This is a genomic window from Vibrio sp. Isolate34, assembly GCF_022397915.1.
Taxonomy (GTDB): domain Bacteria; phylum Pseudomonadota; class Gammaproteobacteria; order Enterobacterales; family Vibrionaceae; genus Vibrio.
The window spans coordinates 344,331-429,312 of the sequence record NZ_JAKEUO010000002.1 but is presented as its reverse complement, the minus strand read 5'-3'; the positions used below and the strand labels follow the sequence as shown (position 1 = coordinate 429,312).

The following is an 84,982-nucleotide window of genomic DNA, read 5'->3' as shown; positions in this document are numbered from 1 at the left end:
GTCTTAGCATCAGCGATGACTGTGGCATATCGGTGCCCTTTAAAGATGGCGAACTCGTCCATGACGAGTTGCCTTAGCCCTTCCCATTTCACTGACGGTACAACTTGGCGAAGTCGACGTTTATCTATCTCTTTAATGGTGTGCCAATGAACGCCCGTTAACTGGGAGATATGCTTAATGGGAAGAAGAGGCAGTAGTTGTTCTATATAGCTTTTTAGGCGCTTCGTTATACGAGCATAAGGCTCCAACCAAGATAGAGACTCTGTTTTTATGCCGCAGTCACGACACTTAATCCTTCGAGTTTGAACGGAAAGTTCGACAGGAACACCGAGCAACATGGCCTCTTTCACATGACGCCATTGATACTCATGGATAGCCTCGGCTTCAAGACCGCAAAAGCATTTAGCCTCAGAGTTCGGTTTAAGAGTTAGTGTAATAAGTGATGCTGTCTGGTGAGACTTTACTATTTTAAAGCCTTCCCAGAATGACGATAGGAAAGTATGATTCGGCATGAAAACGGTAGTTTGTGTATGATTTTTGTTTGGCGACTAAACCATATCACTTACTACCGTTTTTGTTTTTAGTTCCCGCTAATCCGCGATGAACCTAAAAAAAGCCCCAGTCTTTCGACTGGGGCTTTAAACTTTTCCCGATAGATAAGTATCGTGCTAGCGAAAACTTATCTCAAAACTAATGCTTACTTATTATGCGTTAGCTTTTTCTTTTTTAGCTTTTGATGCTTTCGCTTCAGCTGGTTTTTGGTCAGCTTTCTTAAGGATAACTGTAGTACCTTCGAAAGTTTCACCTTCAACGTATGCTTCGCCGTAGTAAGAAGTTGTTAGTACTTCTTTTAGCTCAGTGATAAGTGGGTAACGTGGGTTAGCACCTGTACACTGGTCATCGAACGCTTCAACAGCTAGCTCGTCTAGTTTAGCAACGAAGTCAGACTCGTTAACACCCGCAGCTTGGATAGAAAGTGGGATGTCTAGGTCTTTCTTAAGCTCTTCTAACCAAGTTAGTAGACGTTCAATCTTCTGAGCAGTACGGTCACCAGCTTGGCTTAGGCCTAGGTGGTCAGCAACTTCAGCGTAACGACGACGTGCTTGTGGACGGTCGTACTGAGAGAATGCAGTCTGCTTAGTTGGGTTATCGTTCGCGTTGTAACGTACAACGTTTGAGATAAGTAGTGCGTTAGCAAGACCGTGTGGTAGATGGAACTCAGCACCAATTTTGTGAGCCATTGAGTGACACACACCTAGGAATGCGTTCGCAAATGCTACACCAGCGATAGTTGCTGCGTTGTGTACTTTCTCACGAGCGATTGGGTCAGCCGCACCATTTTTGTAGCTTGATGGTAGGTATTCTTTAAGCATCTTAAGCGCTTGCAGAGCTTGACCGTCTGAGTATTCGTTCGCTAGAACAGATACGTAAGCTTCAAGAGCGTGAGTTACTGCATCGTAACCACCGAACGCTGTTAGAGACTTAGGCATGTTCATTACTAGGTTCGCATCAACGATAGCCATGTTTGGCGTAATTTCGTAGTCAGCTAGTGGGTACTTAGCACCAGTCTTGTCGTCTGTAACAACAGCGAATGGAGTAACCTCTGAACCAGTACCTGAAGTTGTAGTGATACATACAAGCTCAGCTTTTTGACCCATTTTAGGGAACTTGTAGATACGTTTACGGATATCCATAAAGCGCATTGCCAGTTCTTCGAAGTGAGTTTCTGGGTGCTCGTACATAACCCACATGATCTTAGCTGCATCCATTGGAGAACCGCCACCTAGAGCAAGGATTACGTCAGGTTGGAAGCTCTTCATTGCTTCAGCGCCTTTCTCAACAACAGATAGCGTTGGATCCGCTTCTACGTCGAAGAAAGTTTGAACTTCGATGCCTTGTGCTTTAAGCAGGCTAACTACGTCATCAGCGTAACCGTTGTTGAATAGGAAACGGTCAGTTACTAGGAATGCGCGTTTCTTACCTTCTAGGTCGCTCATTGCGATTGGAAGGCTACCACGACGGAAGTAGATAGACTTAGGTAGTTTGTGCCACAACATGTTTTCAGCTCGCTTCGCTACAGTTTTCTTGTTGATAAGGTGCTTAGGACCTACGTTCTCAGAGATAGAGTTACCACCCCATGAACCACAACCTAGAGTTAGAGAAGGTGCAACGTTGAAGTTGTACAGGTCACCGATACCACCGTGAGTAGTAGGGATGTTGATTAGGATACGAGCAGTTTTCATCTTGTCACCGAAGTAACGGATGCGGTCTGCGTTAGTATCTTGGTTAGTGTAAAGACCAGATGTATGACCGATACCGCCGATTTCAACCATAGTTACCGCTTGAGCAACAGCGTCTTCGAAGTCGTCTGCGCGGAATAGACCTAGAGTTGGAGATAGTTTCTCGTGAGCGAACTCGTCATCGTAAGAAACTTTACCAAGACCTTCACCTACAAGTACTTTTGTATCAGCAGGAACTTTAACACCAGCCATTTCAGCGATTGCTGGAGCAGGTTGACCTACGATTTTAGCGTTTAGGTTGCCGTCGATAAGAAGCACTTTACGTACTTTATCTGCGTCAGCTTTAGACAGAACGTGAGCTTTGTGAGAAGCGAAACGCTCTTTAACTTCTTCGTATACATCGCTAACAACGATTGCAGCTTGCTCAGAAGCACATACAACGCCGTTATCGAATGTTTTAGACATTAGGATAGATGCTACAGCACGTTTGATGTCAGCTGTTTCATCGATAACGACAGGAACGTTACCAGCACCAACACCGATAGCAGGCTTACCAGAAGAGTATGCAGCTTTAACCATGCCTGGACCACCAGTAGCAAGGATAAGTGCGATACCGTCGTGCTTCATAAGCGCGTTAGAAAGCTCTACAGATGGTTGGTCGATCCAACCAATGATGTCTTTTGGAGCACCAGCTGCAACAGCTGCGTCTAGAACCAGTTTCGCTGCGTCGTTAGTTGAGTTCTTTGCACGTGGGTGTGGCGAGAAGATGATGCCGTTACGTGTCTTAAGAGAGATTAGAGATTTGAAGATTGCTGTAGAAGTTGGGTTCGTTGTTGGAACGATACCACAGATGATACCTACAGGCTCTGCGATAGTCATTGTGCCTAGGTTGTCATCTTCTTCTAAGATGCCACATGTTTTTTCGTCTTTGTATTTGTTGTAGATAAATTCAGATGCAAAGTGGTTTTTGATAACCTTATCTTCAACAATACCCATTCCAGATTCAGCAACTGCTTGTTGTGCAAGTGGAATACGAGCGTGGTTAGCAGCAAGAGAAGCTGCGCGGAAGATTGCGTCTACTTTCTCTTGAGAGAATGTTGCAAACTCTTCTTGTGCTGCTTTAACGCGAGCTACTAGAGCATCAAGTTCCGCTAAGTTAGTTACAGGCATGGTGGATCTCCTAAAATAATAAATATTAAAAACTTTTTATTAAATTCGCTGCTTGCCGTTAACCTTAAACACCAGCGTTCTTAGTAAATTGCTTTCAGGGCTGAGTATATTATTTCACAGTGTGAAAAAAATTGACCCAGATCAGTTACCCAAAAAGAATTAACCAGAAAGTAGTAAGGCAATCGCAAAAATGAACTTAAAGTTATGATTCATATAGATTAATATCACACCTTCCGTTCGAGCAAAAAACAAACAAACAGACAACTTTTTTCTACATTGCGTCATAAACTGTAAAAAAGTTTCACTTTTAGTCAGCTCACTTACATGTATACGGCCAAAACTGTGCTACTGAGAGTATATCCATACCGTTGCAACGAGCTAGAAACTGTCATAATTTTTATTAAAAGCGTGCGTGAGATAACATTTAGTTCAAATTGCGTTACAACACGAAACACGAGAAAACACTTTGCAACACTGACATTACACATCTCACACTCAATTAGTTTTTCTAAAAAATAGCCCCTTCTTCAAGTTAGTTTTTTTCATTCGCTCTCATTGAATTTGTCCCTTACATTACGCACTCTGACAAAGGTCAGATCAAACCCACTACCCTACTTAACGTTACTGGAGATCGCTCTCATGCAAGGTTTAGAACTCGCAATCTTTATGCAATTCTTCCTTGGGCTTGTTGCAGCCGTAAACCCAATCGGCATCATGCCTGTTTTTGTTTCTCTAACTGCTCATATGCCACCAGAAGAGCGAAACAGGACAGCCTTACAAGCCAACATTGCTGTTGCCGTTATCTTGATTGTCTCGCTTGTTGCAGGGCAAATGCTTCTTGATATGTTTAGCATCTCGTTGGATTCATTTCGCGTGGCAGGTGGCTTGCTGTTATTGAGCATCGCATTTTCGATGATGAGCGGTAAGCTCGGTGAAGATAAGCAGAACAAACAAGAGAAATCGGAATACATCAGCAAAGAGCAAATTGGCGTGGTTCCACTGGCTATGCCTCTGATGGCTGGTCCGGGTGCAATCAGCTCGACGATTGTTTACGGTTCTCGCTACCCTGCTGCTATTGATACGGTAGGCATCGGCATTAGCATTATTGCTTTCGCAACTTGTTCTTGGCTTTTATTCCGTTCAGCGCCCGTTATCGTTCGTTTTCTAGGTCAAACCGGTATCAACGTTATTACACGTATCATGGGCTTGATCCTAGGTGCGCTTGGCATCGAGTTCATCGCCAATGGCCTTCGTAACCTATTCCCGGGTTTAGCGTAATTAAGAATACGTTTAATCAGCGCTGATACCGATATCGAGGTGAGTAAAGTACAGGCTTTCACTCGCCTCATTTATTTCAACCAAGTATGATATTGAGTAGGTCATTATAAAAAGTACTCTTTCCATCATGTCTCGACACTCTCTTAAACATCACCTATATATCATCATTTTTGGCACACACACCCGAGCAGGGCGTATCTTTGATATCTCATTACTCGTAGCGATCATTGCTTCTTTAGTGGTTTTGATTCTTGAATCACTGCCTATGATGACAAATTGGTCACAAGAACTGCGTTATATTGAATACACATTTACCGCGCTGTTTACCATTGAGTATCTATTGAGACTGTATTGCTCACCCAATCCTAAATCTTATGCCACCAGCTTCTATGGCATTGTTGACCTCCTTGCAATTTTGCCCACCTATTTAGCGATACTCATCCCTAGTGCATCGTTCATGGGCGTGGTCAGGCTGCTGCGGGTAATGCGTATATTCCGCATCCTAAAGCTCGTTCGCTACCTGCAAGACTCCAACATCCTTTTGCGTTCGCTGCTGATGGCTAGGCGTAAAATCCTGATATTCTTCAGTACAGTTGGAATTTTGGTTACCATTTTTGGGTCGCTTATCTTTGTTATCGAAGGGCCTGAGAATGGATTCACCAGTATTCCTCACAGTATCTACTGGGCAATCGTGACCATCACAACCGTGGGTTACGGTGACATGGTGCCGCAAACCGCATTAGGTAAAGCTATCGCATCTCTGACTATGCTCTTGGGTTACTCAATCTTAGCCGTGCCGACCGGGATTATTACCGCAGAACTCAGTAATGAAATGAACTCGCACAAAGAGTTGGTCAAGTGCCCAAACTGCAACCGTTCAGGCCACGATTCTGACGCCATCTATTGTAAACACTGTGCCAGTGAATTGGCCGATCCCGACAAACGTGTCGTGACTGAAGAGAAATAAAAGCAGACACGAGATGCGAAGAGATTTAAGGGCAGTTTCAAGGGCCGAATAACAAGATATCAATAAACTAAAAAGGGTTGACGTTTATCGTCAACCCTTTCGGTTTATCAGCTAATAGAATTTAAGCAATCTTGCCGATTACGCTTTCTCAGCAAGAATAATACGTAATGTACGACGTAGTGGTTCTGCCGCACCCCAAAGCAGTTGGTCACCAACTGTGAATGCGTTTAGGAAGTCGTTACCCATAGACATCTTACGTAGACGACCTACTGGTACAGACATAGTGCCTGTTACTTTAGCCGGAGTCAGTTCTTGCGCAGTGATGTCACGGTCATTAGGAATCACTTTAACCCAATCGTTGTGGGTCGCGATGATCTCTTCGATTTCGTCCATTGGAACGTCTTGCTTAAGCTTGATCGTTAGTGCTTGAGCGTGACAACGCATTGCACCGATACGTACACAAGTGCCATCGATAGGGATTGGCTGACCATCTAGGCCAAGAATCTTGTTCGCTTCAACGCCCGCTTTCCACTCTTCTTTGCTTTGGCCGTTTTCACGCTTCACATCAATCCAAGGAATCAATGAGCCAGCAAGAGGAGCACCAAATTGGTCTGTTGGGAATGAAGATGAACGAATCGTATCCGCAACCTTCTTATCAATATCAAGAATCGAGCTTGAAGGGTTTGCTAACTCAGAGCTTACGCTGTCGTTGATCACACCCATTTGTGAGATAAGCTCACGCATGTTTTTAGCACCAGCGCCCGATGCCGCTTGGTAAGTCATCGCACTCATCCACTCGACCATGCCTTTTTCATATAGGCCGCCTAGTGCCATAAGCATCAAGCTCACAGTACAGTTACCGCCAACGAAAGTGTTGGTGCCGCTGTGAATGCCTTGTTGGATTTGAGCCAAGTTAACAGGATCAAGAGTGATGATTGAATCAGCGTCCATACGCAGAGTAGAAGCCGCATCAATCCAGTAGCCTTTCCAACCTGCTTGACGCAGCGCTGGGTATACTTTTGATGTGTAGTCGCCACCTTGACAGGTAATCACAGCATCTAGCTGTTTTAGGCTATCAATGTCAAAGGCGTCTTGAAGTAGACCAGCATCTTTACCGCCTAGAACAGGGGCAGGAATACCAATCTGAGATGTGCTGTAATAAACAGGCTCAATCAGGTCGAAGTCTTTCTCTTCAACCATACGTTGCATCAGTACAGAACCCACCATACCGCGCCAACCAACTAGACCTACTCTCATCGCTCACTCTCCATGTATAAAATTAAAAATTGCTCTCCCCCATCTATAAGTTTTTCAGAAACAGAACTCAAGTGCTTTTTGTCAAAAAGTGTAACTTTTTCGTTTCTTTTAAGTGAACGTAATGAATCGTGCAGTTATCCCTGTATCGACACTCAGTATCCACATCACCAATAAAAGTCTCAATATCGGCAAATTCAAACATTTGCACTGTAGAAATCGTTGAAACTCAGCCTACTCACAAACAGTAATTCCCTCTTTTAAATCAAGGTTAGTCAGAATTATATTTTACAAAACAAAAACAACGCGCGACAGAAGTCAACATGTAACAACCATGAATTTAACAAAATTTTAGATTATGAAACCAAAATCAATTGAGTTAACAGTCAAATATCACAACTTAGACGTATTTTTTCGATATAATAAACTAATTACTGTAGTGTCCATTTCGTACCACACACTATAACGAAGCACTATAAATGCTCGAAATCACAAGAGGCTTTTATGAAGCAGAGTAAAACTCGCCTACCGAACCTATTACAGGTATTTATCGCGTTAGGACTATTTCTATCCCTTGCTTTTTCCTTTACTGCAAAGTTTGACCTTCCAATCCAACTTGCCTTGTACATTGGCTGGTTCATTATCATGGTGCTAGGTATTCGCCTTGGTCACGAATACAAAGACTTAGAAAAAGCAGCACTCAAAGGAATATCCAATGGCTTAGGCGCGGTTTTAATACTTTTAGCCGTTGGCGCTCTTGTTGGTACTTGGATCTCAGGCGGGATCGTACCTACTATCATTTACTATGGTCTGAAAGCTATCCACCCTTCTATCTTCCTTTTAGCGACCATGATTATCTGTTCTCTAACCGCATTGGCGACCGGTACTTCTTGGGGAGCTGCGGGTACAGCAGGTATCGCGATGATGGGTATCGGCCAAGGCCTAGGTGTTCCAGCACCGATTACTGCAGGTGCAGTGCTGTCAGGTTGTTACTTCGGTGACAAGATGTCTCCGCTTTCTGATTCAGTGATTCTTGCTTCTTCAATGTCTGGTGTTGAAGTAGTTGAACACATCAAGGGCATGCTTCCAGTTGCGTTAATCAGCTACGTGATTACAGGCATCATGTTTACTGCGTTTGGTTTCCACTATGCGGGTAACGTTGACATGAGCCAAGTAGACTCTGTAATCAAAGCAATGGAAGTTCAGTTCTACATCACGCCTTACTCATTCGTTCCGGTACTTATCGTGCTTGGTCTGTTGGCTTTCCGTATGCCTTCATTCCCGGTAATCAGCTTTGGTTCTCTGCTGGGTATTATCTGGGCGGTCATGATCCAAGATATCGACTTCCTAACGGCATTCAACACGGCTTGGGCACCGTTCTCTATCTCATCTGGTGTCGAGTTCATTGATTCAATTCTTAACCGTGGCGGCATGTCTTCAATGCTGGGTTCAGTTGCAGTTATCGTATTTGGTTTAGGTTTCGGGGGCTTACTGGATAAAGTGGGCGTACTAGAGACAATCGCTAAGGTGTTTGAGCGCCGCGTAAACAGCGCAGGTTCACTAGCGACTAGCACAATTGGTACAGCGTTCATGGGTAACGTGTTCGGTTCTGCAATGTACGTATCGTTAATCCTTACGCCAAAAATCTGTGCGAAGAACTACGACCGTTTAGGCTACAAACGTAAGAACCTGTCTCGTAACGCTGAGTTTGGCGGCACGCTAACATCGGGTATGGTGCCTTGGAGTGATAACGGCATCTACATGGCGAGTATTCTAGGCGTTGCGACGCTTTCTTACGCGCCGTTCATGTGGTTAAGCTTCATCTGTATCATCGTGACTATCGTGACGTCTTACATGGGCTGGTTCGTTGATAAGTGTGAACCAACAGCGCCAGCACTTGAAACTGAAGAAGCGGCAGAGCTGACTAAACAACAAGCCTAGTACTTCATCGTTCAGGGCGTTAGAACGTAAAAACAAAACGTTAATGGTATAAATGCAAAAAGAGCGCCCTAGAGCGCTCTTTTCTTATCTGCTGATTTACTTATTTGTTGGCGGTTCGTTTACCCAACCAGTAACCGATACCTAACGGGGCAAAGAACACCACTAAGATAAACAAGATGAAGTAGATAATCACACCTTTGATTAGCTCCATCAGCTTATCAATCGCAAGCACGACCACCTCTTGAGAGACACGGTCTAAATCTTTGGTGAACAGTTCTCTTTCAGATGCCACGATACCAGCAATCTCGATGCGTTCTTTCTCAATCATCTGAACCAAAGCTTCTCTCTCACGCGTTACCATCTTTTCTAACGCCACACGCTCATCACTCAGCATTGCTAACTTTTGATCTGTTTTATCGCTGAGGTCGTTTAACAGGGGCTGCATTTCTGTCGACATAATAGAAGCCAATGTTTGCATGTACACTGGGTTGTTCTCAATGAAATCCTGCATGCTTGCTGACGTTTGACGAAGGCTTTTCAGTGTTATCGATAAATCTTCACCCGTGAGTGAACTGTTCATTGCAACTAACTCAGCTTTCCACGTCATCAATTTTGGCGTTTGGTCAGCCATTAAGCTTAAGCGGTCTGATGCGTCGCTCATGGCTTCTGGCATAGTACCTAAGCTCTGAACGATTTGAGATTCGTCTTTACCCAGGTAAGCTAACCATTCACGATAAGCAGGCGTGCTTCTGAAGGTAAGATCTTTAAAAGGATTGCTCGCGGCGAACTCTGCGACGAATGCTTTGCTCTTCTTGAAATCACTTGAGCTCAATACGCCCTTTGCTAGCTTCTCAGCTTCTTGGTCAAGAAAACGAGCAGTTTCTACCGCATCATCGGTCACGAACAAGTCAGCGCCATCACCTTGGGCGTAAAACTGATTCATTTGTGCAGTGAACACCCATGAGTCAATTAAGGCTGACATAGGAGAAGTTTGGTAAGCCGCTTGCTGTAAGCCTTGCTCTGCGTGGATCTTCCAAAGCAACACATAAGATTGATGTAAGGTGTCATCAGCCGGGTAAGATTGTGCGATTACATCCGCTGAGTCTTCTACTCGAGTGAAAAACATCTTGGCGTATTCACGCGTCATGAGGCGAGCATTCAGTTCTTGTTGAGTGAGAGGCGTCGTCTGACTATCTAACTTAACTTCTAAGAGAGAACAACCACTTAGCACAATGCTAAGCACCAACACCATCCAACTTCGACTCGAAACTCGTAACATATAAACCTCTGACAAAGACTAAGGGCGCGGATTGTATGAGCACTTCGTCAGAGTATTGTCAAATACTCCTACAAAAGTTAACGTTGATTATCTAAATATGTATGAGCTGAATCTACCGAGGCTTTTATTGCCTGCTCTAGCTCAGTTAAATCATGCTCACTGATGGCTCTTGATTGCTTCATCGTCATTTCGATACTCGCCGCAATGATTGCTAATCGAGAGGCTTTGATGCTACCCGCCACGCCTTTCAGGCTATGCACAACACGAGCAGCGGAGGTTTCGTCTTTGGTCAGTAGCGATTTAAACTTCTCATAATCATCAGCGTGATCTTGAACAAAAACACCAAGCAACAATTCAACTGACTCCGCATCCCCATCGAGTGTTTCGAGCATATCTTCAATATCAATCGCGGGCTTTGAATCCGTCACACTGGCGACGTGTTTCTCTGCCACTGGCACATCTTCAATATTTTGTTGAGTAACGGGCTGACTAACCACACTAGAACTCTGCTGTGATTGAAAATTGGAATGTTGGCTACCTACAACATGAGAGGCATTATCTGCTGGTTTCACTACTGAGGAAGCGACGCTGTGATTCGATTCATGAGATACGCTGTCTTTTCCGCGTGGAACGCTTCCAGAGGTAGCCTCTTCAAGGTCAGCTTCTGTGCGAGAAGCACTTGGCTTACTAGATTCGACTTCAGGCTCAGGAGTGAATTCTTCGCCTGTTTCTTTAGTCAATTTTTTTGCACTAGCGCCCCACAAAACCAGCGCTATCATCGCCACTAAGCTTAAACCAAGCATCACCAATAATAGGTTAAATTGACGATCGTGAAACTCAGCTTCAAGTTTGATGATCTGCTTGTTGACTGAGTTCTTCTTAATCTTATCAACCAAATAGTTAAGCTGAGCGTAATCACTTAATAATGCAGAGGCATCAGCCAGCAACTGTTGAATAGCGTCTTGCTCTTCGGTTTCTAATGCATACGACTTATCAAGAATTGAATCAAAGGCGCGATAAGTGGCGGATGAGCTTTGATTATCAGAATACATGGCTTCAAAAACCACCACTCCAAATTCATTCAGTAGCGGTTTTAACTTAGGAGAGAGTTCAGTATCGGCACGCAACAGCTTGATGTTGTCGACAATGTCTTGAACCTGACTTTCTATAGGGATGAACTCATCAAACTTTTCTAGGAATTGGTCTGCGACGTAAAGCAGTTGATTCACATCAGGACGAAAGAAGGCGTGTTGGAAATCAGATTCGATCTGCAGCCTGATCGAGTAAACCAATTGAGCATCAAGTGCGAGGTCGTTGATTCGAGATACTCGCAGTGGCTCCGAGAAATAAAGCGATTGCCTTAGTTCATTAACGCGAATACCGAGTTCTTCAATTTGAGCAAGAGAATGTGTGTAGGAACGGCTTAGATTGAGAAGTGCTAATGAAGGCAGTAGCCACAGAGCCAAGAGCACAACCAAGAAAGTGGCTGGTTTTTTAAAGCGATTGGGCTTTGCTACTGATTGTTCCATCGATATTCCTTGTGCGTATTTGCTGTCAGCCATTATCGTTAGCTAAAAGACTCAGCACAAAACAAGCGACAACATCCTGCTGCCGCTTCTACCCGTTAACTTCGGACTATAACTTATTGCGAGTCAGTTGGTCACGTAAGTTCGGTGGTGTGCCTTTAATTGTTAGCGTGTCTGTCTCCGGATCGTAGAAGATACGCTCGCCTAGAAGCAGACTATCAAAACTAACATTCAAACCGCCACCAGCACCAACAAATTTTGTTAGTTTACGCATAGTTGCACGATCGGCTGGGAAGCTATCTTCTAACTCATAACCTTGCTCACTAGTATAGTCAAAGAAGCTCGTGCCATCTGTGCTTGCTGGTAATTCGCCAGAAAGCTCACGAACTTGTACTTCATCACCCGCTTTTAGCTGCTCGTTACAGTAGTCTGCAACCTGCTTTTTGTAGCTGATCGCTTCTTCTTTCTCTAATTTAGAGTCAGAAACAAAATCTTCTACCGCTTGCATCAACACTTGGTTTTGCTGCTTAGCATCCAAACCGACTTCAGCTTGAAGAAAATCTAGGAAGAAATCCGCGACTTTACGGCCAACACGTCCTTTAATATAAGTTAAGTAACGGTTTGACTCTTTATCTGTCTCGTAAGTCGACAAGTCTAGGCGCGCCGCGATATCCATTTTCGAGATATCTAGGTAGTCAGTTGCACTAATATCTAGCCCTTCTGTCACCTTTAGGCTTTGGTTTGAAGGCAGCAGACCGATGAAAAGGTAATCTGTCGCAAGTGACTGATATTCAGCCATTACCAAGATACCTTCGTCAGCGAATGGGTACTTTGATAGCTCGTCTTTTAGACGTTGCGCACTCTTTTGAGAAAAATCGTAAAAGTTTGTCTCACCAGCACGAAGTTGATGCAACCACTGTTGAAATTCGCTGTCAGATTTGAAAGAACCAAACCCTTTGCCTGCTTTTGAATTAAAAACACGGTGAAGTTCAGCAACTAGGCTTTCAGATGAAGCATCGTTTTCTAGAGATTCAGCACGATAGTTAACAATCAGTTCATCCTGATCGTTCTTGCTCAGCTGGTGTAAAATTACGTTGGAAAGGTGAAGGCTCATAGTGAAAATATTACCGTTCAGGTTTCAGTTGTCGTGCATAGTAGGTTATCATAAGCCGCTTTTACTATCATTATTAGAGTCCTTATGCCGATTATATCTAAATACACAGATGAACAAGTTGAAAAAATCCTAGCTGAAGTAGGTGCTGTACTATCTAAGCACAAAGCTTCACCAGAACTTTCACTGATGATCGCTGGAAATATCGCAACCAATGTCTTAAATCAGAATGTTGCTGCTTCACAACGCAAAGGAATTGCTGAAAAATTTGCCGAGGCTTTAATTTCTTCTCTTGAAGATAAAAAGTCTCACTAAATTTGATTGACGGATAAAAGAATTATAAATGGTAGACAGCGCAAACTCATATAGCGATCGTGTATCTCGACTGGTTGGTTGGGGTCACTGGTTTGCATTTTTCAACATCATTGCTGCGATGTTGATTGGTACTCGTTATATTACTCAATCTGCTTGGCCAGAAACCTTGCTGGGTCAATTCTATTTGGCTGCATCATGGGTTGGTCATTTCGGCTTTTTAGTGTTCGCGCTCTATCTATTAGTGCTGTTCCCGCTCACTTTTATTCTTCCGTCGAGGAAGTTATTACGTTTGGTTGCCGTTTGTTTCGCGACCATAGGTTTAACTGTCCTACTGATTGATACCCAAACGTATCAAAATATAAACCTCCACCTGACGCCTGTCGTGTGGGAGGTTTTGTTCAGTGGAGAGGAGTCTGCATTTACATCTGACTTGCAGCACCTCTTCATTGTTATGCCGCTTATCTTCCTACTACAACTCGGGCTGTCTGAGTGGGTTTGGCGTAAGCAGCGTAAACTTTCTCATAAACACATCGGCCGTCCAATTACCGCCGTATTCTTCTTGTGTTTCATCAGCAGTCACTTGACCTACATGTGGGCTGATGCGTATTTCTATAACCCGATTACTAGCCAAAAAGCGAACTTCCCACTGTCTTACCCAATGACAGCGAAAAGCTTTATGGAGAAACATGGTCTATTAGACCGTGAAGAGTATTTACAGCGTTTAGAAGCGAACAAAGAGAACGTAAACTTAGTTAGCTACCCGCTAGAAAAAATTCAATACAACCGCCGCAGTGATGATCTGAATATCCTGATGGTGAGTGTGAACAACCTTCGCTCTGATGCACTTAATGCCACAGCGATGCCAAACAGCTACGCTTACGCGCAACAGTCGATCAACTTCACCAACCATTACAGTTCAAGTAATGATATGTTTGGTATTTTCGGTCTGTTCTATGGCCTTCCGAGCAGCTACGCAAGCAGCATCGAAGCACAAGGTTCAAGCGCAGTACTGTTGGATGTTTTAGACAATCATAATTATAAGTTTGCCGCTTTCAGTGGTGACAACTTTGACGATGCACTTTACTCGGAAATCATCTTCCGAGGCCGTGACGTTATGCCAGAGCAAGCAACTAATGATGACCAAAGTGCGATACAAGCTTGGGCTGATTGGATTCAATCACCACAAGCTAAACGCCCTTGGTTTAACTTTATTGAACTGACCACGCTGGATAACTTCTCTAGCTACGATTCAAGCTCTGAGTCAGATTCAACGTTGAGCACAGCAGAACGTTTTGCGGCAGATTATCAAAAATCAGCTCAAGCGGCCGATGCTCAACTAGCGACTATCTACGCTGAACTAGAGCGCTTAGATCTTATCGACAATACGGTGGTTATCATTACTTCTAACCACGGTACTGAGTTTAACGAAACCAGAACCAACAGCTGGGGTGCAAACTCTAACTACAGTCGTTACCAGTTACAGGTGCCTCTATTCATCAGCTGGCCTGGTAAATCAGCTTCTGAATACACTCACCGCTCTAGTCACCTAGATGTGTCGGTAACACTAATGCAAGAGCTGTTAGGCGTATCATCGAACCCCACTGACTTCAGTAGCGGTCGCAGCCTGTTTAATGAGCGTAAGAGAAAGTGGATTCTAGCAGGTGATTCTCGTGAGCTTGCACTGGTTACTGATCAGCAAACAACGGTGTTAGATAAATTTGGTAACTACAAATTGTATGACCAGAACTACAAACGCCTGAAAAACGTAAGCCCTCGCTTACCTGTGTTGATGCAAGGACTCACTGAACTACAGCGTTTCTACACAAAAAATGACTAAATTATCATCAATGAGAAAAGGAAAGCCAATGGCTTCCCTTTTTTATTGCCGTGAATGATTAGAAAACAAGCAACAAAACAAAATTATGAAAATTAAGGGTTTACAAGATCCTCCGCCCCTTATATTATTCACGCCACTGGAGGGATGGCTGAGTGGTCGAAAGCACCGGTCTTGAAAACCGGCAACCGTTAATAGCGGTTCTAGGGTTCAAATCCCTATCCCTCCACCACATTAAAGAAAGCCGCTGAGAAATCAGCGGCTTTTTTGCATCTGAAGCTTTTTACTATTTGAACTTAGGTTATCGACTGTCATCCTTGTCATAAAAAGCCACAAACCCACCCGTCTTATCTGTCGTACTTTATTGTTGCCCTTAAGTCGCGCTCAACCAACAAATCGATATCTGAACCAAACCACCTCTTACCCGCGATTGGTTTATCACACAGGCCAAAGCTCATAGCGAATATTACTAAGATGATTTTTAACCGCAGAACTTCGTCTCTAAGTTCGATAAAAAGCACAACAAATAGCCATTCAGCACAAAATTATCAAAAAGCGTTCATAAAAAAAGCAGTCAGTTGATAAGGGTATTTACAAGCGAAAGCCACCCTTATACTATACGCGCCATCGGAGGGATGGCTGAGTGGTCGAAAGCACCGGTCTTGAAAACCGGCAACCGTTAATAGCGGTTCTAGGGTTCAAATCCCTATCCCTCCACCACATTAAAGAAAGCCGCTGAGAAATCAGCGGCTTTTTTTGTATCTGAAGTTTACGTATCAGGCTTACACAGCCTTTTCACTACGCCACCTTTCGGCTCACTTCAAAGCGTCCTATCAGTTGGTCTAAGCGGCTCAATGCATTACCCATTAACGAAACTCGGCGTGCGAGTTGTTTCGTCGACAGTTGTAGGTCAGAGATAGAACGTTGGGCTTTGTCTGCCGTTTGTCCATTTTTCTGACTGTTCTCATCTAGGTTTGACATGGTCGTAAAGAGATCGGCCACTGCTGCTTGAATTTGCTCACTGCGGGCGTTCGAGTCAACAGTTAAATTGCCTTTACTCACGTTCTCAACACCTCTCTCCATAGACTCCACTGCGCTGCGAGACTTGGTATGCAGCTCTTTCATTAGGTCACTAATATGGTTGGCAGCTTGTGAAGTACGGTCAGCCAGAGTTCTCACTTCAGAGGCAACCACAGAAAACCCTCTTCCATGTTCACCTGCTCTTGCAGACTCTATGGCCGCGTTCAATGCTAGAAGGTTAGTCTGCGCAGTAATGTCGGTAATGATGTCTATAATGTCTGACACTTTGGTCATTTCATTATTCACTTCATTCACGCTGTGGGCTGAGCTTTCTACGATATTCCGCACAACTTCCATACCTTCAACCGATTGATTGTATTCCTTCTCCGCATTAAGAACAGCTTGCTTCATTACTGTATCCATTTGCGTTGCCGAAACGGTCGCATGTGTAATTTCACTCTGTTGATACTGACTTAAGTCCAACATATTGCTGAGTGCCAGTGATGCATCATCACTGGTTTGTTTCATCACGACACTGCGACGAAACATCGATTCCGATACTTCCCTAACTTCGTGGCTCGCATGAATCAAGTCACTCACCGTGCTATCTAAGTTATCGATGAAGCTGTTAGTCCATCGCCCCAAATTACCAAGTTCATTATGACTGAATGTGGTTGGGTCGAGTCTCCGACTTAAGTTCCCATCACCTTCGGCTAACGTTTGCATCACCCCGGTCATTTCATGGACTTTATTTGCTAGTGGTTTAGCACTCACTAGACGGAATAAACCGAGAGCGAGAAGCGCGCAAGCGAACATGACACCACCGTGCAGAAGAGGGGTTAACGTATAAAAGTTAGCAAGCAATAATGGAACAGACAGAGGCAGTAACATGCAGCCAATAAAATGTTTAGATAAGGTGTAACTGAGGCTTCGGTCTCTATAGACCTCTTCTAAGTCGGACTCACACATCATGCCGAAAGTGTCTGGTGAACCGTCTAGCTGAAAAGTAATACCTTTGCCGATAACGGGGATGTGGCGATAGTCGGAATACCCCGGGTAACCAATAAACAGGTTGCTGCCATTTTTGATGGTTTCTCTTACGCCGGGATGAAGTTGATTCGTGGCAGGGTCCGTAAAGCGAATCTCAAATTCAGTGTGCTGTTGGATCTTAACCGTTCCCCAATCAGTATGAATCCCTTGTTTTAAGTTCTCGCCATGTGAAAAGGTATTATCTTCAAAGCGGGAGCGAGAGAGCGCAACACCTGGCTGAATTTGAGGGTCATGAATAGAGTCGACCATAAAGATATAGTTATCACCCGACTCACTATAAATATGCCCCGCTTCTCGCTGAATAATGTCACCAATGACATCATTAGGAACACGACCACATAAGAACTGCTGAGTCCCTTCGTCCCGAGAAAAGGGCACATAAAACATCAGCGTGACTTGATCATGAAACGATGAACTCGAAGCTCCTACGTTCAACGTGCGTGGGTCCATATACGGCCCGTGTAGATAACGCTTCGATGCTCCTTCGACTAAAGCCTTCTTATCTGCAAGAGTTGCTCCGATATGGTCGTGATAACTCGATGCTTGCGCGACACCTTTAGAATCGACGATCGCCAGCTCAGAGAAATCCGTGCCACGTTTAAGAAGACTTGATAATGTACTTTCCGCCTGCTCTTCCGTTCGACTTGCTAAATAAACGGCAGAGTCCTCTAAAAAATCCCATTGGTTCTTCACCCAATTATGAAGAAGTTGAACTCGAGTATGGGCGATACTTTCAAATGTTTGCTCGACCTCTTCCGTCCTGCTTCGATTTAGAAAACAGGCTCTACGCATTGCCAGTTTCCCTGTTGCGCCAAACCAATTAAGCCAACTGCGTTCCTTGTCCGTCAGGTTCATTTACACCCCTTGTGTTTTTATATTCATGTGGGTAAAGCAATTTACAGACCAGAATTAATCACATAAATACGTAACCAATTAATAAGAAAGTGATTTTTTCGCATCAGGATGGTGCAAACCGTGTCTTTTTTGGTGCAACAGATACTTCTTCTTTATCACCTTTTTAATGAGGTTACAGTGGTTAATTTGAGAAGTTAATCGTAAACATGATGAGCCGCTTTCAATAATTGCATGTGAATAGGAACCAGATCTTGATGCTGTGTTCGATAGCCTCCTCCAACAACACACGCCATTGGAATAGACTCTGATTTTGCTAAGTTAATCATGAAGCAATCGCGTTCAAATATGCCTTGTGTAGACACATTCAAATAGCCCAGTTCGTCATCTTGGTGGATGTCGATGCCCGCATCATAGATGATAAGGTCAGGTTGGTGATGCGTAATCGCCAGCTTGGTCACTTGTTCGAAACACCTTAGAAACTCTTCATCTTCAGTTTCACGACTTAGCGGCACATCTAAATCCGACAGAGGTTTACGTGCCGGGAAGTTTTTATCACAGTGGAAAGACAGAGTAATAATCTCATCGCTATCGTGGCAAAGAGTCGCTGTGCCATCGCCATGATGAACATCACTATCGACAATCAACACTTTATCTATGTGCTCAAAGGTCAACGCGTGCTTTGCTGCCAGCACAAGATCATTCAACAGACAAAAACCACTGCCAAAATCATGATGCGCGTGATGGTAGCCACCACTCAAATGAATCGCTAAACCACTCTCTATCGCCATTTCTGCGGCCAAGCAAGTTCCCCCGCTGGAATAGAGCGTTCTTTCTATAAGTTGTTCACTCCAAGGAAAGCCAATACGCCTCATCTTTGCCGCGGGCAGGTTTCCAGAAACAAGCAAATCGACATAGTCACTATCGTGGACCTGCTTGACTTGTTCTACCGAAACCGCCTCTGGTTGGAACACTTCAAACTTACTCTTCCAGAGTGGATCGCTATTTATTAGCGCCTCAACCGCGCCATGTAACAGCTGGTATTTGTTGATTGGGTAACGATGGCCTTCTGGTAAAGGCAGCTGGGAATAAATTGGGTGGTAAATTAAAGGAATCATAATCGAGTTAATTGCTTATCTTTCTCAAAATCATAACAGCCTCAGACTTGGCGACAACCCAAATTAAAGATAACAGTTATCATTATCTTTAATGATATTCAGAGAAAGTAATGAAAAACCTAATACTTACCCTTGGGGTGATCTGTGGCTCAGCGACAGCAGTAATGATTTTTGTCGGAATGCTAATGGCCAGTTGGTGGACCGTTGATTTTCTCGTGTTAAGCCATCACACTTAACTAATTGAACTGAAAAGGAATCACCATGAGCGTTATTTTTATTACTGGAGCAAACCGAGGCATTGGCTTAAGCTTGACTCAACAATATTTGCGAAGTAACCATAAGGTGTACGCGATTTATCGTGATGCCAATTCAGCAACAGAGCTGCTCTCACTCGCGGAGCACAACAGCAACCTAACCTGCATTCAGTTAGAAATAACCGATTACCAAGCGGTGAGCCAACTTCCTTCTCAAATTCCGTTGATTGATATCTTGATCAACAACGCAGGCTATTACGGCCCTAAAGGTTATGGACTGGGTAACACTGATGTAGAAGAGTGGAGACGCGTTTTTGAGGTCAACACGATTGCGCCATTGAAGCTTGTCGAAGCGCTATTACCTGTTCTAGAAAACAGTGACGTGAAAAAGGTCGCTTGCTTGTCTTCTCGAGTAGGTAGCATGACAGAGAACACCTCTGGCGGTGGCTACATCTATCGTTCGTCTAAAGCAGCTCTCAACTCCGTAGTGAAAAGTTTAAGCAACGACCTAACCGATAATGGCTTTACTGTGTTAGCCCTACACCCTGGTTGGGTACAGACCGAAATGGGTGGGCCAAATGCTCTAATCGATACAGACACTTCGGCATCTGGCCTTATCAAGGTCATCGAATCTGCCAATACCAAAGTAAGTGGTCACTTCTTCAATTTCGATGGCAGTGAAATAGACTGGTAGGTAACCCATGAATCTTCGCCTTCTTCCAAACTTCGTACAACGCTCACCACTGCTTTTAATCACTGTGGTGCTCGGAGGATGTTTTGGGGAAGGCCCTGGAGACTTGTTCGATGACTATCAAACCAAGGTAGCAAGAGTGCAAGATGCTGAGGAGCTCAAACAAGAATGGGAGTTTGAAGGGTTGCCAAGAAAGCGAGAGCTATTGTTAAACGTCCCCTCAGTTTCTATTGGGCTCATCGACAGCTATCAGCTTCGCCAATGTGGACTTTTCAACCTGATTGCTGAGAGAAATTCAGTACTCGGAAAAGTCGCGGACGAGTTCCGTAATTACGATTATCAGGTCGCTCTATTGGAAGGTGTGGGGCAATGTTTAGCTAACAACGAGTTAGACCCAGAGATCGTAGAATTACTAAAAGAAATTGAGCAACAGAAACTCGCACAGTTTCCACTACATCAATGGAATCTCATCTATGCCAGTGATGCTATGCAGTCGCAAATGCGGGGGAGTCAGTGGTTACGTGCTGATATTGGCGATCAAGTGAGACAGACAAGTGACGCCCTAGAACATATCAATCAAGCATTAAACACATCGCTCATTTCGGGCAAAACCATTGAGGTTCAAGAAGTTCTGGAGAAGAGTTCAACGCTTGGAGATTTGTACTACTCACTCGCGCGAGCCTCGGTTGAACTCGATACCATCACCAAACAACTCACAACTTTTGATGCCAATATCATTTGCGGGAAACAACGAGACACCACTAAGTTTCGTTATCTCAACAATGTGTTCGAACAACAGTATATTGGCAAGGTTCAGCCTTACATGGCACAACTCGATGGCTATTATCAGCAGTTAGCATCGCAGCTGGTTATGTTTGATGCTCAGCCAGAACTTCACAGCTACTACTTTCCCATCCAAGATACACATCAAGCTTTTCGTGCATCAACTCGCCGCCATGTGGAGTATTGGCAACAGTTATTTAAACGCTGCGGACGCAAGGTGGGGCGTTAACCCCGATACTGACAACTATCAGCTCTTAGTGCCCTTTTTAGCGGAAGTACCTTTCTTAGCATACGAGCCATTCTTAGCATACGAACCGTTCTTGGCATAAGACTTCTTCGTACCGCCACCTTTGCGACGTTTAAAAGCGGGTCTCTCGACTTTAGGGAGATGACGGAGTGATTCAGGCACTTCACCTGTTTTCACTCTCCCCATTAAGCCATCAATCTTGCTTTCCAGCGCTTGCATGAAAGGTTGATACGCTTGGTTACGCTCGGCCATGCCCTGTAACTGGTGTTCCCAGTGTGCTGTCATGTCCGGAAAGGTCGAATCCTCAGGTAGGGCATGAATCAAACCTCTACCTGCAGGACTACTATGAATACTCTTACCTTGACGCGTTAGCAGTTGCCTTTTGAATAACGTATCCAGAATGCCCGCTCGGGTCGCCTCTGTTCCAAGACCATCAGTCTCTTTCAAAATAGCTTTCAGGTCCTTATTCGCGACAAAACGCGCGATACCTGTCATCGCTTGAAGCAATGTCGCTTCTGTAAAGTGCTTTGGTGGTTCGGTTTTCTTATCACCAATGACACCTTCACGGCAGGTCAACACGGTTCCTTTATCTAACGGTGGAACCGTATCAGTACCGTCACCTTTCTCTTCAGTGTCAGTTTTACCCATTAGCACTTTCCAACCCGGGTTGATAAGCTGACGTCCTTTTGCGATGAACACGCCACCAGCAATATCAAACACTAACTTAGCGTCCGCAAACACAGCCGGTGGGTAGAACTGCATCAGATACTGGCGGGCGATTTGTTGATAGATTTTCATCTCATTGGCAGACAAACCATTCACCGATGATTTTTTCGGAGTAGGAATAATCGCGTGGTGAGCATCAACCTTGCTGTCGTTCCATGCTTTTGATTTCAGTGAAAGATCCGCGCCTTGCGCGCCACTTTGCAGCTCTTTCGCATTATTGGCGATGGCGTCTACAATTGATTCTCGCTGCGAGTAGTGTTCTTTAGGAAGATAGCGGCTATCGGAACGTGGGTAAGTAATGAGTTTGTGTTTCTCATATAAAGACTGACAAGTGTCTAACACCTGCTGAGCACTCATACCAAAACGTTTGGAGGCATCAATCTGCAAGGCAGACAACGAATAAGGCAGTGGCGCAGCTTGTTTACTTTGCTTCTGCTCTGATTCCGTCACTGTTGCAGGTTGGTTCGCAATGCGCTGAGCGACGTTTTCAACCAACTTTCGATTGAGCACACGGCCTTCTTCATCTTGCCAAGGTTTACATGCTTCGCTTGGTTTCCAACGCGCTCGAATATCAAAGCTCTGGCCGTTGTTTTGATAAGGAATCAAGGCATGCAGAGTGAAATAATCTTTAGGAATGAAGTTTTCGATCTCTTCATCACGTCTCACCACTAAGCCAAGTACTGGAGTCTGTACTCGACCTACCGACAAGACCCCTTGGTAACCGGCCTTTTGGCCAAGCAAGGTATAGGCGCGAGTCATGTTCATACCATACAGCCAATCGGCTCTAGAGCGCGCTAAAGCTGAAATTGATAGTGGGATAAAGTCACGGTTGCTGCGCATTTGAGAAAGTGCACGTTTTACGGCAGGTAAGTTCAAGTCACTAATCAGTAGCCTGTCCATCGACTCTTTCTTAGCCTTAGAGACTTTGCAGTAATCAATCACTTCATCAACCAGCAGCTGCCCTTCTCTATCCGGGTCTCCGGCGTGAACAATTTGAGTAGCGTCCTTCAATAGCTTTCGGATCACCGTGAGCTGTTTGCTTGAAGTCTTACGAGGTCTTAGCTGCCATTGCTCTGGCACAATAGGAAGATCGGCCAAGTTCCACTTCTTATAACGGTCGTCATAAGCATCTGGCTCAACCTGCTCCAACAAGTGTCCAATACACCAAGTCACCACATCCCCATTACCACATTTGATAAACCCTTGGTCTTTCTTCTGTGGATTAGGCAGTGCAGCGGCGATCGCGCGGCCGAGGCTTGGTTTTTCAGCAATAATAAGGCGAGACATGTTTTTCCAGATGCTACAAACAATTAGGGCCACATTATCTAATGTGACCCTAATAAATCAAGAAAAACTGGTTGTTTATACAGTTAGCATTCCACTATTCAGCTTCAGTGCTCTTTATAGGAACTCAACAAACTTAGAGAAGTCGCGCTCTGGTACTTTCATTGGTGTACAGCCCGGCGTACCTAGGTATAGGAAGCCAACAATTTCGTCGTCGCCTTCTAGACCGAATGCTTGGTGTACTTCTGGGTGGAACATCCATTTACCTGAGCGCCAAAAGCCTTGGAAACCTTGTGCGACTGCAGCCATTTGCATCGCTTGAGCAGCGCAACCTGCAGAAAGATGTTGTTCAATCGCTGGTACTTTTTCATGCTCGGTTACTTTAGCAATCACGGTGATCACCATCGGAGCTCGGAACGGCGCTTTTTTTACTTTCTCGATAACCGCTTCTTCGCTTTCATCCGCTTCAGCGGCACGCACCAAGATGTCTGAAAGCTTTTGTAGACCAGAACCTTGCGCGATAACAAAGCGCCAAGGTGTTAGTGCACCGTGGTCTGGAGCGCGCAGCCCTGCTTTAATGATGTTTTCTAACGCCACACCTTCAGGTGCTGGATCAGAGAGTTTTGCGATTGAGCGTCTGTTGAGCAATAGATCCAAAGCATCCATTTGAAGTCCTTACTAATTTTTATTGTTTGTATAGTTGAACTTTAGCACAGAATACAAACGATAATAAATCTCAACGGCTGTCAATTTGGGCTAGATTAGAAACAATAAAGGCTCCTAAATCGATGACTTAGGAGCCTTGTTCAAAATCTAGCTCAGCAAATTAAGTAACAATATCTACCGATAAGATTACAGTTTGATAGATGATTCTATAACTTAATAGCTAACTCAACACCTTGACGGATAGCACGTACTGCATCCAGCTCACCGGCATAATCGGCACCGCCTATCACGTGCAGTTTGCCACCAAACTCTTGCCACATATCTTCAAATGGACGAACTGACACCTGACCTGCACACACGATAACGGAATCGGCATCAAGTACCTGTTCTTTCTTGCCAATACTGATATGCAGACCTTGGTCATCAATTTTGTTGTAGCTCACGCCACCCAGTAGATTCACGCCGCGCTTTTCTAGCGTACGTTTATGAATCCAACCTGTGGTTTTACCCGGGCCTTTACCAACGCGCCCCGCTTTACGCTGCATCACCCAAACCGTTTTGTCGCTGAATGAATCCGGGTAAGGATACAAACCACCTGGGTGTTCCATGTTCTTATCGATACCCCACTCATGCAGCCAATCGTCTAGGCTGTGTGAAGTCGGCTCTGTCAGCATGGTTGCCACATCGACACCGATACCACCGGCACCAACAATCGCGACCTTTTCGCCTACTGGTGTCTTTTCGCGAATCAAGGTTTGGTAATCGACCACGTTTTCTTGATCAATGCCCTCAATATCGAGCTTTCTTGGCTCTACGCCAGCCGCCATCACAACTTCATCGTACTTCAACAACATTTCAAACGTTGCTTCGGTATCCAATTTCAAATTCACACCCGATGCGTCGATTTGGTTAGCAAAATAACGAATCGTTTCTCTAAACTCTTCTTTGCCCGGGATCTGCATTGCCAATCTAAACTGGCCGCCGATACGGTCATTTTTCTCAATTAAGTCAACCTTGTGTCCACGCTGCGCTAGCGTCGTCGCACAAGCTAAACCGGCAGGGCCTGCGCCGACTACCGCAATGGTCTTAGTCGCTTGCGCTGGTTGAACAACAATTTCAGTTTCGTAACAAGCACGTGGGTTAACCAAACAGCTCGCGCGTTTACCTTTAAACACGTTATCCAGACAAGCTTGGTTACAACCGATACAGGTATTGATGAACTGAGCTTGGTCTTGAGCTGCTTTGTTGACGAAATCAGGGTCCGCCAAGAAAGGACGAGCCATAGACACCATATCAGCCTGCCCAGAGCTAAGAATACGTTCTGCTTCTTCTGGTGTGTTGATTCGGTTACATGTCACTACTGGGATCGACACGTATGGTTTCACTTTCTCGGTTACCCAAGAGAATGCGCCTCGTGGTACTTGCGTCGCGATAGTCGGAACACGAGCTTCATGCCAACCAATACCAGTATTGATGATAGTCACGCCCGCTTCTTCTAGCTTTTGAGCCAAAAGAACAACATCTTCAAAGGTGCTACCTTGTTCAACCAAATCCAGCATCGACAAGCGGAAAATAATAATGAAATCTTTACCCACCGCTTCGCGAATCGATTTGACGATCTCTAGCGGGAAACGCATACGCTTCTCGTAAGAGCCGCCCCACTCGTCGTAACGCATGTTGGTACGCTTACAGATGAATTGGTTAATCAAGTAACCTTCAGAGCCCATGATCTCAATACCGTCGTAACCCGCGACTTGAGCGAGCTCGGCACTGTTGGCAAAAGCACCGATGGTCTTTTTGATCTGACGAGGGCTCATCTCACTGGGTGCGAACTTAGCGATTGGCGCTTTAATGCCAGAAGCACTTTGCGCGAATGGGTGCATCGCATAACGACCAGCATGCAATAGTTGAAGCGCAATTTTACCGCCGTGCTTGTGGACGGCTTCGGTAACAACTTGGTGCGCTTTGGCGTGCTTTACTTTACTGAATTCAGCACTAAATGGGGTTAATCTGCCACGTAAATTAGGAGAGAAACCACCGGTAACAATAAGACCAACGCCTCCTTTTGCTCGCTCTTCATAAAACGCGGCAAGTTTGTGTAGGCCTTCTTTATTTTCTTCTAAACCTGTGTGCATTGATCCCATCAATACACGGTTACGTAACTGAGTAAATCCAAGATCGAGTGGTTCAAGTAAATGTGGGTACATGGCAGACATCACTTCTATTATTTTATCCTTGTGGTCTGACCACAGTATAGTTCAATCACCAAAAGTTCAAACAGCCGTTTACATTTTTGTAACACCGATCATAATGCAGAGCGTATTAATCGTTCAGAAGCCCTAGGGGCTGTTGACCTTTCGAGCTGGGTTTTGCAGCATCTTGTGGGAAATTTATACAAGGAAGAGGCTTTGACGTGTAGCTGGCCTACATGAAAAGCCGATAACGCAGTAGAAATGAACCACAAGGGCTGCCCGAAGGGTTCGGCTAAAATCGTTTTATGCTTTGTTGAAGAATATTTGCTTAGAATGACTAGGCTACATACTCTTCGCCGCGTCTAAAACGATTTTATCTCGAACAAAACTTAACCACGAAAGGTCAAAAGCCCCTATTCTGACTACACTTAATGAGAATATATATCGATTAACAATTCTTGGTGTAGTTTGAGCTTGGGAATTATCGTAGGATACTAAGCAGTTCATATTATTGAGATTAATGGTACTACTGCTTGTTAAAGCGACGTGATCTCACTGCGGAGACAGAATGAAAAAAATATTCAAATTTATAGGCATGATCTTTAAAGGGATTTGGAAGCTCATTACGTTTGTGCGTCTTGCGCTTGTTAACATCATCTTTTTACTCAGTATTGCCATCATCTACTTTGTGTACTTCCACTCAGATACGGCTCAGCCAACTGTTCCACAGCAATCAGCTTTGGTGCTTAACCTTTCTGGTCCGATTGTAGAACAAAGCCGCTATATCAACCCGATGGATTCCGTGACAGGTTCACTGCTTGGCAAAGACCTTCCGAAAGAGAACGTGCTGTTTGATATCGTTGAAACGATTCGCTATGCCAAAGATGACGAGAACGTAACGGGCATTGTATTAGCACTTAAAGAGCTACCAGAAACTAACCTGACCAAGCTTCGTTACATTGCTAAGGCACTGAATGAGTTCAAAGCAGCGGGTAAGCCGATTTATGCGGTGGGTGATTTTTACAACCAAAGCCAATACTACCTAGCCAGCTACGCGACCAAAGTCTACTTATCGCCAGACGGTGGTGTGCTTCTTAAAGGCTACAGCGCTTACTCGCTTTACTACAAAACCTTATTAGAAAAACTAGACGTGAACACACATGTGTTCCGTGTAGGTACTTATAAGTCTGCCATCGAACCTTTCATTCGTGATGACATGTCAGACGCAGCAAAAGAATCCGCCTCTCGTTGGTTAGGCCAACTATGGGGTGCTTACGTTGATGATGTGAGCCACAACCGCCAAATCGACGCGAAAACGCTGAACCCAAGCATGGACACTTTCCTGAAGGAACTTGAGTCTGTCGATGGTGATATCGCGAAACTGGCCGAAAAACTGGGCTTAGTGGATGAGCTAGCAACCCGCCAACAAGTCCGACTAGAGCTTGCAGACGTGTTCGGCAGTGACGGTCAAGACAGCTACAACGCATTTGGTTACTACGAATACCGTACCACTATGCTTCCAGACATGAACAGTGAATCACACGACGTTGCTGTGATTGTGGCAAGCGGCGCTATTATGGATGGTAAACAACCTCGTGGCACAGTTGGAGGTGATACCACTGCAGCGCTACTTCGCCAAGCTCGTAATGACGACAAAGTAAAAGCAGTTGTGCTTCGTGTAGACAGCCCAGGTGGTAGTGCATTTGCTTCTGAAGTTATTCGCAATGAAATCGAAGCGATCAAACAAGCAGGTAAACCTGTAGTGGTTTCTATGTCTAGCCTTGCGGCTTCTGGTGGTTACTGGATCTCAATGGGCGCAGACAAGATCTTAGCTCAGCCGACCACACTAACAGGCTCGATTGGTATCTTCAGTGTTATCACGACCTTTGAGAAAGGCTTGAACGATATCGGCGTTTACACCGATGGCGTGGGCACGTCACCTTTCTCTGGCCTTGGTATCACTACTGGCTTAACTGATGGCGCTAAAGACGCTTTCCAAATGGGTATTGAAAATGGTTACCGCCGTTTCATCAGCTTGGTTGGAGAAAATCGCGGCATGGACGTGAATGCTGTCGACGAAATCGCTCAAGGTCGTGTATGGACAGGTCAAGATGCAATGCAGAAAGGCTTGGTCGATGAGATTGGTGACTTTGACGATGCGATTGCAACAGCAGCTACACTTGCAGAGCTTGAAAGCTACAACATTTACTGGGTAGAAAAGCCACTTTCAGCAACTGAACAATTTATTCAAGAATTTATGAACCAAGTTCAGATGTCGATTGGTCTAGATATTCAGTCAATGATTCCAAGCAGTTTACAGCCTGTTACGCAGCAGTTAGCTCAAGATAGCCAACTATTCGGTAACTTTAACGACCCACAAGGCCGTTACGCTTTCTGTCTAAACTGCCAAGTTCAATAAGTTAAATCAATAAGTCATAAACCAAGAGGTGCCTGTGTGTTAGGCGCCTCTTTTTATTGCATGATAATTCGCTATAATCGCCCACCTGTTCCCTACATCACACTAAGTATTAATCGCCATGGAAAGAAAACACATCTATATCGCGTACACCGGCGGCACAATAGGCATGCAAAAGTCTATTGACCACGGTTATGTTCCAGTCGCAGGTTTCATGGATAAGCAGCTCGCTGGCATGCCTGAATTCCATCGCCCAGAGATGCCTGAATACACCATTCATGAATACTCTCCATTAATGGATTCGTCAGATATGACACCATTGGATTGGCAGACGATCGCTGATGATATTCGCGCGAACTACGATAAGTACGATGGTTTCGTTATCCTGCACGGTACTGACACAATGGCCTACACCGCGTCTGCGCTGTCGTTCATGTTAGAAAACCTTGGCAAACCTGTGATTGTAACCGGCTCTCAGATCCCTCTGGCAGAGCTACGTTCAGACGGACAAGCGAACCTGCTAAATGCGCTACACATTGCAGCTAACTACCCAATCAATGAAGTGACACTGTTCTTCAACAACAAGTTGATGCGTGGTAACCGCAGCACCAAATCTCATGCTGATGGCTTCAATGCGTTTACGTCTCCAAACCTTAGCCCATTGCTAGAAGCCGGTATCAATATCCAAATTAGCAATAACGTTGTGGTAAATGAGCAACCTAAAGGTGCGTTCAAGGTTCATAACATTACTCCGCAACCTATTGGTGTAATCACTATGTACCCAGGCATCTCACATGAAGTGATCCGTAACACGCTACTACAGCCTGTTAACGCAATGATTCTGCTTACTTTTGGTGTCGGCAATGCCCCACAAAACCCAGAATTACTTCAACACCTAAAAGACGCATCTGAGCGTGGTGTGATTGTGGTGAACCTGACTCAATGTTTGGCGGGTAAAGTGAACATGGGTGGTTACGCGACAGGCTGTGCACTTGCAGAAGCTGGCGTTGTTAGCGGCTATGATATGACACCAGAAGCGGCACTGGCGAAGTTACACTACCTATTAAGCCAAAACCTAAGCTACGAAGAAGTGAAGACTCAGATGCAACAAGTGTTGCGTGGTGAGATGAGCTTATAAGCCTTCGCTTAAATGCGAATAAATAAAACGCTTGAATGCGAATAAAACGATTTTACGTGAACTAAATCGTTTTACTGCTTATAAATAAACGGCTTAACATTAAAAGGGGGTGGCACATTGCCACCCCTTTGTTGTAATTTAGGCTTAATGATTCGGGTTAACCCTAACAATATCTTCTTGGTCTGACTTAAACTGTTTCTTGAGTTCAGACTTAGATTTAAAGCTAATCTCACCACCAGCTGCAATTGTCATGTGCTGAGCTTCAGAATTATGTTTAGATTGGTATAACATAACCGCCTGCATACACGAGTCGCGCTGTTCTTTTGAGAGCGCCGTACCTTCTGGCCATTTACCCGTCTCAACTGCGTAAGTTAAACGTTCGTAGACCTCGGGTGTCATTGCGCTAAGAAGTTGTTCTGCATCCATGGTAGAGCCTTAGTTTTAACAATTTTCACCAGAAAATAACCCGTAACAGAATTGAGTCAAGAACCTGACCGAAAATAAGTGTATTTGATCACAAGTGAAGGAATATGAAAATTATGAAATGGTTGGCGATGAGCCTATTGCCTTTCACTCTGGTTGGGTGTCTTGAAGGGAACAAAAATACCGATCAACTGTGCCAAAGTAACCCGGGGCTGCAGTGTGAACAATTGAACATGAACGATGGGCAATGTCGTGTCGCACGTACCGACTTAATCTGGCATCGTTTTGAAGTTCAAAAGCAACCTACCGAAATCAACAAGATTAAAGAGTTCAAGTTAGTCACAGCGTACAAAAAGTGCCTAGAGCTTGCCGCACAGATTGAAACGATTGACCAATCTAAACTGCAAGAACGCCGCTTTACCTCTTTAATGCACAGCATTGAAGAGTCTGAACGCATTGTTGAAGAGCTCGCTCAATCAGACACGCCTGAAACACTCTACTTTTTGTGGTCGCAAACAGGCGATACCAACGCAAGGCGCAGTTTCTTACAGTTAGAAGGAACGGAGGCATTAAACACGGCAGATATGCAATACGCCCTAGCTACCTTCTATACCACCAGAGACCACACAAAAACACTTAAGCTGCTTAATAATGCTTTAACTTTGTCGAGCAACTCTGCCGTCAATACTGAGATCTTTAAGTCGATGGCCAGCATCAACCATAGTTTGGGTCATATGGAAAAAGCGTATGTCTGGGCGATGGTTGCCAAAGAGTTTGATGTGCCGATTGCATCAGAAGCGGAACTGGCCGTTCTCTATCGTTTTGAAGATTCAAAATACAAACAGTTAAATAAAGACGCCGACAAAATTGTCGAGGCTATTGAGGATGGGGTCTACAGCCCAGCGATCGTCCCGAGTTATTGATCACACCGTCTATATACATAAAAAAACAGCTACCATGATGGTAGCTGTTTTTATTTGTACTAGAGTTAACTCTGAAATTCTGAAGTCTTGGGCAATTCAGTATTATTCGATCAGCAAATGCGACCTGTAAGGATTAAACAATAGTTACAAGTTATTTCGTACTTTTGTCATTTTTGTTGAAAATTAACGACACCGAATTAACACAGAAACGTTCACCGGTTGTCTTCGGTCCATCAGGAAAAACGTGACCTAAATGGCTATCACAAGCGGTACAACGGATCTCTACACGCTTCATTCCGTGACTTAGATCCTCTATATAGCGTACTGCTTCGTCATTCACTGGTGCATCAAAGCTAGGCCAACCACACCCAGAGTCGTATTTGTTGTCCGACAGAAACAAAGGGCTTTCGCAGCATGTGCAGCTATAGACACCAGTGTCTTGGTTGTGCAGTAACTTACCGCTATATGGGGCTTCAGTACCACGTTGACGACACACTGCAAACTCGTCGTCTGATAGGCGTTCACGCCAGTATTCATCAGGCTTTATCATATTTTCTCCCTTTTGAATCACGTTAATATCTCTCCACATTCTCATTTATTATATTTACTTTTTTCTATAAAGGCTTGCATATGAGTCGTTTTGTAGCACATACTTTCTCACTAGAAAACATTGTACATATACACTCATAAGTGAATCATCATTTAGGGGTATTTTACCCAACTGGAAGGGTACAGAGCCACTTGCAATGGTCAATTTTCAACCACTTACACCCAATTGTTAAGAAAAGCGTCGCTTTTTTTTGACATTAAACAAGTTAAGTCGGATTATCTATTGCAGATGTATACTGGATTCTGTAATTTTACTACCAGTTATCTTTAATCAGAAATTAAGTTGTGGAGCAACTACAATGACTATCAAAGTAGGTATTAACGGTTTTGGCCGTATCGGCCGTTTCGTATTCCGCGCAGCTCAAGAGCGTGCAGACATCGAAGTAGTAGGTATTAACGATCTAATCGACGTAGAGTACATGGCATACATGCTTAAGTACGACTCAACTCACGGCCGTTTCAACGGTACTGTTGAAGTTGAAGGCGGTAACCTAATCGTTAACGGTAAAACTGTACGTGTTACAGCTGAACGTAACCCAGAAGACCTTAAGTGGGATGCTATCGACGTAGACGTAGTTGCTGAAGCAACTGGTCTTTTCCTAACTGACGAGACTGCACGTAAGCACATCACTGCTGGCGCTAAAAAAGTAGTTCTTACTGGTCCTTCTAAAGATGCAACTCCAATGTTCGTAATGGGCGTTAACCAAGCATCTTACGCTGGTCAAGACATCGTTTCTAACGCTTCTTGTACTACTAACTGTCTTGCACCTATCGCTAAAGTACTTAACGATAAGTGGGGCATTGAGTCTGGTCTTATGACTACAGTTCACGCTACTACAGCAACTCAAAAAACTGTAGATGGCCCTTCTGCTAAAGACTGGCGCGGTGGCCGTGGTGCTTCTCAAAACATCATCCCATCTTCAACTGGTGCTGCTAAAGCTGTAGGCGTTGTTCTTCCAGAACTAAACGGCCTTCTAACTGGTATGGCTTTCCGTGTACCAACTGCTAACGTTTCTGTAGTTGACCTAACTGTTAACCTAAAAGAAGCTGCATCTTACGAAGCAATCTGTGCTGCAATGAAAGAAGCTTCTGAAGGCGAAATGGCTGGCGTTCTAGGTTACACTGAAGACCAAGTTGTTTCTCAAGACTTCATCGGCGAAGTTAACACTTCAGTATTCGATGCTAAAGCTGGTGTTGCTCTAACTGACAAATTCGTTAAAGTTGTATCTTGGTACGACAACGAAATCGGTTACTCAAACAAAGTTCTAGACCTAATCGCTCACATCTCTAAGTAATTTCTTTTTAGAAATAGCTTTAGATAAGCATTAGCGAAGACTGTTTTGAGCAGACTTTGAAAAAGGCGACCTTAGTGTCGCCTTTTTAATACCTGCTATCTTTTAAACCGCGTCTATCTAAGTTCATCGAGATAGCCCAAACGCAAAATTCAATTCTAATACTGACTCAGCTTGTTACTCATGAAAGCACAAGCACCGTTCTAGTCAGCATTTGAATTCAATTTCCTTAGAAGGATCATGTAATGGATTTATCAACTCTATCTGCACTGGCTGTACTTTCTGACAATGTCACTATCGTTGAACACGAAGGTGTAAAACTGGTTCGCGTTATCCACGATAAAGCAAACGCAGCGATTTCACTATTTGGCGGTCATGTTGTGTCGTTCCAACCACAAGGCCAAGAAGACCTTATTTGGATGAGCCAACAAGCTAAGTTTGATGGCAAAACGGCACTGCGCGGTGGTATTCCAGTATGTTGGCCTTGGTTTGGTCGCATTGCAGCACCAGCACATGGTTTTGCACGTTCAAGTGAATGGCAATTGGTTGAACACCGTGAAAGCGAAGCTGGCGTGATTGTTAGCTTAGGTCTGAAGCCAAGCGAAGAAACACTAGCAGTATGGCCTCATCAGTTCGATGCGCGTTTGAATGTTGAGATTGGCGATGAGCTAAAAGTAACATTAGATGTGAAGAACACAGATTCAAAGCCATGGACTTTCTCTGGCGCGCTACACACTTACCTAAACGTTGGCGATATCCACAATACAACGACCACTGGTATGGGCGCTGAGTACATAGATAGCCTACAAGGTGGCAAGATCTGCCAAAGTGGTGCTGAGCTTGTGCTAACCGATACAATTGACCGTGTTTACACTCAGCCAGAAGCGCAAATCTTTGTTGCTGATAAGAAGCTGGGTCGTACTCTAACGGTTAAAAACCACGGCCATAACTCTGCAGTATTGTGGAACCCGTGGGCTGAAGGCGCTACTAGTATGGGTGATATGCAAGACGACGGTTACCTAACCATGCTTTGCGTAGAATCAACACTGCACGCACCAAGCCTAGAAGCAGGCAAAACGTTACAGCCTGGCGAAAGCCACCAGCTGATTACAACGATTTCTGTTCAATAACCTGTTCAGTCATCAGTTCACTACGCAAGACACATTAAAGGCCGGTTCACTCCGGCCTTTTTATTTAGCCTGATGCTGACCTTTTTGATAGAATCTGCGCCCAACTATATGCCTCTGAGATCGTCATGACTTACCAATGCCCTTTGTGTCACCAACCTTTATCTAAACACGATCGTACGTTTAAGTGTGAAAAGAACCATCAGTTCGACCTAGCGAAAGAAGGCTATGTCAATTTGATGCCAGCACACCACAAACGCTCAAAAGATCCTGGTGACAACAAAGAGATGATGCAGGCACGTCGTCGCTTCCTTGAAGGTAACCATTACGATCCAATGCGCCAAGCAGTCGTTGGCTTATGCTCTAGCTACCTGCCAGACACAGATCCTAGCCTGTTGGATATTGGCTGTGGCGAAGGGTATTACACCAACGAAATCGCGTTGAATCTTCAAAATAATAACGGTGCGATTTTTGGCTTAGATATTTCTAAGGTTGCTATCAAATACGCCGCTAAGCGCTACCCTGCTGTCGACTTCTCAGTTGCCTCTAGCCATCGCCTACCCTTTGCTGAAAGCAGCTTAGATGGCATTCTGCGCATTTACGCGCCATGTAAGGCTGAAGAGCTGCAACGTACCATCAAAGACAATGGTGTCGTGATCACCGTGACACCAGCCAGTCGACACCTATACCAACTGCGTGATGCGATTTATGATGGCGTTCGCTTGCATGACGAAGATCCAGAAGTGATCGAAGGTTTTACGCTTGAACACCAAGAGCAACTAAACTATATGATGGAACTATCGGGGTCAGATGCATTCGACCTGCTACAGATGACGCCGTTTGCTTGGAAAGCGACAGAAGAGTTTAAACAACAACTCACCGAAGCTGAGCAATTCAACTGTGAAGCGGACTTTATGCTGAGAGTGTATCGCAAACAGATTTAACTGATATTGATTATCGTTTGCATTGAAATGTCATCTTGCCTCCTTTAATATGCGTGTTCTTCAAGGAGGCATTTCATGCAACGTATTATTCTTATCGGATTAGCTACCCTGCTTACGGCCTGTGCTAATCAACCTTCAAACAACACTTCTCAACAAGTGGCTAACACGCAAACGGACACCCTTTCCACATTCTATGATTACCAGTTTGCTTCTCCAAAAGGTGAAACGCTCTCTCTCAATGCTTTACCTGAGCAGTTGATTGACGCTGATGTGGTTCTGATTGGCGAATGGCACACTCACTCGGCAATTCATCGTTTCCAAACCGACTTCTTAAAAGCGCGCCGCAACGCAACATCAAACATTGCGCTTTCAATGGAACAATTCACTCGAGAGCATCAAGACACGCTAAACCAATACTTAAACGGTGAAATTGGTGAGCAAGTGCTTATCTCCAAAGCAGCTGCTTGGCCAAATTACGAAAGTGATTACCGCGCACTGGTTGAGTTTGCTAAAGCGAATGATTTAGATGTTATCGCAGCAAACGCTCCAAAGCCTTTCGTTCAGTGTATTGGCCGTAAGGGATTACCTTACCTAGAGCAGCTTTCTTCAGAACAACGAGATTGGGTTGCGACTGAGGTTAATAATGGCGATAGCCCTTACAAAGAAAAGTTCATGGCTTCTATGCATCACGGTACGCCAGAGCAAACAGAAAAGCAGTTTGCCGCTCAGGTTACCTGGGACGAGACCATGGCTGAATCAATCGTTGATTACTTAGCATCGAACCCAAATAAACAGGTAATTCATGTAGCGGGTAAGTTCCACACAGAAGGTGGTTTAGGCACAGCGGCTTCGATTCTACGTCGTAACCCTGATCTAAAAGTGGCAGTTATCAGCCCGGTTGCCGAGTTCTCGTCGGATACGACGGATTACCAACTAAAAGTACTTTCTCCACCGGCGCGCTTTGTTCAAAAAGAGAACCGAATGAAAGCATACAAGCACCTGTCTAAGCGTGGCGCCGATCTTAAGTGCGATTAAACTCGCGAGTCAGACTTAAGCTTATTTAAGTTTAAGTCTGACACCTTAAGAGTTTGCTCAAAAACGCTCCACGACAAATATAAATATCGGCATAGGAATTGCTTAAATACCAAGCAGTTTTGATTAAGCAGAAGAAAATATAATGTGCGAATAAAAAACATCACTATCGATGATTAATTGCACAAGTTTTTCACACCTCTGCCGATACTATATTTAAGGATAGGTAAGGAGAGCGATATGACGCCAGTAGGAACGAGTAACACTCAGCTGTATTCACCTTCGCAAATGAACACACAAACCAAGAGTACCGAAGCTGAAAAGCCCGCCCCTCTTAAGGTTGAGCAAAATACCGTTAAGCTCTCTGATGAGGGCAAAGCCCTATTATCTGCTCTTAAAGAAATCGATAAAGAAGCGAAGAAAATCGAAGCGGAAAACGAAACCGTGACCGATAAGGTTGAGTCATTTGCTCACGGCGCATTAGGTATGGATCACCCTGATAAGATTGAAGAAGAAGACGATGGTTCTTATTCAGCAGGGCAATACCTGTCCGCAGCGGCAACCGTTGGTGGCATTCTTCTCGCTCTGATTTAACGTCACCCTCACTCTACACTATTCCTTCCACTGCCCTCTTTTGCATAGGCACCTCATGACTTGCCTATTACTCTTTGCCAAAAGCAATTTGTCGTCACGACAATAGACCCGATTTGTTCTAAAAAACGAGTTCACTTCATAATTCCTCTCTCATTTTAATGGAATAATACTCGTGAAAAACACTTTTGAGCTTATTGATAAGCCAACCTTCTTTGGTGCTATTGCACTCCTACTCACGATAGTTTTCCCGCTCATTTTGTTCCCGACTCAGGGCGCAGACTGGATTGCGGTTGCGAAAACATTCATGACTGATCAACTTGGGTTTCTATATCTTGCGCTAGGTCTCGCGGCTTGTGCATTTATGGTTTACGTTGTGTTCAGTGATATGGGACAGATTAAACTGGGCGAAGCTGATGAAGAGCCTGAATTCAAAACTGCATCATGGGCAGCAATGCTATTTTGTGGTGGTATCGGTGCAAGTATCTTGTACTGGGGCTGTATTGAGTGGGCTTACTACTACCAATCACCTCCTTTCCAACTAGAGCCGGGCAGTGAAGAAGCAGTTCGTTGGGCAGCAACTTACGGTTTGTTCCACTGGGGACCAATTGCTTGGTCTATCTACCTAATCCCTGCAATTCCTATTGCTTACTTTTTCTACGTACGTAAACAGCCTGTTCTAAAGATCTCTAGCGCGTTAATGCCGGTTCTTGGTGAGCACCGCAGTAAAGGCGTACCTGGAAAAATCGTCGATATCCTATTCATTTTCGGTCTACTTGGCGGTGCAGCAACAACATTGGGTTTAGCCGCTCCTCTAATTACTGAAGGTCTGAATCACCTATTCGGTCTACCTAAAAACAACCTAACGCAAGTGATGGTACTTTTAGTTTGTACTGCAATTTTTGCTTACTCTTCTTATGCTGGATTGGAAAAAGGCATCAAGATCCTAAGTAATATCAACTTCTGGGGTGCGATGGGGCTGTTGGTTTTCGTACTGATTGCGGGTCCAACTATTTTCATGCTTGAAACCGGCCTAGATTCAATTGGTCGTCTACTGTCTAACTTCTTCGTGATGGCGACATGGGCGGAACCATTTGGTGGCTACGGTACATTTGAAAACACCCACTTTCCACAAGATTGGACGATTTTCTACTGGGCATGGTGGCTAGTATTTGCACCGAGTATGGGTCTGTTTGTTGCGCGAATTTCTCGCGGCAGAACCATTAAACAAATGGTGTCAGGTTCTATCTTCTTCGGTTCACTGGGTTGTTTCTTGTTCTTCATGATTCTAGGTAACTACGGCCTATCACTTCAGCTTTCTGGTGAGCTAGATGTGGTTGCTATCCTGAATGCAGAAGGCGCAACTAAGGCTATCTTCTCGATGCTAGCGCAGTTGCCAATGAGCACTCTAGTAATCGCTGTATTCACTTTGCTTTGTATCATCTTTACAGCAACAACGTTTGACTCGATCTCATACATCCTTGCGTCTGTGGTTCAAAACAATGTGACTGAAGAGCCAATGCGTTGGAACCGTATGTTCTGGGCATTCACTCTGTCGTTCTTACCAACGATTCTGATGTTCTTGGGTGGTCTAAGTACGCTACAAACCGCAGCAATTGTGGGTGGTTTACCGCTATTGGCTATTTCTGTGATGCTGATGATCTCTGCAGTTCGTGCAACTAATCTCGACCTGCGCCATCAAGATGCGTACATCGAGCCAACGATTAACATCGAAGAACTACCAGACATGGACCCATGGTCTGCAGAAGGTATGGCGTTGGCTCAGTTTGAGAAAGAAAGAGATGCAGCACAAGAAGCCGCAGAACTTGAGCGTGTTGCTTATACAGAACTTGCCGCAGTGAAAAAAGAAATTCGCGCTTATGTGTTAGAGCAAGGTTCACAAATGGAAACTCACGAGTTACCAGAGAACCTACAACAAGCACTTGAGCAGGCCGAGAGTAATCTTAGTGCCGCACAAGCGAAAAAGATCGAGTTATCTGAGCAAGCTCAGAATGCTCGTATCACGTTCAATCAGGTGGTTGCAGACTTACCGCTTGCTTGACATTAGCCATGACGCAGTCCTTTGATTTGGACCCTCCTAAATACGACAAAGGCTCACAGAAATGTGAGCCTTTTTTTATTCGGGTCATTTGCTACTAATCAGCAACTAACGGTTCGGGTGGTTCAGGATATGGTCTTCCCAATCGACAACATCAATTTCGTAAACCACTTTATTACGAACACTTTCACCTGCTGCATGCATCTCTGTTTTTGATCCAGTGATCAATGGGTGCCATTCTGGAATCGGCTTAGATTCTGATAGAAGACGGTAAGCACAAGTGTCTGGTAACCAGTGAAACTCATCGATCTTGTCACGAGTTAGCTTCAAACACTCTTCACCTGAAGTGAAGCGGTTTGGGTAATCTTTACATGAACATGTTTTGTCGTTTAACCAGCTACACGCGACATTGGTGTAGTACACTTCATCGCTATCTTCATCCATTAGCTTATGTAGGCAACACTTACCACAACCGTCACACAGTGATTCCCACTCATTCTCGGTCATCTGCTCTAGTGTCTTTTCTTGCCAAAATGGATTCGTCATAGGATTACTTCTTACTCTTTTACTGGGGTGCGTGTTATACCGCTAGCCTATAAAAAGTTCAAGGATAATAATTGCTCATTCTTTGATTCAATCAATAGCTGTCACTCCCATCATTTTTTGCTACTATCGCGCACCCTGTTATTTAGTGAGTTTAATTTGATGGAATGTCGTTTAGGTTGTGGAGCTTGTTGTATCGCTCCAAGTATTACATCTGCTATTCCTGGAATGCCTAATGGCAAGCCTGCAGGCGTACGTTGCATTCAATTAAATGAACAAGATCTGTGTAAGCTATTCGGCCAAGCTTCACGCCCGAAAGTATGTCATCAATTCAAAGCCTGCCCTGTCATTTGTGGTAAGACCGATCAAGAAGCCCTTGATAACCTGATCGAATTAGAAGCAATTACCTAAGCGTATTTACCCTTTTCTACCTCCTATATGCCCAAGGTTTCACAAAGTTGCGAAATCTAAACTATCTTGTTGATACTGGTACAGATTAATAAGGATCGTTATGAATAGGTATATCGCAGAAATGTTTGGTACGTTTTGGTTGGTATTGGGTGGTTGTGGTAGTGCCGTCTTAGCCGCTGCTTTCCCCGATGTGGGAATTGGCTTGCTCGGAGTCTCTCTTGCCTTTGGTTTAACCGTGCTCACTATGGCTTTTGCTATTGGCCACATATCCGGTTGTCACCTCAACCCTGCAGTTACTATCGGTCTTTGGAGTGGCGGGCGCTTTGATGCCAAAGACGTCGCACCTTATATTATTGCCCAAGTGATTGGCGGTATTATCGCAGGTGGCGTGTTATTTGTGATTGCTTCAGGCCAAGCTGGCTTTGATGCCACGGCGTCAGGGTTTGCTTCCAATGGTTATGGTGAACACTCACCGGGCGGCTACTCGCTCACAGCAGCTCTCGTTTGTGAAGTGGTCATGACCATGGTGTTTCTTTTCGTGATTATGGGTGCAACGGACTCGAAAGCACCTGCTGGATTTGCACCGATCGCAATAGGTCTCTGTTTAACCTTGATCCACCTTATCAGCATCCCTGTAACCAATACCTCCGTGAACCCTGCTCGAAGTACTGGTGTGGCGGTGTTTTTAGGTGATTGGGCTATTTCGCAATTATGGTTATTCTGGGTGGCACCGATTATTGGTGCTGTGATTGGCGCGATGATCTACAAAGCGGTAAGAGGGTCAGATTAAACTCAACGAAGTGTTTTGGAATAGAAGCCTTTGAGAAACATAAAAGAAAAAGCCGCTTAGTGAAATTCACCAAGCGGCTTTTTTAGATCTTATGACGACCGAGTAAGGAGTGCGAAAGCGTGGTGCCATCCACCAGCTCTAGCTCACCACCAACGGGAACACCATGTGCGATACGGCTTGCGTTCACTTCATGGGCATTACATAGCTCTGCAATGTAGTGCGCTGTCGCTTCCCCTTCAACTGTCGGGTTGGTCGCTAGGATTACTTCAGAGATATCACCACGGCGTAAGCGGTAGTCCAGAACATCGAGGCCGATATCACTTGGACCAATACCATCAAGTGGTGAAAGGTGACCCATAAGCACAAAGTAACGACCTGAATATTGGCCTGTTGCTTCGATAGCGGCAATGTCTGCTGGGCTCTCTACTACACAGATTTGACCATTTTCCTGACGTTTAGGATTGGTACAAATGTGGCAGGTATCTTCTTCAGTAAAAGTACGGCACTCATTACAGTGACCAATTTCGGTCATTGCTTGGCTAAGAGCTTCAGCCAACTGTAGGCCGCCTTTTCTATCGCGCTGTAACAAATGAAAGGCCATACGCTGCGCCGACTTGGGGCCAACCCCAGGTAGACAACGTAAGGCCTCCATCAAATGCTCCAGCATATGACTGGTACGCATATTTAACCGTTCTAATTTTCAAGTAACGGTTTACTCAAGATAAACCGCAGCTTGAATAAACCCTTAGAAATAGTTTCTTAGAAAGGCATCTTCATACCTGGTGGAAGTTGCATTCCACCAGTTACGCTAGCCATTTTCTCTTTTTGAGTTTCTTCAACGCGACGAGCCGCATCGTTGAAAGCAGCAGCGATAAGATCTTCAAGCATCTCTTTATCGTCTTCCATTAGGCTTTCATCGATATCAACACGGCGAACGCTGTGGCTACCAGTGATCGTTACTTTTACAAGGCCAGCACCTGACTCACCTGTAACTTCCATATTTGCGATTTCTTCTTGAAGCTTTTGCATGCGCTCTTGCATTTGCTGGGCTTGCTTCATCATGTTGCCCATACCGCCTTTACCAAACATGTTAATACTCTCTGGTCTAATTGGTTTATTAAAATTAATTAAGCTATACGTGCTTAAATGGGGGTTAAGCCAGTGCGATTCAACCCCTCGATGTTCAGTTCTCAGATTTGCTTATCTGGGATGATATGCAAGTCACTAAACGAGAAAGTACTCTAGATAGGACGAACGCTGTCTCTGTCGAGTTCTGCAGCAAAACGTCTTTCGATAAACTGTACGTTGGCATCGTTTTCCAAACTGGTAAACGCGTCTTTCAACTTGCCTTGGTACAACCTTTCTCGTAATTCTAGCGGCGTTTCTCCACCATCACCGATTTCAACACTCAAATGACACTCTTCTCCGAGCACAGTATTGAGCGACTGTAATAGTTCGCTCTGTGCGCGGTCCGTATTCAAGTGAGCTTGGCTCGCTCTTAACGTTAAAGTGATTGATGTGTCGTTTTTAGCAAACACTGAGTTCAATGCTAACTGTTCAACAAGCTTGGCTGTCTCTAGCTTTTGAATCGTGGCGGACCATTCATCTTGAGCAATCGACTCCTGAAGCAATTTATCGACCATTTCTGGTGTCTTAATATGCTCTAACGCACGCTTGATCTGAGTAGGTGTAAGCTCTTTGCTCACCTCTTTAACTACAGGTTTAGACGGTTTCCAGCGATAAGGTTCATTATCATTGGTTACCTTTTCTGCAGAAGAGGCAGATAAAGAAGCTGGCGACACCCGCTCAGAGCCACCGTGTTGCTGAGCAACTCGGTCAAGAACTGAAGTTTTAGCTGGTGTCGCCTTAGCCTTTTTTGGCGCTGAACCTTTGCTTTCCGGTGCTGCGCTGCCTCTACGCTGAGAACGCAGTTGGTGGCGTAAACCACTGACAGGCGAAGCTGGACGTTCTGATTGTCCTTGCGGAGCAGTCGAAGCAGGTGGCGTTGAAGGTGCAGTGTTTTGCGGCTGAGCCGGAGCTTGATGCTGATAACCCGCTTGTTGAGGCTGCTCTGCACCGTAGCTAGGACGTTCGTCATAAGCCGGTGGCACATCATACTGACTTTGCGGGTAACCCTGCTCAGGATAACCTTGGTTGCCAGAATGATCAGCGTAACCTTGCGAATCTGAATACTGTGCTGGATTCTGCTGCGGAGCCTGTTGTACGGGTTGCTGCATAGCTTGCTGTTGAGGCGCCTGTTGTTGCATCTGAGGCTGTCTCGGAGCTGCCATTGGTGCAGGTTGGCTCACAGGTTGAGCAACGCTCTGAGCTTGAGCTGCTGGTGCTGGCGCAGTGCTTGTCGACTGAGTCGAGATTACTGTTGCAACCGTTTGTTCAGCAGGTCTAAAGGCCAACATACGTAAAACCACCATCTCAATACCAACACGAGCGGTTGGCGACAACGGTAAGTCTTCACGACCTTTCAACACGATCTGGTAGTAAAGCTGAATGTCTTGAGGGCTTAGTGCCTTACTCAACAGTTCTAGCTTCTCAGCATCTGGTTGTGCTTTATCTAAGGTAGACGGCAGAGCTTGGAACATCGCCAAACGATGCAGTTGAGTCGCAAGCTGATTCAACAAACCATCCCACTCTACGCCATTCTCAGCAAGACTTTGAATACAGGCCATTGCCACTTGAGGCTGCTTACTGCTGATCGCTTCAAGCAAGTGAATGGCTTGGTCGGTGTCTAGCGTGCCAAGCATGTGAGCCACGGTGTCTGTCACAACATTGCCGTTGCCTAGTGCTATAGCTTGATCCGTTAAACTCAGAGCATCACGCATACTGCCGTCAGCAGCATGAGCAATCATCCCAAGCGCACGAGGTTCAGACGTCACGCTCTCTTGTTCAAGAATGTGGTCAAGCTGCTCGTGAATATTATCAACGCTGATCGGCTTAAGATGGAACTGCAGACAACGCGACAAAATCGTCACAGGAAGCTTTTGCGGATCGGTTGTTGCAAGCAAGAATTTCACATACTCAGGCGGCTCTTCTAACGTCTTTAGAAGTGCGTTGAAACTGTGCCTAGAAAGCATGTGTACTTCATCGATAAGGTAAACCTTGAAGCGACCACGTGCCGGCTTGTACTGAACATTGTCCAAAAGCTCGCGGGTATCTTCTACCTTTGTACGTGATGCCGCATCGATCTCTAGCAGGTCAACAAAGCGACCTTCGTCGATCTCTTTACAGGTTGCACATTCACCACAAGGGGTTGAGGTAATACCTGTTTCACAGTTGAGTCCCTTAGCAAACAAACGGCCGATGGTTGTTTTACCAACACCTCGTGTACCGCTGAACAGGTATGCATGGTGCAACCTATTCTGGCTAAGGGCATTCTCTAATGCTGTTAAAACATGGGCTTGACCAACCACTTCTTTAAATTTGGTTGGTCGCCATTTTCGCGCTAACGCAAGATAGCTCATGAATAATTCCGAAAAGGATTAGTGACCGTCGAATTCGCAGATGCTAAACACTTCTAGACCTAAGCCTTGTAAGCGCTTGTCACCACCGATTTCTGGAAGGTTAATAACAAATGCAGCGTGTTCTACCACACCACCTAGCTGACGAATCAACTTTGTTGTTGCTTCAATCGTACCGCCCGTTGCTAGCAAATCATCAACCATCAACACTTTATCGCCTTCAACGATAGCGTCAGTATGGATTTCTAGCGTATCTGTGCCGTACTCAAGCTCATAAGATTGTGCCACAGTTTCACGAGGCAGTTTGCCCGGTTTACGAACAGGAATGAAGCCAACACCTAGCTCTAGTGCCAAAGGCGCACCAAATAAGAAACCACGAGCTTCAGTACCAACGATCTTAGTAAAGCCCATGTCCTTGTATGTTTCCGCTAGCAGGTCGATTGTCGCTTTATAAGCGGCTGGGTCTTCCATCAAGCTTGTTACGTCACGGAACAAAATACCTGCTTTAGGGTAATCAGGAATGCTTTTGATGCTTGCTTTGATCAGAGAGATTTTTTCTGTGTTCATAATCTTATGCACTTCATTAGGCCGCTTTCCAAACTCTCGTCAACGAATCAAACATCAACGCTTGGAATTAAGGAAAGGTACGATTGGTATTCATTGCAACGAGAGTCATAACTCTGATTGCTGAAATAATAAACGCCCACTATAGCAGCAGGCACACTGGCTTAATGGTAGTGATTTTCTTTGCTGTCAGCAACCAACTCATGGGTTGGAAGTCGCATAAACCATGTGAGAAGAATAACAAGTACACAAATTAGGAAAGCCTTGACCCAAATGATAGGAGCAAAGTAGATAGATAACGCAAAACTCAACAAGATAAAGAATACGCCGCGCGTTTTAACTTGTTTGGTTACAGCACCGTGTTGGTACCAATTGTTCAGTAAAGGACCCAGCGTTTTGTGCTCGTGCATCCATTTATGAACTTTCGGATTACTTCGCATGAAGCATGCGCTAGCAAGAAGGAGAAAAGGTGTGGTTGGCAGAACAGGTAAAGCTATCCCCAGAACTGCGAGAAATATGCAAAGGCCACCAGCTATATTCAGGCTTAAAACTCGAACGCTAATTGTGGCCTCCTTGAGTCAGCTATCACCGATCGGCAATGACAACTTAACTAGAATGTTGCGTAACCATTGAATACACGGATCAACGTAAGTGTTGCTGGTAGCAATGGAATCATTAAAAATGCGGCTAAAAATCCTAAAAAGTAGAATACATTAAACGGGTCTTGAAAGTCTTTGTTATCTGCCATGATTGCTTCTTGTTTTTGTTAGTAAAGGTAAGTATCTGGCGAACCAAACCCGCTTTGCTAAATCAACATTTAACAAAAAAGGCATAGCCACACCATTTGCGCAACTATACCTTGATCAATTATTCACAAAAACCGAGGAAATATAGGGTTAATCGGTAGACCCTTGGTGTATGTCTAAACTAAAACTTGCCGCTCCAAGCAGACTTAATGAAAGTTGGCAGCCTTGCTCTATCGGCAAGTCTCTCGTAATGAAATTCTTCTTACAGTTTTCGCCTAAGCGCTCACCTGCCGCAATGTGTTGATTCATCTCACCATTTGACCAACGTCCATCTAACCCCGCCGGTAAAATAGATATAGTACCCTCAGCAAGATTGGCAACACCAAACAAAGCGTTAACGGGCGTGGCGCATTTCGAGCACTCAATCCCCTTCTCTAAAATTTCAGCAATATCTTTGAGATCAACATTAAAATCTTTTCGATTTCTTATGTAATCGTGGAATAAGGCTCTCACCAACAGCGTTGACGCTGAACTCCCATTATCGGAAGAAGACGAATCGACGAGGTAAAAGGCAAACTGCCCATTCATCATCCAAGCGTAATCAAACACAAGTGGCATCATCTCTGTTGATTGCAGTAGTCGGTAGCTACAACGCCATGAACCTTGTCTTGTGTCTTTTTCAGGAAGCAAAGCATGCAGCAAGTCTTTTGCAGCGCTCGGGTTATCTTGTAGGTAGTTAAGATGCCAATGCAGTTCTTGGTCTTCGGGGATCTCTCCTCCGTCATCCACACAGAACCATTGGCTTGAAAAATCTCGTTGGTCTGAAATATTGTCGAATGAATCTTTTAGCGTATTCGCTATCGCACTTCCTAAGTGACCGTGGTCCTCTAGAGGTTTTGCCAAAAAGTCTTTAATACCAAATCGCAATGCTTTCGCCACATCAGACATGTCGTCGGTAGCAGACACGACGATCATAGGCAGTGACGGATATTCTAAACTGAGCTCTTCTACAAGCTCGATACCGTCCAGGATCGGCATTGATAAGTCACACACAATTAAATCTGGTGCTGAGTCTCTAAGCTTCTGCAGAGCGTCCAGCCCATTTTCAGCCTCAACCACTTTGTAACCAATCTTGTCTAAATACGCGCTGGTTATACGGCGAAAAATAGGATCATCATCAACCAACATTACGCATTTTTGGTTAATTACTTCCTGAGCCGAGGTCATTACTGGCTGACTGTGAGTTTTGTACATAATCTATAACCTCACAAAACTAAGTCGAATTATTATTGTTATCTGTTCTAAGAACTAATATAAAACTTAGTAATAAAATGCTAAATACACAAATTTGCACTCTTTACTGGTAATTCGTGACGAGGGTTGGAATACTTGTAAATAATGCAACGAGTTGACGTAACGCAAACATTGATCTCACTGTTACGTATAAATTAGATGAGATTGTAAACAAATGTGTCTGGATTTATGAAATTAGATGATTTAAACCTCTTTCGACTCGTCGTTGAAAATGGGAGCTACACCGCAACATCGCGCAAGACTATGATTCCGGTTGCGACCATTACACGACGCATCCAAGCCTTAGAAGACTCACTGAACCTGAGGCTTCTCAATAGACACGCGCGTAAACTCTCTTTAACAGAGGCTGGCGAACGTTTTTTCAATGAATGCTCTCCGCTATTGCAACGTCTGTCTTCTACTGCAGAAGAACTCACGGATGTGTGTAAAGGAGCTTCCGGTAAGATTCGTATTACGGCACCCTCCAACCTGACCAAGCGCATGATGATGCCAATGTTCAGCGACTTCATGACTCAATACCCTGATATCAATATTGAGTTGATGATGAACAACCAAGCCGATCAGCTTGATCCTACCGAGTGGGACGTAATTTTCCGTGTCGGCCCACAACGTGACTCAAGCCTAATCGCAAGAAAGATCAGTGAAGTAAAAGACATTCTTATTGCTAGCCCTGACTACTTAGCGAAGAACCCGGCACCAAGCCACGCTGAAGAGTTGGCTAACCACTCTCTTCTAAAAGGCTACCCATTGATTAAGTGGCAGCTGAGCAATTCGAATGAAGAGACGGTGGTGAATAGTGAGAAAGGTCGTTTCAATGCGAATGCGCTTAATGTGGTGAGACAAGCGTGTTCTGAAGGCCTAGGTATCACCCTAATGCCTGACGTGATGATTCGTGAATACATTGAAGATGGCAGCTTAGTGCAAGTCCTAGAAGACTGGAGCGCTAACCCTCGTGATATTTACATGCTTTATAACCACAAAGACCACCTGCCAGAGAAAGTTAGACTGTTTATTGATTTTGTGATCGCATACCACATTCATTAACGTCGATCCCCTTTTCTGCAAACAAAAAACCAGAGCCGATGCTCTGGTTTTTTATATTTTCAATACTAACGAAAACTAAGCGCCTTCGTTGTGTAGCTCTAGGTTAGCTAGATCTTGTTGGATTTCGCGTTGAACCTTTGAGTCATCGTTACGCAACGAGTCTAGGAAATCTAGGTACGCTTGGTCGATATCGCCCGTTACATACTCACCGTTAAATACCGAAGTATCAAAACGAGAGATGTCTTGATTGCCCATACCTACTGCAGAGATTAAGTCTGGTAGCGTTTGGAAGATCAAAGCGTCTGCGCCAATCTGCTTACAAATCGTTTCGTTGTCACGACCATGAGCAATCAGCTCAGTTGCGCTCGGCATATCGATGCCGTAAACGTTAGGGAAGCGAACCTCTGGAGCTGCTGAAACCATGAAAACTTTGTTAGCGCCCGAATCACGAGCCATCTCAATGATTTGCTCTGATGTAGTACCGCGAACGATGGAGTCATCAACCAATAGAACGTTCTTATCTTTAAACTCAGAACGGATTGCATTCAGCTTACGACGAACTGACTTCTTACGCTGCTGTTGACCAGGCATGATGAACGTGCGGCCAACATAACGGTTTTTCACGAAACCTTGACGGTATGGCTTATTGATCGCTTGAGCGATGCGAAGTGCAATATCGTTCGATGTTTCAGGAATTGGGATAACCACATCAATGTCTAAGTCTGCATACTCTTCTTTAATACGCTTACCTAGCATCTCACCCATCTCAACGCGTGCGCTGTAAACCGAGATTTTGTCGATGAATGAATCTGGGCGTGCAAAGTATACAAACTCAAAGATACATGGGTTTAGTTGTGGGTTGTCTGCACATTGCTTAGTGAAAAGTTCACCGTCGAACGTTGCGTAGATAGCTTCACCCGGTGCTACGTCGCGCATGAAATCAAAACCAACAGCATCAAGTGCTACTGATTCAGATGCAACCATGTACTCTGTTTTACCATTAACTTCACGCTTACCAAGACACAGTGGACGAATACCATGTGGGTCACGGAATGCGATCATACCGTGGCCGATGATCATTGCCGTTACTGCGTAAGCACCACGAATCGTGCGGTGTACATTAGATACAGCACGGAAAACATCGTCAGAAGTCACGTTACCTTTAACGGTATCGATCTCATGAGCCAATACGTTCAGTAGAACTTCAGAGTCAGACGTTGTGTTTACATGACGACGGTCTTTCTCGAACAACTTCTCACGAACTTCGTTTGCGTTCGTTAGGTTGCCGTTGTGAGCCAATGTGATGCCAAAAGGCGAGTTTACGTAGAAAGGCTGAGCTTCCGACGCACTTGAGCTACCTGCTGTCGGGTAACGAACATGGCCAATACCAACGTTACCTTGGAGGCGTTGCATGTGTTTTGCTTCAAAAACATCTTTTACTAAACCGTTCGCCTTACGCAGACGGAAACGATTGCTTTCTATGGTACAAATACCAGCGGCATCTTGGCCACGATGCTGCAATACCGTTAAAGCGTCATAAATAGACTGGTTTACAGGTGTTGAACCCACGATTCCAACAATACCACACATGTCCTAATCCTCGATTTTTCGACATTAACTGGCGCTAGAGCGCGCCAGATAAGAAACTAGATGTTGCTTGTAAATGCTCGAAGAACGGCGCAATGATTCGACTAAACTCCGGAACCAACTGCGAATTCTTCCACCACTCAGAACTTGGGAATGCAGTAAACGCATCCATGAAAAACAACACTGCAGAAACAATCAAAACACCACGTAAGCCACCAAAGACGACACCGAGGATTCTGTCTGTACCTGACAGGCCTGTTTTCTGAACTAGCTGACCGATGACATAGTTAACTAAGGCACCAACAACTAACGTTGCAACAAACAATGCTGCTATCGCAGTTCCGTTTCGAAACATCTCATCTTCGATATTGGTGAAGTACATCGCTAATTTAGCGTAGTACTGGCTAGCAATGAAAAATGCTCCAAACCAAATTACGAGTGACAAGGCTTCTTTAGCGAAACCACGAACTAAACTGATCACGGCAGAGAAGCCGATCACGCCTAAAATGACAAAATCTAACCAATTCATGAATTCTTCATCTTAAGTTGGCGCGCATTTTAACAGAAAAAATGCTGACGCAAACGTTTTCTTATGGATTTAACGGTTTAAATTTGAGCAATTGGCCTTTTGAACCCGTAATTTTTTCTAATTCCTTAATTTGTCGCTCAAGTTTGGATTTAGACACATCCGGGCCAATAATTACTCGCGTAAAAGTTTTTTCTTGCTTGGTATGAGCTTGGTAACCACGCTTCTGCAAATCCTTGACAACGTTTTTTGCGTTGTCAGCATTCTTTAAAGCCATCAATTGAATGATCCAAGCGCTGTCTTGGTATTCATTTTTTTCTGGTACCGGCTTAACCACCACTGCCACTTTGTCTGCTTCTTTTTCAGAAACCGACGCCGTTTGCGTATCTGAATTATCATCAACACTGCTTTCAACCACTCGCTCAACCGGAGAGTCCGGTAGCGCTATCTGATCTTCAACAGGATCGAGAACTTCAAACACTTCAACATTACTATCAAGCTCTGGCTTAATAGGAATACTTGCAAACTCTTCTTTATAGTGGAGCTTCTTACCATCGAGCACATCTGGCAATACAATCACGCCAATGGCCACTAAAATGATGGTGCCGACTAATCGGCTTTGGAATTTACTTGCCATTTAGTTTCCTTTTTTCTGCCAATGCTCCAAGACTTCGCCTACGGTATGGAAAGAACCGACCACCAACACAACATCATCGCCTTGAACAGAAGCTAAAGCCGCTTCAAACGCCGCGACAGGGTTTGAATACTGCTCTACGCCTTGAGGTAGGCTTTTACACAATTCAGCCGCTGTTGCCGCGCGCGGGCCTTGCAATGAAGCTGGGTACCAATGTGTTGTGATAGGTGCTAATACTTTCAATGTCGCTGGAATATCTTTGTCATGAAGCATAGCGACTACAACGTGTAAATTTTTGCCTGCGTATTGCTTCGTTACTTGCTGTGCAAAGTACTCGGCTGAATGTGGGTTATGCGCCACATCAAGAACAATCACAGGTTGCTCGCTAATTTGCTGCATACGCCCAGGAAGCTGTGCGTTCTTCATACCATTAACGACATTCACATCACTGATGCTAAGCTCTGAAGTGCCTAATGCCATCAACGCGGTTGCTGCGTTCGGTAGCGGTAGGCTTGGAATAGGTAGAAATTCTAATTGGAATGCACCGCTGCGCCAGTTCCAAGTGTCGCCATCCACATCGTAGGTGTATTGAATGCCTACTTGGTAGAACTCAGCTTTAATATCATCAGCGTGCGCTGCAACCGTAGCCGGTGGCTTAGGTTGACCACAAATAGCTGGTTTACCACTACGATAAATACCCGCTTTCTCAAAGCCAATCACATTAATATCATCACCAAGCCAATCAACGTGGTCGACAGCCAAGCTCGTAATCACAGACACGTCATGATCAACGATATTGGTTGCATCTAAACGACCGCCTAGCCCTACTTCCAATAGCACGACATCGACCGCTTCCGTTTGAAATGCGCGTAACGCAGCTAAAGTGCCGTATTCGAAAAAGCTAAGACTGATTTCGCCACGTTCTTTCTCAATGAAATCGAAAGACTGAACCATCTTCTCATCAGAGAGATCTTGGCCATTGATACGAACACGTTCGTTATAGCGAATTAAGTGAGGAGAGCTGTAGACACCAACAGAATAACCAGCATCCAATAGAATCGCTTCCATCAGGGCACACGTTGAGCCTTTGCCATTGGTTCCGGCAACAGTAATAACGTGTTGAGCAGGTTTGGTGAGGTTTGCCTTAGAGGCGACGGCCTGAACTCGGTCTAATCCAAGATCAATAGCACTGGTGTGGATGTTTGATAAATAATCAAGCCACATCTCCAAAGAGGATGTGGCTTGAGGAATAGGTTGTTGACTCATCTAACTCATAACCATAATAAAGTTGGTTTGTTAGAAGGTACTTTACCCTTTTTCTGGCGCTTCTGGTACTTCATAAGTAGCTTCATTCGGTGAATCGTTCACAGAAACTACTAATGGTGAAGGCTGGTTGGTCATTTTAGCAACAAGGCTTGCAACACGCTGACGCATCTCACGACGGTCAACGATCATGTCGATAGCACCGTGGTCTAGTAGGAACTCACTGCGTTGGAAACCTTCAGGAAGGTCTTCACGTACAGTTTGTTCGATTACACGACGTCCAGCGAAACCGATCAGTGCTTTTGGCTCACCAATGTTGATATCACCAAGCATTGCCAAACTTGCAGAAACACCACCCATTGTTGGATCAGTCATTACTGATACAAACGGTAGGCCTTTCGCAGATAAACGCTCTAGGGCAGCACTGGTTTTTGCCATTTGCATTAGAGACATAAGCGCCTCTTGCATACGCGCACCACCACTTGCAGAGAAACAAACTAAACCACAGTTGTTTTCAATTGCAGCATCAACCGCTTTCACAAAACGAGCACCAACAACAGAACCCATTGAGCCGCCCATGAATGAGAATTCAAAAGCACACGCTACGATAGGTAAACCAAGTAGTTCGCCTTTCATTGCAACTAGTGCGTCTGTCTCACCACTGTTTTTCTGTGCAGCAGAGATACGTTCTTTGTAACGCTTAGAATCTTTAAATTTCAGCTTATCTTGTGGCTCAAGATCAGTACCTAGTTCAACACGCTCGCCTTTGTCTAGGAATGTATCTAGACGACGACGTGCTTTCATGCGCATGTGATGATCACATTTTGGACATACTTCTAGGTTACGCTCTAGCTCAGCATGGTAAAGAACCTGCTCACAAGAAGTACATTTAGTCCAAACACCCTCAGGGATAGACGCTTTACGAGATGTTACGATGTTGCTTTTTTCTAGAATCTTTTCAAGCCAACTCATGGAAGACCTTTTTGTTTCGATTCTTCCGCTTGATTGCGAAAGAAATAAATTTGGGAATTATGCGTGGGAATTAAAGCACATAAAACAGCGACTGTAGATAAAAAACTGGTTGTACCTATTTTCTGGGACTATCTTACGCACTAAACCGTAATAATTTTTGAACCTAAGTCTCACATTTAGTTCAAATTATCCGGTAAAAATAGAGGGCCAATTGGCTCTCGTGGTAGTTCAAAATGTTCAGGATAATCAACGTCCACCAGATACAAGCCTTCCGCTTTTGCAGTCGCACCTGCCACTTTTCGATCTTTGGCCTCTAAAAGCCACTGGATCCATTCTGGTTTCTGCTCACCTTTACCTACTGCAATAAGGCTACCAGTAATATTCCTCACCATATGGTGAACAAACGCATTCGCTTTAATGTCGATCACAATATAGTGTCCATGACGAGTCACATTTAAGTGAATCATGTTTCTCCATGGGCTACGAGATTGACAATGTGTCGCTCTGAATGAAGTGAAGTCGTTCTCGCCTAACAAGTACTGACCCGCTTCATGCATTTTTTTCTCATCAAGATGACCATGATAATGGCTCACGCCTGAATTCAGAATGCCTGGGCGCAGTGCATGGTTAAAGATAATGTAGCGGTAACGGCGTGCAGTCGCTGAAAAACGAGCATGGAAATCCGCATCAACTTCAGTCGCCCAACGAACCGCAATATCTTTTGGCATGTTTGCATTCGCGCCCATTGTCCATGCCACCATTTTACGATCGACATTAGTTTCAAAGTGAACGACTTGTCCCGTACCGTGAACACCGGCATCTGTACGACCTGCGCACATAACTTCTACTGGGTGATTCGCGACAACTGAAAGAGCCTTTTCCAATTCTTCTTGGACACTTTTCACGTCTCGTTGGCGCTGCCAACCAAAGTAGTGGGTACCGTTATATTCAATACCTAAAGCAATTTTCATGTTCTTGTTCTCTTTGAAAATGGGCGAGAAGTATATACGGAAATGAGTGCTAGCCCAAATAGGATGGGGCTAAAACTTCAATAAACACTCACCATCGCCCTAGGTTAGCTTTGAGAAGCCAAATAAAACGACGACTCTTATCCTCACCTAAAACAAAGGGTAGCCAATGCTACCCTTTTCGTTTCGCTGAGCTTATCGACCGTTTAACGTGTCGATGAGATTCTTGGCCTCGCGGCGAATGTCATCGCTTCCGTCAACAATCGCCTCTTCTAGTAGCTTAATCGCCCCTTGAGGATCACTCATCTCGATGTATATTTTAGCCAAATCAAGCTTACCTGCAGCTTCTGCATTGCTATCAACATCATAGTTGCCAATATCGCCGATCACATCTGGGAATTCATTTAGGCCAACATCCAGCTTCAATTCTTCATCATCTGGATTAATGACCTCTTCGCCTTCTTGCTCGACTCGCGCCATAAGTTCATCAATCGTCATGTATTGTTTATCACGACCATTGCCTGGTTCGGTTAAGTTATCTTGCTGTCCCCAATTCTCTTCTTTGATTTTTGGTTCAGCTTGTTGCTCTGCCGATGCCCAAATCTCTTGTTGGTCATCAGGCACATCATTGTGCATGCTCGATTGCTGCTCTGGCGCTAAATTAAAGCCCTTCCAATCTTCGCCGCCCACTTCAAGCATTGCATCAATGTCTAGCCCTGCGCTATCAATCGATGTTGCATCAAGAGGTTTGTCGAACATGTTATCGACCGAGTCTTGAACATCTTCCGAAAGCAACTCAGCCAGTGCTGTCTCATCAAAATCATCAAAGCCTTCTAGTGGTTCGTCTTGAACCTCCGTTGGCGCTGAGTTTGACGCTGCTGGCGCTAGGTCTGATTCTGAGAGTGCATTCGATGATAGCTCTGGCTGTATGAAGCCAGCCATTTCAGACTCTTCCGCATCCGATAAATCATCAGCATGACTGAAGCTTTGCGGATTCGAGAACAAATCGTGCAACGCATCTTGCTCTTCGCCTTGTGGGCTGAAAGAGGTTAGCGGTGTTGGCTTCTCAGCAAACGCATCAGAGATAGCTTCATCTTCACCGTATTCTGGTAAATCAAGCTCATCGAACTCTACACCTTCATTTTCTGCTACTGGCTCAGCACTGCTTTGCTCAATATCATCTAAGACAGAATCGGCTTTCGCACTCTCTTCATCGTATTCAGGCAGATCAAGGTCATCGAATTCGAACTTCTCAGTGCCATCAGATAAGTCTTGCTCTAACTGTGCTTCATCCGGTTCACTCACCACTTCAGCTAATGCATCTTCTTCACCGAATTCTGGCAGCTCAAAATCATCAAACGAGAACTCTTCTTCGCTTTCTGGTTTCGCAGTTTCAGCCTGTGGTGCTGCATCAAGCTGAGGCTCAGCGGTTGGTTGTGATTCAACACTTGGCTGAGCATCAACAGCTTGCGTGACTGGTTCTGATGTTGATTCAACATCAGCTTCTGCCAATGCATCTTCTTCACTAAACTCTGGCAACTCAAAGTCATCAAACGAGAACTCTTCGTCACTTTCTTGTTCTGCTACTTCCGCTTGCAGTGTCGCTTCAACTTGCGGTTCAGCGTCTAATTTAGGTTCAACAACAGGTGCTACAGACTCTGATGCTACGTCAGTTTCTTCTAATGCTTCTGGCTCAGACGTTTTATCTTCAATCAGCCAATCGTCATCTTCTGGTACGCCGAATTCATTTGGAATGATTTCCGGCATATTTGCAGCTCGCTCTGGCTCTGGCAAGGATTCAACGACATCTTCAAATTCATCGCTACCTTGAATTTTCGGCTCAAAGTCGAAATCAGAGTCGATGTTCGCTGGAGACTCTACATCGTCGATCGCTTCTGCTAACCAATCTTCAACCGTCTCTTCTTCATCTTCCGAGATATCACTCAGTGACGCTGGTGAAGCTTGGTTTTCAAAGCTAGGCGCGATTTCTTCGTGACTGTCTGGTGTATCTGTTGCTTTCGGCTCAAGCGCTTCTTGTTCTAACTCAGCGAAAGCGGGCTCTTCAAAATCAGAGTTTTCAGATAACAGCGAATCAATATCCAGTTCGTTATCTTCAACAGACGGTTCTGCTTGTTCCGGTAATGAATCTAAAACATCCGAACTTGATGTTTGTTCTGGTTCAGAAAACTTTTCGCTTGGAGCTTCAACTGGCTCTTCAGTTGCTTCCAATACATCACTGTCGTCAGACGTCATTAATTCATCAATCAACGCTTCGTCTGTGGTTTCTAGTGAATCATCAAGCAGAGCATCTGTTGCTGGTGCTACACCAAATAGATCATCGATAAAGTCATCACGATTAAAGGCTTCATCGTTTTGTGGCTTAACATCATCGCTTTCTGGCTCTAAGCTGTCTTGCGCCAATTCTGAATCTAATAGCTCATCGTTAATTTGCTCTGGTTCGGCTTCAGAAGGCTCCAACGGTAACTGAGTAGTTTCAACGTCTGAGTTTTTAATCGGTTCGTCGCTGGCTTTGTCAAAATCAAAGGCCGCGTCTAACTCTTTATCAAACGTCTGCTCTTCTGATTCAAGCTCGTCTTCAATGCCGCTTGTTAGTAGATCATCAAACGGGTCTAAAGATCCCGTGTCCTTCTCGCTCGCTTCATCGGCTGATGCATCATCAGCTAACAATTCGCTATCAAGGAAATCATCAAGCAGATCAGTGCTATCTTCATCGAGTTCAAAGTCATCATCGTCAGAATCACCGATCAACTCATCTAAAGTTTCCGTGCTATCTTCGGCAATGTTTAGCTCATCGTCCGTCGATAGACCAGAAATCTCTTCAAGTTCAGACAGAGAATCAAAGCCAAGAGGCTCGCTTTCAGAGTTATCATCCGATTCGTCCCCTAGCATCTCATCAAGAAGGTCTGTTGAGTTACTTAGGTCTACATCATCTCCTGCCAGTTGCTCATCAAGCAGATCAACGCTGTCTTGAGTTTCTTCGTCTACGATTGGTTTATCAAACTGAGACAGGATGTTTTCGATATCATCATCCGATGCCAAACCGCTGTTCAAGTCTTTGGTAACTTCATCATCACTATCAAGATTGAAAAGGTCGTTTTGATCATTTTGCGCGGCAACCTGAGCAAAGATGTCATCAATATCGTCTTCTACACTTGGCGTTGCGGGTTGTGCTACTGGCTGTGGAGTCTGCTGTTCAGAGATCAGAGCATCGATATCGAATTCGTCATTGCTCAAATCTGCTGGTTTCGCATCACTCTGTTGCTCTGAGATAAGCGCATCAATGTCGAAATCATCGGTAGCTGGAGTGGTGCTCGTCGAAGGCGAGTCATTTTGCTCTTCCGAAATCAAAGCATCGATATCGAAGCTATCATCGTCTTCGTCATCAAGGGCAAACAGATCGTCTAGCAGAGATTGGTCTAGCTCATTCGAGCCTAAATCTTCCGTCTCAGCTTCTTGAGATAGCAGCGCTTCAATGTCGTCAGCAGACATTGAGTTATCATCAGAAAGATCAAAATCGACATCGTCAGAATCTAAAGCGCTTTCTGCCGTTTTATCAAGCGCGCGCTCCATCTCTTCAAGACCAAGCGCCTTTTCTTCACCGTTGACACTGATGCCATTGCTGCTGTCTAAGTCCAGATCATCGAAGTTAGTGTCTAAGTCACCGTTTTCGCCAATGCTGGCAAATGGATCATCGTCTTCACCGTCGAGATTGAAATCGAGATCCGATTCGTCTAGGCCTGCGAATACATCGTCTTCTTCAGCCAGAGCTTGATCATCAAACAGCTTATTGGCGTCATCTTCCGTACCAAACAATTCATCATCGAGAGACAACTCGTTATCAAGGTCGTCTATCTCATCGCCTAGAGTGATAGGCGCAACGCTGCTTGCTTCAGGTTGAATCGGTTGATCTTGCGTTGTTTGTTGTTGGTCATCGTTTTTAGAGCGGCGACCCAATAGCACAACAATGATTAAACCAAGCAGAAGGCCGGGAATAATCGCCAGTGCAGCCACTAACCAACCGTTAGACAACAGTTGATCCATCGCGCTTGGTGCCATTTTTTCAATTTCAGCGTTCTTTCTACGTTCTTCCGCCAATAACTTTTCAACTTCACTGCGGATACGGTCTTCATCGCTGAGTTCCGTTTTCAGCACATCCACTTCTGACTGTACATTTGACAGCATTAAGCGGAGTTGATGGTTTTTCTCTTCAAGTGAAAGGAGTTCTGTTTCTGAAAGCTCTAGCTGTTTCTCCAGCTTATTCATCTCTTTTGCTGGAGATGATGGAACAAGAGAGGCTGGTTTATTAGCGACTTCAGTTGAGCTGGCTTGTTTTGCAGATGTGGTATTTTTCGAACCAGTATCCGATTGATTTGAGGCTTGCACTGCTTTTGGCTTTGAAGCTGCAGGTTTCGTCGTCGGATCATCAAGCTTCGCTAGGTGCGAATTCATGATATTGATGGCTTGCTGCGTAGAACTTGCTCGCGCTTGCTCTAAAGAAGGCACGCGTAGATTGCTAGCCGGCAACAGGCTATGGATGTTCTGGTTTTCAAATGCCTGAGGATTTAAGCGATAAATTGCCAACAAGGTCTGTTGGACTGAAACGGAGTTATCCGGACGTAATCTTGAGGCGATAGACCACAGCGTCTCTGAACCACGAGTTGGACCATAGAAACGAGAAGGCTCAGCGCTATTTGACTGCGCTCTTGAGAGAGGTTCTGAAAACGTAGGCGCTGATTGTATTTGGCCATCAGGCCCAACAACTCGAATGGAATCTGCACGAACAACGGAAATCTGAGTCGCAATGATAACGGAAAAAGGCATTAACCACTGCTTGAAAATTTGAAACATAAAAGGCTCAGCTAGGTGCTTAAATTCGGATAAAGTGATGATCTATTAAATATATCGGATAAATGACGTAAAACTATAGAGATGAAAACAAAAAATGTGTTGCAGCGACAATATTCGCAGCAATTTCACACAATTTGACTAACAATATTTTCAATCGATTAAAAAAGCCCCACTAAAGAGTGAGGCTTGTTTATCAAAGCAGTAAAGCTTAGAAGTAATCGCGAATCAGAACTTCAGCGATTTGCACTGCGTTTGTCGCTGCGCCTTTACGAACGTTATCAGCAACCACCCACATGTTCACGCCGCTATGATGGCTGATGTCGTTACGAATACGACCAACCATTACGTGGTCTTTACCACCAGCATCACGAACCTGAGTTGGGAAGTCTAAAGCTTGGAAAACTTCAACGCTTTCTGTGTTCTCAAGAAGCTGAACCACTTGCTCTGCACCGATTGGCGCGCGAGTTTCAATGTGTAGAGATTCAGCGTGACCGTAGAATACAGGTACGCGAACACACGTCGGGTTCACTGTGATTGAAGAGTCAGCAAAGATTTTCTGAGTTTCCCAAACCATCTTCATCTCTTCACGCGTGTAGCCGTTCTCAGTAAACTCATCGATTTGAGGAATACAGTTGAACGCGATCTGTTGTGAGAACGCTGAATTTTCAGCTGGCATGCCGTTAAGAAGCTTAGCCGTTTGACCTGCTAGTTCATCGATACCCGGCTTACCTGCACCAGACACAGATTGGTAAGTTGAAACGTTAATACGCTCAAGACCTACTTCATCGTGAATTGGTTTTAGTGCTACAACCATTTGGATAGTAGAACAGTTAGGGTTCGCAATGATGTTGCGGTTACGGAACTCAGCAATCGCTTCAGGGTTCACTTCTGGCACAACCAGCGGAACATCGTATTCGTAGCGGAAACGTGATGTGTTATCGATAACAACTACACCTTCATCCGCAGCGATTGGAGCCCAACGCTCTGAAAGTTCGCTACCTGCAGAGAAAAACGCAATATGTACTTGAGACCAATCGAAGTCTTCTACGTTTTGTACTTGTATTGTTTTGCCGTTAAAACGGGAAGTTTTGCCTTCACTACGTTCACTTGCTAGTAAGTGCAGTTCACCGACAGGGAATTTACGCTCTTTAAGTACTTCAAGAATGGTTTCACCAACCGCACCAGTCGCACCTAAAATAGCAATATTAAATTCTTGGCTCATTGTTTCTCTCTTTTATAAAGTTGGCTTTACCATAAAACCGAGTTTAGATAACGGCGTTAAATTACAAGATTCGTCGCCCGTTAACTCGACAGCACTGTACTCTCTGCGGTCCCAATATTCTTTACGCATCTTGTCAAAAGAACCCGGCGTAGAGATATTGCGACGGAATAAGGCGTCGTCTTTGCGCACATCATAGATCAACTGAGTCAAATTGTGCAGTGTTGCTTCGTCCCAAGCTCTATCTAATTTCATTTGAGGCACAGGTGCAGTCGGCAGAAGATCGCTTGCATAAGCACGTTGTTCCGTACCTAAAAACTCACAATAACTGTTAAAGATCATCGTCGTACCGCGCGCTTTGCCCTCTAAACCGTAGCCCGCTACGTGAGGTGTTGCGAAAGCAAGCAACGGAAGTAATTCCATGTCGACTTCAGGTTCAAACTCAAACACATCCAGAACCGCAGTAAAACCATCCGCTTTTTGTAAACGAGCTTTTAACGCTTGGTTATCCACGACAGGACCACGAGCGGCATTAATCAGGATTTGATCAGCACGGAAGTTGTTGAGCACTTGCTCATTAATCAAGTGATGCGTTGGGAACTCACCCGTTTTAGAAATGGGCGTATGCAGCGTGATAACGTCAGATTGCTCAAGCAGCGTCTCTAGTTCAGTAAACTCACGAGTGTCGCCCTCTTGTTGTTTTAGAGGATCGTTGAGCAACACTTTAATACCAATACCTTCTAGGCATTTCGCTAGGTAGCTGCCCACTTGACCACAACCGATAATACCGACTGTTTTATCAAACACAGAGAAGCCTTGTTGCTGCGCAAGTACCATCATTGAACTGAACGCATACTCAGCCACACCGACCTTGTTACAGCCTGGTGCCGCGGTAAAGAAAATACCACGCTCTTTCATCAACTCTTGGTCGACGTGATCCATACCAGCCGTCGCAGTACCAACAAACTTCAGTTTATTGGCTTTGCTGATCAACGACTCGTTCACCTTGGTGACTGAGCGAATCATTAATGCGTCTACGTCAACTAGGTCGTCAGCAGTAAGTGTGCGACCAGACTTCATTGTCACTTCCCCTAGCTGGCTAAAAAGCGCTTCAGCATAAGGCATATTTTCGTCGATTAAGATTTTCATTTGGCGAGTACTTTTGTTGGGGTCTATCGACCTAAATGTGAATTGAAATGATTGTGCAAAATTCCACACACGGTGTCGAGTAGCAAATGGAATACATTATGAATAAAGGGCTGAATCGCCGAGTCGGCACAAACAACGGAGATAAGCATCTTTACCCAGAAACCAAAAGGCTAAAACGAAAAATGCCCGATTGAATAAACAATCGGGCAAACATCCAGAACAAAAGGATCCTATCTCGCTCTCCAGGAGACAGAGTCTTGCGTCTGTTCAACCAGTACTAACTAAGTTACTACTGATCAAGCTCTGGAAACCTTTCAACTTTTAAGCATAGATTTTAAATCTATGCTTAAAAAGCTTTGTTCTGTGGTTCATAGCTAACGAGTTACCTGTGCGTGTTGAATCGACACTCGCGTAACCCGTTAACGATTAATCTTTGTATATCTGACTCAAGCCTAAATTAAGCTTGGTACTTTTTGATTACTAGCGTTGCGTTTGTACCGCCGAAACCAAAGCTGTTAGACATAACTGTAGTTAGCTCTTGCTCGCGAGCTTCAGTTACGATGTCTAGGCCAGCAGCTGCTTCGTCTAGGTTAGAAACGTTAATGCTTGGAGCGATAAAGCCGTTGTCTAGCATTAGCGTTGAGTAAATCGCTTCGTGTACACCAGCAGCACCTAGAGCGTGACCTGTCATCGCTTTCGTTGCAGAAATTGCTGGGCTGTTACCGCCGCCATTACCTTGAGAGAAAACTTCTTGGATAGCACCTAGCTCTTTCACGTCGCCAACTGGAGTTGAAGTACCGTGAGTGTTCACGTAGTCAACGCCATCAACGTTTTGCATAGCCATCTTCATACAACGAACCGCGCCTTCACCAGAAGGAGCAACCATGTCGTAGCCATCTGAAGTTGCGCCGTAACCTACGATCTCACCGTAGATTTTTGCGCCACGAGCAATTGCGTGCTCAAGCTCTTCGATTACTAGCATGCCGCCGCCGCCAGAGATAACGAAACCGTCACGGTCTGCATCGTAAGTGCGAGAAGCCAGCTCAGGTGTGTCGTTGTACTTAGTAGAAAGTGCGCCCATTGCGTCGAACATCATAGTCAGAGACCAATCCAGTTCTTCACCGCCACCAGCGAATACTACGTCTTGCTTACCAAGTTGGATAAGCTCCATTGCGTGACCAATACAGTGTGCAGATGTTGCACATGCAGAACTCATAGAGTAGTTCACACCACGGATTTTGAAAGGAGTTGCTAGACAAGCAGAAACCGTTGAAGCCATTGTACGTGGAACCATGTATGGACCAACACGCTTAACGCCTTTCTCACGGATGATGTCTACTGCGTTTACTTGGTTAAGTGAAGAAGCACCACCTGAACCCGCAACGATACCCGTGCGGTCATTAGATACTTGATCTTCTGTTAAACCAGAATCAGCAATTGCTTGCTCCATTGAAAGATATGCGAATGCCGCCGCATCACCCATAAAGCGCATTTTTTTGCGATCGATATGGTCAGCTGGGTTCATTTTTAGGTTACCCCAAACTTGAGAGCGCAAGCCATTTTCCTTGAACTGCTCTGAAGCGGTAATACCAGATTTACCCTCTTTCAGTGATGCTAAAACTTCTTCGACGTTGTTACCGATACTTGAAACAATACCCATACCGGTGATTACGACTCGTTTCATGTGACATTCCTATAATTCTAAATTCAGCTAGATGATAACTAAGAAGCCTAACAAAAGTGGTCAGCTTTCCTAGAAATTCGTACAATCCCTACCAACATATCGCTTCAAATCACAAAATGATAGATTTTATGACTTCAATTACTAATGCAGAACTGGAATGGAATGAGTCTGGCACGCCAGTTTCAGACCAATTTGACGACGTTTACTTCTCCAATGTTAACGGTTTGGAAGAAACTCGCTACGTCTTTTTAAAGCAAAACCACCTTCCAGAGCGTTGGGTTGAACATCAACAACGTCGTTTTGTCATTGCAGAAACCGGCTTTGGCACAGGTCTTAACTTTCTTGCTGTTTGGCAATGGTTCGATACTTTCCTTAAAGATAACCCTCAAGCTATTACCAAAGAGTTACATTTCATCAGTTTTGAAAAATATCCTCTAAATAAAGAGGATCTCATCAAAGCACACCAATCGTGGCCAGAATTAGCCGAGTATGCGACGCAACTCCAAGAGCACTACCCTATCGCACTGCCGGAATGTCACCGCATTGTGCTGGGTGATGGCGCTATCACGCTTGATTTATGGTTTGGTGATATCAAAGATTGTATGCCTAACGTGCCTACACCAAAACAAGGCTTAGTGGACGCTTGGTTCCTAGATGGTTTCGCACCAAGTAAAAACCCAGAGATGTGGAATCAAAACCTGTTCAACGGCATGGCTAAGCTAGCTAAACAAGATTGTAGCTGCGCAACCTTCACCGCCGCTGGTTTTGTTCGTCGTGGTTTAATCGAAGCTGGCTTTGAGATGAAGAAGGTTAAAGGCTTTGGGACTAAGCGTGAAATGATCGCAGGCCGACTGGGCGAAAAGCACGCTCACACCAACATCAAACCTTGGTATGGCCTATCAGAGCATAGTGACTCGCAAGACATTGCGATCATTGGCGGCGGTGTTGCTAGTGCAGCACTCGCTAAAACGCTAAGCCGCCGTGGTAAAAATATCACCCTTTATTGCGAGCATCCACAAGCTGCGGGCAATGCATCAGGCAACAATCAAGGTGCGATTTACCCATTGTTAAGCGAAGCGACATCGAACGTTTCTCGCGTGTTTGGTCCAGGCTTACTGTTTGCTCGCCAGTTCATCAATCAAGCGGCGCAATCTATTCAGTTTGACCACAGCTGGTGCGGCGTGAATATTCTGATGTGGGATGAAGGCTCAACCAAAAAGCTTAACCGCATGTTAAAGGGCAATTTCCATACAGATTTGATTCAGCGTTTATCGCCAAAACAAGCGAATGAAAAGATTGGCCTGCCGGTTGATAAAGAGAGTGTTTACTTCCCACTGGGTGGTTGGCTAAGCCCTCTACAACTGACACAAGGCTTGATCGAAAAGTTACAAGAGTCCAACCAAGTTAGTGCTCACTATCAACATCAAGTAACTCAACTTGAGTGGCTCGAAGTTGAACAACAATGGCAACTTACCATTGAGACACCACAAGGTGAGATTCAAACTAAACATGACCAAGTGGTCGTTGCGAACGGCCACAAGTTCACCCAGTTTGAGCAGACTCAACCTGTACCTCTAACGCCGGTTAAAGGCCAAGTAAGCCATATTCCGACCACGGAAAACTTAACCAAGTTAAAAACCGTGTTGTGCTTTGATGGTTACCTAACACCGCAAAATCCAAATAACGGCCACCATTGTATCGGCGCTAACTACGACAAAACCAATATTGACCAAGAGTTCGATCTTGAGGTTCAGCAGCATAATGGTGAGCGCCTACACGGATCGCTGCCAGACCAAGAGTGGACAAAAGATGTCGATACCAGTGGCAACCTAGCACGCCAAGGTATTCGTAGCGTAAGCCGCGATCACCTTCCGTTTGTCGGCAACGTGGGTGATTTCGAATCAATTAAAGAGCAATACCAAGATCTGCACAACTTTAACCCACAGCGTGACTCGGTAGATGATGTTCAAACAGTCACAAGCTTCCCTAACCTGTACTGCTTTATCGGGCTGGGTTCGCGCGGTTTAAGCTCTGCCCCATTGTTAGCTGAAGTATTAGCATCGCAAATCTGTGGTGATCCGCTTCCTTTACCTGTTGATGTGCTTGAAGCCATTCATCCAAGCAGAATGTGGGTGCGCAGGCTGCGTAAAGGTAAAGCATTAACCGCTGGCTGGGTTGCAGATAAACACTCTAAAGCAAACCAATAGACTCTAGTTCAACTATTCTGAACATCTAAAATATCTGAATATTGGAAATATCTGAAACTAAAAGCTAAAAAGCCCGAGCGACATTATGTCACTCGGGCTTTTTGTTGATCGTGTTGTTCTAAACCGATTTTTTTAAACTGCTCGATGTTTACAGCTTAGCAACCGCGCCTTTGATCTGCTGAGCAATCTCTTCGTTGCTGATAGCGCCGGACTCAAAGTCAAAGTTATCATAAAAATTTGGCACTGATAGTGAAGCCTTAACGTTGCCGCCAAAGAATGATGCAGACCCCGTTGCCGCGCCAAGTACCGTTTGAGCGCCACCAGGGCCAGGAGAAGTTGCTAGGTAAACCGCTGGCTTCTCGCCAAACACTGAACGCTCAATACGTGTTGCCCAATCAAATAGGTTTTTATATGCGGCTGGGTAGTGGCCGTTGTGTTCAGCGAAAGAGATAACAAACGCGTCCGCTTCTGCTAGGTCACGCAAAAATGCTTGTGCACCTTCCGCTTGGCCAATCTCTTTTTCAGTGTCTTCACTGAACATAGGAACATTGTAATCGTTGATGTTTAGAACTTTAACTTCAGCACCCTCAATCAAGTTAGCTGCGTAAGTTGCTAGAGTTTTGTTGATAGAGGTAGAGCTTGTGCTTGCGCCAAATGCGATAACTTTCATGATGTGACCTTTTCTGTAATTCCGTTAAGTAGGATTAGAATAACGTAGTCAGAAAATGTAACCATCACAAGGATTGAACGGACTCATTCAAAAATTTCGAATGAGTCTCAAACTATTCACGACTCAGCAAAATGAAAAAGGAAGGGACTGAGCGGGTAATGATAAGTAACCAGCGATTAAGCTTGGTTTTGCAGTTCAACCCAAAGGTCATTCACGATGGTGCGGTCTGCAGGCGTTAATTCAGAGCGAGCGTCATCTAGGCTCTTCTCGATGCGGGCTTTTACTTCAGCTACGTCTTCAATGCCTTCTTCTTCACATGAAGCCACTGACAGAGAAATATGACCACGTAAATAACCACCAGCAAACAGTTCATCGTCTGATGCGTTTTCAATGCGAGCATCAATTACTTCTAGTAGTTTTTCTTCAAATTCGATAATCATAATATTCTCTTATTTCACAATAAATTGGCTAGCACATAAAGGTTCTACATCGTAGAAGCTGCGCAATGCTTCAGAGAGCATTTTTACGCGAGGCGGGAAGCCAACTTCAAAGATACCCATAACTTCGCTATGTACTTTATTCATAAAGGCCAAACGATCTGGCTCAAAATCGCCGTGTAGATTGTCACAGCTGACATTAAAAGGAAAGCCTGCGCTCATCGCAATGATCCATTCATACGCTTGTGGGCGAATTTCTACTTTTTCAAACTCAGCTTGAACCGATTCCGTTCGACCGTCAGGTTCATACCAATAGCCAAAATCTTCCAGTAAACGACGCTCAGGGCCAGCAACGCACCAGTGTGCGATCTCATGAAGTGCAGAGGCGTAAAAGCCACGTGCAAACACGATTCGATGATGTGGGATAGTGTCATCAGCAGGCAAATAGATCGGCTCATCAGCCCCTAGCTCTAGTTTGGTATTAAAGCTTTCAAAAAAGGTCTGATTGAAGATATCGATAATGTCTGAATATTGGTGTGTCATAAAATCAAATTTAAGTAAAAAGAACTGGGGCATTTTGCGTTTTTTCAAGTGCTCGGTAAAGCCCTATCAAGCGCAATGACATCGGGTTCGCCATTATACTTTACGGTGACAATCGATTGCCATTCCCAGATTACACCACTTTAAGGTGAATGATTAGTTTAGCTAATCTGAAGCACCCATTCACGGTACAAATATTCATTCGTCAACAAGCATTTTTACTACTACACTCGCGCTTCATTTTTATATCCCTAAGGCCTATAAGACTCGAATTTATAGACCTAAATTATAGAGCTACAGCAATGCTACTAAGTGTTTTGTATATCATTGGCATCACGGCAGAAGCCATGACCGGCGCTCTCAGTGCTGGTAAACAAAAAATGGATTGGTTTGGTGTAATGTTGGTTGCGAGTGCAACGGCAATTGGCGGCGGTACGGTGAGAGATATCTTACTTGGCCATTACCCTTTAGGTTGGGTTGAAAACCCGCAGTATCTGGCCATCACCTGTATCGCAGGTGTTATTACAACCGGACTAGCTAAATGGGTTATCAAGCTAAAAGGCTTGTTCATTCGCTTGGATGCCTTAGGCCTAATTGTATTCAGTATCATTGGTACCAAAGTAGCGATGACTATGGGTCTGCACCCGATGATTTGCATGGTATCGGCACTGGTGACAGGTGTGTTTGGTGGCTTGCTGCGTGACCTTATCTGTCGTCAAACGCCATTGGTGTTACATGAAGAGCTGTATGCGTCTGTCGCACTTGTCGCTTCAGGTTTGTACCTAGGTTTGCTTGAAGTTGGCATTAACGGCGTAACGGCGACAATTGTAACGCTTGTGGTTGGTTACTTGCTGCGTATGGCAGCGGTAAGATTTAAATGGCGTTTGCCTTCGTTCCAGCTTGATCCTGAAAGCTCAGTGCATTAATGGATTAAGAGCCTTGAGCTGCTAGCGGTCTTTAATGACGATAGTCGCTAACCGGACGAACAATCCTATTAATGTGAAAAAGGGTTGCTTCATTACGAAGCAACCCTTTTTGTTTTTATCAAATCAGTTTCAATTCTATTCTAAATAAAAAGCAGCAGGATTAGATTTGTGGCGTTTCAGTTGTCACACCAAAGTTTTGACCACGATGACGTAGCAAGTGGTCAAGCAGCACAATAGCCAGCATTGCTTCTGCAATTGGCACAGCACGAATACCAACACATGGATCGTGACGACCTTTCGTGATTAACTGCGTTGCTTCACCATCTTTCGTGATTGTGTCACCAGGAACCGTAATGCTTGAAGTCGGCTTAAGCGCGATGCTTGCCACAATATCTTGGCCAGTAGAGATACCACCTAAGATACCGCCAGCATGGTTGCTGCTGAAACCTTCTGGAGTTAATGGATCACGGTGTTCACTACCGCGTTGATTAACAACATCGAAGCCATCACCAATCTCAACACCTTTCACAGCGTTAATGCTCATTAGAGCGTGCGCGATGTCAGCATCTAGACGATCAAAGATTGGCTCACCAAGGCCTACTGGCACTTTAGTCGCAACCACTTGAATCTTCGCACCGATCGAGTTGCCTTCTTTTAGCAAGTCACGAATCAGTTGATCAAATTCTGGTACTTTATCGGCATCAGGACAGAAGAAAGCGTTGTTTTCAATCTCGTTCCAATCCACTTTATCAATTGAGATATCACCCATTTGAGAAAGGTAAGCTTGGATTTCAACACCAAATTCTTGTTTTAGGTATTTCTTCGCAATTGCACCTGCAGCAACACGCATTGCAGTTTCACGAGCTGAAGAACGACCACCACCTCGGTAATCACGCACACCGTACTTTTGATGGTACGTATAGTCAGCGTGGCCAGGGCGGAACTTGTCTTTAATTTCGGAATAGTCTTTAGAGCGTTGGTCTGTATTTTCAATCAATAGACCAATAGAAGTACCCGTAGTTTGGCCTTCAAATACACCTGATAAAATCTTTACTTCATCCGCTTCACGGCGAGCCGTTGTATAGCGAGAAGTACCGGGGCGACGACGATCCAAATCTCTTTGAAGGTCTGCTTCGGTAATTTCTAATCCTGGTGGGCACCCATCTACGATACATCCTAGTGCGATACCGTGACTTTCTCCGAACGTGGTCACGCGGAAATGTTGTCCGATACTGTTTCCTGCCATTACTTCCTCTAAATCAGCTATTGAGCAGAAGGTTTGATTCCTAAACCCACTGGTGAACAGCTTTACTTGTCTATTCTTCGTGAATTCATAGTGGCTTTATTACCAAATGATGTAAACCCCAAAAAAGGAACAATTTTAACTTTCTATTACATAGATCGAACGAAATGAGTAACGAGTGGAAACGAGCGTCGCTTTAAAGTGAGCGTTTTCACCAGTAACATTGACCAATTAACAAAGGTTAATGAACTCGCTTTTATAGATTGAGAAGCTTTCTCTAGTTTAGTGGTATTTACCTCCCCAGTTAACATAGCAAACAAGCCTCTCATTCGCATGAAAGGCTTAAGTTTGAACAGTTACGCAGAATTTAGGGCACTCTCGAAATCAGCAGAGCTCTTTCTGTTGTTTGCTAGGCTCTAATCCCCAATCAACTACACAGCTGTGCTCGACCGGGTCGTAGAGGTTTTTCTGTGCGATGCTGTTGAGTATTTTGGCACCTCGCCACGCAGCTAAGCTTAATTGTGGCTCTGCGATACCATGACTCCCCATACCAGTATTAACCATATAGATACGATTATGCTCCCCACCATCCCACTCTACAGAGAAGTCTTCTGCCAATTTAGGACGTCCATGATAATCCCACTTGATTTGTTCATGTAACGCGTTTAAACAGCTTGGTGTTACCCGCTTAAAACCAGTGCACAGCACAACAACATCCGCTGAAATCTGTGATACTTCGCCTGTTAAGCTATGTTCAAGTTTCAATTGGTAACCTGTGCTATCACGTTGCATCTCGATTAAGGAGCGGCTTGGTTGAATGCTCCACCATGGTCTATTTCTCAACACAAACTTATCATGATACAAACGCTGATAGATCCCTTGAAGGCACTCGCTTGTAATCCCATCACTGGTTAGCTTTTGTCGCCCTACTTCGCTATCTTTCACTTCTTGCTCAAGTTGATAGAATCCATTCACATAATCTGGCATGAAATACTGGTCAGTAAAGCAACCTTCATCAAGTACCTCGATATTCGCTCTTCTCGACACCCAATGAAGCTCAGATAACGCACCGAACTGTTGATCAAAACTATGTTGGAAAACATCTGCTCCCGTTTGCCCTCCGCCGATCACTGCAACTCGTTTACCTTCAAATTGAGGAGCACGCAAAGCTAGCTCACTGGCATGAAAGCACTCATCACCCATGTGTAGCATTGCACATTCAGGAACGGTTGGTACAACACCGGTTCCCATGACAAGGTTTTTTGCATAAAAGATGTGGTTTTCCGTTACTACCTTGAATAAACCATCGTTGTTTTCAATATGAATGACTTCTTGGCTAAATTTTACATTGGGTAGTTGATTCGCCACCCACCCCATATAATCTGAAAACTCTAAACGTCCTATCGTGTTCTGCCCCGAAGCCATAAACGGGTAGAACTTTCTGTTCAAGACTAAATAGTTGAGAAAACTGTAAGGGCTAGTTGGGTCAACCGCAGTCACTAAATCTTTTAAGAATGATGTTTGCATTTTTGCATTGTCTAGTAGCAACCCTGGATGCCATGCAAAGTGAGAACGTTTATCTAGAAATAGCGTGTTTAGTTCAGGTTTTTGGGCTGCTAAAGCGGCAATACTTAAGTTAAATGGACCTAGGCCGACACCAATCACATCATAAATAATGTCCATCTCGAAACGTTTGTTATCGTTCTTCATTATTTTCCCTTTTCAATACGAAATATCTAAAATGCAAACTGCTCAAAGAAGCGTTTTCTACCGCACAAAATGAACGCTGAACGTTTATGAGGAAAATCAAATTCAAACAATTTTTGCATCCCTACTCGCGAGTTCAACTTGAGCACTCGATGGTTATCGGCTCTTGGCTCACCGACCACAGACTCCATTCTTGGTTCCTGCATGAAACAGTATTGAACAACTGACCTTCCCCAAGTATCAAAGTAAGGAAGTCCTCTATAGGCTAAGTTGCCCACCAGCATATGCACGCCTTTATCAAACAATCCGAACTCGTAAAATGGACCTATTCTGTCTTCGGCTGCCCAGTAGATTTCAAAATAACCGAAAGGCACACCATCAAACTCCCCGATCACACCGTAGGCATGCTTGTCCTGTTTTTGCTGATCAAGATAGTTTAGATGTGTCGACAACTCTCCCTCTAGCTCCCACATTTGAGCAACAGAAGGCTCATTGTGCCAACGATGGAATATGTTTAAGTCCCTAGCGATATCAACCACTCTCAAGGTAACAGTACGTTTCAAGTGGTAGTAATATCGCTGAAAAACGATACCTTCAGGGTGAGCGGGTCGAATAGGATGTGTCGAACCATTCTCTGCTGTCGTTAATACAAGAGGGTTCGAGTCCTGAGCTGTATGCAACCAAATTGGTGCTGACTCTAAAAACTCGCTGAAATCAATCGTCTTTTCTCCACCTGGCCAGTTGGTCACTTTAATACGATTTAGATCCATAGAGAAAAGAGTGTGTTCAACAGCACTCCACCAAAACATGGAATCATTGACGTCAGTTGTGTTGCACGTTAACGCGCCAGTCTTCCCACCTTCTCTTTCCGCACTAAATTGAGCAACTACTTCGCCATATTCGATGAGAGTGAAAGTCAGAGTCCCATCCGAACTCTCTCGATCAAGTATTGTGACAGTTCGACCTGAAGGAAGTGGTTTGTGGATACGTACTCCTTCATTTTCTGACTCTTTCCAAGCAAGTGGATTAGCGACATCGCAGTAAATGATTGATGGATCTTTCATCGTGGCTTCATTAAACCCCGATAAGAAGCACATAAAGTTGCGTTTCCACCGTAAGGTTGGCGAGTTAAGAATGTAGTGATAAAAAGAGTCATCTTTAGGGTTTAGCTTGGATAAGGCGTCAAACTGATTGCGGCATAATGCCCATAAATTAGTTTCTTCAATAAATCCTAGCGCTCCAATGGCCGCAATCGTATTTAGTAGAGAGTTTCCAATAACATAGTAAGCGTGATAAGGGTTAAGCTCTCCAGCTTCCATAAAGTATTCCGATTGCTCACGTTCCAAAACATCAGAGAACACATCCATTGCAAGTGACGTTAGACCAAAACCTTGACAGTCTCGAACCGCAACGCCAACAGGCAAACCTTGCTCAACTTCAACCATTAAGTTTTGCTGATGAGCAAGCATCACAATGCCATAGTCAGCACGCGCGACACAGATTGGCGCAATGACCTTTTCCATAAATGCGCTCATCCAGTGCCTCGCTGCGAGTTCAAGGCTTTGTCCTTGGGTTTGGGCACACTGTCGAATCCACTGTTCGAGCTCACTGGCCTTATCACCGACTGCGTCTTGATTTAGTGTTGCCAACATGTGGAAACGACTCGCGATAGAATCAGATACTTGTTCAGCTTCAACAAAGAAAGGGTTCACTCTAAAGCATACCAGCGGTAGATCTAGGACAGCTTGATCCTTTCCGACAATAGAACACCACATAGGCTCTTCAATAAAATTGGCGAAGTTCAAACGTTGTTTTAATTCCTCTCCTGCTGCAGTTTTCATCAACTTACTAAATTGAGTCCCTCGCCTCGCTTCAGGCTCGGTCATAAGACGCAGAGAATTAGTCAAGCGAACCGGTAAGGATACCTTTAGCATCCATTTACAATTCGGATGATAAATAGCACGAGAGGAAGATGTTGCTGTCCACCCATCGCTCCTTAGACCTAAATCAAGGGTATAAGCCTGCAGAACCTGACAATTTGCTTGTGCTTTTCGCCACTCTCTTGCTTGGAGCGGATGCATGGGAATTGGCACCCACTCTGCACCTGGTAATGAAGAACCACCTTGAGTGTGGCCGCTCAGAAACATTTCTTTTAGTTCATATTTCAAACATCCGCAAACGTATTCGCCAGCGAGCTTATCTTCTTTTACGGCAAACCATTCCACTGCAAATTCACCGGCGAATTCAGGTAAGTACGCTTCTTGCTCTTGTTGGGTCAGAGGTTCATTACACTTAGGTGCTGGATGCATACTGTGTCCACCACTAAGTGCCTGTTCCAATGTAATAAAACCTTGCAAATCATGTTTAGATTGACGCAAAGCCAATGCGGAAGATGCTCGCGTTACATAATCATTTGAGCTTTCAACACGTTGTATAAACAGCGTTTTTTTATCTTTATCAACTTCAGGGAAGTAACGTTCAACCAACAAAGAAGCAGCTTAAGAAAACGGTATTTGTGATAATTTATCTAGCTCTCGAAGCAGTACTTTTCCACTATATCGATGACGACCTGAGGCAGATACATAGGTAAGAGGAATCTCTAATTGCCCATGACAGTTCAAATCAACATAAATACTGTTGCCCTTAATTTGATATTCAGATGTTTCAAGCAGCAAGCTATTTAGGAAGTGCTGCATCGTAAGTAAATGTGTCATTTAACTCTATCTCTTAGGATTTATTTCATTATTTAATAGGTCGTCTGTGGCGACCATTTTGATGTCAGCGGTTTTGCGCATCGTCTACGCTTTTTACGTGTTTCTGCAGGTGTACCTAGCACCAAGAACCCCACAGGAACATGACTCTCATTAAGGTGCAGATGTTCTTTCACATTTGGCAGATCCACGGCTTCCGTCGAATACCAAACGCCACCGTAACCACTCGCATCCGCTGCTAGGAGTATCATTTGACATGCTGCAGCCGCAGAAAGGATCTGATCTTGTTGTGAGATCTCTTTGTGTGGTTTGATCTCTGCAGAGACCAGCACCAGCATCGGAGCTTGACGTAAATAACTTGATAGCCGTTTGACTTGCCCTTTATCTATATTCACCTCAGACGCAACCCATGCGGCACTCAGTAGTTCAACCAGTGCTTCAACTTGTTCACGTTCTATCACTAAAAAATGCCAAGGGTTAAGATTCCCATGATCTGGAGTACTCATTGCGGTTTGCAGTATGGTCTCTAAATCACACCCAGCCGGAGCTGGTAGAGATAACTCATGAACATGATAAGAGACACGTTGTTGAAGAAATTTAATCAATTCCATGACGTTGTTTTCGATATCCGATTAGTAGTAAGAGTAAGAAGTAAAGGCTCCCTAAAATAGACACGACCAAGCCTGCTGCTATTTCAGAAGGAGGCATAAGACTGCGTCCTATTCCGTCAGCCCAAATTAAAAGAGATGCACCAGTAAGACCCGCGGCGGGAATCAGATGAACATGACGATATAAACCCAATAGACGCGCGCAATGTGGCGCTAACAAGCCAACGAAGCTAATTGCACCAACAGTTGATATTGCAACCGCCGTTAATAGAGCAGCAACCCCGAGCAGCACTAGACGATAAGGGGTAAGAGCAATCCCCACGACTTGAGGAATGACTTCTCCCAAAGGCATGATGTCTAGGCTTCGTAGAATAGGAACCATAGCAATGAGTGACAAAGCGAGCGTAACGGCTAAAGGCATAATGCTTTCAGCAGACGCGCCATAAGTCGTACCGGACAACCACATGAGAGTGACCGTTGATGTTGTACTACCGAAAGTCAACAAGATGTGAGTGGCTGTGCCAGTAAATGCAGAAATGACAATCCCAAACAGCGCGAGTTGAGAGACGCTAAGTTGTGATTTGAGCCCCCAAAAAAGGAGCGCTATAACGGCGAGAGCACCGGTTAAACCGGCTAATACGATCATGCTGTGACTGGCTCCCGGGAAAACCACCAGCAGACAAGCGATCATTAAAACTGAACTGGTACTGACCCCTGAAATATCAGGGCTTGCTAACGGGTTTCTGAATAGTGTTTGTAGCAAAGTCCCCCCGCAAGCCAATGCAAAGCCTGCAAGTCCTGCTAAAACAATCCTGCTCATCACCCAATCAGAACCAATATTATTACTTGGTTCAGACCAGTAACCCACTGTCATGATAAGAATCACACCGAGAACCAGTAACACATGACTTGGTGAAAGCTTTAACAATGGACGTAGACCAATCACTTGATCTTCTGTAGCAGCAAGCGCTCGCCCACTCTTTCCAAATAAAAGGAGTAAAAAGAATGGTGCGCCCAAAAGCGCAGCAAAAGCACCAGTTGGTAATCGATAACCTAAGAACAGCAGGCTTCTTGAACACCATTCGGCCAGCAGTACTAACATCGCGCCAATGACTAAGGATAAAAGCCAAAGGCTTGTAACACTTCGACCTTGGTATTTGTTCACCGTTAAATAACGAGCCAAATGGGGAGCCATAAGCCCAATAAAACCAATCATACCAACCATCGCAGTTGCCAGAGCCGCTTGAGAAATAGCAAGGAGCAAAATCACCCAACGCCATCGATTTACTGATAAACCCAAAGCATGCGCATGTATTTCACCAAGCTGAAACAGTGAAAGCTTAGGCAGCACGGCGACACTCAGCGCCAACGTAATAAAAGCCGGTAAAGAAAACTGTTTAAATGCTTCAGATGAGCTTTGTAGGACTTGCCCACTCCCCCATAGGAACAGCCCATCCGTTTCATGCTCGAAGTAAAGCAAAAATACAGAAGCAACTGCACCAGCACCAAGCCCAATAGCCATACCAACTAACACTATTGGCAGTTTTCCTCCACCAATAAGTCGACCCACCATAACGACAAGAGAGGCAATCGCAACACTGCCTAGAAATGCGCTACACCAGACAAAGATGAGCCCGCCCTCAGGATAAAATACTCTTGCTAGAACAGCGCCAAGTAGAGCGCCGGAGGCAACACCTAACGTCGAAGGAGAAGCAAAATCATTGTCGAGTGATACTTGAATTAATACGCCAGAACTGGCTAACAATGACCCTGTTACAATCGCCATTCCTACTGTCGGAAGCCAAATGGCGTCAAACATCACTTGGCTCAATTGCGGATCTGAGATAGGAGAAATCGTATATAAGTAGCCTGCGACAACGAGAGACAATGCCAACAATGAACAGCTGAAAAATCTAACCATTGCTCTTCTCCTTCCAATCCAACAGTGACTTTGTAAATACTCTAGCCATTCGCTCAATCGACTTAGGCCCACCAAAGCTCCAAAGTGGTTCTACTTCAGAGAGTGCGTTTTGTTTGACGAAGGGCAAGTATGGCCAAACCGGAGAACGAATCATCCGTTCGCTATCGGTTTGATTACCTGCTAGTAGAAGATGAGTATTAATAACACCCGGAAGCTGTTCCAATTGAAGATGAACAAAATCCTTACCAGGCAACGTGCTCTGCCACTGATAGTTCAGACCCAACTGTTCAGCAACTGAGCCTGCCAAACTGTGGTTAGAAAAAATTCGTAGCCCATATCCCATGCCCACAAATTTGCCGTAGGTTACCGAAGTCCCAGCAAGACCAGACTCTTTAATCGCTTTACGCAACTTGACGAGAGTTTTATCCATATCGTCCAAAATCAGAGCCGCTTTTCTCTCGGTCCCTGTTACGACGGCCAGAGTGGCAAATATGTGTTGAGCCTGTTCGAAATACCGAAACTCCGGCTGATCTAACCTTGGGAATTGCTGATAAAGCAGAGTGGGTGCGATCTGGTTCAGTACTGGGTACAAGCGCTGATGTCGAAAGTCATATCCAACGATCAAATCTGGCTTTAGGTTCGCGATAACCGCTAAGTTTGGTTCTTGGCGGCGGCCTACTTCTGCAACATCTTCTGGCAATTTCGGATTGTTGGTTTGCCATTTTCGATAACCTCTTCCTTCAGTAATACCGACCGGTTTTATACCAAGAGATAAAAGCATCTCTGCTGCAGACCAGTTTAACGCCACCACCCTTTTCGCTGGCTGATTAAGACTCACACAGGTTGATAGGCAAGCCGCCTCTTTATCGATGAAAGGCTGATTTGCATAAACAACAGATGGTATTAAGACCGTTAAGATTGAGGTGAGGATGCAAGATAAACGCCTCATGCACGAACCTCCGTCCATAAAATTCGCTGCCCATCGATATCGTGATCACGAACTGGAGTTTGATAGATATGACTCACTCTTTCTGCGGAGATCACATCATCGACCAAACCAGAAGCAACTAAATCTCCATTTTGCAGCATCATGGCTCTGTCGCTGTATTGAAGGGCTTGGTTCAAATCATGGAGTACCCAAATAATGGTTTTACCAAACTCTTCATTGAGTCGTTTAACAATCCCCAATAACCCTTGTTGATGATGGATATCCAACCAAGACGTTGGCTCATCCAGCATCAAAAGTGGAGTATCTTGAGCAAGTACCATAGCTAGCCAGCAACGCTGCAATTCACCACCAGAAAGGCCGCTCAGTAATCGGCCGCGATAATGTTCAATACCAGACACAGAAATTGCCCAATCAATGGCTTCTTTGTCTTGCGCATCTAAACGGCGATACCAAGGGCGATGCGGATGTCGACCAAATGCGACTAAGTCTGCCACTGATAAAGTTGAAGGGACTGGGTTACGCTGTGGCATAAGAGCGATTTCGCGAGCGATCTTTGCTCGAGACAAGTTAGAGACTTGCTCACCACTAAGTAGAATTTCTCCACTGTCAGGTTGACGTAATTGACTCAACACCGACAAAAGTGTCGATTTCCCTGAGCCGTTAGGACCAATCAAGGCGGTGATAGATCCTTGAGGGAACCCACCGCTCATTGGTTTGAGAATAGGTTTCCCTCCTAACTGGAGGGAAACATCGTTAAATTTCAGCACATTCACACCCTAGAATGTCGCGCTGTAAGCAACAGAGAAGGTCGTGCCTTGACCGTTGTGAGTGAATATTTCTTCAGGAACACTCGTACCGTAAAGCATTTGCGAACGCTGGCTCCAAAGCGTCTCGTAATCTCTGTTAAACAAGTTTGAAATGCCTAGGTTTAACTGACCAACCGGTAATGCCATGTAAGATGACACGTTAGCAAGGGTGTAACTCTCCAGCTTTTGGCCATCATCATCTTCGTAGCTTATGAAGCTATTGATTCTCAGCTCTGCGCCGTATTCAAGGTTATCGTAACCAAACCACACACTACCGGAACTAGGGCTCGCTGATGCAGCAGATAGATCTTTCCAGTCACCAGAAACTTTAGTTTCACTCTTCACATAGTGAGCATTCACACCTGAGTAGATATTGTCCGTAAAACTATATACTGCTTGACCTTCAACACCATAAATACGTTTGTCATCGTCTTCTACAACAACCGCAAATGTGGAGCGATCGTAATCTACTGTTTTGTCTGAAAGTGAAATGTATGACGCAACTTGAGCATCTAAGTCACCTTCGGACATTCGCCAACCAAGCTCTAGAGCATTTGTTTTAACACCTTGAAGTTCGGTATTAGATACTGATGTCGAAGAGACTAGATTCGAGCCTTCACCATATGGCCCATCGTATTGACCTTGCCCAAAGAAGCGAGCAGGATCTGGCACATCAAAACCTTGAGACACATTTGCCCACACTTGTGATGTCTTGTTTAAATGGTAAACCGCGCCTAAGTTAAACAGCCACTCATCATAATCGGTCTTACCACCAGCAATTGAATCTGGGTTTGAATACAACCCAAGCTGCGCTAGGTGTTGTTGTAGAACCCCAACATGGTCACCAATTTCGTGCTCAATACGCTCATAACGGAACCCACCACTAACGGTAAGATCTGATGTCACTTCCATTTCTAGCTGGTTAAATAACGCAATGAAACGGCTATCCACATCAGGGTAACGTTGTGCGGTTTGAGAAGGTACGAATACCATGCCACCCGAACCCACTGACGTTGCTTGATCATAGATAGTCTGACTAGCGTCAAACGACTCTTGAGAAGCATCTAACCCAAATGTTGCAGAGACAGACTCAAACTGTTTGATCAATGCTAACTTCGCACCAAACACTGACGTGTTCTGCTCAGAGGCACCGTAGAGCGGGTATACGTTACCTGGCAAAGGCGATTGAGAGACTTGCGCTATCGTTGGGAATGGGAAGAAACGAATAGACTCATCACGATAGTACGCTTGAGCTAACAATTGGCCACCTAACACATCGGCATGACTGTATTGAGCATTAACCATGTATCTTTCAGTGTTTGGCTGTTCATCCAGTTGCAAGCCTTTACGCGTCTCGATCAATGAAGCATTGAAAAGACCGCCTAAGTTTGCTCCAAGATAAGTAGAATACTCCGAGTCTTGCTCGCTATTGTAGTATTGAGCGCTAACAGACAGTGTTTGCTGCTCATCGAACGAATATTCAGCGCTTGCCATCACATCTATTGTGTCATTGAACTGCAAATCTGTTTGAGTAATGTCAGGGCGAACGATATCACCATTTGCGTCGTACAAACCGCCAGTTCCACTATACGCAACTGAAAGTCTGCCTTTCAGATCGCCATGTCCACCAGAAACCGCAACCGCAATTTCTTTTGCCAAATCGTCACTGTTGTTGAAGCCAGAAGATGCACCAACTCTCGTTTCAAATGTTAGCTCATCACTCTCCGCTTTTTTCGTGATGATGTTGATGATACCGCCAGCAGCACCGGCACCGTATACTGAAGTGGCTCCTGAAAGCACCTCAATTCGAGCAATATTGAAAGGATCAATACTATCCAATTGGCGGCTAATGTTTCGGGTTGAGTTCAGCGATACACCATCGATCATAAATAGAGCCGTACGACCACGTAAATTCTGAGAGAAGTTAGTCCGTGCGTCACTACCAAAATCAAAGCCCGGAATAAGTTGACCAAGAGCATTCTTAAGATCTGCACCAGTATTTATGACTTTTTCTAGCTCTTGCTGGTCAACAACCCACATGGTTGCTGCAACATCCGAAATCGCCGTTTCAGCTCGATTAGCGGTAACAACAATGGTCTCTGTATCAGAAGCGTGAGCAAGGTTAGCAAAAACCAATAGCGCAATTGGGCTAAGCTTAGCCATGCATCGAGTGGTGGTGTTCATATTGTTAGTGTCCATTCTTATTAATTAGATTATTAGTAGGTGTGTGCTTGTTCCAATTCCGACAATGAATTAAGCCGCAACACACAATAGATTAGAGAGACAGAGATAAGCCCGATCAAAATAGAGAGCAGCCACTGTTGGTTAAGAAAAAATGCCGCAAACCCTGTCCCTAGGATGTGTCCACTTGTATAAGCTCGAGTTAAATACCCGCTAAGCTTTGATTGCATTAAAGTATCGTTTTCACTTTGAAGTAATCTCGCGGTATACCAAGCTGGTAAACCTGCGACGGCTAAGAGTAGCGACACAAGTGACCCCCCGAGCCCCCACCAATTCATCCCAAACATAACTAAGGTTGCACTGCCAATAATTAGGCTAGATAACAAGATACCCATAAAGTGATTGGATTGGCGTTGACTGAGAGATGGTATAACACGAAGTTGATACACCACGAGCAAAACGCTCGTCGCAAGCATCAGCGACGCATAAATGTCGGTCCCTTTCTCCCCTTGATATCCATGTAGAGATAAGAACTGTAAAACAAAGAATTGGAACACCGCGACCAAAGCTGTTGTAAGCAGCGCGGCAGTAAATGCAAAATAATGCATTGGTTTTATCGAATATTTCTTAGACGTCGAATTGACATTTTTTTTCCACTGCTCCTCATCACAGCGAGTGAAAAATAACGGCAAGACCATGACGATAGGAAGCAGAAGTAAGTAACCAAACTCCATAGGAAGAAAGACCAAACTTGGACCAACGAGTCTTCCGAGCGTGAGAGCACTACTTAAGCGAGAAAGTGCCGCAGGTGTCGCATCATTTTTAGTTGCTAACAAAGTTTGAGATAGAGGAAGAAACGCGCAGCTAAAGGCACCAATCAAAAATCGACTTCCGCCTAAAAGCAACAGATTCGGTACGTCCCCTAAGATCAGGGCAACAAACGTCAAGCAAGAGAAAGCATAGCCATATGCAGCTAATTGAAACGATTTTGTAAAGCCAAGCTTACTGACAACAGCTCCCCAACGACTGGCACCAAGCCAATAACTGACAAGGTTCATGTTTACTGCAAGCACTAGCCCCCCCATAGAGGCGTTAATATCCGATGCTTCAAGCCAACCTGACAAAGATGGAATTGCAGCAACAACCAGAGTCTGGTTGATACCAAGCGATATCAATACCAGATAAAAAGCCAACTTCATAACGATCAATAATGCAAATGAGAATGATTGTTAATATAATTGCCATTTATGTTGCGATGTGTCAATAATATTATGAACTTAAATTCATTTTATAAATAATGATCACTATTTACTCTATTAAATAAATCAACTTATTAACGGATTGGACACAATGACACCGGACTCTTGGCTAAGTGTTAATCGCTCTCTGTGCGCGAAAATCATCTCTGAACTTCACTATGAAGAACTTCTAGAACCAACGAAACAAGACAGGGTTTGGTTTTTAGAAACCAAAAATGACAAATGGTACTTTGAAGCTAACATCACAATTTGGGGTATGCTTGAAATCGCCGAAGACAGTGTAGAATGCGAAAGTGGCAAAGCACCTTTAGCATCTCAATTACTTATTGATTTAAACGAATATTTAACAATATCTGACATCAACTTGGCTAACCTGCTTGAAGAGATCCAGCAAACCCTATACAGCGATATGGTTAGAATGAAAAAGCTAGAAGGAATGACAGCTGACGATTTAACTTCCATGAGTGAAATCGACCGTCAGCAATATATAGATGCACACCCAAAAGCAATTGCTAACAAGGGGCGTCTTGGCTGGGGTGCCGATAATTTAGAACAATATTCCCCTGAGTCTGGTAATCCATTTCAATTGCGGTGGTTAGCCATTCGTAAATCTCAATGCGAAGCTGGAACTGCCCAATCGACAAACTACGATAGCATTCTAAAAAACGTTCTTGGTGAAGCGGAATTAGATCAATTAAACGCAAAGTTAGGAACTCAATATCAAGATTTTTGGCTAGTTGCCATTCACCCTTGGCAGTTCCAACGATTTCTAACCAGTCAGTATGCTTGCTTGTTTATGAACGGTGATATCGTCGATCTCGGCCTAGCTGGAGCAGATTGGAAAGCTCAACAGTCCATTCGTACACTCAGCTCAACTTCTGAACATATTGCTTACGACGCTAAAACCGCTTTGAGTATTCTCAATACTTCTTGTTATCGTGGCATTCCAGGAAAATTTATTGTTCAAGGACCAGAGCTATCTTCTTGGCTAGATAAACTCGCGAAAACGGATGAAACATTAAAAGCGGCTGGCTTACATGTTCAACAAGAAGTCGCTGGCTTTTATGCTCCCCACCCATTTCAATCACAACTTGAGCAAGGACCTTATCGATATCAAGAGATGTTGGGTTGCATTTGGCGTGAGCGTGCTGAGCACATCATTGCAGAACATAAACGTCCAATCACTATGGCAGCTTTGATGCAAGGAGACCTCAAGGGAAAGCCTTTAATTGGTTCTCTAATCGATGCATCAGGTATTGCTATTGAGCAGTGGCTAGAAAAACTGTTTAACCATGTCGTGGTTCCACTCTACCATTTGATGTGTAAGTATGGCGTTGGTCTTGTTGCGCATGGACAAAACATCACTCTAGTTCTAGAAGACAATATACCTTGTGGCTGTATTATCAAGGATTTCCATGGCGACTTAAGAATCGTCAATCATGAATTTTCCGAGTTAAACTCGCTTGATGGATCTATCAAAGAAACCCTCACACGATTACCGCCACACTATTTAATCCACGACTTATTAACCGGTCACTTTGTTACGGTGTTAAGGTTTATTTCTCCAAAAGTCGCGGCGTTGGGCTTCGAAGAGGTAGACTTCTATCGCTTATTACGTCGTGTTATTCTGGCGTATAAAAAGCAACATTCACACCTTGAAGAGAGGTTTAATCAATTTGATTTAATGGCTCCACAAATCGACAAAATTTGCATAAATCGAGTCAGATTTAAGATTGGTTATGGGGATACGAACGAAAGACCACTGCCCGATATTGGAAAGCCTATTAATAACCCACTCATGCAATAACTTATATTTAAGTAGCCAGAGGAGCTATCGCAAACTTTGAAGCTACAAGTTTAGATTTATTTGCCCACTTAGTTGACCTCTGATCGTGGGCTTTGTCACTTTGCCATACCTGAAGATTCATCGTTGCTTAACCACAAATGGCAGAAACGAAAAAGGGCGTAGCAAGTATTACCTGCTACGCCCCGTAAATAATGGCACGCCCTGAAGGATTCGAACCTTCGACCACATCCTTAGAAGGGACGTGCTCTATCCAGCTGAGCTAAGGGCGCGCTACAGGAACGAATTATACGAATTCGAATCAGTAAAGCAACGGCTTTATGTAACATTCTGATCTAAGTGAGTAAAAAAAGGGCAACAAACATATAAGTGTTGGAAAATAGACCAAGGCAAACGTTTGCTTGATGGTAATCAAAAAGATTTTCTGGAATAATGCGCCAAAAACATCAGCCACTAACTTGAATATCAATACTAAGGAAATTCATGACTGCTCAAAATATTGATGGAAAGCTAATTTCTCAAACGGTTCGCTCTGAAGTTGCTGCACGTGTAAAGGCTCGTACTGAAGCAGGATTACGCGCTCCGGGCCTAGCGGTTGTTTTAGTGGGTGAAGACCCTGCTTCTCAGGTTTACGTTGGAAGTAAACGTAAAGCTTGTGAAGAAGTTGGCTTCGTATCTAAATCTTACGATTTGCCAGCCACTGCAACAGAAGATGAACTGTTAACATTAGTAGACCAACTGAACCAAGACCCAGAGATCGACGGTATTCTGGTTCAACTGCCTCTACCTGCTGGCATTGATAGCACTCACGTTCTTGAGCGTATCACACCAGAGAAAGACGTTGATGGCTTCCACCCATACAATGTCGGCCGTTTGGCTCAGCGTATGCCTAAGCTTCGCTCTTGTACGCCAAAAGGGATTATCACGCTCCTTGACCGTTACAACATCGATTTACGAGGCAAGCACGCGGTGGTTGTTGGCGCATCAAACATCGTAGGCCGTCCAATGACTCTAGAGCTGCTTCTAGCGGGTTGTACAACGACGACGTGTCACCGTTTCACAAAAGACCTTGAAGGCCACGTACGTCAAGCAGACGTTGTTGTGGTTGCCGTTGGTAAGCCTAACTTCATTCCAGGTGCTTGGATTAAGAAAGGGGCCGTTGTGGTCGATGTTGGTATCAACCGTTTAGAATCTGGCAAGCTAGTGGGTGATGTTGAATACGACGTAGCGAAAGAGAGCGCAAGCTTCATCACACCTGTACCGGGTGGTGTTGGTCCAATGACAGTGGCAAGCCTAATCGAGAACACAATGATTGCTTGTGAGCAATTTCACTCGAAGTAATCTATTAGCGCAGTATAAATAGAATTAGAAAGCCGCAGCGTGGTATTCGCTGCGGCTTTTTTGATAAAGAACACTTACTACTTATCTGGAGCCTCAACTTTCTCAACCGGCTCTGAAGGCGGCAACAAACTGATGATCTCACACTCCGTTGATATCAGCTTTTTCAAGTCAGCCCCTTGTGTAATTAAACGGAAGTCCCCGTCGTTGATAACCCCAAGCAAAATCGCTTTAGGATAAAGCGCTTTAAACTCATTCAGATCAAATGCCTCTGTTAACCCTGTGCGCTTAATTTGACTGCCTTGAGCCATTAACGAATTAAGCTTGGAATAAGTAATCCCTTCCGAAAACAAACTTCGATTACCATCGCGACTCACTTGATGCCTTTCATGCTTAGTCTCTGACGATTCAAGCTCGAACACCTTATTAGCGCCAAACTCATCTTGGTAATGCATACTGACTAACGGGTTGGTTTGACGATAAGGCGAGACGATCATCGCACGCCCTATCCCATCCAATTCCAGATTATTTTCCGCGTGGCTTGAAGCTGGGTTACCAAAGTAGACATTCAAATTATCCATCCTCGCCAAGCGAATGCTCTCCCAGTTGGTATCGGCAAGCACACTGTTAATGTTGTGTGTAGCTAACACCTTGGCAAACTGTCTTGCAAAGTGAGTTGCACCAAAGAAGAGCACCCCTTGCGCTTTCTCTTGAGTCACACCTAACCTCCTCGCCCACCAACTTGCAGTTAAACTCTGAATCACAACCGTACCAATAATGACTAAGAACACCATTGGCACGAGCAGATCTGCACCTTCGATCAATTGCTTCTCTTGCAGTTTTATCGCAAACAGCGAAGAAACCGCGGCTGCTACGATCCCGCGAGGTGCCATCCAACTCAAAAACCATTTATCCGCCGAAGTAAGATCCGTACCGATCCCGCTGATCCACACGCTTAACGGACGAGCCACCAGCATCACCACCGCTAACAACCCTATACCGCCCCAACCTATCGAAAGGAAGGTTCCCGAATCAAGTCGACTGGCTAGCAAAATAAATAACGCAGAAATGAGTAGCACAGTCAGAGTTTCTTTGAATTCGATGATGTCTTCGATATCCAAGCCCTTCACATTGGCAAGCCAGATTCCCATGATGGTCACGGTTAACAAGCCCGACTCTTCACTCAAGTCATTAGAAAACGAGAACGCCGCCAACATTAGCGTCAGCACCGCCACATTGCATAAATAGTGTGGCACCCAATGCCCTTGCAGCATCTTGGCAATCAAATGACCACCGATGATCCCTAAGCCTAAACCAATGGCTAAGGTTAGTCCCAGAGCCGAAAGTACATGCTCTGCAGGGTCGGCAGAAGAGACTATGTATTCATAAACCAGAACAGCAAATAGAGCACCAATCGGATCAATCACAATCCCTTCCCATCTCAAAATGCTACCAAGAGAAGCTTTGGGCTGAATACTACGCAGCATAGGCACAATCACTGTCGGCCCCGTCACCACCACCAAGGCACCGAATAGCGCGGCTAATGGCCAGCTAAAGTTAACAA

67 protein-coding genes and 3 tRNA genes (1 of these 70 running past the window's edge) are annotated in these 84,982 nt (G+C 44.6%); 25 read left to right on the top strand and 45 right to left on the bottom strand.

All coding sequences use genetic code 11. The features are described 5' to 3' along the window. A partial coding sequence (locus tag L1D22_RS04580; RefSeq protein ID WP_275664997.1) for a helix-turn-helix domain-containing protein occupies positions 1–512 on the bottom strand: 512 nt, incomplete at its 3' end. 192 nt (positions 513–704) lie between these two features. Then, positions 705–3,410: a bifunctional acetaldehyde-CoA/alcohol dehydrogenase gene (gene adhE / locus L1D22_RS04575; RefSeq protein WP_239828845.1), complete on the bottom strand. Its 2,706-nt coding sequence runs from the start codon at positions 3,408–3,410 to the stop codon at positions 705–707. Positions 3,411–4,049: 639 nt separating this feature from the next. On the opposite strand from adhE, the gene L1D22_RS04570 reads away from it, so the two are divergent. Both L1D22_RS04570 and L1D22_RS04565 read left to right on the top strand, forming a co-directional pair. Beyond that, entirely contained in the window at positions 4,050–4,688 is a 639-nt protein-coding gene (locus tag L1D22_RS04570) for a YchE family NAAT transporter (RefSeq protein ID WP_004734056.1), read from the top strand. 127 nt (positions 4,689–4,815) lie between these two features. Further along, positions 4,816–5,655, top strand: a complete 840-nt coding sequence (locus L1D22_RS04565; protein ID WP_132762000.1) for an ion transporter — start codon at positions 4,816–4,818, stop codon at positions 5,653–5,655. A 138-nt stretch (positions 5,656–5,793) separates the two neighbouring features. On the opposite strand, the gene asd is transcribed toward L1D22_RS04565, so the two are convergent. After that, positions 5,794–6,912 (bottom strand): aspartate-semialdehyde dehydrogenase, encoded by a 1,119-nt coding sequence (gene asd, locus L1D22_RS04560; RefSeq protein WP_017629874.1) that lies wholly within the window; start codon positions 6,910–6,912, stop codon positions 5,794–5,796. Positions 6,913–7,413: 501 nt separating this feature from the next. On the opposite strand from asd, the gene nhaC reads away from it, so the two are divergent. Then, positions 7,414–8,850, top strand: a complete 1,437-nt coding sequence (gene nhaC / locus L1D22_RS04555) for a Na+/H+ antiporter NhaC (protein WP_239828844.1) — start codon at positions 7,414–7,416, stop codon at positions 8,848–8,850. 100 nt (positions 8,851–8,950) lie between these two features. On the opposite strand, the gene L1D22_RS04550 is transcribed toward nhaC, so the two are convergent. The 3 genes from L1D22_RS04550 to yejK form a co-directional block, all read right to left on the bottom strand. Continuing rightward, the gene (locus L1D22_RS04550; RefSeq protein ID WP_239828843.1) at positions 8,951–10,129 is read right to left on the bottom strand and encodes a chemotaxis protein; all 1,179 of its coding nucleotides are present in this window, start codon (positions 10,127–10,129) and stop codon (positions 8,951–8,953) included. Positions 10,130–10,206: 77 nt separating this feature from the next. Then, positions 10,207–11,658, bottom strand: a complete 1,452-nt coding sequence (locus L1D22_RS04545) for an Hpt domain-containing protein (RefSeq protein WP_239828842.1) — start codon at positions 11,656–11,658, stop codon at positions 10,207–10,209. 106 nt (positions 11,659–11,764) lie between these two features. Further along, positions 11,765–12,769 carry a nucleoid-associated protein YejK gene (yejK, locus tag L1D22_RS04540; RefSeq protein ID WP_239828841.1) on the bottom strand — a complete coding sequence of 335 codons (1,005 nt, stop codon included), beginning with the start codon at positions 12,767–12,769 and terminating at the stop codon, positions 11,765–11,767. 84 nt (positions 12,770–12,853) lie between these two features. On the opposite strand from yejK, the gene L1D22_RS04535 reads away from it, so the two are divergent. From L1D22_RS04535 to L1D22_RS04520, 4 genes are all read left to right on the top strand, one after another. Next, a complete protein-coding gene (locus tag L1D22_RS04535; protein WP_004740674.1) occupies positions 12,854–13,081 on the top strand; it encodes a YejL family protein in 228 nt (75 codons plus the stop codon). 28 nt (positions 13,082–13,109) lie between these two features. After that, the gene (locus tag L1D22_RS04530) at positions 13,110–14,918 is read left to right on the top strand and encodes a DUF3413 domain-containing protein (protein WP_239828840.1); all 1,809 of its coding nucleotides are present in this window, start codon (positions 13,110–13,112) and stop codon (positions 14,916–14,918) included. Between the two features lie 138 nt (positions 14,919–15,056). Continuing rightward, positions 15,057–15,147, top strand: a tRNA-Ser gene (locus L1D22_RS04525). A gap of 397 nt (positions 15,148–15,544) precedes the next feature. After that, positions 15,545–15,635, top strand: a tRNA-Ser gene (locus tag L1D22_RS04520). A gap of 78 nt (positions 15,636–15,713) precedes the next feature. Here the strand turns inward: L1D22_RS04520 and L1D22_RS04515 are convergent. Beyond that, positions 15,714–17,840 carry a methyl-accepting chemotaxis protein gene (locus tag L1D22_RS04515; protein WP_239828839.1) on the bottom strand — a complete coding sequence of 709 codons (2,127 nt, stop codon included), beginning with the start codon at positions 17,838–17,840 and terminating at the stop codon, positions 15,714–15,716. Between the two features lie 194 nt (positions 17,841–18,034). Next, entirely contained in the window at positions 18,035–18,955 is a 921-nt protein-coding gene (locus L1D22_RS04510) for a histone deacetylase (RefSeq protein WP_239828838.1), read from the bottom strand. Between the two features lie 261 nt (positions 18,956–19,216). Here L1D22_RS04510 and L1D22_RS04505 point away from each other — a divergent pair, with 261 nt between their 5' ends. Together L1D22_RS04505 and L1D22_RS04500 are read left to right on the top strand one after the other, a co-directional pair. Next, on the top strand, positions 19,217–19,903 hold the full coding sequence (locus tag L1D22_RS04505) for an SDR family oxidoreductase (RefSeq protein WP_239828837.1): 687 nt from the start codon (positions 19,217–19,219) through the stop codon (positions 19,901–19,903). 7 nt (positions 19,904–19,910) lie between these two features. After that, positions 19,911–20,912 (top strand): DUF3080 domain-containing protein, encoded by a 1,002-nt coding sequence (locus tag L1D22_RS04500; protein ID WP_239828836.1) that lies wholly within the window; start codon positions 19,911–19,913, stop codon positions 20,910–20,912. An 18-nt stretch (positions 20,913–20,930) separates the two neighbouring features. Here the strand turns inward: L1D22_RS04500 and L1D22_RS04495 are convergent, their stop codons facing one another. The 3 genes from L1D22_RS04495 to L1D22_RS04485 all read right to left on the bottom strand — a co-directional run bounded on the left by L1D22_RS04495 (position 20,931) and on the right by L1D22_RS04485 (position 25,822). After that, entirely contained in the window at positions 20,931–22,943 is a 2,013-nt protein-coding gene (locus tag L1D22_RS04495; RefSeq protein WP_239828835.1) for a DNA topoisomerase III, read from the bottom strand. 114 nt (positions 22,944–23,057) lie between these two features. Next, entirely contained in the window at positions 23,058–23,606 is a 549-nt protein-coding gene (locus L1D22_RS04490) for an NAD(P)H nitroreductase (RefSeq protein ID WP_017070328.1), read from the bottom strand. Positions 23,607–23,812: 206 nt separating this feature from the next. Beyond that, positions 23,813–25,822: an NADPH-dependent 2,4-dienoyl-CoA reductase gene (locus L1D22_RS04485; protein ID WP_048660802.1), complete on the bottom strand. Its 2,010-nt coding sequence runs from the start codon at positions 25,820–25,822 to the stop codon at positions 23,813–23,815. 544 nt (positions 25,823–26,366) lie between these two features. On the opposite strand from L1D22_RS04485, the gene sppA reads away from it, so the two are divergent. Together sppA and ansA are read left to right on the top strand one after the other, a co-directional pair. Then, positions 26,367–28,217 carry a signal peptide peptidase SppA gene (gene sppA / locus L1D22_RS04480; RefSeq protein WP_239828834.1) on the top strand — a complete coding sequence of 617 codons (1,851 nt, stop codon included), beginning with the start codon at positions 26,367–26,369 and terminating at the stop codon, positions 28,215–28,217. A 118-nt stretch (positions 28,218–28,335) separates the two neighbouring features. Continuing rightward, positions 28,336–29,352 (top strand): asparaginase, encoded by a 1,017-nt coding sequence (ansA, locus tag L1D22_RS04475; protein ID WP_239828833.1) that lies wholly within the window; start codon positions 28,336–28,338, stop codon positions 29,350–29,352. Between the two features lie 144 nt (positions 29,353–29,496). On the opposite strand, the gene L1D22_RS04470 is transcribed toward ansA, so the two are convergent. Beyond that, positions 29,497–29,778, bottom strand: a complete 282-nt coding sequence (locus L1D22_RS04470) for a DUF1315 family protein (protein WP_010437067.1) — start codon at positions 29,776–29,778, stop codon at positions 29,497–29,499. Between the two features lie 113 nt (positions 29,779–29,891). On the opposite strand from L1D22_RS04470, the gene L1D22_RS04465 reads away from it, so the two are divergent. Then, positions 29,892–30,698, top strand: a complete 807-nt coding sequence (locus L1D22_RS04465) for a DUF2989 domain-containing protein (protein ID WP_239828852.1) — start codon at positions 29,892–29,894, stop codon at positions 30,696–30,698. Between the two features lie 151 nt (positions 30,699–30,849). On the opposite strand, the gene msrB is transcribed toward L1D22_RS04465, so the two are convergent. Further along, positions 30,850–31,287 carry a peptide-methionine (R)-S-oxide reductase MsrB gene (gene msrB, locus L1D22_RS04460; protein ID WP_128644369.1) on the bottom strand — a complete coding sequence of 146 codons (438 nt, stop codon included), beginning with the start codon at positions 31,285–31,287 and terminating at the stop codon, positions 30,850–30,852. Positions 31,288–31,606: 319 nt separating this feature from the next. Here msrB and gap point away from each other — a divergent pair, with 319 nt between their 5' ends. The 6 genes from gap to L1D22_RS04430 all read left to right on the top strand — a co-directional run bounded on the left by gap (position 31,607) and on the right by L1D22_RS04430 (position 38,355). Continuing rightward, positions 31,607–32,602 carry a type I glyceraldehyde-3-phosphate dehydrogenase gene (gap, locus tag L1D22_RS04455; protein WP_239828832.1) on the top strand — a complete coding sequence of 332 codons (996 nt, stop codon included), beginning with the start codon at positions 31,607–31,609 and terminating at the stop codon, positions 32,600–32,602. Positions 32,603–32,844: 242 nt separating this feature from the next. Further along, positions 32,845–33,729, top strand: a complete 885-nt coding sequence (locus L1D22_RS04450) for a D-hexose-6-phosphate mutarotase (protein WP_239828831.1) — start codon at positions 32,845–32,847, stop codon at positions 33,727–33,729. 125 nt (positions 33,730–33,854) lie between these two features. Further along, complete coding sequence (gene rlmA / locus L1D22_RS04445) at positions 33,855–34,670, top strand: 23S rRNA (guanine(745)-N(1))-methyltransferase (RefSeq protein WP_239828830.1); 816 nt, start codon at positions 33,855–33,857, stop codon at positions 34,668–34,670. 75 nt (positions 34,671–34,745) lie between these two features. Further along, a complete protein-coding gene (locus tag L1D22_RS04440; RefSeq protein ID WP_239828829.1) occupies positions 34,746–35,705 on the top strand; it encodes a ChaN family lipoprotein in 960 nt (319 codons plus the stop codon). Between the two features lie 237 nt (positions 35,706–35,942). After that, the gene (locus tag L1D22_RS04435) at positions 35,943–36,296 is read left to right on the top strand and encodes a hypothetical protein (protein WP_017630993.1); all 354 of its coding nucleotides are present in this window, start codon (positions 35,943–35,945) and stop codon (positions 36,294–36,296) included. Between the two features lie 172 nt (positions 36,297–36,468). Then, positions 36,469–38,355 carry a BCCT family transporter gene (locus L1D22_RS04430; protein WP_239828828.1) on the top strand — a complete coding sequence of 629 codons (1,887 nt, stop codon included), beginning with the start codon at positions 36,469–36,471 and terminating at the stop codon, positions 38,353–38,355. Between the two features lie 105 nt (positions 38,356–38,460). Here L1D22_RS04430 and L1D22_RS04425 read toward each other — a convergent pair whose 3' ends face one another. After that, positions 38,461–38,898 (bottom strand): YcgN family cysteine cluster protein, encoded by a 438-nt coding sequence (locus L1D22_RS04425; protein ID WP_017059388.1) that lies wholly within the window; start codon positions 38,896–38,898, stop codon positions 38,461–38,463. A gap of 159 nt (positions 38,899–39,057) precedes the next feature. Between L1D22_RS04425 and L1D22_RS04420 the strand changes: the two genes are divergently transcribed. Continuing rightward, positions 39,058–39,306 carry a YkgJ family cysteine cluster protein gene (locus tag L1D22_RS04420; RefSeq protein ID WP_065677683.1) on the top strand — a complete coding sequence of 83 codons (249 nt, stop codon included), beginning with the start codon at positions 39,058–39,060 and terminating at the stop codon, positions 39,304–39,306. A 100-nt stretch (positions 39,307–39,406) separates the two neighbouring features. Continuing rightward, entirely contained in the window at positions 39,407–40,096 is a 690-nt protein-coding gene (aqpZ, locus tag L1D22_RS04415; protein WP_239828827.1) for an aquaporin Z, read from the top strand. 82 nt (positions 40,097–40,178) lie between these two features. Here the strand turns inward: aqpZ and recR are convergent, their stop codons facing one another. The 7 genes from recR to L1D22_RS04380 all read right to left on the bottom strand — a co-directional run bounded on the left by recR (position 40,179) and on the right by L1D22_RS04380 (position 46,136). After that, positions 40,179–40,778 carry a recombination mediator RecR gene (gene recR / locus L1D22_RS04410; RefSeq protein ID WP_019823189.1) on the bottom strand — a complete coding sequence of 200 codons (600 nt, stop codon included), beginning with the start codon at positions 40,776–40,778 and terminating at the stop codon, positions 40,179–40,181. 77 nt (positions 40,779–40,855) lie between these two features. Next, a complete protein-coding gene (locus L1D22_RS04405) occupies positions 40,856–41,185 on the bottom strand; it encodes a YbaB/EbfC family nucleoid-associated protein (protein ID WP_017062338.1) in 330 nt (109 codons plus the stop codon). Positions 41,186–41,337: 152 nt separating this feature from the next. Continuing rightward, positions 41,338–43,575 (bottom strand): DNA polymerase III subunit gamma/tau, encoded by a 2,238-nt coding sequence (gene dnaX, locus L1D22_RS04400; protein ID WP_239828826.1) that lies wholly within the window; start codon positions 43,573–43,575, stop codon positions 41,338–41,340. Between the two features lie 18 nt (positions 43,576–43,593). Further along, the gene (apt, locus tag L1D22_RS04395) at positions 43,594–44,139 is read right to left on the bottom strand and encodes an adenine phosphoribosyltransferase (RefSeq protein WP_019823185.1); all 546 of its coding nucleotides are present in this window, start codon (positions 44,137–44,139) and stop codon (positions 43,594–43,596) included. 161 nt (positions 44,140–44,300) lie between these two features. Further along, positions 44,301–44,672 carry a YbaN family protein gene (locus tag L1D22_RS04390; protein WP_029223120.1) on the bottom strand — a complete coding sequence of 124 codons (372 nt, stop codon included), beginning with the start codon at positions 44,670–44,672 and terminating at the stop codon, positions 44,301–44,303. A 74-nt stretch (positions 44,673–44,746) separates the two neighbouring features. Continuing rightward, on the bottom strand, positions 44,747–44,884 hold the full coding sequence (locus L1D22_RS04385) for a hypothetical protein (protein ID WP_017067606.1): 138 nt from the start codon (positions 44,882–44,884) through the stop codon (positions 44,747–44,749). A 148-nt stretch (positions 44,885–45,032) separates the two neighbouring features. After that, on the bottom strand, positions 45,033–46,136 hold the full coding sequence (locus tag L1D22_RS04380) for a response regulator (RefSeq protein WP_239828825.1): 1,104 nt from the start codon (positions 46,134–46,136) through the stop codon (positions 45,033–45,035). 228 nt (positions 46,137–46,364) lie between these two features. On the opposite strand from L1D22_RS04380, the gene L1D22_RS04375 reads away from it, so the two are divergent. Beyond that, a complete protein-coding gene (locus tag L1D22_RS04375) occupies positions 46,365–47,240 on the top strand; it encodes a LysR family transcriptional regulator (RefSeq protein ID WP_239828824.1) in 876 nt (291 codons plus the stop codon). A 75-nt stretch (positions 47,241–47,315) separates the two neighbouring features. On the opposite strand, the gene purF is transcribed toward L1D22_RS04375, so the two are convergent. The 10 genes from purF to fabB all read right to left on the bottom strand — a co-directional run bounded on the left by purF (position 47,316) and on the right by fabB (position 62,111). Then, positions 47,316–48,830, bottom strand: coding sequence for an amidophosphoribosyltransferase (purF, locus tag L1D22_RS04370; RefSeq protein ID WP_017629925.1), 1,515 nt, complete (start codon positions 48,828–48,830; stop codon positions 47,316–47,318). A 34-nt stretch (positions 48,831–48,864) separates the two neighbouring features. Continuing rightward, positions 48,865–49,356 (bottom strand): CvpA family protein, encoded by a 492-nt coding sequence (locus L1D22_RS04365; protein ID WP_009848678.1) that lies wholly within the window; start codon positions 49,354–49,356, stop codon positions 48,865–48,867. Positions 49,357–49,417: 61 nt separating this feature from the next. Further along, complete coding sequence (locus L1D22_RS04360; protein ID WP_239828823.1) at positions 49,418–49,990, bottom strand: SPOR domain-containing protein; 573 nt, start codon at positions 49,988–49,990, stop codon at positions 49,418–49,420. After that, positions 49,991–51,253: a bifunctional tetrahydrofolate synthase/dihydrofolate synthase gene (folC, locus tag L1D22_RS04355; protein WP_239828822.1), complete on the bottom strand. Its 1,263-nt coding sequence runs from the start codon at positions 51,251–51,253 to the stop codon at positions 49,991–49,993. A 42-nt stretch (positions 51,254–51,295) separates the two neighbouring features. After that, entirely contained in the window at positions 51,296–52,222 is a 927-nt protein-coding gene (gene accD, locus L1D22_RS04350; RefSeq protein ID WP_010436898.1) for an acetyl-CoA carboxylase, carboxyltransferase subunit beta, read from the bottom strand. 176 nt (positions 52,223–52,398) lie between these two features. Continuing rightward, the gene (truA, locus tag L1D22_RS04345) at positions 52,399–53,193 is read right to left on the bottom strand and encodes a tRNA pseudouridine(38-40) synthase TruA (RefSeq protein WP_239828821.1); all 795 of its coding nucleotides are present in this window, start codon (positions 53,191–53,193) and stop codon (positions 52,399–52,401) included. Between the two features lie 192 nt (positions 53,194–53,385). Then, positions 53,386–58,059 (bottom strand): FimV/HubP family polar landmark protein, encoded by a 4,674-nt coding sequence (locus L1D22_RS04340; RefSeq protein ID WP_239828820.1) that lies wholly within the window; start codon positions 58,057–58,059, stop codon positions 53,386–53,388. 208 nt (positions 58,060–58,267) lie between these two features. Further along, positions 58,268–59,281, bottom strand: coding sequence for an aspartate-semialdehyde dehydrogenase (locus L1D22_RS04335; RefSeq protein ID WP_239828819.1), 1,014 nt, complete (start codon positions 59,279–59,281; stop codon positions 58,268–58,270). Between the two features lie 12 nt (positions 59,282–59,293). Next, positions 59,294–60,427, bottom strand: a complete 1,134-nt coding sequence (locus L1D22_RS04330) for a 4-phosphoerythronate dehydrogenase (RefSeq protein WP_239828818.1) — start codon at positions 60,425–60,427, stop codon at positions 59,294–59,296. 457 nt (positions 60,428–60,884) lie between these two features. After that, entirely contained in the window at positions 60,885–62,111 is a 1,227-nt protein-coding gene (gene fabB, locus L1D22_RS04325) for a beta-ketoacyl-ACP synthase I (RefSeq protein ID WP_239828817.1), read from the bottom strand. 128 nt (positions 62,112–62,239) lie between these two features. Here fabB and mnmC point away from each other — a divergent pair, with 128 nt between their 5' ends. Next, positions 62,240–64,318 carry a bifunctional tRNA (5-methylaminomethyl-2-thiouridine)(34)-methyltransferase MnmD/FAD-dependent 5-carboxymethylaminomethyl-2-thiouridine(34) oxidoreductase MnmC gene (gene mnmC / locus L1D22_RS04320; RefSeq protein ID WP_239828816.1) on the top strand — a complete coding sequence of 693 codons (2,079 nt, stop codon included), beginning with the start codon at positions 62,240–62,242 and terminating at the stop codon, positions 64,316–64,318. 148 nt (positions 64,319–64,466) lie between these two features. Here mnmC and L1D22_RS04315 read toward each other — a convergent pair whose 3' ends face one another. The 3 genes from L1D22_RS04315 to L1D22_RS04305 all read right to left on the bottom strand — a co-directional run bounded on the left by L1D22_RS04315 (position 64,467) and on the right by L1D22_RS04305 (position 65,968). Then, positions 64,467–64,988, bottom strand: a complete 522-nt coding sequence (locus tag L1D22_RS04315; RefSeq protein WP_161679052.1) for an NADPH-dependent FMN reductase — start codon at positions 64,986–64,988, stop codon at positions 64,467–64,469. A 176-nt stretch (positions 64,989–65,164) separates the two neighbouring features. Continuing rightward, the gene (locus L1D22_RS04310) at positions 65,165–65,428 is read right to left on the bottom strand and encodes a YfcL family protein (RefSeq protein ID WP_017632537.1); all 264 of its coding nucleotides are present in this window, start codon (positions 65,426–65,428) and stop codon (positions 65,165–65,167) included. Positions 65,429–65,437: 9 nt separating this feature from the next. After that, complete coding sequence (locus L1D22_RS04305) at positions 65,438–65,968, bottom strand: elongation factor P hydroxylase (protein ID WP_017063424.1); 531 nt, start codon at positions 65,966–65,968, stop codon at positions 65,438–65,440. Positions 65,969–66,267: 299 nt separating this feature from the next. On the opposite strand from L1D22_RS04305, the gene L1D22_RS04300 reads away from it, so the two are divergent. Continuing rightward, complete coding sequence (locus tag L1D22_RS04300; protein ID WP_239828815.1) at positions 66,268–66,891, top strand: trimeric intracellular cation channel family protein; 624 nt, start codon at positions 66,268–66,270, stop codon at positions 66,889–66,891. Positions 66,892–67,051: 160 nt separating this feature from the next. On the opposite strand, the gene aroC is transcribed toward L1D22_RS04300, so the two are convergent. The 9 genes from aroC to L1D22_RS04255 all read right to left on the bottom strand — a co-directional run bounded on the left by aroC (position 67,052) and on the right by L1D22_RS04255 (position 80,216). Further along, the gene (gene aroC / locus L1D22_RS04295; RefSeq protein WP_017062360.1) at positions 67,052–68,137 is read right to left on the bottom strand and encodes a chorismate synthase; all 1,086 of its coding nucleotides are present in this window, start codon (positions 68,135–68,137) and stop codon (positions 67,052–67,054) included. Positions 68,138–68,518: 381 nt separating this feature from the next. After that, positions 68,519–69,844, bottom strand: coding sequence for a SidA/IucD/PvdA family monooxygenase (locus L1D22_RS04290; RefSeq protein WP_239828814.1), 1,326 nt, complete (start codon positions 69,842–69,844; stop codon positions 68,519–68,521). Between the two features lie 26 nt (positions 69,845–69,870). Further along, the gene (locus L1D22_RS04285; protein WP_239828813.1) at positions 69,871–72,330 is read right to left on the bottom strand and encodes a GNAT family N-acetyltransferase; all 2,460 of its coding nucleotides are present in this window, start codon (positions 72,328–72,330) and stop codon (positions 69,871–69,873) included. Positions 72,331–72,587: 257 nt separating this feature from the next. Then, positions 72,588–73,163, bottom strand: a complete 576-nt coding sequence (locus tag L1D22_RS04280) for a nitroreductase (RefSeq protein ID WP_239828812.1) — start codon at positions 73,161–73,163, stop codon at positions 72,588–72,590. Next, positions 73,150–75,081, bottom strand: a complete 1,932-nt coding sequence (locus tag L1D22_RS04275; RefSeq protein WP_239828811.1) for an iron ABC transporter permease — start codon at positions 75,079–75,081, stop codon at positions 73,150–73,152. Before L1D22_RS04275 ends, L1D22_RS04280 begins: the two co-directional genes overlap by 14 nt. Further along, positions 75,074–76,030: an iron-siderophore ABC transporter substrate-binding protein gene (locus tag L1D22_RS04270; RefSeq protein ID WP_239828810.1), complete on the bottom strand. Its 957-nt coding sequence runs from the start codon at positions 76,028–76,030 to the stop codon at positions 75,074–75,076. The genes L1D22_RS04275 and L1D22_RS04270 overlap by 8 nt, the downstream gene beginning before the upstream one ends. Continuing rightward, the gene (locus L1D22_RS04265; protein ID WP_239828809.1) at positions 76,027–76,797 is read right to left on the bottom strand and encodes an ABC transporter ATP-binding protein; all 771 of its coding nucleotides are present in this window, start codon (positions 76,795–76,797) and stop codon (positions 76,027–76,029) included. The genes L1D22_RS04270 and L1D22_RS04265 overlap by 4 nt, the downstream gene beginning before the upstream one ends. A gap of 9 nt (positions 76,798–76,806) precedes the next feature. Beyond that, positions 76,807–79,020 (bottom strand): TonB-dependent receptor, encoded by a 2,214-nt coding sequence (locus tag L1D22_RS04260; protein ID WP_239828808.1) that lies wholly within the window; start codon positions 79,018–79,020, stop codon positions 76,807–76,809. A gap of 32 nt (positions 79,021–79,052) precedes the next feature. Further along, positions 79,053–80,216, bottom strand: coding sequence for a hypothetical protein (locus L1D22_RS04255; RefSeq protein WP_239828807.1), 1,164 nt, complete (start codon positions 80,214–80,216; stop codon positions 79,053–79,055). Positions 80,217–80,367: 151 nt separating this feature from the next. Here L1D22_RS04255 and L1D22_RS04250 point away from each other — a divergent pair, with 151 nt between their 5' ends. Then, positions 80,368–82,083 carry an IucA/IucC family protein gene (locus L1D22_RS04250; RefSeq protein WP_239828806.1) on the top strand — a complete coding sequence of 572 codons (1,716 nt, stop codon included), beginning with the start codon at positions 80,368–80,370 and terminating at the stop codon, positions 82,081–82,083. Positions 82,084–82,275: 192 nt separating this feature from the next. On the opposite strand, the gene L1D22_RS04245 is transcribed toward L1D22_RS04250, so the two are convergent. Next, positions 82,276–82,352 (bottom strand) — tRNA-Arg (locus tag L1D22_RS04245). 211 nt (positions 82,353–82,563) lie between these two features. Between L1D22_RS04245 and folD the strand changes: the two genes are divergently transcribed. Continuing rightward, complete coding sequence (gene folD / locus L1D22_RS04240; protein WP_017629535.1) at positions 82,564–83,421, top strand: bifunctional methylenetetrahydrofolate dehydrogenase/methenyltetrahydrofolate cyclohydrolase FolD; 858 nt, start codon at positions 82,564–82,566, stop codon at positions 83,419–83,421. 77 nt (positions 83,422–83,498) lie between these two features. Here folD and L1D22_RS04235 read toward each other — a convergent pair whose 3' ends face one another. Then, on the bottom strand, positions 83,499–84,982 hold the 3' portion of the coding sequence (locus L1D22_RS04235) for a sodium:proton antiporter (RefSeq protein ID WP_239828805.1). It continues 331 nt past the right edge of the window; only the last 1,484 of its 1,815 coding nucleotides appear in the window; its start codon lies off the right edge, out of view; it ends in the stop codon at positions 83,499–83,501.

Bases quoted from the DNA above. Each gene is read 5' to 3' on its own strand.
- L1D22_RS04435 (WP_017630993.1), top strand. From the start codon at position 35,943: ATGACGCCAGTAGGAACGAGTAACACTCAGCTGTATTCACCTTCGCAA.
- fabB (WP_239828817.1), bottom strand. From the start codon at position 62,111: ATGAAACGAGTCGTAATCACCGGTATGGGTATTGTTTCAAGTATCGGT.
- L1D22_RS04500 (WP_239828836.1), top strand. From the start codon at position 19,911: ATGAATCTTCGCCTTCTTCCAAACTTCGTACAACGCTCACCACTGCTT.
- L1D22_RS04510 (WP_239828838.1), bottom strand. From the start codon at position 18,955: ATGATTCCTTTAATTTACCACCCAATTTATTCCCAGCTGCCTTTACCA.
- adhE (WP_239828845.1), bottom strand. From the start codon at position 3,410: ATGCCTGTAACTAACTTAGCGGAACTTGATGCTCTAGTAGCTCGCGTT.
- aroC (WP_017062360.1), bottom strand. From the start codon at position 68,137: ATGGCAGGAAACAGTATCGGACAACATTTCCGCGTGACCACGTTCGGA.
- L1D22_RS04470 (WP_010437067.1), bottom strand. From the start codon at position 29,778: ATGGATGCAGAACAACTTCTTAGCGCAATGACACCCGAGGTCTACGAA.
- aqpZ (WP_239828827.1), top strand. From the start codon at position 39,407: ATGAATAGGTATATCGCAGAAATGTTTGGTACGTTTTGGTTGGTATTG.
- L1D22_RS04495 (WP_239828835.1), bottom strand. From the start codon at position 22,943: ATGTCTCGCCTTATTATTGCTGAAAAACCAAGCCTCGGCCGCGCGATC.
- mnmC (WP_239828816.1), top strand. From the start codon at position 62,240: ATGACTTCAATTACTAATGCAGAACTGGAATGGAATGAGTCTGGCACG.
- L1D22_RS04305 (WP_017063424.1), bottom strand. From the start codon at position 65,968: ATGACACACCAATATTCAGACATTATCGATATCTTCAATCAGACCTTT.
- L1D22_RS04405 (WP_017062338.1), bottom strand. From the start codon at position 41,185: ATGTTTGGTAAAGGCGGTATGGGCAACATGATGAAGCAAGCCCAGCAA.
- L1D22_RS04300 (WP_239828815.1), top strand. From the start codon at position 66,268: ATGCTACTAAGTGTTTTGTATATCATTGGCATCACGGCAGAAGCCATG.
- L1D22_RS04450 (WP_239828831.1), top strand. From the start codon at position 32,845: ATGGATTTATCAACTCTATCTGCACTGGCTGTACTTTCTGACAATGTC.
- L1D22_RS04505 (WP_239828837.1), top strand. From the start codon at position 19,217: ATGAGCGTTATTTTTATTACTGGAGCAAACCGAGGCATTGGCTTAAGC.
- L1D22_RS04260 (WP_239828808.1), bottom strand. From the start codon at position 79,020: ATGAACACCACCACTCGATGCATGGCTAAGCTTAGCCCAATTGCGCTA.
- msrB (WP_128644369.1), bottom strand. From the start codon at position 31,287: ATGTGGAGAGATATTAACGTGATTCAAAAGGGAGAAAATATGATAAAG.
- L1D22_RS04380 (WP_239828825.1), bottom strand. From the start codon at position 46,136: ATGTACAAAACTCACAGTCAGCCAGTAATGACCTCGGCTCAGGAAGTA.
- L1D22_RS04385 (WP_017067606.1), bottom strand. From the start codon at position 44,884: ATGGCAGATAACAAAGACTTTCAAGACCCGTTTAATGTATTCTACTTT.
- recR (WP_019823189.1), bottom strand. From the start codon at position 40,778: ATGCGTACCAGTCATATGCTGGAGCATTTGATGGAGGCCTTACGTTGT.
- asd (WP_017629874.1), bottom strand. From the start codon at position 6,912: ATGAGAGTAGGTCTAGTTGGTTGGCGCGGTATGGTGGGTTCTGTACTG.
- L1D22_RS04530 (WP_239828840.1), top strand. From the start codon at position 13,110: ATGGTAGACAGCGCAAACTCATATAGCGATCGTGTATCTCGACTGGTT.
- ansA (WP_239828833.1), top strand. From the start codon at position 28,336: ATGGAAAGAAAACACATCTATATCGCGTACACCGGCGGCACAATAGGC.
- rlmA (WP_239828830.1), top strand. From the start codon at position 33,855: ATGACTTACCAATGCCCTTTGTGTCACCAACCTTTATCTAAACACGAT.
- folD (WP_017629535.1), top strand. From the start codon at position 82,564: ATGACTGCTCAAAATATTGATGGAAAGCTAATTTCTCAAACGGTTCGC.
- gap (WP_239828832.1), top strand. From the start codon at position 31,607: ATGACTATCAAAGTAGGTATTAACGGTTTTGGCCGTATCGGCCGTTTC.
- L1D22_RS04490 (WP_017070328.1), bottom strand. From the start codon at position 23,606: ATGGATGCTTTGGATCTATTGCTCAACAGACGCTCAATCGCAAAACTC.
- L1D22_RS04420 (WP_065677683.1), top strand. From the start codon at position 39,058: ATGGAATGTCGTTTAGGTTGTGGAGCTTGTTGTATCGCTCCAAGTATT.
- L1D22_RS04255 (WP_239828807.1), bottom strand. From the start codon at position 80,216: ATGAAGTTGGCTTTTTATCTGGTATTGATATCGCTTGGTATCAACCAG.
- dnaX (WP_239828826.1), bottom strand. From the start codon at position 43,575: ATGAGCTATCTTGCGTTAGCGCGAAAATGGCGACCAACCAAATTTAAA.
- L1D22_RS04535 (WP_004740674.1), top strand. From the start codon at position 12,854: ATGCCGATTATATCTAAATACACAGATGAACAAGTTGAAAAAATCCTA.
- L1D22_RS04365 (WP_009848678.1), bottom strand. From the start codon at position 49,356: ATGAATTGGTTAGATTTTGTCATTTTAGGCGTGATCGGCTTCTCTGCC.
- L1D22_RS04485 (WP_048660802.1), bottom strand. From the start codon at position 25,822: ATGTCTGCCATGTACCCACATTTACTTGAACCACTCGATCTTGGATTT.
- accD (WP_010436898.1), bottom strand. From the start codon at position 52,222: ATGAGTTGGCTTGAAAAGATTCTAGAAAAAAGCAACATCGTAACATCT.
- L1D22_RS04330 (WP_239828818.1), bottom strand. From the start codon at position 60,427: ATGAAAATCTTAATCGACGAAAATATGCCTTATGCTGAAGCGCTTTTT.
- L1D22_RS04310 (WP_017632537.1), bottom strand. From the start codon at position 65,428: ATGATTATCGAATTTGAAGAAAAACTACTAGAAGTAATTGATGCTCGC.
- folC (WP_239828822.1), bottom strand. From the start codon at position 51,253: ATGAGTCAACAACCTATTCCTCAAGCCACATCCTCTTTGGAGATGTGG.
- L1D22_RS04270 (WP_239828810.1), bottom strand. From the start codon at position 76,030: ATGAGGCGTTTATCTTGCATCCTCACCTCAATCTTAACGGTCTTAATA.
- L1D22_RS04315 (WP_161679052.1), bottom strand. From the start codon at position 64,988: ATGAAAGTTATCGCATTTGGCGCAAGCACAAGCTCTACCTCTATCAAC.
- L1D22_RS04440 (WP_239828829.1), top strand. From the start codon at position 34,746: ATGCAACGTATTATTCTTATCGGATTAGCTACCCTGCTTACGGCCTGT.
- apt (WP_019823185.1), bottom strand. From the start codon at position 44,139: ATGAACACAGAAAAAATCTCTCTGATCAAAGCAAGCATCAAAAGCATT.
- L1D22_RS04340 (WP_239828820.1), bottom strand. From the start codon at position 58,059: ATGTTTCAAATTTTCAAGCAGTGGTTAATGCCTTTTTCCGTTATCATT.
- L1D22_RS04570 (WP_004734056.1), top strand. From the start codon at position 4,050: ATGCAAGGTTTAGAACTCGCAATCTTTATGCAATTCTTCCTTGGGCTT.
- nhaC (WP_239828844.1), top strand. From the start codon at position 7,414: ATGAAGCAGAGTAAAACTCGCCTACCGAACCTATTACAGGTATTTATC.
- L1D22_RS04290 (WP_239828814.1), bottom strand. From the start codon at position 69,844: ATGAAGAACGATAACAAACGTTTCGAGATGGACATTATTTATGATGTG.
- yejK (WP_239828841.1), bottom strand. From the start codon at position 12,769: ATGAGCCTTCACCTTTCCAACGTAATTTTACACCAGCTGAGCAAGAAC.
- L1D22_RS04360 (WP_239828823.1), bottom strand. From the start codon at position 49,990: ATGGCAAGTAAATTCCAAAGCCGATTAGTCGGCACCATCATTTTAGTG.
- L1D22_RS04335 (WP_239828819.1), bottom strand. From the start codon at position 59,281: ATGAGCCAAGAATTTAATATTGCTATTTTAGGTGCGACTGGTGCGGTT.
- L1D22_RS04545 (WP_239828842.1), bottom strand. From the start codon at position 11,658: ATGGAACAATCAGTAGCAAAGCCCAATCGCTTTAAAAAACCAGCCACT.
- L1D22_RS04250 (WP_239828806.1), top strand. From the start codon at position 80,368: ATGACACCGGACTCTTGGCTAAGTGTTAATCGCTCTCTGTGCGCGAAA.
- L1D22_RS04425 (WP_017059388.1), bottom strand. From the start codon at position 38,898: ATGACGAATCCATTTTGGCAAGAAAAGACACTAGAGCAGATGACCGAG.
- L1D22_RS04515 (WP_239828839.1), bottom strand. From the start codon at position 17,840: ATGAACCTGACGGACAAGGAACGCAGTTGGCTTAATTGGTTTGGCGCA.
- L1D22_RS04565 (WP_132762000.1), top strand. From the start codon at position 4,816: ATGTCTCGACACTCTCTTAAACATCACCTATATATCATCATTTTTGGC.
- L1D22_RS04375 (WP_239828824.1), top strand. From the start codon at position 46,365: ATGAAATTAGATGATTTAAACCTCTTTCGACTCGTCGTTGAAAATGGG.
- L1D22_RS04280 (WP_239828812.1), bottom strand. From the start codon at position 73,163: ATGGAATTGATTAAATTTCTTCAACAACGTGTCTCTTATCATGTTCAT.
- sppA (WP_239828834.1), top strand. From the start codon at position 26,367: ATGAAAAAAATATTCAAATTTATAGGCATGATCTTTAAAGGGATTTGG.
- purF (WP_017629925.1), bottom strand. From the start codon at position 48,830: ATGTGTGGTATTGTTGGAATCGTGGGTTCAACACCTGTAAACCAGTCT.
- truA (WP_239828821.1), bottom strand. From the start codon at position 53,193: ATGAAAATTGCTTTAGGTATTGAATATAACGGTACCCACTACTTTGGT.
- L1D22_RS04550 (WP_239828843.1), bottom strand. From the start codon at position 10,129: ATGTTACGAGTTTCGAGTCGAAGTTGGATGGTGTTGGTGCTTAGCATT.
- L1D22_RS04275 (WP_239828811.1), bottom strand. From the start codon at position 75,081: ATGGTTAGATTTTTCAGCTGTTCATTGTTGGCATTGTCTCTCGTTGTC.
- L1D22_RS04465 (WP_239828852.1), top strand. From the start codon at position 29,892: ATGAAATGGTTGGCGATGAGCCTATTGCCTTTCACTCTGGTTGGGTGT.